The following is a 111,516-nucleotide window of genomic DNA, read 5'->3' as shown; positions in this document are numbered from 1 at the left end:
CGGCCCAGTCGAATCCGTTGTGCGCTGCCGACAGCGTGTAGGGCACCGCATCGACGATGGTGCGGCGGGCGTAGGAATGCGGCGCCCATTGGAAATGGCCGCGATGGGCGAGTTGAGGATCGTCGATGCAGGCGCCCGAATTCTGGACGTAGTGAGCAGGGACGCCGTGCGCCTGCAGGCGATGCATGAGGCCGGGGCCGTTCTGCCGTGCGGTGAAGACGGTGACGATCTCGTCGAGCTCGTCCTGGCGAAACCGCCGGGCGAATACGTCAAGATCGGCGAGATCCTCCCGTCGCATCTCGATCGCCAACGACCGCCACTGCTCGTCGTTCTCGACTGCGACGGCAATCCATTCGTCGTCGCCGGCAGCCGGGTACACGCCGTGGGGAACCATGTGGTCGTCCTCATTGCCCCGGCGGGTGCGCCGCACACCGGTGACCTGCATCTCGGCGATGGCGGGTGCCAGCAGGTGCACCGCTGCCTCCATCTGGGAGAAGTCCAGATGCTGGCCTTCACCGGTGCGCCGGCGGTGGTCCAGCGCGGCAAGCAGCGCGCACACGGTGAACCTGGGCGAGCAGTAGTCCGTGTAGGCCAGGTACGGCCCGGCGGGCCCGCGGTCTGCCCAGCCGGTGATGTCGAAGAAGCCAGCTACCGAAGCGGCCATGTTGCCGAAGCCGGCGAAGTCCCGGTGCGGGCCGCTCTGGCCCATCACGCAGCTCGACACCATGACCAGCTCGGGGTTGACTTCGAGCAGGTCGTCGTAGCCGAGTCCCCATGCGGCCATCGTGCCGGGCGTGAACGACTCGATGGCCACGTCGGCCCATGCGACGAGATCGCGCACGACGTCGCGAGCTTCGGGCTTGGACAGATCGAGCGAGATCGTCATTTTGTTGGCGTTCGTGGAGTGCCAGGCGATGGCGTTCTCCTGATCAGGCACATCGTCACGATGGCCGAGGGCGCCACGCAGCAGGCACGGCCGGTTCTGCGTCTCGACCCGCACGACGGTCGCACCCCAATGCGCAAGGATCTTCGTTGCGAGCGGAGCTGCCGCCACCCAGGCCAAGTCCGCGACCTTCAGACCGGCGAGTGGCTTGTCCGAGCGGGCACCGGTGGGCAGGGGCTCCGTCACTGACGGCAGACCCGCACTGGGGCCGGCCAGCACTTCGGTGGTGTGTGCGCCCGCCTCGGGCGCCGGACCGAGGGGCGACAGGGGGGTGCCCTCTGCCAGCACGAAACGCCCCGGAAGCTTGGTGCCGTCGACATCGTCCCAGAAGTCGCGAGCGCCGAGCTGGGGGCTGTCGAGCACATCCTGCAGGGTGTTGACCGGGCAGATGAGCAGCGAGTCGCGCAGACCCCGTTCGATCATCTCGGCCTTGGTCTTGGTCATGCAGAAGCGGGCGATGTCGTCCATCAATCCCTCGATGACGTCCACGGTTTCCTCACCGGACTGCAGGTGCAGCGCGAAATCCACCCAGTCCTTGTTGAGGGTCTCATCGTCGCAGTAGCCCTCTTCGTTCATCCACGTCAGGAATCGCCTCACCATCGGCCCGATCATCGGACCGAAGGCGACGGTGACGATGACGTAGCCGTCCTTGCACGCATAGATCGTGCGGAGCATGAGCGAGCCGAAGCGGACCCCGCCCGCCTCCCGCTGCACCTCTGCCAGGCCTGCGGGGGCGTAGAAGATCGCGGACAGTGCCGTCTCGCAGACTGCTTGCTGCGTGGACAGGTCGACATGCTGACCGTGTCCGCTGCGGGCCCGATGCTCGAGCGCCACCAGCGCAGCGACCGCTGCCTGGGCGCTGGCGTGGAGCCACGCCTGCGGGATGCTGATGCGCACCGGGGGACGGTCGCTGTCGCCGGTCACCGCGAGTTGGCCGCTGGATGCGAACAGGGTCAGATCCGTTGCCTTCCAGTCGGCCTTTGGCCCGGTCTCGCCCCACGGGGTGATGTGGACCGTGACGAGATGGTCGTTGGCGTCTCGCAGGGCAGCGAGGTCGAGCTCGAAGGGCGTGGCGTCGTTGTGCAGCACGACATCGGCGCTGGCCGTCAGCGCTGCCACCTCGTCGGCGGTGGCTGCGACAACAGAGCGCTTGCCGCGGTTGTACGCATCGTGGGCGTAGCCGCGTGGCCATCCGCCCGGGGGTTCCACCAGCACCACATCGGCGCCGAGCTGGGCCAGCAGGTTGCCGGCGAACCAGCAGCGCTCGTCGGTGAGATCCAGTACCCGATACGGACCCAGCATCTCGCCCCCTGAAGCCTCGATCCCGCGGCAGCTGTCGGCTGCCGCCGCTCCTGCGCCCGGACATTAGTGCTGCTCGCAGGATCGTCAGAAGGGGATGAATGGCATCTCAGTCCCAAGCGGGACAGGCGCGACGCGGGAACACAGCAACTTCACAGGAGGAGGCAGCAGCCCCAACGTAGGAAGGCCGCAACTTCAAAGCAGTAAGGCCGCAACCTCACAGCGGGAAGGCAGCCCCCTCAAAGCATGCGGCGGCACCCACAACGCGCAGGGCCAGCTTGATGGCAAGTCAGACAACACCGACCCGCTCCCGCGCACATTTTCACTGTTTGGTGGAGGCGTGATGTTGGATTCATGCCGCCGTCTGTGTTGCTGTCGAGCTTCGAACTCGATGCGTGTCAGCATGCCAAGACGCCGCGCCCCGTAGCTCTTTGCTGGGCGACCTGTGAATGTGCCAGCGTTACCCTGTTCTCATGGCTCGCCGTGACGAGATCCTTGGGTGCCACCGGGAAGCCATTCGAAGTGCGGCGACCCGGAACAAGGCAACGTCCATCGCGCTGGTGGGTTCAGTTGCGCGTGGCTCCGACGGCCCTGACAGCGATGTCGATTTCGTTTGCGAGTGGGCACCCGATGCAAGCTTGTTCGATGCCTCCGGGCTGCTGGCCGAACTCGAAGAACTGCTTGGGTGTTCGGTGGAGATCTCGTCAGCGCGGATGCTTGTTCCCCCTTACACCTCCATGCTGGACGACGCGATTCGCCTATGAGTCGCAGCAATGAAGAACGCATTCAGGACATTCTCGAAGCGGCGGCGAAGGTCCAGGAAATTGCAGAAGCAGGGGAGCAGGCCTACCGGGCCGGCTGGATGCGGCGTACTGCCGCAGAGCGCCTGATGCAAGTCATCGGCGAAGCCGCGAGCAAGCTCTCACCTGAGGCACAAGACCGCTACCCGGACGTTCCGTGGCAGGCGTTGCGTGGGTTCCGAAACTTCGTCGTGCACGAGTACCACAAGGTGGATCACCAACTCGTCTGGAATGCGATGGTTGCCGATGTTCCAAGCCTCATCCGGGCGCTTGCGGCAGGCCAAGCGGATCTGAGCCGGGACGACTGAGTTTCTTCGGGCCGTGAATCACTCGGGGGTGACGTAGGCGGCGGTCAGGCCACCGTCGACCTGCAGGTTCGCGCCGGTCATGTAGGAGGAGTCGTCGGACGCCAGGAACAGCGCCGCGGACGCCATCTCGTCGGCTTCGCCGAACCTGCCCATCGGCACATGAACCAGCCGCCGGTGCCGCTTCTCGGGTGTGTCGAGGAACGACATGAGCATCTCGGTGCGCAGCGGTCCCGGTGACAGCGCATTGACGCGGATGTTCTCCCGGGCATACACCACGGCGAGCTCCCGGGTCAACGACAGCACGGCGCCTTTGGAGGCCGTGTAGGCGATCTGTGGGGTCGCTGCGCCGACCGACGCAACAAACGAAGCGGTGTTGATGATGGAGCCGCCACCGCGTCGCCGCATCGCCTCGACGGCGTACCTGCAGCCGTACAGCACGCCCTTCACGTTGACGTCGAAGGTTCGGTCGATGGTCTCGTCGGCGGTCGCGATGGCGTCGGTGTCGGCATCCAGCATGATCCCGGCGTTGTTGAATGCCACGTCGATCCCGCCGTATTCGGCTTCGGCTAGTCCGAACGCAGCTGCCACGTCCGATTCGACAGCGACATCAGCACGTACCGCGATTGCCTCACCGCCCGCCGCGCGGACCGCGTCCACCGTCTCTTCGTTCGAAGGGGCAATGTCGACGCCAACGATGCGCGCTCCTTCAGCGGCGAAGCGCAGGGCCGTGGCACGCCCGATCCCGCTGCCGGTTCCGGTGATCAGCGCCACCCTGCCTTGCAATCTCATGTGCCAGCCCCCGATCGTCCCCAAATGCCCCGCAGCAGTGTCCGGTGATGTCGAGCGGGTGTCCCGTGCTGCCATCATCTGACAGCGCCGATTCGTCCCCGCTCACCACAGGACCGTAACGAATGCCAACTGCCCACGATGCGCCCTTGCGGCACGCCTACGACGTCGTGATCGTCGGCGGTGCCGTCATTGGCTCGTCCATTGCCTGGGCGCTGTCGGCCAACGATGACTTTGACGGCAGCGTGCTGGTGGTCGAGCGTGATCCGACCTACTCGCAGGCCTCGACATCGCTCACCAACAGCTGCATGCGCCAGCAGTTCTCCAACCCGCTGAACGTGCAGATCTCGCGCTTCGGCGCCGATTTCGTGCGGAACTTCCGGGAGCATCTCGGCGACCCCGAAGTCCCCGACCTGTTCGTGCATCACTTCGGCTACATGTACCTCGCGAGTGACGAAGAGTTCGCGGCCACCCTGCGGCGCAACCAGGCCATCCAGTCCGGACTCGGCGCCGGCACCCGGATCATGAGTCCCGCCGAGATCAAGGCCGACTACCCCTTCTACAACGTCGACGACATCGTCTGCGGCAGCCACAACCTGGTCGACGAGGGCTATTTCGACTCGGGCACGATGTTCGACTGGTGGCGCCGCAAGGCCCGCCAGAACGGCGTCGAATACGTGACTGGCGAGGTCGCTGACGTGGTCATCGGGCAGGGCGGGGTCAACGCCGCGGTGCTGAGTTCAGGTGAGACCGTCAAGTGCGGGACGCTGGTCAACGCAGCGGGCCCGCGTTCGGTTGAAGTCGCCGCGATGGCAGGCGCAACCCTGCCGGTCGAGCCGCGCAAGCGATACACGTTCATCTTCGAGGCTGGCGAGCCGCTCGATAGCGCACTCCCGCTCACCATCGACCCAACCGGCATTCACATGCGCAGCGACGGCGACGCGTACATGTGCGGTTGCACACCCGATGTCGATCCGGCAGTCGCCTACGACGACTTTTCCATGGACCACGACATCTTCGAATACAAGGTGTGGCCGGTGCTGGTGTACCGTGTGCCCGCATTCGAGCGTCTCAAGGTCACCAGCCAGTGGGCCGGGCACTATGCCTACAACACGCTCGATCACAACGTCGTGGTCGGGCCCCACCACGAGATCGAGAACTTCATCTTCGCCAACGGGTTTTCGGGACACGGCATGCAGCAATCCCCGGCGATCGGCCGTGCCGTCTCTGAATGGATCGCCTATGGCGAGTACCGGACGCTGGACCTCACGCCGCTCGGGTATCAGCGCATCGTCGAGAACCGTCCGTTCGTCGAGAGCGCCATCATCTGACCTAGCTCCGGGCCACCCCGGCCGACGGTGCGGCGTGCGGCCATGAGCTCTGTGACCTCGCTGAATCTCGCGTCCGCTGCGGCCGACGGGCCGGCGCACAAGTACTCTCGCCGCTCATGCGGTTCGGCATCTTCGACCAGCTGGAGCAACCTGGCGACGTGCCGTGGCACGAGCTCTACCGGCACCGGCTCGACCTGCTGGCACGGGCCGAGGAGGCCGGGGTGTGGGGGTGGCACAAGTCCGAGCACCACCTGATCCCGCTCGACGCCGCGCCCAGCATCAATGTCTTCTTGGCCGCCGCGATTGAGCGCACCAGCCGCATCCGCATCTGCTCGCTGGTGCACCTGTTGCCCTTCTACCACCCGATCCGGCTCGCCGAAGAGCTGTGCATGCTCGACCAGCTCTCCGAAGGCCGCCTTGAGATCGGCTTCGGCAAAGGCATCAGCGTTCCTGAGCACCTGCTGTGGGGCCTCGACCCTGACGATGCCATCGCCAAGACCGACGAGTCGCTGGATCTGATCCTGGCTGCCATGCAGACGACAGGGAACTTCAGCTTCGATGGGCAGTTCTTCAGCTTCTCCGACGTGCCCATCACCTTCGAGCCATACCAGAAGCCCTACCCGCCTCTGTGGCGCCCGGGCCAGCTTGAGACAGCCGCCGAAATGGGCGTGCGCACGATGGCCGCTGGGCCGCTGGCTGCCGTGGCCGCAAGCACGGCCCGTTACCACGAGCTCCTGGGCGATGACGGCGTCGGCAGGCACCACCCGCCGATGATCGGGGGGCTCCGCCGACTGGTTGTGGCTCCTACCGATGCCGAAGCCGACGAGATCGGGCGTCGGACATGGGTCGCGTTCACTGAGCACCTGACCCGGCTGTTCCGTCGATACGAGATGACGCCGCCGAATGACCCCACGCTCGGCGGCGACTACGACAATGCCAAGCACTTCGAGGCCGTCGTCGTCGGTTCACCCCAGACCATCCGTGAGCATTGCGAACGATTCGCCGAGGAGGCTGGCACCGACTATTTCGTGGGCGTGTTCGCCTGGGGCGATCTTTGCGCTTACGAAGTGGACCGCTCCTTCGACCTGTTCGCCGAGCACGTGATTGCCCCACTGGCGCCGTCCTGAGCACGTCTTCACCTACCCCCTGGCCTCCTCGGGCCGAGAACCTAGGAGCGTCAACCCTGAGCCGATGGAACCGAGCCGAGATCGAGGCGGCCTTTGCCCGATATCAGGAAGCGGGCCGCCGGGCGGGGGCATCCGGCGACTGGCGCGAGTGGGCCGACCAGATCACCCCCGACGCCACCTACGTCGAGCACCACTTCGGCACGATGGTCGGACGCGAGACCATCTACAACTGGATCCAGTCCACGATGAGCGAGTGGCCGGGATCCGAAATGATCGAGTTCCCCAGCGAGTGGTACATCATCGACGAGGAGCGGGGCTGGGTGGTGTGCCAGATATGGAACCGCATGGTCGACCCAGACGATGGCTCGATTCACCGAGAGCACAACTTCTCGCTGCTCAAGTACGCAGGAAACGGTCTGTGGAGCTACGAGGAAGACATCTACAACCCGGCTCACTTCTTGAACATGCTGGAGAGCTACGAGCGACACAAGGCGACGCTCGCGGCGGAGGACGAGGCCTCCGGGACGCCCGCCGCCTGACGAGCGGCGGGAACGGCCAGCGGGTGGACGCTCGCAGTTGAGTTACGTCCGCCGTCGGTTCGGCTGACCGCTTCCAGAGCGCGCACAGCGCGGTTCCCAGGTGCAAGCGGGGCCTAGAGTCAATTGTGCGGGCGCGGGCTGCGCCGCGTGCCGACGTGTTGTGCCTGCCGCGGTGCCCCGCGTCGGCGGTACCGCTGGACTGACAGCAGGAGGGGCGGCTCGAATGACTGCATTGCATCCCAACGGTGTGAACCACCTGGCCCTGTCCACCCGCGACATGAAGGGCCAGCTCGAGTTCTGGTGCGACGTGCTCGGGCTGCCGCTCAAGGCCCTGTACTGGATGCACGGCGTGGACGGCACCTATCACGGCTTCGTGGAACTGGCGCCCGACAGCTATGTGGCGTTCGTCCAGCATCCGGACAACGCCAAGGACATCGAGCTGGGCGTCACCCATCCGGGAGGCCCCGGCGAGCCCGTCACTGCCGGCACCATGCAGCACGTGGCTTTCAACGTCGACACGTTCGAGGACCTCATGGCGCTGCGGGATCGCATCCGTGACCGCGGTGTCCAAGTCTTTGGCCCGATCGACCACGGCTTCATCCAGTCGATCTACTTCGCCGGCCCCGAAGGGCTGGCGCTCGAAGTGGCCTGCGGGTCCGCCATTCCGGTCGAGCAGTGGGTGGACCCTGAGGTTCTGGGGCTGTGCGAGATCTCGAACGCTGAGCTCGAGGCGCTGAAGTACCCCGCCGAATACACCCAACCGGCCGGACCCGTCCCTCAACCCTCTTCCGCTACGGGCATGCCCCGGTTGATGCCCACCGATCACTACGACATGGTGATGAGCCTTCCGGACCAGGTGGTGTGGGACAGGATGAGCGAGACGACGCCACCGGTTGCTGCCGACTGAGCCAGGGGCGAACACGCGGAGCCTCAGCATCGGCCGCAAGCCGCGGGACGAGTCGGGATTCGCGCTGTTTCCTCCCGAGATGGCACCTCCCGGGCCCGACGGCATGGCGCCGTTCCCCATTGACCGCGAGGCCGGCATCGCGGCGTCGCAGGAGGCGGAAACGCCTGCGGCCGCACGGGAGCGTGTGGGGCGCTGAGCAGACCAGCCTGGTGCTGCACATGCATGCTGGCACAAATTGCTAGCGTAATGTGATGGCAACAACACGCGCGACGTTCACTCTCGGGCAGGATCTCGCCGAACAGGCTCAGCGCTTGCAGGTCAACGTTTCCGCCGCTGCACGCCAAGGAGTTGCTGCCGCGGTCAAACGAGCGCTGGCTGAATCCGACCGCGCTGCCTATCAACGGATGCCCGAAGAACCCGACGCCTTCTGGGATGAGGCCGAGACCTGGGGCAACGAGTGAACCGAGGCGAGCTGTGGTGGGCCGAAGTCGGCAACAAGCGGCGCCCAGTGTTGGTCCTCACCCGTTCCGAGGTCATAGATGTGCGTGAACTGGTCACCGTCGCCGAGATCACTTCGACAATTCGTGGGCTTGCCGTTGAGGTGCCTGTCGGCGAGACAGCGTCCAATCTCACGGACGACTCCGTGGTCAACTGCGACGGTCTGCACACCATTCGACGCTCATCGCTCACCACGCTTGCGGGCGAGTTCAGCGAGGAAACAATGCGTTCAGTGTGCAATGCGGTTGCGTTCGCGCTTGGTTGCTGAGCATCCCTGCGCTGGCCAACTCGGCCAACGGCGATCCTGTGAAGTGGACGTCGAGAAAGTGCCAAGAGCGCAGGAGGCGTCATGACAGAAAGCAGCCCCGCATGTCGATGCTCGTCGAGATGATCAACCACGTAGCCGCCGAGGGCTCGACGGAGCCGACGGTGTTCGGTCCGTTCCACGTCGAGGGGGCGCCGCACCGCGAGATGGGCGACTCGATCATCGTGGATTCCATGGAGAACGACTACGAGATCACGTTTGTCGGCCACGTGCTCGGGCTCGACGGCAATCCGATCGAAGGCGCAACGCTCGACGAGTGGGAGACGGCGTCGAACGGCTTCTACGACGTACATGACGGTGATCAGACGGCCATGAATATGCGCGGCATCTTCACCACGGGCAGCGATGGCCGCTACGAGATCAGAGGCATCCGCCCGGTGCCGTATCAGATCCCCGGCGACGGCCCGGCGGGGGGTCTGCTGTTCGAGAACGGCCGGCACAACTGGCGTCCAGGCCACATGCATTTCGTGGTGGCCGCTCCCGGCCACAAGACCGTGATGACTCACCTGTTCGACGCAGCCAGCGACTACCTCGACAGCGAAGACGCTTGGGAGGACGCTGAGGCATTCGGCGAACCGTGACTCGGGACCGGGGTTACCATCGCCCCGATTGAGGGGCACCCTGTCTGAGGGCGCTGAGGAGGTTCTGCTGTGCGGTTCTGCAGGGTCAGCAGCGTCGCAGAGGCGGTTGACGAGCTGAGCCGTTGGGGCAACGAGGGCTGTGTCCTGGCGGGCGGGACCGACGTGATGCCGCAATACCTGCGCGGCGAACGGGCACCGGCGGCCTTGATCGACATCGGTGGCATCGATGGGTTGCGCGGCATGTCCGAGGTCGGCGGTGTGACGAGCATCGGGTCACTGGTCACATTGCGCAGACTCGCCACCTCTTCGCTCATTGCGCTGGAGCATCCGGCGTTGTCGCAGGCCGCCGCTGCCGTGGGCGCTTGGCAGACCCAGACGATGGCCACGCTGGGCGGCAATGTGTGCGGCGCCGCATCGACCGCCGACATGCTGCCTGCGCTGTTGATCTCCGATGCCCAGCTGGCGTTGGTGTCCAAGTCGGGGCGCCGACGCCTTGGGCTTGAAGAGTTTCTCGATGGAACTGGCGGAACGGTTCTGCGGCCCACTGAGTTGTTGCGCTCAGTCGAGGTGGAGCCACTCGGCGATCGCTGCGCTGAGGGCTACCTGAAGGTGGGTCGTCGCAGCGCTATGGATCTGGCGGTTGTGGGCTTGGCGCTGAGGCTGTCGGTTGCGCCAAACGGCACGGTGAGCGATGCCAGGGTCGCGGTGTGCGGAGGCAGTCAGTCTCCGCATCGGGTGCGGGCGGCGGAGACGGCCATGCTGGGCACACAGATCGACGGTGGCCCGGTCGCTTTCGACGAGGCCGGCGAGGAGCTGGCACAGGCAGCTGCACCGGAGCGAACCGAAAGGGCGCAGTACCGGCGTCGCGTCATCCCAGGTCTGCTGAACCGGCTCGCACAGCGCTGTGTCGGCGAGATCGTCGGAGCGGGGGAATGATGCCCGCAGGCTCATCCGAACAGCCCGTCGCCGTCCGGCTCACGGTGAACGGCCGAGCGCACCTGCTTGAAGTCAGTGCGGGCGAGACATTGCTCGGCATGCTTCGAGATCGTTTGGGGCTCACCGGTTCGAAGGAAGCCTGTGTCGAGGGCGAGTGCGGCGCCTGCACGGTGCTCGTGGACGGCGGTCCGGCAGCGTCGTGCATATTGGCCGCCGGTTCAATGAATGGTCGCACCGTTCACACAGTTGAAGGACTTGCCGGGGCGGGCGAACTGACGTCGCTGCAGCAGGCATTCGTGAACCACGCGGCAGTGCAGTGCGGCTACTGCACGCCCGGCGTGCTGATCGTCCTCACGGCCCTGCTCGCCGAGGTGCCCCAGCCCACCGAGGATGAGGTTCGCCGGGCCCTGGCGGGCAATATCTGCCGCTGCACGGGCTACCAGCAGATCGTGGAGGCAGCGCTCGATGCTGCGACGGCGGTGTCATCGTGAGCGCGCTCGGCGTCAACCCGCCCCGCAGCGACGCCGACGCAAAGCTGCGTGGCGAAGCTGTCTTCGGCGCCGACCTCGTGCGGCCGGGGATGCTGTGGGCTGCGCTCGCCCGATCGCCCGTGGCCGCCGGCCAGATCCGTGCCATCGACGCAGGCCCGGCGCTGGAGATCGACGGTGTGCTGGAAGTGCTGACCGCGGTGGACGTGCCGGATTGGCGCACTGGCGTGATCGTGTCCGATTGTCCCTTCCTGGCTGTCGACTACGTGGCGTACGAAGGCGAGCCGATTGCCATAGTGGTCGCGGACAACCGAACCGCAGCCGAGGCCGGCGCAAGCGCCGTGGTCCCTGACATCAAGCCGATCGAGCCGATTTCCACGCCCGAACAGGCCCTCGCGCCAGGTGCTCGCTTTGTCCACTCCGCGTGGAATCGCTACGCCGTGGCCGGCGGCGTCGACATCGGACGCGACGGCAACGTGGTGGCCGAAGTGATCCACGACCCTGGCGATCTCGATGCGGCGTTCGCGGTGGCAGACTTGGTGGTGGAGGGCACCTATCGCACGCCCCGGCAATACCAGGCGCATCTGGAGCCCAAGATGGCGCTGGCCACGTTCGAATCGGGTCGCTACACCATCGAGGTCTCCCACCAGTATCCGTTCCGGCTGCGAGACCGAGTCGCTCAGATACTCGGCGTGACGCCCTCAGCGGTCCGGGTAATCGGCCATCACATCGGGGGCGGTTTCGGCGCCAAGCTCGATGTCAGCCTGGAAGCGTTCGCAGCACTGCTGGCCCGGCGCTACCGCCGCCCCATCCGCATGCAGCACAGCGCACTCGAAGAGCGGCTGGTGGCTCCCTGCCGCGCCAATGCGCTGGTGTCGGTTCGCTCCGCGGTGCGGCGAGACGGCACGATCCTGGCCACAGAGGTCGAGATCGTGTCCGACAGCGGCGCGTACGCCAACAACGGCCCGTCGCTGTCGGCCATCCCGATGTTCGTCTTCGGCTCGATTTACCGAGTGGGTACTGCCCGAATCCGGACCCGAAACGTGTACACGAACACGGCACCCACCGGCGCCTACCGGGGAGTAAACGGACCTTGGCTGGTGTTCGCAAACGAACGCCACATGGACGCCATTGCGGATGCACTCGGCCTTGACCGCCGAGAGTTCCGGCTCTCGTCGCTGGCGCAGGACGGCCACTTGATGCGCAATGGGCAGCCGCTCGAACAGGTGTCGATACTGCACGAGGCCTTCGAACGAGTCGACGAACTGGCGCCCTGGCGCGACATCGTGTCGCGCAATGCAGAACAGCGCGACATCGTGTCGCGCAATGCAGAACAGCGCGACATCGTGTCGCGCCAGTCAGAACAGCGCGGTGGGGGTGACGGCTTGCTGCGCGGCGTCGGCATGGCGGCAGCGATCTGGCTGACCAATCCGATGCCAGGCCACGCCACGGTGAAACTGAATGAGGACGGCACCGCCACGGTCATCACCTCGGCGACCGAGAACGGCTCGGGGGCCGTCGCGACTGCGCTGCGGCAAATTGCGGCCGAGTCATTGGGACTAGCAGCCGATCAGGTGCTGGTCACGATGCCCGACACCGACGCCACGGGCTACGACTCCGGATCGCAGGGCAGCCGCACCACCCACGTGGTCGGCCGCGCTATCGCCGACGCCTCTGCGGAAGTCCGGCGCCAGGTGCTCGACCGGGCGTCGCAGATGCTCGAGGCGGCTCCCGAGGACCTGGTGATCACAGATGGTGTCGTGACGGTTGCCGGTGTTCCTGTCGCGAGCCTCACACTCGGCCAGGTCGCCCAAGCAGCCACATGGACGCAGGGACCGATAGCGGCAGGCGCTTCGTATGTCACGCCGACGCCGCCGCACGATCCCATGTGCGCCACCGGCATGCTGATCAAGGGGTGGCCGACGCCCACCTATCACCTGCACCAAGCTGAGATCAGCGTCGACCCAGTCACCGGGCGAGTCACGGTGGAGCGCTACGTGGTGTGCCAGGAGGTCGGGCGAGCGATTCACCCTGACGCCATTGCGGGTCAGATCCAAGGCGGCGTCGCACAGGGCTTGGGCTTTGCGCTGAGCGAGCGCGTCGATCTCGATCACGGCCGTTACGTCCAACGTACGTTCAAGGAACATGGCCTGCCGTTGGCCGCAGATGTCCCGAAGGTGGAGATGATCGTGATGGAACACGCAGACCCTGCAGGTCCCTACGGCGCGAAGGGCGCAGCCGAGCCGCCTGTGGTTCCGGTGGCGGCTGCTGTTGCCAATGCCGTCGCGGACGCCATCGGCGCACCGATCGACACGTTGCCCATCACCCCGGAGGCCGTGCTCGATGCCTTGGAGCGAGCACGGTGAGCGCGCAACAGGCCTCGCCGTCAGGGATGCTGCGGATCGGCGTCGACGTCGGCGGCACCAACACTGATGCCGTCGCCATGTCGGGCAATGACGTGGTGGGCTGGGCCAAGGCAACGACGACTCCCGAGGTCACCGACGGCATCGTGACGGCTGTCGGGACGCTGCTCGGTTCCCATGGCCTGTCTCCGGACGCCATCGGCGCCGTGATGATCGGCACGACGCACTTCACGAACGCACTGGTGGAGGGACGCCGGCTCGTGCCAACGGCGGTGGTGCGCCTTGGGCTGCCCGCCACCAAGGGATTGCCGCCCTTCATCGACTGGCCAGATCGGCTGCGTGCCGTGCTGGGCGACCACGTCTATCTCTGCCATGGCGGCCACGAGTTTGACGGCCGTGTGATCAGCCCGATCGACCACGAAGAGCTGCGCACCGCGGCGCGAGATATCGCCTCGAAGGGCGTGGGATCGGTGGCCGTGGCGTCGGTGTTCTCGCCGGTTGACGCCAGTTTCGAAGCCGAAGCGCAAGAGGTCCTGCTCGACGAAGTGCCGGGGCTCGACATCAGCCTGTCGAGCGAGATCGGACGGCTCGGACTGCTCGAACGCGAGAACGCGGCGATTGTGAATGCGTGCCTGCGCCCGCTGGCCGAACGCACCGTGGCGGGGCTGACCGCCGCGCTGGTCGAGCTTGGCCTCGATTGCCCGCTGCACGTCAGCCAGAACGACGGCACGCTGATGAGCGCCGACTTTGCCCGGCGATACCCCGTGGCCACGTTTGCCTCGGGTCCCACGAACTCAATGCGCGGTGCGGCCTTCCTGAGCGGCATCCGCGACGGTGTCGTCGTGGACGTAGGCGGCACCACGTCCGACATCGGCGTGCTGGTGCACGGCTTCCCGCGTGAAGCTTCGACGGCAGTCTCGGTGGCGGGAGTACGCACGAACTTCCGGATGCCCGATGTGCTGTCGATGGGACTGGGCGGGGGGAGCCTCGTGCGGCCAGGCAACGGCCGAGACGACAGTGTGACAGTGGGTCCCGACAGCGTCGGCTATGAGCTCACTGAGCGGGCGTTGGTGTTCGGCGGCGACGAGTTGACTGCCACTGACATCGCAACTGCTGCCGGCATGGCTGATATCGGCGATCCTTCCTCGGTGGGGGCTCTCGATGCTGAGGTCGTGATCGGTGCGGTCGAACGCATACAGGACATGCTGGCCACTGCGGTCGAGCAGATGAAGACCTCGGCCGACCCGGTGCCCGTTGTGGTGGTCGGTGGTGGGGGAGTGTTGGTGCGCGACGGTTTGGCCGGTGCATCGGACACGATCCGGCCGGACCACTTCTCGGTCGCCAGCGCGATCGGCGCAGCCATCGCCCAAGTCGGCGCAGAGACCGACCGGGTCTATTCGATGGCGGCCATGACCCGCGACGAGGCGATGGCCGAAGCCCGGTCGGTCACCGCACAGCGTGCGGTCGACACAGGTGCCGACGCGGCCACGGTCGAGATCACCGACGTGGACGAGATCCCGCTCACGTACCTGCCGTCGCACGCGATTCGGATCCGGGTGAAGGCTGTGGGGGACTTGGCGGTGGTCCCCTGCTCATCGGACGGAGGAGTGGGCACGTGAGCAACCAGGGATCGATCGGGCTCATCCTGGGCAGCGCGATAGCACCCGAGGCCATCGCAGCTGCAGCAGCGCAGGCCGAGTCGAGCGGCTTCGACGAGATCTGGCTCGCTGAGGACTACTTCTTCACCGGCGGCATCTCAGGTGCTTCGGTAGTGCTCGGTGCCACGAATGAGATCACAGTGGGCCTCGGTGTCGTGTCGGTGGTGGCGCGCCACCCATCGGTGCTGGCAATGGAGCTGGCAACGCTGAGCCGCTCATCCCCGCAGCGGCTGGTGGCAGGCGTGGGACTGGGTGTTCCGGTGTGGGTTCGCCAGATGGGCCTGCATCCCCGGTCGCCGTTGACAGCAGTGCGGGAATGCGTGACGGCGGTCAAGGCCCTGCTTGCTGGCGAGACGCTCGATCATCGGGGCGAAGTCTTCGAGTTCAACAACATCAAGCTCACCTATCCCGAAACGGGCCCGCCGATGCCCGTGCGACTCGGCGTATCCGGCCCGAACATGCTTCGCTTGAGCGGCGAGATCGCCGATGGCACTGTGCTGTCGGTCTGCTCGAGCCTGCGGTACGTGGAGTGGGCGACCGAACGCATCGACGAGGGTCGCGAGTTCGCAGGCCGTACCGACTCCCACCCGATCACGGTGTTCGCGCTGTATGCCGTGGACGAAGACGGCCAAGCAGCACGAGATTCCGCCCGGGCTTCGCTCGCCTTCTACCGCCAGCACGGACCCAATGCCCTCACCGACGTGTACGGGATCTCCGACGAGCTTCAGATCCTGATCGAGAAGGGCGGCTACAGAGCAGTGCGAGATGGCATGCCCGATCAGTGGGTTGCCGACTTGACCGTGGCCGGCACACCGGCCGAGTGCGCCGCCAAGATCCAGGCGCTGTGGGCGGGAGGTGCCGACTCGGTAGCGCTGTTCCCGCTTGCCACCGACCGGCTTTCAGAGATCATCGACCTCACCGCCAACGAGGTGCTGCCCCGCACCTGAATTTGCTGCCGGGAATTCGCTTCCAGCAGAACTGCCACGTTGTTGGTGTTTCAACCGCCACTTTGTTGGCATATCAACTGCCACTTTGGTGGCCCCTCAGACGGCGGGTACGTAGTCGGCGTCTATGCCGAAGGCGTGCGGCCCGACGACGGCCAGCGCCTCGGGTGTGCGCAGCAAGTCGGGCGCTGGCAGCACCAGCACGTCGGCCCGCACGCCGAAGCGAAGCAGCTCGGTCGTGATCGGCTCGCCGGTGTCGGTCGTGACCAGCGTGATGAGGTCGGGCACCATCACCTTGGGCTCGTCGTCTTCGTAGATGGCGAGATTCTCGTTCTGGAAGTCGATGCGGATGGTGCGGCCGGCGTCGCCGCCGGTTCCCGCCACGGTCATCTGACCGCGCGCGAAGCCGGCTGCGTTGCGCCGGTGCACGTCGGTGACCTTGCCGCGCAGGTACCGCATGCCACCAGCGACGCCCAGGATCGCCTCTGCCGGATCGTCCTTGACTTCACGGGCGTGATGCACTGCGTGCCCGATTTCGCTGGCCAGCCGCAGTGTGTTGGGGATGATCGAGCGACGGCAGTAGGCGCCGTCCATGACGGCTGATGCCAGCCCCGTGTGCGCACCCATCTCGACAGTGGCGGCCCGTGCAATGCGCTCAAGCCATTTGGCATCGGGCACCTCGGCGATGACCACCTGGCTGCCGCGCTCATCGGCGATGGCGGCGGGGTAGGGGCTGCCGCCGTAGATCAGGTAGGTGATCATCTGCAGTTCGGGGAAGGCCCGACCCATGCCGTCGCCGTTCACGATGGGAATGTCCATGGCGGCAGCCACCACCATCGGCACCATCGAGTTGCTGCCGCCCATCTCGAACGGGGCGATCGCGTCGAACTTCCGCCCCAAGTGGCGCTCGAGTGCCCGGGCCGCCACGGTCTCCTCTTCGCCGCCAGCGAGCTTTTCGTGGCTGACCATCGGCGAACCCATGCCCCCGACGGCCACCAGCAAGTCGTCGTCAGCGATCTCTTCGGGCTCGATGACCCGCACCCGCCCGCCGGTTCGCAGCACCTGGAGGACCCGCAATCGCCCGAGGTAGGGATTCCCGCCGCCACCGGTGCCCAGCACCGCTGCCCCCAACGCAATCGGTGCGAGATCAGCCTCAGTGATCTCCCACACAGCGTCCCTCCTGCCAACCGCGACGCAGCGACAACCGACGCTACCCCGCGCCGCCATTCCGATCCGGTCCCGCCTTGGGTTCTGAGGCAGCCCGCCGACGTCCCGCAGTCATCGTCAGCAACGATGCCCTACGGCTCCACCTCGACCTCTAGGACGCCTGACCGGTGTCGATCAGTTGTTCTTGTGGCGTCGCAGGGGGTTCAATCTGATCTGTGTAGCTATGGCTACTGGCTATGGCTATGGCTACAATGGACACGGCGATTGATGTGGGGAGGTAGTCGGATGTCCCTGGGCGGGGCCGATGAACGGACTATTCCTGCTGGTGAATTCAAGAACCGCTGCCTCGCCTTGATGGACGAAGTCAACGAGACCGGGATCGAGATCGTCATCACCAAGCGCGGCCGGGCGGTCTCGCGACTCGTGCCCGCGAGCCGGTCAGTTCCTCAGATGTGGGGGCGCTACAAGGAGCACATCGGGGCTCTTGACGACCTTGTCGCACCCGCGGTTCCGGCTGGCGACTGGGAGGTCGTCAGCAATCCGGATCGGGTCCTGGACCCCGATCGATCATCGCAGTAGTGATCCTCCTCGATACCCATGTGCTGGTGTGGCTCGTCGCGGCTGTGTCGCGCCTCGGCGAATTGGCCCGGAACCAGATTCAGGAGGCGTGGGAGCACGGCGAGGTCGCCGTGTCGGCGTTCACGTTCTGGGAACTGGCTCAGCTGTGTTCTGCTGGCCGACTTGAACTCAGCCAGCCGCTGCGGGTGTTGCGGCAGCGGTTGGTGGCTGACGGTCTGGTATCTGTGCCCGTTGACGATGAAATCGCTCTTCGATCCGCCGAACTGGGTGACGAGGGCTTTCATGGTGACCCGGCCGACCGCATCATCGTGGCCACCGCAATCGTCGGCGGATTCCGTCTCGCCACCGCCGACCGTGAGATCGCGGCCTGGGGTGACCGATCAAGCCTCGTAACGCTGCTCGATCCTCGAGTCTGATCCCACCGGAGGAACGAGGGTCAGCCGCGATGGCCGGTGTCGATGATGGCGGTGCGGAGATCGGTCATGTCCAAGATCGTGTACTTCCCGCCGATGCGACCCCAGCCGGTTCCGGTGCGTGAGGCGCCGCCGAAGGGCGGGTGCTGTTCCCAGAATGCGGTTCCCTCGTTGACCAGCACGGTGCCGGTACGCAGCTCGTCGACGGCCCGGTAGGCACGAGCCAGCGACGAGGTGAACACCGACGCCTGCAAGCCGAGCTCGGAGTCGTTGGCGAGGGCGAACGCCTCGTCATCGGAATCGAACTCGGTAATGGGCACGACCGGGCCGAACGTCTCGTCACGAAAGACATCCATGGTCGGTATGACATCGTCGATCACCGTGAGCTCGTAGAACAAGCCGGTCGGCCGGTCGGCCTCACGGGCGCCGCCCAGCAGCACTTGGGCACCCTGAGCTTGGGCATCGGCCACGTGGGCATCCATGTGAGCTGCGACCGCCTCGTTGTTGAGCGGGCCCATCAACGTTGTGTCTTCGAGCGGATCGCCAAGCGTGACGCCTTGGGCGCGTTCCATGACCAGCGCGACCAGTTCGTTGTGGATCGAGTTGTGCACCAGCAGGCGCTCGGTCGCGACACAGCACTGTCCAGACACGAAATGGGCACCAAACACCGCGGCGTCGGCAGCAGCGGCGAGGTCGGCGTCGTCGAACACGATCTGGGGCCCATTGCCCGACGACTCGATGATCGTGCGCTTCATGCCCGCGGCAGCCACGATTGCCTCAGCGGTCGCCTGCGAGCCCACGAATCCGACGCCGTCCACGCCCGGGTGCGAGACCAAGGCCTCTCCCACCTCGCCGCGGCCCATCACCACCGACACAGCCCCGGGCGGGAACCCCGCTTCAGCGACGGCCTCGGCGAGCGCCAGCGCGGAGAGCGGAGCGTTCTGGGATGGTTTGATCACCGCTGGATTCCCTGCGGCGAGCGCGGCCGCGAGCAGTTCTGCCGGGATGTTCATCGGGAAGTTCCACGGCGTGACCAAGGCGTAGACGCCGTTCGGCTTGCGGTGGGTGAACACCCGCTTGCGAGGATCGACGCTCGGCAGCACGTGTGTCTCGAGCCGTTTGATCTCCTCGGCGGCCAACCGGAAAATCTCGGCCGACTCGGCCAACTCGTCGGCGGCCTCTGCGGCGAGGGGCTTGCCGCTCTCGCGAGCCAATTGCTCAGCGTGCGGTCCCGCTGCGGCCTCGATGCACCCCGCCGCAGCATGCAGCATCTCGGCCCGATCAAAAAAGCTCAGGCGCTCCAGCTCGTTCGCAGCTTCATTCGCACCGGCGACTGCGTCGTCGATGTCTGCGAGCGACGCTGTGTCAACTTCAGCAAGCACGGCACCAGTGGCGGGTTCGACGACGGTAAGCGCAGTGATGCTGCGGCCGATGCGCCGCTCGCCCCCAATGAGCTGATGCATCTGCGCACCCTAGGCCGAGGCCGTTGAACCGCTGAGCAACCGCTTGCAACCAGAGACGACGCCCTCGCGGAACATCTCGAGTTGGCCCTCGGGCCACGGCACCTCGGGCCGCTGGGCCCTCCAGCCGAGGATCGCCATGCCGCGAATGAGCTCGAACATCGGCACGAGCGCCAGGTCGTCATCGCTGATGGGGCGGACTGCTCGGTAACTGTGCAGGAACGCCTGCCGGCCAGCCCGAAAATCCGCCGTACCTCTCGAATGGAACATGGCCACAGCGATGTCGTACTGGTGCCACCCGAAGCCGGCGTCGTCGAAATCGATCACGCTGAGCTGCCCGTTGTGGGTGAGCAGGTTTGCCAGGTGCAGATCGGCATGAATCATGCTGAAGGTCCGGCGCGGCTCGCCATAGCGACGAAGCCGTTCCCGGCAATGATCGCGGGCCATGATCAGCAGGTCCCGCTCGCGCCCATCGAGCACCGGGTTCTCCCAGAAGGGGCCCCAGAAGGGTGCTTCGCCGAGCAAGCCGTCCAAGTCCAAGCGGTGGCGCCGGAACGATGACGGCGGTGTCCAGTTGGCCGCCTGGTTGTGCATCGCTGCCATCAGGCCACCGAGCTGCCCGAACGGCTCGGTGATCTCGGCCGGTTCTGTTGCGTCGGTGCTCTTGTCGTGCGCGGTGAGCAACTCGCCGACGATCTCTCCCGGCGCCCAGAGGTTGAGTCCGACCCGTCGTGTCTCCTCTTCGTCGATTTCGACGGGTACGAAGTAACGGCCGTCGGGCGCAGCGACCGGCGTCGGCACGGAAATGCCGCTGCCCCGCAGCGCCTCCAGCCACACGCGTTCGGAATTGAGTTCGTCGACGGTGTGGTAACCGGGCCGGTGCAATCGCAGAACGTAGGCCTGAGGTGAGCGGTCGTCGTCAGCGCGAAACGTGACGTTCTCGCTGATGCCGATCAGTTGCAGGTGTGCCGAACCGAGGCCAAACGCTCGGAGCGCCTCGCGGGCCGGCGATTCGTACGGGGCCGCAGCCCCGTCAACCATCGAGGTCCGCCAGCACAGCGTCGAATGCTGCCAAGAACTCGTCTGCGTGGGACTGCTGCAGCACGAGCGGCGGCCGGAGCTTCAGCACGTTGGCGAACGCGCCGGCGTTCGACGCCAGGATGCCCCGGTCCTTCAGACGGTCGGTGATCTCCACCGCGCGAGCACGGTCGGGCGCCAGGTCATCACCGGGCGTCACCATCTCCACGCCGATGAACAGGCCGTGCCCGCGGACGTCGCCGATCCAGGAGCACCCTTCGGCTCGTGCGGCAATCGCGGCCTTCAGCTTCCCGCCGATCTCGCTGGCGCTCGCGGCCAGATCCCGCTCTTCGATCTCATCGATCACCGCATGACCAACAGCGGCCTGCAGGGGACTGGCGGCGAAGGTGTTGAAGTGTCGGGTGCTGGCACGGAAACCCTCGACGAGCTCGCGGCTTGCGACCGTCGCCGACAGGGGCAGGCCGTTGCCCATCGGCTTGCCCATCACTGCGATGTCCGGCTCGAACCCCGTGACCTCGTAGCCCCACCAGCGGCCCGTGCGGCAATAGCCGGCCTGCACCTCGTCCGCGATGACCAGCCCGCCGGCGTTGCGGACCATCTGTGCAGCCTTCGCCATGAAATCGCCGGGGATGTCTGGCAGGCCCTCGTTGGCCAGGATCGAGCACAGGACGATCGCCGCGGCACCCTGTCCCGATGCCTCCAAATGCTCGATGGCGGCAGCGAGCTCTTCCAGATAGGCGCCGGCAAGCTCGCCTTCGTCGAGCCCGTCGGTGATGGGGCGGAAGCGCTGGGGGAACGGAATCGTCGCAATATCGGGGTGCTCGTCGGGCCGCCTCGCCGCCAGCGTCAGCGCGATGACCGCCTCGGTATTGCCGTGGTAGGTGGCATCAGTAGCGATCACACCCCGCCGACCCGTTGCCAGCCGCGCCATGCGCAGCGCCACCTCGACGGCCTCGGTGCCGCTGCAGCTGATGACGGCGCTCTCGATTCCGTCGGCATGCAGGCCTACGAGTCGTTCGGCGAAGCTGACAATGCCCTCGTGCAGGTACCGACTGTGCACGTTCAGCGTGGCCTGCTGGGCGGCCATCGCCTCGGCGACTCGTGCGTTGCCGTGGCCCACGCACGGCACGTTGTTGTACATGTCGATGTAGCGGCGGCCCTCAGCATCGAACAGCTCGACCCCGTCGCCTCGCACGATGTGCAGCGGCTCGGAATAGAAGAGCGGCGCACCGGCGCCCAGCGCCTGATCTCGCCGAACTCGAAGTGACGGGCCCGATGTCGAATTCATCCGCACCCACCCCAGGCGTCGCAGCCCGCGGGTGCGCGCGAAGCGGGATGCGGCTGCCAGGTCACTCCGCGGGGGTGAGGAGTGCGGAGTTGGAGTGTTTGGAACCTGGCTTGCGGCCCAGCACTATTTCCGGAGTGAGCAGATCTACCGGCCCCGGCATCCCGGACGGGTCGGAGTAGTAGCCGAGCGCATAGTTGCCCATCGAATACCCCATCAGATCTGCCAGCTCCGGATCGAGGTCCTTGGCGACGTCGGGCGGGCAGGACAGGAATTGGTTCTCTTCGGTGCGCAGCCAACCGAGGGTGTAGGTGATGTTGATGCCGGTGCGATCGGCGTCGCTGTGGTTCTCCCCGCCGCCATGAATCACCGAGCCCGAGTACAGCAATACCGACCCGGCGCCCATCGTGGCCTGCGTCTTCTCGTCATCGGCCGCCCGGCGCTCGGGGTCCCAGCCGGGGCTGCCTGGCACGATGCGCGTCCCGCCGTTCTCGTCGGTGAAATCGGTGAGCGCCCACATGGTGTTGAACTGCGGCTCGATCTGGTCCGGGATGTAGCCGCCCCATGCCAGGCGGTCTCGATGCAGCGGCTGGGTGCCCTGGCCGGGCTTGATGTTGATGACCTGGGTCAGGTGCAGCTGGATCTTGTTGGTGTAGGGGCCGAGGAACCGGTTGGCCATGCTGATGATCTTGTGTTGCATCACCAGTTCGCGGCATGCCTGCGAGCGCGCCACGAGCGCTCCAGTTCGAGTCGTGTTGTGGCCGCTGAAGTTGTCCAGCCCGCCCGGTGTGCGGTCAATCCAGGGCCGCAATTCGGCCTCGAGCCGCTCGACGAAATCCAAATCGATGGCGTCCTCGATGATGGCGCCGCCGTCAATTCGCACCACCTCGGCAATCTCGTCCTCGTTGCTGTCCAGCGTGAATCGTGCAAGCTCAGCCATGCCGCAACAGTACGCGTCGGCGGAACGAGCCGCCGGACTCGGCTGACGGGCTGCCGCACCGCCGCTACACAGTTCAGACGGCGACGATCTCGATGAGATGATCCAAGCCCACGAAGTCGTCGGGATTGCGTGTGTACAGCGGCAGTCCATGAGCTATCGCGGTGGCGGCAATGAGCAGATCAATGGCACGAGCGCCGCGGGGCTTGCGGCCGATCGCTGTCACTGCCGCAGAGATTTGACCATGCGCCCGCGCTGCCTCGACACCAAATGGGATGGGATATAGCGTCGACTCGGTTCGCTGGAGTACCTCCTGCCGCGCCGCACGCTCGGTCGGATGGGCGGCCGTGAGCGGACCCGCCGAGAGCTCGGCGAGGGTGATGGCGCTGATGGATGGCGCATGCGGCACGTCTGCCGGGCTGAGATCCGCCAGATGGATGACCACAGACGTATCGAGCAGCCCGTAGTGGTGGCGCTGGCGATCAGTCATCTCGCCAAGGACTTGGGTCGGCCAGCGCGTCGAGATCCGCCCGGAATTGCTGATAGTCGATTTTGGGGGCCCCCTTGAAGGCCTCCAGCAAGACTTCGGCGGGGACGAAATGGCGATCATGCAGCGGCGACAGGCGCGCCACGGGCTCGCCGTTGCTCGTCACGATGAACGACTCGCCCTTCTTGACGGCACGCATAATCTTGCCGCTGTCGTTGCGGAGTTCACGCTGGCTGATCTCGCGTTCCACCGGGCCAGTGTAGCACGGCGTGCTACAGCCGGCCCCGACGGCTGGGCCGCTGTTGCCGGCGCGGCAGACCCGGTCGGCTGGTGAAACCTCACCGGCATAGGTCGCGGCGGGGATGAATGGCCCGGGAAGTCTGGCGAATCGGCCGCCACGTGAGCGCAGCCGTTCGGCGACCGTGGGTGTCCCGGTGCTCGGCGACGCAGGTGCGATGGGCCGTAGAGCCGTTCGAACTGTTCCGTTGCGAGATTGCCACCAGGCCGTGATGCAGGAACCGGCTGCCGGCCTCGCTCCACACAACATGCGCGTCCACCTCCGCTTGCATCCGCGCGAGATCTGCATCTACTTCGCGCTTGAAGTCGTCCAAGTGCTCGCGAAGAGACTGCAACTCGGCCTTGCTATGCGTGACATGGAGGCGGTAGCGGCGGAGCAGTTCGAGCTGGATTCCGATGCTGAGCATCGTGATCAGCACGGACCAGACGACGAGTGCCGACTTCGATATCCCGACGGCGAGCAACGGGTCCATCGCCGCCGTCATTGGTCATCACCTGTGGTGCCCAGCGTGTGTCGGTGTCTGCTTGTTGATGCCATGACCGCATGACAGCAGCCGCGCCCGCGAAGATCAACAGAATTTATTGAAAGTTGCTGTCAAGAGCCATCGGGCGGTCCTGCGAGACCGTAGGAGCGGAGTTCGACCTCGTTGCCGTCGGGGTCACGGACATAGACGGCCGAACCCCAGCCGCGCGCCCCGTAGACACGCGGCGAGCGACGAACAACCGCCACGTCGGAATGTGCAGCGATCTCTTCGACATCGCCAGTGACCCACAGAGCGAAGTGCCCGAGGTTCTCTCCGCTGCGGTCTGCCTCGACGAGATCGATGATCGTGCCCTCATCGATGCGCACCGACACGAAAGGTGCATCTCCGGCCTTCCATTCGTCGTAACGAACCGGCGCCAGTCCCAGCCGATCCCGATACCAGGCCAGCGAGCGTTCGGCGTCGGCCACGTTCAGCACGATGTGATCCAGCCCCTGTACTTCAGCCATCGCACCAGTATCGGCGACTGAGCACTGTGCCGATCGCAGGGACACTCACGCCTGCAACCGGACTCGACCAAGCGGGTCGTTCTACGCTGCGCCAGGTGAGTCAGCCTTCCGACAGCGTCCCCGTCTTCACACCAGACGACGACGGCTTCCACGCGCACCTGCGGGGCGACGACTGGTGGTTCACCGAGACGGCGTGGTTCTCGTTCCATCACCGCGAACGAGCCCTCGGGGGATGGCTCTACACCTTGGCGCGCCACAACATCGGCACGATCTCGGGCGGGGCGTGGGTGTGGGACGACACGGCGCACCTGCCGTGGGAAGTCCCCTACAGCTCCAATCTCACGGCTCTGCGGCTGCCGCCCGAGTTCGACCTGCGAGATGCGACGCTGCCCAACGGCGTGAGCGTTCGCGTCGAGACTCCCACGATGGCGTACCGGCTCGGCTACGACGACCCGGGCCGATTCACGGCCGACCTGCGCTTCGACGCAGTGCTGCCGCCGCGGCCGCTGTCGGCCTCGGGCTCGACGTTCAGCCATTCGGCGCACTTCGATCAGATCGGCCGTGTCGCCGGCACGATTGAGCTGGCCGGTGAGCTGATTGACATTGACTGCTGGTCGATGCGCGACCGCACATGGGGCCGCAGGCCGGAGAACCGCCCCCGTCAGGCTGCCTACGTCACCGGCGCCGGTGATGACGGCTCGGGCTTCCTGGCAGTCACAAGTACCCGCGAAGCGCTCGACCGGGTTGCGTACGGGTTCATTCAGCACGGCGATGCACAGGCCGGCCTCGTTGACGGCGAACGCACCGTCCGTCGCAGCTCCGATGGCTGGATTTCCGAGATTCGCATCGACGCCGTCGACGCCGCCGGCGAACGGTTCGGGGCGACCGGCAGCCCGGTCAGCCGGATCATCATCAACCGCCACAGCTTCGTCGACATCAACAGCCTCGTCCGTTGGGAGGTCGACGGCGTGGGCACCTGGTGGGGCGAGGATCAGGACATGTGGCCGGTTCACCGGTTCTCTGCGGCCAAGCGCAGCGGAGACTGGTCGAACCCTCAGTCCAGACCATGAGCTTCGACGACCACCAACTGCTGTCACGGCTCGCAGACACGTTGCGCTCCCAGATCGCGCCAGCCGTCGACGACGAATTCGCCCGAACTCAGGCGTTCATGGCGTCGGTGATCCTGCAACGACTGGCGAAGCAGGCCCGATTCGAGGACGAACATCACACTGCCGAGATCGCCGATGTCGCAGCGCTGGCAGATCAACTCGATGCCGTGTTCGCGACAGGCGGCAGCGCGACCGATGTCCCCGCTGCTGTTACGGACGCTGTCGCTCGCATGCGGGTGCAAGCGTCGATATCCGCCGCGTCGGAGGTCATCGACGCCCTGTACCGGTGGGATCCCTCCCATCCCCTCGCTGCAGCGGCGCTGGCCGCCACCCGGCACGCGCTGCGGCGCGACATCGATCGTCGCATGGACATCGCGCAATGAGCGCCGTGGGGGAGCACATCATCCAGCCCGACGCCCGCAACCTGACCGGTGTTCTCGGTGACTACCTGCGTGATCGCCTCGGCGCCAGCGGCCTCGTCGACATCGGCAGCCCCGAACGCATCGCTGTCGGCTGGTCGCACGAAACATGGCTGTTCGACGCTGTCTGGTCCGACGGCGCCGACGAGCGACGCCAAGGCATGTGCCTGCGTCGCGACCCTGGCAATGCGCTGCTGCGAGAGGAATCCGATCTTGGAGAGCAGTTCCGGGTGCTGCGATGCCTTGAGGACACGGACGTTCCTGCACCGCGGGCCTTCTGGTACGAACCCGATCCCGCAGTCCTCGGCGCTCCCGCCATCTTCATGGAACGAGTCGTCGGCGAGTGCCCGAGCCCGTGGCGCCGGGCGGGCCGCGAGTACTACGCCGCGGCGGCCGGGCGCGGCGTGCTGCCGGCGAGCTTCACCGATGCCCTGGCGGCGGTGCACAACGTCGACTGGCAGGCGGCAGGTCTCGAATTCCTCGGGGTCCCGGGGGAGGGCAACGATTTCGCTCTGCGCGAGATCGCCAAGTGGCAGGCGCTCATCGACGATTCCGGACATCCGGGCCATCCGATCCTCGCCGACTTGATCGGCTGGCTGAAGCACAACGCGCCGACGACCGAGCAGCTCACGCTCGTGCACGGTGCGTACCGGACCGGCAATGTCCTGATCCACGACGACCAGGTGTCGGCGATTCTCGACTGGGAGCTGCAGGTCATCGGCGACCCCATGTACGACGTGGCCTACATGCTGACCGAGCTCAATCGGGAGGGCACCGACCTGCTCTCGAATGTCGTGCCCCGGGAACTGTTCTTCGAGCGCTACCAGCAGGCCACCGGTATCGAGATCGACCCCGAGCGCTGCGCCTACTACCAGCTCCTCTACGCCATGCGCTCAGCGGCGTTCTGGATGAGCGCTGCGGGTCTGTACGCCGACGGCTCGAACAACGATCTGCGCCTGGCGCGCACCCACTGGTCAGTCACCGTGGCGCTCGAACGTGCGGCGACCGAGCTGGGCTACTAGGAGACTCGTGGGACCCGCTGGCCCAGCCGCGCCGGTTTGACACGAACGATCCGGCTGAATGTGTCTCAGACAGCGAACGCGTCGATCATGGCCTCGACGTCGCCCAGGGGGTACAGGATCGGGCAGGTGGCACCGTTGGCCAAGTAGCCGTCGACGGCCTCGCGAGCCTCCGCAGGCGTGCCCGAGGCAGTGAGCATCTGGACGATGTCGTCGGGAACGAGTTGTGACGCTGCTTCGACTTGTTCGGCCGTGGCTGGCCACGTCAGTACCTTGCCGACTTCTTCGAGCAGCGATTCGGGTACGCCCGAGGCCTTCATGATGTGGGGCTGCTGGCCCAGGTACTGGGTGACCATGTTGCGTGCCATGTCGAGCGCCGTCGCGCGGTCTTCGTGCACCGAGCACACCACCAGCTGGGGGCGGTCGAGATCGTCGACGCTGCGGCCGGCTGATTCGGCGCCGCGTTCGAGCGCCTCCATGGCACGGCTGTTGTAGTCAGGCGAGACCAGGTAGTTCAGCACGACGCCGTCGGCGATCTCGCCGCACAGCTCCATCATCTTCATGCCTGTGGCACCGATGTAGATCGGCACGTCTTTGGGCCGCCGCTCCTGGTACACGTAGTCGAGTTCGACGTCGTCGAGCTGGACGTGATCGCCGTGAAAGCTGACGTTCTCGTTGGCGAGCAATGCCCGCACCACGGTGGTGACCTCTCGCATCGCGCCAAGCGGGCGGGCCCTGCTGATGCCGACCTTCGCGGCGAGCGGGTCCCACCATGCGCCGAGACCGCAGATGATGCGACCCGGCGCGAGGTCGTCGAGCGTGGAGAACATCGACGCCAGCCGTGCGGCGTTGCGCGACCAGATGTCGATGACGCCTGCTCCCACCTTGATACGGGAGGTCGTCGCAGCGAACGCAGCCATCGGCACGCTGGCCTCGCGCACCAGCCGAGAGTCGGCCTGCCACACGGCCTCGAAACCGCGTTCCTCGGCGTACTGCGCAAAGCCCATTGCCTCACCGATCGGGTGGGCGTCTTGCAGGTACAGCGCAACGCGTGTTGAAGTCATCGGTTCACCGCCATCGATCCGGGCCGTCCAATGCGCCCCGCTGCGGAAGTCCCCGCGGACGTCAGGCGCTGTCCGCGGAACATAGCCTCAGATCCCGATGGTCTTCTGCACCTCCACGGGCACCCCTTCCGGCGCCGCCGGTCCATTTCCCGCCAGCTATGCCGCCCAGCTGTCCACCGAGGTCACCGACGCCGGTGGCCGAGCCCACATTGTCGAGCGGTTCCGGGAACAAGGCATCCGGCTGCCCACGTTCGCCGAACTCGCCGATCCTTCCCTCATTGACCCTGACATCGACACAGCGCTCGCCGACGTCGACCCAGACCTTGCGGATCCGCTGAACCTGTTCCGGGTCCACTGGTTCAACGACGGCGCCGGGGGGCGCACCGACGTGCCTGAGCATGTCGTGCTGCCGAGCGAGCTGACCGGCACGCCTGCTCAGGTTGTCGTGCTGTTCGGCAACCGGTTCCCGATGATCGGTGCCCACAAGGTGCTGGCTGCGTATTCCTGCCTCGCGCCGAGGGTCACCTCGGGGCAGTTCGATCCGATCACGCACCGGGCGGTGTGGCCATCGACGGGCAACTACGCCCGCGGCGGCGTGGCCATCAGCCGGATCATGGCGTGCCGCGGCGTTGCGGTGTTGCCAGAGAACATGAGCCGTGAACGGTTCGACTGGCTGGCCGACTGGGTCGCCGACCCTGCCGACGTGATTCGCACGCCCGGCTCGGAGAGCAACGTTAAAGAGATCTACGACGCGTGCGCCATGCTCGCAGCGGATCCGGCGAACTTCATCTTGAACCAGTTCAGTGAGTTCTCGAATCACATCGGCCATTACGAGGTGACGGGAGCGGCGCTGCTTGTTGTGTTTGAACACCTGCGCCAGAAGGCGCCCGCAGGCTCCGAGCCGAGTTTGGCCGCGTTCGTGGCCGCCAGCGGCTCGGCAGGCACGCTCGGCGCTGGCGACCGGCTCAAGGACGAACACGGCGCCCAGATCGTGGCGGTCGAGGCGCTTGAGTGCCCAACGATGCTCTACAACGGCTACGGCGAGCACAACATCCAGGGCATCGGCGACAAGCACATACCGCTCATCCACAACGTCACCAACACCGACGTCATCGTCGGCGTCAGCGACCGGGCAACCGACGGGCTCGGGCTGGTGTTCAACACCGAGGCCGGCCGTGACGCCCTGCGCGAGCACCTAGGGGCAGCATCGTGGGTGCTCGACGAACTGGGACACTTCGGCTACTCGTCGATCTGCAACGTGCTCGCCGCGGCCCGCGCCGCCAACGAGCTGGGCCTCGGATCAGACGACGTGGTCATGACCGTGGCCACTGACGGCTTCGAGATGTATTACTCCGAACGGGACCGCCATGTTGCGGAACGCCATGCGGGCAGCTTCGATGCGGGCGCTGCCCGCAGCATCCTCGAGCAGCATCTGGCGCCCGACGCTCGCAGCGAGCACGCGCCTCACATCGAGGTGCTGACGGACCGGGGCCGCGACCGCATCTTCAACCTCGGCTACTACACCTGGGTCGAGCAGCAGGGCGTCCCGCTGGAGGACTTCGAGGCCCGCCGTGACCAGGCGTTCTGGGATTCGCTGCGAGGCCTGCCCGGGCTGTGGGACGAGATGATCGACGAGCTCAACGACGAGGTTGCCGCTACCTTTGTGTAGGCACCGCAGCGCAATGTCCGCCAATGTGCCGGGACTCGCACTTTCCTCGCCTCGTTGATATCTCTGGCGTTCGCCGGGACTGGCGGCAGCAGCGCTTGTAGCATTCGCCGTGTGAGCACGATGGAAGTTCATCGGCTCGGGGACCGCACCGACGGAGGCTGGCGATGCCGGTGAGAGTGCGTGTGCAGCGGGCGCCGGCTGATCCGCTGCCCGTCTATCGACGAGTGCGCGCCGCCGATCTGCCCGCGGCGATGGCGGGCGGGGGTCCACGCGAACACGTGCCGCTCACGTTCTTTGCGCGCGAATGGGCGGCGTGGCACGACGAGCGAGTCGACATGATCCGCGAAGCGCCGCAGGGCTGCGATGAGGACGACCTGTGCCGCATCGCCGCTGTCGTCCACACCCTGTGCGATCGCGATGGCATTGCGGCGCCTCGAACCGTCACGTGACGTGAGCGAGCTGCCCGTCCACAGCGAGCTCTTCCACCCTCAAACGCGAAGAGCCAGACTTCGAGGTCCGTAGCGATCAGTCCTTCTGGGATTCACTGCGAGGCTTGCCCCGGCTGTGGGCCCCGGCTGTGGGACGAGATGATCGACGAACTCAACGACGAGGTCGCCGCCACGTTCGTGTGAGCGACGCAGCGTTCATGTATGGCCTCGTTGCGCCGGCTTGAGGTCGCGGCGGGTGCATGCAATTTATATGAAAGTATGATTTGCGCATGAAATCACTGCAGATTCGCAACGTTCCTGAGGAACTGCATAGACGTCTCAAATCCCGTGCTGCGCTCGAAGGTCAGTCGTTGTCGGAATTTGCGATTCGGGAACTGCAGCGCGTTCTCGAACGTCCAACTCGCCAAGAACTAGCGGAACAAGTCGCGAGACTTGACCGTGCGACAGTTTCCGAGACCGCTGCACAGGCGGTACGCGCGGTTCGCGATTCGCAGTGATCGTCGTCGACTCGTCCGCCGCGGTCGAGTGGCTCCTGGGCCTGCCGCTCGCAGAAGCGGTCGCCGAGCGCATTGTCTCAGCGGATTCAGTGCACGCTCCGGCTCTGATCGATGTCGAGGTAGCGCATGTCCTGCGCCGTTACGCGGCGCTCGGGGAGATCGATCCCGACCGCGGCGAAAGGGCGCTGCGAGCGCTCGCCGATCTCGACGCCGTGCGCTACACCCACGAGGCACTGCTGCCGCTGATCTGGAAACTGCGACACAACCTCACGGCCTATGACGCGACATTCGTCGCGCTCGCCGCAGCTCTCGACGCGCCGCTGATCACTCTTGATGCCGCTGTCGCACACGCACCCTGGCCTCATCAAACGATTGAACCGGTCCGTATCGAGGTCCTCAGATGAACCCGAAGATGCCTCACCTGTCGGCCCGTCACCGAGACGGCCTCCGCTCCAGATCACGGCGCTGAAACGTGTATGTGAGGCCGTTCGGCACCTTACCGATGAGAGAATGAACCCATGAGCGCTGACGCACCGCGCATTGATGCCGAGGGCTGATGGGCCGCCTTGATGAACTGGCTCAGAAGCAACGAGGCATGGACATCACCGAGACTGCCGTCGAGCTCGCTGCCGGTTATGAAGGCCTCGAAATGCCCCTTGCGTGAGCGGCGCCTGGTTGCGCAGGAGACGAGCGTTCGAACTCGAACACCGAATTCAATACGCTGAATCAGGCGACTTGAAAAACCTACATCAATCGACCTGATTTTGATGCATTGAGGGTGTGGAAAGTGATACACCACTTGAGCATCTCCTTCTGCGGACGATTCGCGGGCGCTACCTGCCGCGTATTGCAGACCGGCTGGTCCACCAGGCGCTGCAGGTGGCTATGCCTACGAACGCCCCGACGGCGTGGCGGTAGTTCCGCTCACTGCGATGAGAGAATGACGCCATGAGCGGATCGAGTAGGGCGGCACCGCGGATCGACGGCGAGCGCCTCATGGGCCGTTTGGGCGAGCTGGCTCAGATCGGTGCCATCGAGGGAACGCAGGGCAACTGCCGGCTGGCGCTTACCGACGAGGACCGCGCGGGTCGCGACCTGGTCGGCACCTGGATGGCCGACCTGGGGCTGGACATCACCGTTGACGGCCTCGGCAACGTCGTGGCATGCACGGAGCCGGGCCGGGTTGCCGACTCGGTGATGATGGGCAGTCACGTCGACACGGTTGCCACCGGCGGGCGCTACGACGGGAATCTCGGCGTGCTCGCAGGCCTCGAAGTGATCGAGTCGGTGCTGGCGAGCGGTCGGAAGCCGTCCCGCCCCCTGTCGGTGGCGTACTTCACCGACGAGGAAGGCAGCCGGTTCGCCCCTGACATGCTGGGCAGCCTGGCCTACGTGGGCGGTATAGCTCTCGAAGAAGCGCTGGAGATCACTGATCGGGAGGGCATGTCGGTCGGCGACGAGCTGGACCGCATCGGCTATCGCGGATCGGCGCCGGTGCCTGGGACCGTGCCGTATGCCTATATGGAACTGCACATCGAGCAGGGGCCAGTACTCGAGTTTCACGGGGTCCAGATCGGCGTCGTGGAAGGCGTGCAGGGCATTTCCTGGACTGAGATCACGCTGCGCGGGCAGTCCAACCACGCCGGCACCACGCCGATGCCGCTGCGCCGTGATGCGGGGCTGGCCGCGTGTCGCATTGCCGGCGAGGTGCGCGAGATGGCGCACAACATCGGCGACTCGCAGGTCGGCACCGTGGGGTCGATCTCGCTCGTGCCGAACCTGGTGAACGTCATTGCGGGCTTGGCCACGATGACGGTGGATCTCCGCAACACTTCCGAAGGCATGCTGCAGCACGCCGAGGCACGTCTTGACGAGATCGTGGCCCGCATCGCCGACGGCGAGCATCTCGAAGCCGCCATGCGGCGCACGGCACGGTTCGAGCCGGTCGACTTCCATCCGGCCGTCATCGACCTCGTCGAGCGATGCGCCTCCGAAGTGAGCCTGACGCGCCGTCGCATGCCGTCGGGTGCAGGCCACGACGCCCAGATGCTGGCGCGTGTCTGCCCGACGGGGATGATCTTCGTGCCGAGCTTCGACGGCGTCAGTCACAACCCGGCTGAGCACACGGCGCCCGAGGACATCGAGGCCGGCGCGAACCTGCTGGCCGATGTGGTGTGGCGCCTGGCCAACGGCGACATCGACGAGATGCTCTCGGGTGGAGCAGACGCCGCGAGCGATGGGATGGCTCGATGAGGCCGCTCACGGTCGGCGCCGCGCAGCTCGGGCCGATCGCCCGCTACGAGACCCGTGCCAGCGTGGTGAAGCGCCTGATCGCGCTGCTGCGCCAAGGCGCCGAGCGGGGCTGCGATGTCGTGGTGTTTCCCGAACTGGCGCTCACCACCTTCTTCCCCCGCTGGTTCTTTCCTGACGACTCGCCCGAGCTGCTGTCGTACTTCGAGACCGAGATGCCATCGGCGGACACCCAGCCGCTGTTCGACGAGGCCAAGCGCTTGGGCATCGGCTTCCACCTGGGCTACGCCGAGCTGACACCTGACGGGCAGCGCTACAACACCGCGATCCTCGTCGAGCGAGACGGCACCCTCGTCGCCAAGTACCGCAAGGTGCACATTCCAGGACACGAAGAGCACGAGCCCCAACGCCCGTTCCAGCATCTCGAACGCCGCTACTTCGAAGAGTCCGCCGAGGGATTCAATGTGTGGCGGGCATTCGGCGGCGTCATGGGCATCGCCCTGTGCAACGACCGGCGCTGGCCGGAGACCTACCGCGTGATGGGCCTCCAGGGCGTCGAGATGATCTTCATCGGCTACAACACGCCGCTGCACTACGCGCCCGATCCCATCCAAGACCCGCTGCAGGCCTTCCACAATCACCTCGTGATGCAGGCAGGCGCTTACCAGAACGGGACCTGGGTGGTCGGGGTCGCCAAGGGCGGCACCGAGGAGGGCGTGGAGTCGCTGGCGCACTCGGCAGTTATTGCGCCGTCGGGCCAGATCGTGGCCCAGGCCGTCACCGATGGTGACGAGTTGATCACCGCACGCTGCGACTTGGACTGGTGCTCGCAGTACAAGGACACGGTGTTCGACTTCGATCGCTACCGGCGGCCTGAGACGTACAAGTTGATCGGCGAACGCAAGGGAGCCATCCCGCCGCCTTGAGCGGTGGTGTGAATGACCGCGCGGCGGTGCGACAATAGCTAGCGGGGAAGGGACAGATAATCCCTAGGTCCCGGAGAAAGGTTGCCGATGACGACCGAGTTCGTGTTGAACGGCTCGCCGGTCACGGTCGCAAGCGACCATGAGCATCTGCTTGCGGCACTGCGAGATGAGCTGGGAATCATCTCGCCCAAGGACGGGTGCGCCCCGTCGGGCCAATGCGGCTGCTGCACGGTGCTGGTCGACGGAAGGGCACGGGTGGCCTGCCAGACCAGCCTGGAGCGCTCAGCCGGCACCGAGATCACCACCGTCGAGGGTTTCGACGATGCCGAGGTGGACGCCATGGCGGACACCTTCGCGGCACATGGCGCTTTGCAGTGCGGATTCTGCACCCCCGGCATCGTGGTGCGGCTGAAGGCCCTGCTCGACCGCAAGGGCTCCGCGCTGACTCGCGAAGAAGCCAGCCGCCACCTAGGCGGTCACCTGTGCCGTTGCACCGGCTACACCAAGATCCTCGACGCAGTGGAATCGCTGGCGGCAGGGGAGGTGCCGGTGGCGCTGCCGCCCAAGGGCGTCGGCAGCTCCGGCGTTCGCTACGAGGCTCGCGAGCTGACGCTGGGCAGCCGTCCGTATATCGACGACATGGTGATCGACTCGTCGATCACCGGTGTGACAGGCCCGTACGGCATGCTGCACGGCGCGCTGCGGTTTGCTGACCATGCCCGTGCCGATGTGCTGTCGATCGACTCCAGCGCAGCGGAAGCAGTGCCCGGGGTGCGGGCCGTGTTCACCGCCGCCGACATTCCCGGCGTGCTGCGGGTGGGCCTCATCCACAAGGACTGGCCGGTGATGATCCCGGTGGGCGGGCGCACGTCCTACCTCGGCGACGTACTCGCCACTGTCGTGGCCGACAATCGGCCCGCTGCCCGGCGCGCCGCAGAGCTGATCGATGTGGCCTACGACGTCCTCGAACCCATGACCGATCCGGTACGGGTGAAGGACAGCGACATCGACGCCGTGTGGGAGCTCGACGGCAACGTGCTGTCGCGCTCGACCTACGCCCGCGGCGACGTCGACGCCGCGCTGGCTGCGTCGGCGCACACCGTGACCGAGACCTTCCAGACCCAGCGCATCGAGCACGCCTACCTCGAACCCGAGTCGACCCTTGCCGTTCCCACCCCTGCCAACGGGGTCCCCGCCGGACTGCACGTGTACACCGGCGGGCAGGGCATCTGGGACGACCGCAACGACATCGCCGCGGTGCTGGCACTGGACCCGTCGGTGGTCACCACAGAGCTGGTCTCCAACGGCGGGGCGTTCGGTGGCAAGGAGGACATGTCGAACCAGGCACACGCGGCGCTCGCGGCGTGGCTGACCGGTCGCCCGGTACGGATCACACTGTCGCGTGAGGAATCGCTGCTCATGCACCCGAAGCGGCACCCGATCCGCATGACCTATGAGGTCGGCTGCGACGCCGACGGCAAGCTCACTGCGGTGCGGGCGCGAATGTTCGGCGACTCGGGCCCGTATGCCTCGGTCGGCATGAAGGTGCTGGAACGGTCGGCAGGACACGCCACCGGGCCGTACCTGGTGCCGGCGGTAGATGTCGAGTCCGTCGCAGTGCGCACCAACAACCCTGTGTGCGGCGCATTCCGGGGCTTCGGCGCAAACCAGGCACAGTTCGCCATGGAAGGCGTGATGGACCGGCTGGCCGAAGCCCTGGGCATCAGCGGCTTCGAGATGCGTCAGCGCAACGTGGTCGTGCCCGGGGGAGTGTGGGGACCGGGCCAGATCATGGACGACGGCTGTCTGGGCGCCCAGGCCTGCCTGGACGCTGTGCGCAAGCCCTACGAGGCGGCCCGTGCTGCCGGAAAGCCCGTCGGGATCGGGCTGGGGCTCAAGAACTCCGGACTCGGGAACGGCTTCAAGGAGATCGCCAAGGCTGTAGTGCGTTTCTGCGCTGACGGCACCCTCGAAGTCCGACACTGTTGGACTGAAATGGGCCAGGGCGTGCACACCGTTGCGCTACAGGTCGCCGTGGAGGAACTCGGCGTCGATCCGGAGGCCGTGCGAGTAATCGTGGACTCCACCCGCGAGCTTGGTGCCGGTCAGACCACCGGCAGCCGGGGCACGCTCATGGGCGCTGGGTCCGTGGCCGACGCCTGCCGCGCCGCGCTGGCCGACGGCTGCCGGCCCGAAGTGGACTACGAGGGCGAGTACCGGGTGGACTGGACTAACTCGCTGTCGGAAGGCTTGGAGAACCCGGTCATCCACTCCACGTTCGGGTACGCCGCCCAAGTCGTCATCCTCGATCCCGAGTCCGGCAAGGTGGAGCGGGTCATCGCCGCGCACGATGTCGGCCGAGCCGTGAATCCCGTGATGTGCGAGGGCCAGATCGAGGGCAGCGTGCACATGGGGCTCGGCTATGCGCTGAGCGAGGGCTTCCCTGCTGACGCCGACGGGCGACCGCTCAATTCAACGCTTCGCAGCCTCGCGATCATCCGGCCCAAGGACATGCCCGATGTCGACGTCATCCTGGTCGAGTCGCCCCAGCCCGGCGCTCCCTACGGCATCAAAGGCGTCGGCGAGATCGGGCTCGTGCCGACGGCGGGTGCCGTCGCAGCGGCTGTCCGGGAGTACGAAGGCGTGTGGCACAACGAGCTGCCGATGCGCAACCCGTCAAACCGCGAACGCGCAGACGCCTGGGTCTGAACCGTTTTCCCTACGAGCTTCACGCAGTCGTAGGAGTGTGGCTGTGGCCAGCGAGATGCTGGCCACAGCCACACTCATGGGTTCACAAATGCAGTTGCTGCCGCCTACTGCTCTTCGAGTTCGCCGGGCATGTTGTAGCTGTGTATCCGGCCCTTGTGGTGATCGAGCACCCACATGGTCGTGCCGTCGGACCAGATTCCCTTCGGGCTGTTGTTGCCAGCATCGCTCAGACCATCGAAGTCGAGGTGGGCTTGTCGCTCACGCGTATCGAGGTCGTAGGCGTACAGCTTCTTGTCCATCGTGTCGACCACCCACATGGTCGTACCGTCGGACCACAGTCCGGCAGGGTGGCAGTTGTCAGATGCCCGGGGATCGAGACTCCAGATGGAGCAGAGCGTCGTGAGCTCTTTGCTCGTGTCCATTTCGCCGGTGGCCAAGTCGTAGGCAAAGATCTTGATGTTGTTCTTTGGATCGGACACCCACATTGTGGTGCCGTCGGACCACAGGCCATTGGCATTGTGATTGCCCGTATCCGCCAGCGTGGTGATGTCCTTGGATGAGTCGTGGGCGCCGGTGGCCAGGTCGTAGGCGAATAGCGCTCCGCTGAGATCGGTCACCCACATGGTGGTGCCGTCGGACCACATGGCTCGAGGCATGCGGTTGCCCTCAGCGAGTCCGTCTATGTCCGACAGCACGGCCCATCCGAACGCTTCGGTGGAAGCCCGAGCGACAACGACGGTGTAGGTCTTGTTGACCGTGGTGTCGAAGGACTCCACGACGACAGTGATGGTGTTGAGGCCTTCGTTCAAGGCGACTTGGTGTCCCTCGGCGCCGGCGTCGGCATCATCGGGGGAGATGGTCACCGTCGCACCCGTGTCGCTGCGCTGCGCAGTAACGGTGGTGGTTGCCACAGAGCAGGCCACGCCTGCGGTGTAGTGGGCGGTGGCGGAATCGAACGTGCCGATGTCCACGTCACTGAGGGCGAGAGCGCTCAACGTGGCGTCATTGCGGATGACGGCCAGGTTGGATCTGGTGACGACCACGGTGTAGGTCTGGGTGTGCGAACCGCGGGTCACCGTGACGGTGATGGTGTTCTCGCCGGCCACCAGACTGATTTGAGCACCGTCAGTGCTCGTGTCTTCGTCGGCAGGCTAGATGGAGACCTCAGCGTCTGAGTACAGCGCGCTTGCGGTCACGGTGGTCATGGCAGTGGTGCTGGGCGCGCGCACCGCGTAGTCAGTGTCCGACGGGTCAAAGGCCTCCGACGCCGGGTCGAAGGTCCGGGGGTCGACGCCGTCGAGCTCCAGCGACTTCAGGTGGGTGCGGCCGGGCATCGTGTAGGCGTAAAGCTTGTCGTCCACTCGATCAATCACCCACATCGTGGTGCCATCCGACCAAAGACCGTCGGGCGCGTTGTTGCCGGCACCGCTGAACGTGTTGAAATCCAGATGGGCGAGCCGGGTGCCGGTGCTCAGCTCGTAGGCGTAGACCTTGTTGTCATCTTCGTCGGACACCCACATGGTGGCGCCGTCAGACCAGATTCCCCTCGGGTATGTCCCGCTGACATCGATGTCTTGCACGGAGTTCCGGCCGAAGGAATCGCTGAGCGAGGCACCCGCCTGGTCATCGGCGCATAGAGCGCGGCGGCAAGGGTCAGAACGATGGCAGCGCGAATAGAACGGCTTCTCGTGCGGGGGATGAGGCGGTTGTAGCGTTCAGAGGTCATGGGCTTTACTCCAAGAGGAATTCAGCCTGCTGCAGGAGGGCCTGCTGCAGGCCACCACAGCTCGCTGCCGCACGGCATCACACCGGCGACCCGAACTGATAGCTGATCGGCTGAGATACGAATGATATCTCATGAAATCATGTGTTAGAGGCAATTACTCAGCACAAACACACTCTCTCTGAACGCCGATATCGACGAGGCGCTGCGAACTGCGGGGGTGCTGGCGATGCGCAACCCGTCGAACCGCGAGCGTGCCGACGCCGGGGTCTGAGCCTGGACGCTGAAGCAGTCAGGCAGACAAAGGGTCCGCTAGTCCCGGTTCAAACCCTCGGCTGGATGGTCCTGTGTCGCCGTTTGCTGCCCAGCGACACTCAGAAGTGTGAAATATAGCCAGATACCATGAAACAAGTTTTGCCAATCCGTGAGCAATGCCTATGGTCCGAGACCGATTGCGTTGACTCACCAGAGGATTTGGCACATGTCCGAAGAAGATCGATCTCGCCTCTACGCTTGGCTTTGTGAGCAGATTGACGAGCCACTTGCCGAGTACCTCATGACGTGCTTGGCCCCTGCTCCGCTATCGGACCTCGCCACCAAATCCGACTTGCAGCATTTCGTCACTAAGGACGAGCTGGCTGGCCAACTCGACAAGCTCAGGGATTGGATCGACGCCAAGTTCGACCGCCTGATGGACCAGCGCGAAGCCGATCGCGCCGCAGCGGCGGGCTGGCGCGAAGCCGATCGCGCCGCAGTGATGAGCTGGCGCGAGGCCGATCGCGCTGAGATTGCGGCGCAGCGGCAAGCTGATCGCACCGAGGCGAAGCACCAATTCCGATGGATAGTCGGGATTGGCGCATCGATCTTCGTGGCGATCGTGACACCGATGGTGATTTCGCTCTTCTCGGGCTGACCCGAACCCCATCTCGCAGCGGCCACCGAAGGCCTGGAACTCGCAGGAGGCCCAGCACCGTCGACGTGCTTCGATCAGTCGTTGCGCGAGCCTGACCCCGAGCGGTGCCACTCTGCGGCCCGCGTGATCGAAGTGGCAGAGTTCACGCCATGACGTCACCCGGTTCAGTCACCTTCGGCCTGCTGCTGCCCTCGCGGGAGTTTGGGATGTACCCGCCTCACGACGGGGACCCTCGCCGGCTCGTCGACCTTGCCGTCCGGGCCGAACAGGCCGGTTTCGACGCTGCATGGATCGGAGATTCGCTGCTGGCCAAACCGCGTGCGGAACCACTCTCGGTCCTCGCGGCTGCAGCGCTGGTCACCGAGCGCATCGACCTCGGTACGGCGGTACTGCTGGCGGCGATGCGACCTGCTGCGCAGCTTGCTCAGCAAGCCGCCACGATCGACGCGCTGTCGGGGGGTCGGCTGATCCTCGGTGTGGGCGCAGGGCCCGGACTGCCCCAGGTCCGGGACGACTTCGATCTCGTCGGTGCTGAATTCGACCGCAGGGGTGGCCGGATGATGCAGGTGGTGCACGACGCCCGCAAACTGTGGCAAGCAACAGACACGCCGGCAGACCTGCGACTGCAGCCAGTGTGTGCAACCGAGGGCGGTCCCCGGATGTGGCTGGGGGGCTCAGGCCCGCGAGGCCTCGAACGTGCTGGCCGGCACTTCGACGGTTGGTTTCCCACCGCTCCTGTGGTCGACAACTTCGCAGGTCAGCTCGCGACGGTGCGAGCCGCTGCCGCCGACGCGGGCCGTGACCCCGCGGCGATCACCGCTGCGGCGTACCTGACGGTCAACATTGGCGAGCCCGCCACCGCAGCAGCCGAAGTGGCCGAGCATTCGATGCTCTACTACGGCGTCGAGATAGCGGTGCTGGAGAAGATCATGGGCACCAAATCCGGTACCGCTGCAGAAGTCGGCATCTGGCTTCAGAGCTACATCGATGCCGGCTGCGAGCACCTGTGCATCCGTCTGGCATCGCCTGACGTCGACACCCAGCTCGACCGCCTCCTAGAGCTGCTGCCCCAACTGCGCACCTGATCAACCTGATCGGATCAACCCGACCTGAACAAATCCGGACGTCAGGGCGGCTCAGCCGGCTCCGGGGCTGAGGTTACGCTCGCAGCCGTGAATGAGGGCGGCGCGACGACGCCGGGACTGGTGTGCTCTCACCACCACTTGTACTCAGCGCTGGCGAGAGGCATGCCTGCCCCGCCGCGCACCCCAGGCGGCTTCGCAGAGATCCTGGAGTTGGTGTGGTGGCGTCTCGACCGCGCGATCGACCTCGAGATGCTGGAGTGGTCGGCGAAGCTCGGAGCACTCGAAGCACTTGAATCGGGCTGCACGGCCATCGTCGATCATCACGAGTCGCCCAACGCCATCGAAGGCTCGCTCGACGTGATCGCGGCGGCGTGCGCCGAAATCGGCGTGCGGGCCAGCTGCTGCTACGGCGTCACTGACCGTCACGGTGCGGACGGGGCTCGGCGCGGCCTGGCAGAGAACGAGCGCTACCTCGCAGCAGGCGGTCGGGGGTATGTGGGCGTCCACGCGGCGTTCACCTGCACCGATGACACCTTGGAAGCAGCCGCAGATCTGGCCCGCCGGCACGATGTCGGCGTGCACATCCATGTCGCAGAAGGGCCGCCCGACGCCGACGCTGCGCAGCGGCTGGCGGGCCTGAGCGACGAGCGTTGGCTGCTCATCCACGGAGTTCATCTGCCGACCGATCACGGCCTCGAAGGCACCATCGTGCACAACCCTCGCTCGAACATGAACAACGCCGTCGGCTACGCCAATCCGGCCCGGTTCGCTGCCACGAACCCCATAGCGCTGGGCACTGACGGCATCGGCGCCGACATGCTCGACGAGTTCCGAGTCGCCTATGTGCGTTTGCGGGAACACGACGTGACCGCTGGGCCAGACACACCGTGGGAATGGCTCGCGAACGGCTGGAACCTGATGCCCGAGGCGCTTGAGGACTCAGTGCGCTGGTCGTACCCGAGCGCCGACCCATGGCATCTCGCCTACACGCCTGGTGTCGGGGCCCTCAACGTCACGATCGACGGCGAGCAGGTGCTCTCAGCCGGGGTCGCCACCCGTGTCGACCCGACGGAGGTACGCACCAAAGCCGCCGAGCAAGCCCAGCGGCTCTTCACCGCACTCGACGAACTCGACTGAGGAGGCCGACGATGGCTGCACTGGTGATCCGCAACCCCCTGTTCGACGGGCGGGACTGGCCCGCCGCACCGCCCGAAGTGCGGACATTTCACCGTCGGCTGCCGGCGTATGCCCCGACGCTTGTGATCGACGCACCCCGGCTGGCCGAAAGCCTCGGCGTCGGACGGGTGCTCGTGAAGGCGGAGACCCAGCGCATGGGTTTGCCGTCGTTCAAGATCCTTGGCGCGTCGTGGGCGTCGTACCGTGCCATCTGCGAGCACCTCGGCAGCGAGCCACCGCAGTGGGCGAACATCAATGCGCTGGCAGCCAGCTTGGCTCACCTTCGGCCGATGACCCTGGTGGCCGCCACCGACGGCAACCACGGACGGGCGGTTGCCTTCATGGCCCGGCTGCTGGGCTTCGACGCGCACATCCTGGTTCCCGACGGCACGTCAGAGGCTCGCATCGCCGCCATCGGGGACGAGAGCGCGACGGTGACCGTGGTGGACGGCACCTACGACGATGCGATCACCCAGAGCGCCGAGATGGCCGGCGAACGCTGCCTAGTCGTGTCGGACACCTCGTGGCCGGGCTATGAGACCATCCCCGCCAACGTCGCCGAGGGCTATACGACGATCTTCGCCGAGGTGGACGATGCGCTCGCCGCCAACGGGATCGCCCAACCCGATCTCGTCGCAGTCCCCGTGGGAGTCGGCGCCTTCATGGCCGCTGCAGTCACCCATTACCGCAGCGGCGAGCACCGCCCGGTGCTGGTATCGGTGGAGCCCGACGATGCGAATTGCGTGCAGGCCTCGACGATGGCAGGCGAGATCACCGAGACGCCGGGTCCGCACCGCTCGATCATGGTCGGGTTGAACTGCGGGGTGCCCTCACCGCTGGCATGGCCGATGCTGGCCAGCGGCGTCGACTGGTGCGTCTCGGTGGACAGCGACGCCGCTGGCCAGGCCATGGTCGACCTGGCCGGTTCGCAGGTGGTAGCGGGCGAGACCGGCAGCGCATCGCTGGCGGGCCTGCGAGCCCTGCTGGCCGATGAGCAGGGTCGGAGCGCGCTTGACGACCCGCAGAACGCCACGGTGCTCGTCATGGTCACCGAAGGCGCCACCGACCCGGCCAACTACGAACGCATCGTCGGCCGGCCCCACACCGAGGTCGGCCGGGTCCTCACCGCCGTACGGTGAGGACGATCAGGCACAGTCTCACCGCCGTACGGTGAGGACGATCAGGCACAGTTTGACCGCAGTACGTTGAGCGCCGACCAAGCGCTGGCCAACAGGGGGAGACTCGCCATGCCGCTCGACCAACAGAATTACCAAGCAATGCTCATCGACAAGCGGGACAACGGTGTCGCTGTCGTCACGCTGAATCGTCCTGAGCGACTCAATGCGGTCAACGGGCAGATGCACCACGAAATGGCGACATTCACTCGAGAAGCGCAGACCGACGACGACGTGAAGGTTGTCGTGCTCGCCGGCTCAGGCCGTGCCTTCTGCGCCGGCGGGGACTTCAGTGATGCCGGCGGACCGGCGGTCAGCTTTGAGGAGGGGCGCCAGATCGTCGACCATCTCCTTGAGCTGCGCAAGCCGATCATCTCGGCCGTGCAGGGCTATGCCATGGGCCTCGGTGCCAACATCGCGCTCCTGTGCGACGTGGTGGTGGCGGGGCACAGCTCGGTGTTCGCGGACACCCACGTCAACATGGGCATCGGCGCCGGCGATGGGGGACAGGTCATTTGGCCGCTGCTGATGGGTGTGAACCGGGCCAAATGGCATCTTATGACCGGCGAACGAGTCACCGGTCAGATGCTCTACGACATGGGGCTCGTTAATTTCTTGGTGGACGACGACGCAATTGGGGACACGGCGCTCGAGAAGGCGGCGCAGCTCGCCGCTGGGCCCCAGAAAGCCATCAGCGCCTCCAAGGTGCCGATCAACAACTGGATCCGGCAGATGTCGGCCCAGATCCTGCCGCTGTCGCTCAGCCTGGAAGGCGAGACCTTCCACAGCAGTGACGCTCGAGAGGCCCAGCGGGCGTTCGTGGAAAAGCGCCCTCCGAAGTTCGAGTAGTCACTAGCAGGGATGCAGAAGGCGAGAGGGGCATGGCGCTGACATCTCCAACGACCGGCGACGACGGCGCGCCCCCTGAATTTGCTGCTGGCCGGTTAGCTCGCTTGCTACGGCCGTTTGTGGGCATCGCAGTGCCTGCCGTCGCGACGATCGCGGCGCTCATCGTGGGCGCCGTCATGCTGCTTGTATTCGGTGCCAACCCGCTTTTCGCCTACGGCAAGCTGATCACCGGCGCGTTCGGCAGCGCCGACAACCTCGCAGACACCGCGGTGCGGGCCATGCCGCTTGCCCTGGTCGGCGTGGGGATCTGCATCGCATTCCGCACTGACGTCATCAACATCGGAGGCGAGGGACAGATCATCCTGGGTGCCATCGCGGCTACGGCCACGTCGATGGCATTTGACGATCTGCCCCGGGTGCTGCTGGTGCCGCTGGTGATCATCGCGGGAGCGCTCGGCGGCGGGTTCTGGGGAGCGATTCCCGGCGCACTCAAAGCGTACGCAGGCGTCAACGAGATTCTCTCGACGATCATGATGAACATCGTCGCTGCGCACCTGCTGAGCTTCTTGCTGCAGGACCTGCTCATCGAACCCGGTGCGATCAAGATCCAGCAGACGCGCCGCCTCAGCGCCAATGCCGACCTGCCGCTGCTGCCTGGAGGCACCCGGCTGCACATCGGCGTGTTGGTTGCGGTGCTGGTAGCGGTGTTGGGCTACCTGCTGCTGTTCCGCAGCGCACTCGGCATGCGGTTGCGATCCGTGGGCCACAACCCTGATGCCTCCCAGTACGCGGGCATGGCCGTCAAGCGCAGCGTCACGCAAGCACTCGCCTTCAGCGGAGCCTGCTGCGGCATCGCCGGAGCAGTGCTCGTGTTCGGCAGCGAATCGCACCGTTTGATCGGCGAGGGCGGCGCCGCAGCGTTCACGCAGAACGCCGGCTTCAACGGCATCGTGGCGGCACTGTTCGGCGGGCTGCACCCGCTCTTCACCGTGCCCGCGTCATTCCTCTTCGGCGGGATGCTCACCGGCGGGAACGACCTGCAACGCGCGGTGCAGGTACCCGCCGCACTGGTGGTGGCGTTGAATGGCGTGGTGGTGGTGTTCGTAGTAGGCAGCCTGCGATTGCGCGACCGGCTCAGGACCTGGGCAGGCGAGGTCAAGAGCTACGGGGGCAGGGCGTGAGCGACTTCTTCACCGTGGGCGTGCTCGTGGCCACGCTGGCCTCAGGAATCCGGCTGGCGACACCGTTCCTGCTCGCAGCGCTGGGCGAGACGATCGGCCAGCGCGCCGGGGTGCTGAACCTGGGCGTGGAAGGCGTGATGCTGATCGGCGCGTACGCCGCCTACATCACCGCGCTGCGCACCGGGAGCGCGCTGGCCGGCGTTGTCGCAGCGCTGGCGGCCGGTGCGGCAATGGGACTGGTGTACGCCTTCATCACCGTGGTGATGCATGCCACCCAGGGCATCAGCGGTATCGGCATCTTCCTGTTCGGACTGGGCTTCACCGACTTGCTGTTCCGCAAGCAGGTGGGCACACCGGTGCCCATCGACGGGCTGGGCTCTGTGCAGATTCCCGGCCTCTCGGGTCTGCCGGTGGTCGGGGAGATGCTGTTCCAGCACAGCGTGCTGACCTATGTGGCGTTCGCGCTCGTTCCCGTCGTCTGGTTCGCGATGAATCAGACGACGTTCGGCCTGAACGTCCGCGCCGTGGGCGAGACACCTGAGGCGGCCGACACGCTCGGTGTGCGGGTCAACGTCGTACGCACCCAGGCAATCATCATCGGCAACGTGATGGCAGGTCTGGCCGGTGGCACGTTGGCCCTCGATGTCGGCATCTTCCAGCAGAACCTCACGTCCGGCCAGGGGTTCATCGCGGTGGCGCTGGTGTACTTCGGGGCCTGGCGATCCAGCGGCGTGATGGCAGGAGCACTGCTGTTCGGCGTCGTGTCATCCACCGTGCTCCAGCTCAAGACCCTCGGCATCATCGTGGGCGCGTCCTCGACGATCGCTGCGATGGCACCGGCGGTCCTGACCATCGTGGTCCTGGTGCTCGTCAGCCGTCGCATAGGCGCACCGGCCGCCTTGACGGTGCCATTCGAACGTGATGGGTAGCAGCGGATCGTCGCTGATCAGGGGCCGAGTGCGGTGATCGGGGCGACCTGCACGCCGTCGGGGCGGCGGTAGGCGGGACCGGTGGGTGTGATCACCAGCAGGCAGGCCAGGCTGCTGCTGCGGTGGCGGGTTGTCTTCGCTGTGAGGCGAAGCAGCGATTTTGCGGCCTTGTCGACGGCTTTGGGGCTGGGGTTGAGTTTGACTTCGGCGGCGATCCATGCGCCGTCGTCGCGCTCGATGACGGCATCGACTTCGAGGCCGGTGTTGTCTCGGTAGTGGAACACCTTGGCGCGCTCGGCTTGGCCGTAGATGCGCAGGTCGCGCACGGCCAGCGACTCGAACAGGCATCCCAGCGCCGCGGGGTCACACAGCAGCCGCTCGGGGGTGGCTCCCAGCATGGCGGCGGCCAGCGAAGGGTCGGCGAAGTGCCGCTTGGCCTCTTTTCTCAGTGTGGACTTGGACTGCAGGCTGACCGCCCAGGCGGGCTGGTCTTCGATGACGTAGATGCGACGCAGGGCGTCGAGGTAGGCGGCGACGGTGTTACGGGCCGGAGGGTGGCCGGTGTCCATGTCGGACGCCAATTTGGTCGCTTTTGCCTCGGTGGCCACGTTGTGGGCGATGGACGCCATGAGCCGCTGCACCATGACTGGGCTGTGGCGCACCCCGCTGGCAGAGGGGATGTCCACTCGGATGATCTCGTTGGCGAAGTCGCCGACGGACAAGACGGCGTCTTCCTCGCTGTGGCGGAGGTTCTGGGGCCACCCGCCGACGCAGATGGCCGAGGCGATGGCTCGCAGGCCGAGTGCCTCATTGGGCAGGGACGAGACCGTGCCGCCGTCGAACAGCTTCTTCAGCGATGCGGCGCCGGTGGACTGCCCCGTCTCCCACAGTGACATCGGCCGCAGCAGTACCCGGCTGATGCGGCCGGTGCCGGTATGGCGGGTGAGGTCGTCGTGCGGGGTGGCCGAGCCAGTGAGGAGGAACTGGCCGGGCTCTGGGCGGTCGTCGCATTCCCGGCGCACCCGGTTCCACAGGTGCGGAGCGTTCTGCCACTCATCTAGCAATCGAGGGACAGGGCCACGCAGCACCTCTGCGGGATCCGACGACGCCAGCAGCAGCGCCGCCTCATCATCGAGCCGGACCTCGCTGCGGGAGAAGTTCCGCGCCATCCACGTCTTCCCGCATCCCCGGACCCCCTCGATGAGCACGGCCCCACGCCGTCGCAGGGCGCTTTGGATCTCGCGGCCCGCGATGCGGGGCAGATAGCCGGGCATGGTGAGCGTTGCAGATGCCTCACTCATGGCGAACTCCTCCTGCTGCCGCACAACGCGTTCTGGAGAGAAAATATAGCGCGTTCTGTAGACCTGATGTAACGCGTTATAAAGGTAGAGCGCAGGGCGTTCTGGAGATTCGACATAGCGCGTTCTGAAGATGCGGCGCGGCGCGGCGGGGAGGGACGATCGCAAGACTCTGCTGAGGCGCGTGGTTCCAGGGACCGGAAGCCCAATACGGCACGAAGTCTCTGGCCACCGCTTCACAACAGGCAGCGCCAACAGGTGCACCCTCAGTTGACACACGGCTGGAACCCGATGTTGACCGCGTGCGGCATCAAGGGGGCCGAGCTTGACCTAGCATCGCGGGGCAGTCGGAGGCCGCGGTCTGTCGCGGATCGCGCCCGCGGGACGCGACTTCCGGCCGGGACTATCTGGGAGGACCAAATGCTTACACGTACCGCGTCGAAGGACGCACGGAATGGGCGAGAGTGTCGCCGCTTGACGACATTATTGGCGGCACTCGCCGTGCTTGTCCTGCTGGCTGCAGGCTGCACCGGCGCCGATGAGGTCGACGAAGGACCTCTTCGAATCGCGATCGTGGCGCCGAGCGCCAGCAACGACTTGGCGTTCACGCAAAGCATGGTCGACGCGGTCAACGCAATCGGAGCAACCCGCGAGATCGAGATCGCCGTCACCGATGGCACCTTCATCGTGGAGGAGGCGGCTGCGGCGATCCGTGGCTACGCCGAGGACGGCTACCACTTGGTGATCGCGCACGGCAGCCAGTACGGCGGACCGCTTGGGGAGATCGCTCCGGACTTCCCGGACACTTCCTTCGCGTGGGGTACTGCTGCGGACTACATGGGCCACGACAACGTCTTCGCCTACACGGTCCGCTCCGACGAAGGCGGCTACGTGTCCGGAACTGTTGCAGCGCAGATCACCGCATCCGGCGTGATCGGCGTCATCGGCCCGATCCCGGTCGGCGACGCCAAGCTCTACGTCGACGGCTTCGCCGCTGGCGTCGCAGCAACGGACTCCTCGGTGACGACCAACATCGTGTACACCGACTCCTTCAGCGACGTTGCCTTGGCGGCCGAAGCGGCCGAAGCCCACATCTCCAACGATGCCGATGTCCTGACCGGCTCGGCACAGATGGTGGTCGGTGCCACCGGCGTCGCGAAGGAGAAGGGCGTTGCGTGGTTCGGCACGCAGGCCAACCAGACGGCGCTCGGCGAGAGCATCGTGGTCGCCTCGCAGGTGTACCACTGGGAGGTGTTGCTGGCGGACATGATCGACAAGATCTCAGCCGGCACGCTCGGCGGCGAGGTCATGATCGCCACGCTCGCCAATGGCGGCATCGTGATCGAGTTCAACGACGGCTACGGCCTCGATGCCTCGATTCTCGAAGCGGCCCAGGCCGTTGCCGACGGCATCGCCGACGGCTCGATCTCCACGGGCATCGAATAAGCCGCTGCTTCGGGCTGCGGAAGCTTGACGAGGTGCACAAACACGTGACATCCGCCTGTCAATGAACCCGTGGCACAGCAGATGAATCAAACCGACGGCACGACGGCCGCCGGGCTTTCGCCATCAAGCGGGGCCCCGGCGGCGCCGATGCTGGAGATGCGCGGCATCACGAAGCGGTTTCCTGGCGTCATCGCCAACTCCGACGTCGATCTCGTCGTCCAGCCCGGGCACGTGCACACGCTGCTCGGCGAGAACGGTGCCGGAAAGAGCACGCTCGTCAAGATTCTGTACGGGCTGTATCGGCCCGATGAGGGCACGGTGCGGATCCAGGGCGAACAGATTGACGTCACTTCGCCTGCGGACGCCATACGCCACGGCATCGGCATGATTCACCAGCACTTCATGCTGGTGCCGACGCTGACAGTGGCCGAGAACATCGCGCTCGGATTGCATGGGCGTCGCGGACTCACCGAAATGGGTCCGGTGCGCCGCCGGCTCGTTGAAGTCTCCGAGCAGCACGGCCTCGAGATCGATCCCGATGCGTACATCTGGCAGCTTGCGGTCGGCGAGCGCCAGCGGGCCGAGATCCTCAAGGCGTTGTATCGCGAGGCTCGGTTGCTGGTGCTCGACGAGCCCACGGCGGTCCTGACGCCACCCGAGGTCACCGACTTGTTCGCCACGCTGCGTTCGCTCACCAACGAGGGGCGCGGCCTCATCTTCATTTCCCACAAGTTGGCCGAGGTGATGGAGATCTCCGACGAGATCACGGTGCTGCGAGACGGCCGCGTCGTCGGCCGCACGACACCAGCAGAGACGACCCGCGAAGGCCTGGCCTCGATGATGGTGGGCCGGGAGGTGCGGCTGGGCCGCGAGGTGCCGCCCCAGCCGACCGGCGACGACCGCCTGGTCGTGGACAGGCTGCGCGTCCGCGGCGACCGAGGCAACGTCGCCCTCGATGACTTCTCGGTTCGGGTCGGCGGCGGCGAGATCGTCGGCATTGCCGGAGTGTCGGGCAACGGGCAGCGGGAACTGGCTGAGGCGATCTTCGGGCTGCGGCCCGCAGAATCTGGAGCCATCGAGGTCGGCGGTGTGCCGATCGACACGCCGTCGCCGAAGCGGGTGCGGCGTCGGGGTGTGGCGTTCGTGCCCGAGGAGCGCATGCGGCACGGCGCCGTGGGGGAGCTGACCGTCTCGGAGAATCTGATGCTCGTCGAATATGAGCAGCGGCCCTACGTGCGGGCCGGACTCCTGCAGTTCCGCGCCATCGCAGAGCGCTGCCGAGACCTTGTGCAGCGCTTCGCTGTCAAGACGCCGTCGATCGACACGCAGACCTCGCACCTCTCGGGCGGCAACATCCAAAAGGTCGTGATTGCTCGGGAATTTTCCTCCGATGCCGGGGTGCTGATCGTCGCGCAGCCCACCCGAGGCATCGACATCGGCGCGGCCGAGTATGTCCACGAGCGCTTGCTCGCCAAGCGTGCCGCCGGCGCTGCCATCCTGCTCATCAGCGAGGATCTCGATGAGGCCATGCAGCTCTCGGATCGCATCGTCGTGCTGTTCCAAGGGCGAGCCATGTGTGACCTGCCTCGCGCCGAGGCCACCACGGACCGTGTTGGGCTGCTGATGACCGGCGTCAGCGAGGAGGCCCCTGCGCCGGTGTGAGCCCGGCTGCAGAATGCGGCCTGCTCCTGCCAAGAGGAACGTCGGCTCTCACGCGCTCAGATCAGGATTGACAGATTTGGCAGCGGTGAGGTGGAGTTCACAAGCTCGACCTTCTTGGCTGCCATGCGCAAGCCGTCCGGTGTGCGTCGCAGACGGTGCGTTGCCCGCCCCGCCCAGATGCGGATGTGCCCGGTGGCCTGCAGCGCGTGCTCGTACAGCACGAAGTTGCTGCCCACCTCGAATTCGTCGCCATCGGCGCTCATGATTTCGATGTTCGAAACGACTCGGCGCATCGACGACGGAGGATCCTGCGCATGGTGGACGCCGGTGGCCAGCTGGCGGATGCGGGTGCCGAGACGGGCCCGGTTGTCATTGATGTAGCTGACACGGGTGCCGGGTACGTAGTCACCGGGACCGAACGGCACCCAGTAGTGCATGTCGTCGGTGACCAACTCCTCCCACTCGTCATATCGGGACTCGTCAGCGAGCCGGGCTTCGAGAAACAGGAATGCCTCGATGTCGCGACGCGTCGTCTCGTCGACGTTTGCCATGACGGCTGCTCAGTCTCCGCCGGTGGGGCGATCCATGACGTCGCGGTAGTGGTGCCAGAAACCCCGATTGGTGGTCTCGTCGGTGATGTCGCTCCAACGCTGGCCTTCATCGCTGCGTTCGCGCATGAGACCCCGGCTGAGATCGATCCAGCCGTCGTCACCGACGACGGCCCCTTCGAACGCGCGGTGCATTCGCTCAGCGATGACTGCATCGTCAGTGAGGAAGAACGATGCGGGGCCCATTGCCGCCTCGGATTGCAGAATGAGCCGGAGGTTGATGCTCTCGTTGGCCCCTTCCACCAGCAGCGGCGTGTGGTGGTGCACGGTGACACCGGGCGAGAGCGGTTCGATCCGGGCGATGTTCATCTCTGCCAGGAACAGGTTCGGGAAGACCAATGCGTGCGGTGGTCCGTCCCACATGATGCCCCGCGCCCTTTCCGGGCCGTAGGACCGCTCCAGTGCCTCGCAGTAGTCGGACACCTTGTCGCGAGTGGTGCCGAGCCAGGCCAGCTCGGTGGGGTAGCTGCGGCGAAAATCGAGTTCGAGATGTCCGCCGTCGTAGGCGCGTGTGACCGATGCCGAGGCATCCTCGCCGGTCATGACGATCTCGTTGTAATAGGTGTCGGGGACGGCCCGCGCCATCGACGCGTGCGTGAAGTTGAGGTGGTAGCCGTCGTTGTCGCTCTCGGGCCACATCTTCCAGTTCGAGTCGATGCGTTGGCCGATCCAGCCAGCGCTGAGGCCGACGCGTCCCGTGGGCGACATGTCGGAGGTGCGGTCGATGAGATCGGTGCCGCCTGCGCCGAGGTGATCTGCGAGCGACCCGGCGGTGCCACTGCGGTTGGCGAAGACGAAGCCCCGGTAGTCGTCCACCTGTCCGGGGCGGTCGAGGCCCAGATCGGCCATGTCCTTGTGAAAGCCCTGCGGCTCTGGAACACCCAGCAGCGTGCCGTCGAGGTCGTAGGTCCACCCGTGGTACGGGCAGCGGAAGTTCCGGTTGTTGCCGTCGTTCTGCGGACACAGGGTGGTGCCCCGGTGAGCGCAGCGGTTGGCGACCACGCTGATGGCGTCTTCACGGTTGCGCACCATGAGCACCGGCTCGGTGCCGAGTCGCCGTGAGACCCAGTCGCCCACATTCGGCACTTCGGATTCGTGCCCCACAAAGATCCAGCCGTCGGTGAAGATGCGCTCCATCTCATCCGCGAACACTCCCCGGTCGGTGTAGAGGCTGCCGTGGATGCGGTCGTGTTGCACGAGGTGCCGGTAGTCGGCGGTCGCAGGCAAGCTCTGCACTGTCAGCGCCATCGAAGCTCCTCCCGTCCCTGTCACGAGACGCTAGGCGGTCGGGTCCAGGCACCGCAGGACTCCGTCGCATCCGTCTCAACGCTGGATCCGCAACCAGTTGTCCCGTGTCAAGAATCTGAGACGGATTCGCTGTCTGGTGGTTGGGTGGTCGGGGTTTGTCGGTAGCGGTCGATGGGTCGGGCCATGGCTATGGCTTGGTGGGGCCGGATCGTGTTGTAGGTCTTGTGGTAGGCGCGGACCTGGGCGGCGAGCTCGAGACTGTCTGTGATGTCGCGCCTGTAGAGGTGCTCGTATTTGACGGCGCCGAAGAAGCGCTCGATGACTCCGTTGGTCCACGGAGCGCGGTTGCGCGTGCGGATGTGAGCGATGTGTCCCTTGGAGGCGACCCAGGCAGCGAAGCGCCCAGACTTGAAGCACGGGCCGTTGTCGGTGACGATCCGCAGGGTGCGGGTCTCGCCGGTGTCGGGGTCGACGAGATCGGCTGTCCAGCTGATGCCCAGCAGCCGCTCGGCCTCGGCGAGCGGCTGCTTCGAGGAACTCGATCGCGTCAGCGGTGGTCTTGGGGACGCTGACCTCGCACGCCGGGGCAGTCTTGGCCCAGCAGTCCACGACTCCGCCGAGGTTCCATTTGCCCGCCGAGTCGGTCTCGAACTCCGAGAAGTCGGCCTGCCACAGCCGGTTCGGTCTCGACTGCGGCGAGACGAACGCTTCTTTGCGCGCCCCGGCGCCCCGGCGGATCTCGCCGGTGCACTTCGCCGGCAGGGACAAGCCGTTGCGGGCCAGCACCCGGTGCATCGTCGAGTCGCTGACCGGGCCTGGGGAAACGCCGCCGGCCCCGACGCGCTTGAGCTCGGCCAGCTTGCGATGCCCCCACCCCTCCCAAGCATCGGCGAGGGCCTTGGCGTCGGCCTCGACGGCGTCCTGGGCCGGCGCCGGCCACGGCCCCTTCGATGCCGAGCCGGCCTGCTGCCAGCGATACCACGTCGCCCTCGGCACGCCCGCCACAGCACAGAACCGGGTCACGCTCACCCCCGCCGCCCGGCGCTGCGCGTCGAGCTCGGCGAAGCCCCATGCAGCGAGCCCCCCTTTTTCCACAGCCGCAACTCCATGTGAGCCTCGCCCAAGGCTGTATTGAGCTGCTCGATCTCTGCGGCGAGCTGCTGCTCGCGGGCACAGGGCCCATGGCGGGCGCCGGCCTCGAGCGCCTGACGACCACCGGCGAGGAACTGGTCGCGCCACTTCGAGACCGACATCGCCGAGGTGCCCTCTCGACGTGCCCCAGCAGCGATGGACACCTCGCCGCGCAACACAGCCAGCACGATCCTCGTCTTGTCCTCCACCGACATGGCGGGCTGACGGCCCATCAGGGTTCTCCTTCAGGTCAGCACCAAACAATGACCTGTCTCAAGAACCTTGACACGGGAAACTTCCCCAAGCGCACGAACCTGGCCGTGCACTCTCGAGCCGACCTGGACCGCGCCGCCGACGAACTCAACCACCGGCCCCGCATCGTGCTCGACGACCGCACCCCACACGAATTCCTGACAGACTTCCACGACACCGAACACACCACGATTCGCAACCACCACTAGAAACCGCCTGCGGTACCCGCACCAATAAGGCCACGATCATGCGGCCGGAGGCGTTGGCGCGGGCTCTGCGTGGGACTGTCCGGAATTTTGTGTATCGGGCGTGGTCTGAGGGTCCGCTGTGAGCGCCGCAGCGCTGACCTCGATGCGGCGCGCCTCGGAATCGGACTCGGTTGAGCGGATCACCGGAGCGACACGCTCGGACACCGCCGCCAGCGTCGCGCGACGGATCCTGGACACCTCCGAGGCGGGCGGGGCGACCGTGATCATCGCGAACGGCTGGAGCCCCGCCGACATCGGCGTGGCCGCAGCACTCTCTGCACGCACACCTCGCTCAGCCGTCGCCTACACCACATGCGGCGCTTTACCCGATGCGACACAGCGACTGCTGCGCGACTACCGACCGGCCCGCGTGCTCATCGTGGGCGGCGAGGCCGCCGTGGAGCCTGGCGCAGTGTCGCAAATGAGCAACGCCGTGCCCGGTGCGATCATTGAGCGCGTCAGCGGCGCCACCAGAACCGCAACAGCCGCAGGGGTGGCCCGGAGGTTCTTGGGCCCGCACCTCGCGGCACCAGCCGATGAGCTGACGATCATCGTGGCCAATGGCTGAAGTCCTCCCGACGTCGGCGCCGCAGCCGCGCTCTCGGCGCGCACCGCGGGTTCCGCGGTGCTCTACACCGAAGGTGGGCGACTCTCTGCCGAAGCCGCCGAGATACTACGCGACTACCGGCCGACCAGAGTGGTGTTCATCGGCGGGCCCGCCGCGATCACCGCCGCAGTCAAGGATCAGACCCGCGCAATCCTGCCCGACGCAACCGTGCTGCGACACAGCGGAGCTACCCGAACCCAGACCGCCGCAGCCATCGCTCGCCGAACGCTCGGACCGTCATAGGGACCCCAATCACACACGACACCACACCGAGGGTCGGCGCTACGACGCAATGACCTGTGGTCACGGAGCTAGATGCCGGGGGTTCGGTATCCGTCGTTGCGCCACAGGATCGGGAAATGGTTCTCGTCCATCTCGTCGTCGGCCAGGCGGGCGTAGCGGGAGTAGATGGGTCCGTTGCCCTCGCCGAAGCCGTCCCGGTTGAACCGGGCGTCGCTGCTGGCGCAGTGCAGCACCAGGGTTCGCCGGTGACGGTCGGAGCTGTTGGGCCCCGAGCCGTGCCAGGCCCAGCCGTGATGGAATGACCCGCCTCCCGCGGTCACTTCGACCGGCGCGATGTCTAACTCGACGCCCGCGGCTTCGGCGGCTGCAGCGACCGGAGCCCGGTAGTCGTCCGGGGCATGAAACTCGCCGAACAGGTCGCCTGCGGTGGGCCAGCGATGCGATCCCCGGGCGATCTCCAGGGTGCCGCCGCCCGCCACAGTGTCGTCCAGCGCGATCCAGCACGAGAACATCTCCGTCGGCGTGTACCAGGACAGGTAGGCGTTGTCGCGGTGGAAGCCCAGCGACCGGGCACCAGGCGGTTTCCAGAGCACATTGTCCTGGACGATGCGAGCGCCAGGCCAGCCGGCCAGCTTGGCAACGACCTCACCCAGGCGAGCGTCGAGCACAGTCGACGCAATGAGCCTGTCGGCCTTCCAGCCATTGCAGATCTGGCGCGTCAGGGTTGGGTCGCTGCGGTCCTCGAGCCAGTTGACTTCGTCTGGGACGGTGCCCGTCTCGAAGTCGCCCCGGAACAGCCGCTCGAATCGTTCCTTCAGGGGATCGACCAGAGCCCGGTCGATCAGCGCGTCGACCGTGACAAAGCCGTTGGCGTAGAACGACTCCACATCGCCAACTGCGAGCATCGCGCCAACTTAGTTCCGTGACCACAAACGTTTGCGTGGTTGAGGCGGGCTGAATGCCTCGCGCCAGCCTCGACAGGATCAGTTCTCTGTGCAGAAATGTTCGCTGAGCGAGTGATTTTGCACAGAGAAGCGCCACACCGGCAAGCGTTTGCTGGCACGGCACCAGCTCATCTGCTGTGTCTGATGTTCCGGATGTGCTAACGCATCCTGAAGTCGGGATCGTGGCGGCGGAGTTCGCGGCGGGCGATGGTCATCTTGTGGACTTCGTCGGGGCCGTCAGCGATCCGCAAGGTGCGCATGTGGGCGTACATCTCGGCCAGCGGGAAGAACTGGGTAACGCCGCCGGCACCGTGCACCTGGATGGCGCGGTCGATCACCTTGAGCGCCATGTTCGGCACGGCCACCTTGATGCCGGAGATTTCCTGAGCCGCAGCCTTGTTGCCGATCGTGTCCATGAGGTGTGCCACGTGCAGCACGTACTCGCGGGCCTGGTCGATCTCGATGCGAGCATCGGCGATCCAGTCCTGGATCAGGCCCTGCTGGGCGACCGACTTGCCGAAGGTCTCGCGTTCGAGCGCGCGAAGGCACATGCATTCCAGCGCACGCTCGGCCACGCCGATGGACCGCATGCAGTGGTGGATGCGACCCGGGCCAAGGCGGGCCTGGCTGATGGCGAAGCCCTCGCCCTCGCCGCCCAGAATGTGATCTTCCGGCACGCGCACGTTCTCGTAGACCAGCTCGGGGTGACCACCACGATCGTGGAATCCGAAGACCAGCGGATCGCGATCCACCCTGATGCCCTCGGCATGCCGGGGGACCACGATCATGGACTGCTGGCGGTGACGCGGCCCGTCAGGGTCGTTCTTGCCCATCACGATGAGCACTTGGCACTCGGGCCGCAGCGCGTTCGAGGAGAACCACTTGCGTCCGTTCAGCACGTAGGAGTCGCCGTCGCGATCGATCCGCAGGCGGATGTTGGAGGCGTCCGAACTGGCCACCTCAGGCTCGGTCATCGAGAACGTGGACCGGATCTCGCCCTGGAGCAGCGGAGCCAGGTACTGCTGCTTGACCCGCTCGGAGCCGTACAGGTTCAGGATCTCCATGTTGCCGGTGTCGGGCGCGGAGCAATTCAGCGCTTCGGAGCTGAACGTGACCTTGCCGAGCTGCTCCGAAATCGGCGAGTAGTCCAGATTGGAGAGCTTGGTGCCGGGAGCTTGCGGGTCGAGGTGGGGGATGAACAGGTTCCACAGCCCACGTTCGCGGGCAGCGGCCTTGAGCTTCTCCATGATCGCTGGCGTGGCATGGACATCTCCCGCAGCAGCCAGCTCGGCGTACTGCTCGTGGTACTCCTGCTCGTTTGGATAAATGTGGTCGTCCATGAACGACTGCACAGCCTCCTGCGTCTCGAGGCCCTTCTTGGTGTAGGCGTGCGCCATTGTCTCGCTCCAGTCCTGTGCGTACGGTTCGCGCCCAGAAAGTAGCGGGCGCCCGTGCGCCCTGAAACTAGCCCGCGGCTGTACGGAGTTTCAGAGCCGCGTTTCTCGGGGTTGGCCAATTCAGATCGCAGCCGGCTCAGACGTGGGTGCCGGCCCCGCCGTCGATCGTCAGGCAGGTGCCATTGATGTAGTTGGCAGCGCTGCTGGCCAAGAAGACCACGCCCGAAGCAACTTCTTCGGCGGTGCCGTAGCGGCCGAGGGGGACGCCGGTGGAGTTCCGGGCAAAGATCGCCTCGGCGTCGGTGCTCGAGGCTTCGGCGATCTCGGCGGCCGCCCGTTCCCACATGTCGGTGCGGATGAGCCCGGGGACGACGGTGTTGGTGAGCACGTTGTCGGCGCCGTACTTGCCGGCCAGCGCCTTGGCTGTGGCAACCATGGCTGCCTTGGTGGCGGCGTAGTCGATGAGAGCGGCATTGGGGGAGAACGCGGCGCCACTGGCGATCATGATGATCCGACCCCATTTCTGCTCGCGCATGTGCGGCAGGCAGAAGCGTGTGCAGCGCACCGCTGACATGAGGTTGAGTTGGTGCAGTTCGGTCCAGTCCTCGTCTGTCATGTACAGGAAGTTGCGCGAGGGCGAGGCGCCGACGTTGTTGATCAAGATGTCAATGGGACCCATCTCGGATGTGGCCACCTCCAGGATTTCTTGCACGGCATCGGTTTCAGACATGTCGCCGAAGAAGCCGTGGACTGAGCCAGGCCCCGATGGCGGTCGATAGGTAGCGAGTTCGAAGACCGCTTGCGGCCCGCGGGCACAGAAGCCAACCGTCGCCCCGTGATCGGCGAGCAGTTGCACAGAGGCTTTGCCTATGCCCTTGGAGGCACCGGTCACCAGCGCTACCCGTCCCGATAAGTCCAAGTCCAGCATGGGGTCCTCTCCAAAATCCGATTGTCGGCCAGCTCTGTTGTTGGCAGTTCAGTTGTTGACAGTTACTTACTCGGCAGTTACTCAGTCGGCAGCGGCCAAGGCGGTCTCGCCGCGTTCTGGGTGGTCCTCGCTCTGGCTCGTCTGAGCATCGAGTTCGGCAACGCCGGCCTTGATGCGTGGGATCAGCTCGCGGCCGAAATCGACAGCGTCGTTGAGGGGATCGAAGCCTCGAATCAGCACGTACGCCACGTCGCTCGGCCCCCCGCCTGCCGGTATTCCGAGCCGGTAATAGCGCAGGATCGAGTCGGCCACCTGTTCGGGCGTGCCGACCAGGCACGAGGTGTTCCCCGGAGCGCCTGTTGCTTCAGCGATCTTGAGCCACAGCCGCTCGTCATGAGTGTCGGCCGCCGCAGCGTGTGCCAGCATCCGCTCGCCGCCGCGGTCGTACGGCTTGCCCCGGTGACTGCCCGCAACCGTCAGCTTGTCCGTGCCGGCGGCTTCGATGCCGTCGAGGATGCGGTGCGCACGGTCCCACGCTTCGCCTTCGGTGGCACCGAGGATGGGCCGCACGCTGATCGAGAACTGAGGTTTCTGGCCGTACACGGCAGCCCTGGCGCGGAAATCGTCGAACCGCTCTGCCGTGGCAGCCCTCGGCTCGGCGTACACGGCGTACACGTCACAGCGGCGGGCACCCATCTCGAGCGCCTCGACCGACGATCCTCCGAAGAACACGGGAGGCGACGGCTGCTGCAGCGGCCTGACATCGGGGCGCACGTCGCTGAAGCGGTAGTAGGCGCCCTCGTAGTCGAACGGCTCAGGTGACGTCCACGTCAGGCGCATCACCTCGAGGTACTCGTCGGCTCGGGCATAGCGATCAGCCTTCGGCAGGTAATCGCCGTCGCGCTGATTGTCGCGGTCGCTGGCTCCGGCGATGACGTGCAGCGCGAAGCGCCCGCCGCTCAGCTGGTCGAAGGTGGCGGCTTTGCGGGCTGCCAGCGTGGGGGCGACGAAGCCGGGCCGGTGCGCGATGAGATAGCCGAGACGCTCGGTGACCGAAGCAGCATGGGTCGCCACGGACCAGCCGTCGGCCGAAGTCGAGGTGTAGCCCACCAGCACCAGGTCGAAGCCGGCAGCGTCGTGCGCCCGGCTGAACTCCTCGAGGTACTGGCGCGACAGCCCGCCCTCGATGATGTGCACCGTCGAGTCGTCCTTCGGGGGCGACACCCCGATCATCCCGATCACCGACAATGGCATGGCACCAAGGTACGCGTCCCGCCCGACTCATGCCTCCAGGGCACGGCTGGGGCTTTCCGGCGAGCCGGCGGGGTCGGCGAATACCATCGCGGGAGCACCTGCGGGCGAGCCGGCCTGCGGGGCGGGACATCATCGCTGCCGCAGCGGAGTGGAGATCGACATGGCTGAGCGACCCACGGTCGCAGATTGGGCGACCGATTTCGACCATCTGAGCGACGAATGGGCAACGAACGCACCCGAGATCCTGGCCGACCTGCGCGAGCAGTGCCCGGTTGCCCAGACGGAACGGTTCCACGGTCCCCTCTGCCAATCGCGATCCCGAAGAGGTCGCGTGGTCAGTCGGGCCGATTCGTGGCCCCCGCAGCGTGCCGCTGCGAGTCCTGAAGTGAGCAGATGAAGTGCTGAGCTCATGAAGTTTGGCGCGGTCCTGCCGACCTGCGAGATCGGAACCGACCCGATCGCCCTGCGCGACTGGGCCCAAGCCGCCGAATCGCTCGGCTACTCGCACATCGTGAGCTACGACCATGTGCTCGGCGCCGAGCATTCCGGGCGCGAGCCAGCGTTCTGGGGTCCCTACATCGAGCATGACGACTTTCACGAGCCGTTCGTGCTCTTCGGCTACCTAGCGGGCGTCACGAGCACCATCGAGTTCGAGACCGGAATCATCATCCTTCCGCAGCGCCAAGCGGCACTGGTGGCCAAGCAGGCGGCCCAGGTGGATCTGCTGTCGGGCGGGCGCTTCCGGCTAGGTGTGGGCTCGGGCTGGAACTATGTCGAATACGAGTCGCTTGGCGCCGACTGGGAGCGGCGCGGCGCCCTGCTCGACGATCAGATCACGGTCATCCGTGCGCTCTGGGAGCACGACGTCATCGACTACACGAGCGAGTTTCACCGGATCGACCGGGCCGGCATCCGGCCGCGGCCCGCCCGCCGCATCCCGATCTGGTTCGGCGGCTACACGCCTGCCGCTTTGCGACGGGCCGCCCGATGGGGGGACGGGTTCACGTTCGGCGACTCGGGGCCGGACACGGTGGCGCTGGCGGAGACCTTGCGGGAAATGCTCGCAGCCCAAGGCCGCGACCCGGCTGACTGCGCCCTTGAGGCCGAGGCCGACTACGGCATCGGCCCGGATCGATGGACCGACCTGGTGGACGAGGCCCGCGACGCTGGTTTCACTCACTTCTCCGTCAACTGCCAGAGCACCACATGCGAGTGGGGCGGCAATCCGGCTGCCAATCTTCAGAGCACCGCCGAGCACATCGAGGCACTGGAGACCTTCATCACCTCGGTGACCTGAGCGGGCTCGATCTCGGCAACAACCCAGCCGGAACTTGCGGCGTGGTCCCTCGTCGTTGGACCTCGGATGGCGGCAGCATTTGGCTTTCGCACTGCATCACGGTCCTGCGAGCTGTGGACGAGCGTGAGTGCTGTTATGATGTAACATCATGCGTACACAGATCGCCTTGGAACCAGAGCAACATGTGCAGGTGAAACAGAAGGCGGCCTCTTTGGGGATCACGATGGCCGAGTACATCCGGCGCTTGGTCGATCGCGACCTCGGCAGGGTCGATACCAATGCTGATGTTTCAGCCATCGTCGGCATCGGGAGTTCGGGGGGTAGCGACATTGCCGCTGAAGGCACGGCGATGGCTGTGGCAGAGGCGGTAGCGACGCTCCGCAGTCGCGAGTGAGCGTCTTCGTCGATACCTCAGCGTGGTACGCAGCCGCAGACGTCGACGACGCCGGTCATGTGAGGGCAGCACGTCGACTCGAGGAGTTCGCTGGCGCGTTGGTGACCAGCGACCATGTCATCGTCGAGACTTGGTTCCTTGCCACGAGGCGCCTCGGGATCGCCGTCGCGGAGAGACTCGTGAACGGGATCCGCATGGGCATTGCCCGCATCGAGCCGGCGATCGTCGCAGATCTTGAGGCAGCGGCAAGCATCGGCGAGGCGTTTGCTGACCAACGGTTCTCTCTGGTTGATCGCACGAGCTGGGCGATCATGCAGCGGCTGGGCATCCGGGAGGCCGTGGCCCTCGACGCCGACTTCTCGATCTACCGCTTCGGCCTCGGCCGACGGCAGGCATTCGTCGTTCACAGTTAGGAGACTGTCGGTGCGGGCCTTGCGAAATGCTCAACCGACTACCCGCGCTTTGAGCCTGAGGCACCATCGCGGTCCGAGCAGACCATTCCCACTATGACCTGATTGGGGGTTGCATGGAACGCATCACCGTCTACCCGGCTGCTCGGATTCGCACGATGGATCCCGGCAGACCCCACGCCAGCGCCGTCGCCGTTGCAGACGGCCGCATCGTGTCGGTCGGCTCGATCGAATCGATGCAGCCGTGGCTGCGGCGTTACCCCTTCGATGTCGACGATCGCTACGCCGACAAGGTGATTCTCCCTGGCTTCATCGACCCGCACACCCACCTGCGCCTCAGCGGCACCTACATGGGCCTGCACTACGTCGGCCCGATCGATTCCGCATCACCGACCGGTCTGCGTAAGGGGCTGCCGAGCCGTGACGCGGTGCTGCACCAACTCCGGGCACTGGTGGCCGAGCACGCCGATCCCAGTGACCCTCTCACGGCATGGGGCTACGACCCCGCCAGCCAGGAGGGCCATCTCGACCGCGACATGCTCGATGCCATCAGTGACACCGTGCCAATGTGGGTTTGCGCATACGCGCCGCACATTGTCTACGTGAACTCCCCGATGCTCGAGCTGATCGGTGTCGACGATGGCAGCGTCGGTCACGGACTCGGCCGCTACCCCGACGGGCGCCTCAACGGCTGGTTCGTCGAAACCGAGGCCACCGCACGGGCCACCCGGCCGGTATCAGCATCCATCTTCGGGCCTGGCACCGGCCGCGCCGCCATCGACCGCATGGGCGCCGTCGCTCGTGCGGCCGGCGTCACTACGACGGCGGACCTGGTGTGGGGGATGGCCGACGGATTCGCGCCCGAGTGGGACGACCATGCAGCGGCCATCGCCGAAGGCACGTTCCCGCTGCGCATCTACATGATTCCCTTCGAGCCGAAGCTGGTGCGCAGCTACGGCAGCGACATGCTCGATTTCCTCGCCTCGAAGCGGGCCGAGGGCGACGATCGGCTGAACACCCACGGCGTGAAGTACGTGAACGACGGCTCGTACCCGTCGATGACGCTGGTGATGAATGCACCGGGCTACCTCGACGAAGACACTGCCCACACGGGCGAGGTGCCATGGGAGGACATGGTGGAGCGGATGCGGCCGTTCTGGCAGGCGGGCGTGCAGATCCACTCCCACGCCAACGGCGATCGCACCGTCGACATGACGCTGGACACGCTCGCTGCGCTTCAGGCCGAGCACCCGCGCTTCGATCATCGCTTCACGATCGAGCACTACTGCATCTCGACACCGGCGCAGGCGAAGCGCCTTGCGGCGCTCGGCGGCCTCGCCAGCGTGAACGTCTACTTCGTGCACTTCCGGGCACAGCTGCACTCCGATCACGGGTTCGGCCCCGACCGCAGTGAGGCCACGGCCCGGCTGGGTTCGCTCGTACGGGCCGGCGCCACGTTCGCGCTCCACAGCGACTTCAATCTGGTCGTCACGCCGCTGTCGCCGCTGCTGGCTGCGTGGTGTGCCGTCAATCGAGTGGGCGCAGACGGCGAAACCGTGATGGCGCCGGGGGAGCGGATCTCAGTGGATCGGGCGCTGCGTGCAATCACCATCGACGCAGCCCATGTTCTGGCCCGCGACGATCGCTTGGGCTCGATCGAGGCTGGCAAGCTGGCTGACCTCACCGTGCTTGACGATGATCCCTACGAGGTCGATCCGATGGCGCTGCGCGACATCGCCGTGCACGACACTGTGCTCGGAGGCGAGCCCACCTCGTGAATTGATTCGGGCGGCGAATCCTGATTGCTGGAGGTCGGGTGTCCATCGGTTGGAGATCACCTCGGCGGGTCCGTTCCCTGCCGAATGCCTACGGGGGCTGGGCCGTGGTCGCCGGTGCCTCGGAGGGGCTCGGCTCGGCGTTCGCCGCCCAGCTCGCCGTACGAGGCATGGATCTGGTGCTGGTGGCGCGCCGCCCTCAACTGCTGGCTGAACTCAAAGAGCAGCTCATCGCCGAGTACGGGGTCGAAGTTCGATGCGTGGTTCTGGATCTGGCCGACCCCGCGTTCGCCGAGGCGCTCGCAGACGCAGTCGCTGGGCTGGACCTCGGGATCGTCGTCTACAACGCGGCGTTCACACCGGTGGGCCCGTTCCTGGAAGCCCCCGACGAGGAGATCTCCCAGGCGGTGGACGTCAACGTGCGCGGACCGCTGCTGGCCCTGCGAGCGCTGGTGCCGGGCCTTGTCAACCGGATCACGGCTGTGCTCATGGGGCGCCTCCTTCCTCGGAAGGCGGCGATCCGGCTTATCGGCAGGAACACGAGACACCTGACGTGACCAACCTCGTGGCGGGTTTCTTTGCGCCTTGGGCTGTTCTTGCTCTCATCGGGGTGCTGCACCTAGCGCTACCGGCGCGGCGTTTGGCGAGCTCTATCTCGGACGTCGGATCAACCCGCAGCTGTTCGGCGACCGCGCCGACGCGAAGATGTTCCTGCGATCGACGATGCGCACAAAAATACGGCAGCCTCTGGGAGCAGTACCGCGCAAAGGTGCCGTGGCGCATCGTGCCTCGGGTCTACTGAGGGAGGTGGGGGTGAGCGGTCCAGAGCCTGCGGTCGCAGGGCACCCTGGCGCCGGCGAACTGGACAACGCCTGGCAGGCTGCGATCGGGTCGATCGCAGCAGCTCGCCGGCAGAGCGACGATGCCCGTGGAGATGCCGTCGGCGTCACGGTGCTCACGGGATTCCTCGGCAGCGGCAAGACCACGGTGCTGCGTCAGCTGCTGGCCGAGCCCGCTGGCTTGCGAATCGCTGCGGTCGTGAACGACATTGGGCCCGTCAACATCGATGCGATGGCAATTGATGGCCTGCAAGTCGCGTCACGAACGCCCGATCGGGTTGAGCTCACCAATGGCTGTGCGTGCTGTGCCTTGGTGGACGACCTCGCAGAGACCTTGGAAATCCTCGCCAGCGCGGGAACCAGCGACGCCATCGTGATGGAGGCCAGCGGGGTCGCCGACCCCGCCACGCTTGCAGCGGTCATCGAATCGGCAGCCGGCTGTGCGCTCGACGGGGTCGTGGCGGTTGTGGATGCGCATCTGTTGGCGTCCCAGCTGGGCGATTCCCGGTTCGCGCCCGCCGTGCGTCGCCAGATCGACGTGTCGCACCTGGTGGTGCTCTCGAAGGTCGATCAGGTGGACGACGAAACGGTTCAGTCCCTGGCGCGCCGGATCGGCGAGCTCGCGCCAGGCCGGATGGTCGTTCCCTCGGTTCATGGGCGTATCGATCCACGGATCCTGCTCGGCGCTGCACTGCAGGGAGCGACGTTTCGTGCCGATGCGGGTGAGCACCCGTTCGAGGTCGCGACTGCCGTCGTCAGCCCGGCGGGACCATGGGAGGTGACGACCGTCGCTCGCTGGTTTGAGTCCCCGCCCGAGACGCTGGTGCGAGCGAAAGGGTGGTTCAGCACTCCCGACGGCAGCTGCCACGAGGTCCAAGCGGTGGGACGAAGCTGGCGTATCGAGCCTGCGAATGGCCCGCTCGACCCGGTGATCGTGCTGATCGGCGATTCTGCCGAAGCTGTCGACCGGGCAGCCGCATCCCTGCGAAACCTCGGCTAGTCGGCTGGGCTATTCGGGCGTTCCAGCCATGTGTTGCCGCATCTCGGCGCCAACGTGCCCAGTTCAGAACAACACGCAGAGCGTTCAGTCGGGCCTGACGTAGCGGGTGCCGCGGCGTTCGCCGCGTCGCGCCAGCCAGCCGAGGTCGACCAACGTGCTCAAGTCGGCGAGGGCTTTACGACGGTCCGTGCCGAACAGCTCCCTGTAGTCGGCATTGGACATCGCACCCTTGGCGTCCAAGACCTCACCGAGCGCCAACATGCGAGCCCGCAGGCGGACGATCCGGGATTCGTGCACTTCTGCGCCGTGCTGCATACCCAGGCTGAGGCCCCCGGACCCGTCGGCTTCGTCCGTGCCGTCGGGGGTCTCGTTGCCAGATCGTGCCGGTGCGCTGCGCAGCCGCACCATGTGACTGCTGCCGCCGCCAGAACGCGAACGAGGACCGGGTTGCGGCTCGCATGCGCGGGCGAACCAGTGCGCAGTGCTTCGAGCGTGACGGGGGGCACGAGCCCGCCGGGGCTGAGCACTTCCATGCGGTCGTCGTAGAACCACACCTCAATACTCCGCCCGAAATCGTCGTAGTCGCGATGGGCAGGTCAAGCTGGGCGATCTGCTGCACATTCCGATGCCTGCCGTGCTCCCGCTTGGTGCCGTCTACACGGAAGAGCCGAGCGTCAGCGCGGGGATGCCAACGCCAAATCGAGTCGCGGGCAAACAGCAGCAGCGCTGCGTTCGTGATGCGGATGCGATTCGGCCCGCCGAGGTGGATCAAGCCGTACCGCTGCATGATTTCGGCCACGGGCCGTCCGACCTCGACGACGCGCCGAAGGAATTGCTCAGCGAGACCCAGATCCAGGTCGTCGAGGGTTGCGTCCAGGCACAGTCGCTGTTCGTAGCCGCGGCGCCGGTAAGCGATCTTGCGATCGTTGATGGCTTCCTGGGTTTCGCGCACGACGCTGTCACCGACTCGATACGGAAAGCCGTTGCCTTCGACCATGACAGCCTCGGCGCTGGGGTCGACCTCCATGATGATCAGATCGGCACCGTCGAGACGTGCCCGTTGCACGCGAGATCCCAGAGCGATTTGAGTTCGACGAACTGTCCTTCGCCTCGCGCGAGGAGGCGTCGAAGCTCTGCTTCTGCGTAGAACCCGTCCTCGTGCATTCGCCAGGTATATGACGGTCATAAGTGCCATATATGACGGTCAAATGCTGCGCATATTCGACCGGGCGGCCGCATCCCTGCGAAACCTCAGTTAGTCGGCTCGGCTATTCGGGCGTTCCAGCCATGTGTTGCCGCATTTCGGCCGATGGCGGGCCTGCTGTGCCCCAGCGATCGGACAGCTCCGGGGTGCGTGGCCAGGTTCGCGGCACCCAGGTGGCCTCGTCGACCTGCTGCACTTCGGCAGTGACCTCGGGCACGGTGCCCGCAGGATCCACGAAGTAGCCGAACGCGTTGTTGCCCGGCCCGTGACGACCTGGGCCCCATCCGACGGCATGGCCTGCCCGGGCGAGCCGCCCGAGCGAGGTCATGTATGCGTCGAGCGAGGGAACCTCGTACGCGACGTGATTGAGGGATGCCCATTCGGCTCGGTTGAACGCAATGGCGTGGTGGTCGGCATTGCAGCGCAGGAACACCATCTGGCGTTCGCTCCAGTCGCTCACCCGGAAGCCCAGCACCTCGCACCACCAGTCGCAGAGCGCCTCGATGTCGGCGGTGTTGAGCACGACATGGGCGATCTTGGTCGGCGTGGCATCGGCCCGCAGCGCCGCCGCGGCCTCAGTGCACGCGGCCAGCTCGACGATCCGGCTTTCAGGGTCGGCAATGCGGAATCCGTAGCCCGCACCCGGCCGGTCCAGTGCGGCCGGCTCGCTGAGCAGGGTCACGCCGCGGCCCGCCAGCGTGGCCGCTGCCGCGTCGACGGCCCCGTTGTCGGCGAGACCAAAGCTGATGTGATCGATGCCGTTGCGATCAGCTCGATGCAGCTCCAGCACATGGTGTTCGGCGCCCGTGGCGCGTAGTACCGCCGTCTTGTCATCGGAGTCGCCAAGTTGCCGTAATCCCCAGGGGCCGGCGTAGTAATCGACGCACTCGTCGAATGCGCTGCAGCGCACGGCGATGCGCCGCAGGTGAGTGATCGCCCACGCGGGCTCGGTGGCGCTGGCGTTCATGGGCTGTCCCGGACGGCATCGAGCGCTGCAAGCACCGTCTCACCGGTCAGGGGCATTGAGGTCACGCGCACCCCGGTTGCATCGGCAACGGCATTCGCGATGGCCGATGCCACGGGCAGCATCGCTCCTTCACCCAGGCCCTTCGACCCGAAGGGGCCTGGTCCGTGTCCCTGCTCCTGGGTGATCGAGATGAACTCCGCCGGCACGTCACTGGACCGGGGCACGCGGTAGTCGACGAGTCGGCCGTTGGCGAGCACCGGGCCGTCGAAGCGCATGGTCTCGAACAGAGCGCCGCCGAGCCCCATGATCGCGGCACCCTCATCCTGACCGCGGCAGGCTCCTTCGTGCAGCACGGCCCCGGCATCGCCGGAGACGACCAGGCGGTGCACGGTCACCATTCCGGTGTCGGCGTCCACCGAAACCTCCGCAGCCCCCCAGCCGTACTCCCACGACACGCACGGTGATTCCAACGGGGCCCGGCTGTCGCTGGGGGCCTTGAAGAATCCTTCGCCGGTGAACTCGTAACCGGTCCCGCCGTAGATGCCCATGACCAGCGGGGCAAGCGGGCGTCGGTCCGTTTTGTTGGAACCGTCCTGGGACGCAACCAGCACAATGCCGTCTCGGAAATCGACACGGGCCACCGGCACCCCCAGCGCTGTGGCTGAGAACTGCAGGATGCGCAGACGAGCAGCTTCGGCGGCCTTCTGCACAGCCTGACCCATCACCGAGATGGACGAGGAGGCATTGGTGCCCTGGTCGAACGGGGTGTGATCGGTGTCGAGGTCAGACCAATGGACACGCGATCGGGGCACGTCAAGCACTCGTGCCGCGACCTCACGTAACGCTGTTTGGGCGCCCTGACCCATCTCGACGGTGCCGCATTGCACCCACGCATCGCCGCTTGTGGCGACCTTGACCCGGGCTTGCGCTGGCTTGTTGACCCCGCCCGAATCCTTGAAGCCCAGTGCCACGCCCCGGCCTCGGCCGGCAGGGCGTGCCTGGTCCATGCCGATGCGGTCGGCCACCAGTTCAAGACCTTCGGTGAGATCGGAGTCCATGGCGGACTCGCCGGGCACGTAGGCCTCGCCCAATCCGATCAGGTTGCGGCGGCGTAGCTCGACGGGGTCAATCCCCAGCCGTTTGGCGATCATGTCGATCTGGCTTTCGCAGGCGAAGTTGGCCTGGGTGCCGCCGAAACCCCGGAACGGGCCCGCGGGAGTGGTGTTGGTGAGCACCGCATCGGTGACCGTACGGATGTGCTGCCACCGGTACGGCCCCGCGACCCGATAGCCCGCCTTCTCTGCGACCAGGGGGCTTGCATCGGCATAGGCGCCTGCATCGAGCAGCACCTCGGCGTCGCGGGCCACCAGGGTGCCGTCGGACATCACGCCGGTCCGCAACCTCAGGCGTGCGTTGTGCTGGCGCATCGTCAAAAAGCCCTCGTCCAGCGTGAGGCAGTACCTGACGGGTGCACCGGCCTTGCGGGCCAGCAATGCGGCGATCGGCTCGGTCTTGCAGCCGTTCTTGGCGCCGAAGCCGCCGCCTAGGTACCTGACCTGCATGCGCACCCGGTGCTCGCCGATGCCCAACAGCCGAGCCATCTCCTTGCGGACCGGGAACGGGTTCTGGCAGCTCGACCAGAGCTCGAGACGGCTGCTGTCAGCTGTGCTGTCGTCGCTTTCGTCTGTGCTGTCGCCGCTGTCCGCGGTTGGGGCCGACCAGCGGGGTCCGGACCATCGGGCGACCGTCACGAACGGCTCAAGATGCAGGTGCTGCTGTCGGCCGTCGAAGCCGAACACGTCGACGAAGATGTGGTCGCAGCGATCGAAGACCGCTGGGTCGCCGGTCTCGTAGGCAAAGCGGTAGCAGACGTTCGGTTTGGGCCGGGTGCCGCCGCTGGCGCCTTGGCCGTAGATGGGAGCCATGGCCAGCGGAGCTTCGGGGAACAACTCTGGCGCGCCGTCGGCCAGAGCGGCATCGAAGTCGGCCACGGTCGGCAGCGGCTCGTAGTCGACTTGTACGAGCGACAGGGCCCGCGCCGCGTCGAGCTCGGTGTCCGCTGCGATCGCGACGACGGCGTCGCCCACGTAGCGCACCCGGTCGAGCGCCAGGATCGGCTGGTCCTTCACGAAGTAGCCGTAGCTGTGCGAGGCCACCAGTGGCCCGGCCACAGGGCGGTGCTGCAGGTCGTCGCCAGCCCAACGTTCTCGAAGCTCGACGTCGAGCAGGTCCCGCCGTGTCAAGACGGCCCGAACACCGGGGGCCTGCTCGGCCGCGACGGTGTCGATGCGGGTCACGAGAGCATGTGGGTGGGGCGAGCGCAGCACCTTGGCGTGCAGCATGCCGCCGAGCGCGACATCGACTGCGTACGAAGCGGTGCCGGACGTCTTCGCCGCGGCGTCTGAGCGCGTCATGGTGCACCGTCTTGCATCGGGCTGCTGGGGGAGCGCAGTGCAGCTGAGGCTGCCTCCACTGCCTCGATGACCATGAGGTAGCCGGTACAACGACACACGTTCGAATCGAGCCAGTCGCAGATCGTCGTTCGGTCGGGGTCGGGATGGCGGGCCAGCAGCGCGCTTGCGGTGAGGATCAGCCCAGGTGTGCAGTAGCCGCACTGGAAAGCGCTCAGCTCGGCGAATGCTCGCTGGACCGCAGACAATGCCGCCGCTGGGCCGGTCAGCCGGTCGCCGGCCGCTGCCGAGCGGCCCGATTCGATCGTGAGCACGTCGCGACCGTCGGTTTGCCAGGCGAACGTGGAACACGACGCGGTGGGATGGCCATCGACGAGCACGGTGCAGGCACCGCAGACGGCCTGATCACAGCCGACGCGAGTGCCGCCGAGTCCAGCGCGTGACCGGATGGTGTCAACCAGCATCTCCGACGCTGGGGTCGACGCGCTGAACGGTTCCCCATTGAGCCGCAGCTCGATATCCACTAAGTCGTCCGACAGGGATTCTGCAGGGTGCCCGGTAAATGCGACGGCTTCCCTGCGCGAGGCATTAGGCGGGTACGCACCATCACTGCCAAGGTCGCCATCATTCATCGCACCTGCTGCATGGAGCTCCAGGCAACGGCCGACGAGCACGTCGATGACGCGGCGCCGGTAGGCAGCCGAAGCGAAGACGTCATCGGTCGGATCGGCTAGTTCTCCGAGAGCTGCGTTGACGGCGTCGACATCAGCGGCGCCGCTGGGCAGCACCTCGACCTCGGGATAGGCGCAACCGATCGCTATGTGGTTGTCGCCGACAGCCACAGACGCGACTGGCTTCAGCGATCGCTCATAGACGACATGGCCGGCAAACGGCACCTCGCAGCCGACGAGCAAGCGATCGCGCGGCCGGTCCGCCAAAGCGAAGCGTCGCTCGGAGCCATCGGGTTCCATGAAGATCAGCTCGGCTCCGGCGGCAGCCAGGATCGGCGCTGCGTCGTAGCCGGAGTCGAACGCCATGAGGTTGCCCCCCAGCGTGCCGGTGGACCGGATGCGCGCGTTGCCGATAGTCCGCCATGCATCAGCGAGGTCCGGCCGCACCGTCCGTACGAGTCGGTCGGTTTCGATCCGGGCGTGGGTGACAGCCGCGCCGATGAACAGCACACCGTCTCCCAGCGAGATCGCGTCGAGCACTTCCAGTCCGCCGTAGGACTCCCGCCCAGGCCTGCACAGCGGGACGAGGGCGGGAGCCACTTCGCCGTTGCGAAGCCGTTGCGCAACGTCGATCCCTCCGGCATGCGCCCAGGCGCCGGCAGCGACCATCGAAGCGGCGTCCACCAGCGAGGCAGGTCGGTTCAACGAGAACGGCTCGATGCCCAGGTGGCTCCGGGAGATCAGTCCAGCCGGAACCGCGTGCTGAGCGGGATCGGTCTCGACACTCATGTCTGGACGCCGCGCATATCGGGACTCATGGCCCGGCTGTCGGCGGCATCTCGACGGGCGGGACGAACGGGACCGGCATCGGCCCCAGCGCATCACAGTCCACACGGATCATCTGCGGGTGTCCCGCAGCGGTCGCCGTCTCGAAGGCGTCGGCGAACTCCCGCGGCGTGGACACCTCGAAGTAGCCGAAGTCGAACGCTGCCGCCGTCGCGGCCAGGTCCGGTGTGTACAGATCCACGCCCGAGCGCCGATGCAGGTGCCGGTCTTGGGTGTTGCGCAGCACCCCGTACCCGCCGTCGTCGAAGACCACAACGGTGACGGGCAGCTGCTCTTGGGCCAGCGTGGCCAGTTCGCCGAGCTGAGGGACGAGACCGCCGTCGCCGACCATCACCATGGTCGGTTCATCGGCACGGGCCACCGCAGCGCCGATCGACATGCCGACGGCCTGTCCGATGCCGCCTCCCCGGGGGACCACGTTGGTGGATGGGTCGATCACTGGCAGCAGGCGATTGCCCCACGAGCTGTTGGGGATGGTGATGTCGCGCACACGGGGCGACCGGTCGCCGAGCACGGTTGCCATGATGTCGCAGATCGCCGCGTACGGCCCGATGTCTCGCCGCAGCTGAGCCCGGCACTGCTCACGGGCGGCAGTGATGCTCTCGTGCCATTCCGGCTGCAGGGCACAGCGGCGATCGGAGAGACGGGCGACGAGCGAGGCGACCAACGTGCGGGCATCGCCCACGATCCCGACATCTGCCGGGTAAGAGCGGCCGATGGCCGCAGGGTCGATGTCAATCTGGATGTGCGTGGCGGGCAGGGCCAGCCGGTAGCTGCGGGTCTCGTTCGAGCGGAAATGCGTGCCGATCGAGATGAACACGTCGGCTTGGGCGAGCAACTCGGCGCCGGTCGCAGACGCCGCGAAATTGCCGATGACCCGGTCGTCGGTCTCGGGCACGACACCGCGCCCTGCGTTCGAGGTGAACAAGCCAGCACCGGTGCAGCGCAACAGATCGTCGATCGCAACGCTGCAACCGATGGCACCGCCTCCTGCCCACACCAAGGGTCGTTCCGCTGCGGCGATGAGCTCAGCAGCCCGGTCCAACACAGCATCGTCCGGTTTGGTCGCAACACCAAGGCTCGTCGAGTCATGACGCGCAGCTGCGCCACTGGAGCCGCTGACAAGTGCGGATGCTTCGATGGGCTCGGGCCCACCGCCGGTGTTGTCCAAGCCAAGACTCGTGGGAGCGTCTTCGGGGAGATGGTCCCAGAGGGCTGGCTCCCCGTATTGCAGATCGATCGGCCACTCCAGGCTGACCGGTCCACGCGGATGGGTGCCCAGCCGTCGGGCTGCGTGGGCGAAGTCGGTCGACGGTGTCACCCCGACCGTCGTCGCCCATACCGAGCAGGACCGCAACATTCCCAGCTGATCGCGTGTCTCGTGAATGACTCCGCGGCCTGCGCCGAGATGCTCGCTGGGAATCTGTCCGGTGACGTGCAGCACCGGCGAGCCGGCCGTGAGCGCCTCCACCAATGCCCCAGCCGCATTCGCGGCGCCCGTTCCCGTCGAGGTCACCGCGCAGCCGGGCGTGCCGCGGACCCGGGCGTAGCCGTCGGCTGCGTTCACAGCGGCTGCCTCGCTGCGGGTGGGCACCCATCGCAGGCGGTGGGTAAGCGCATCGACGAGGGGGAGATTGTGGACGCTGACCACCCCGAAGGCAGTGTCGACATCGAGCGACGCCAATACCTCGACGAGCAGGTCGCCGCCGTTTCTCCGCTGGGCTGCGCTCATGGCATCACAAAGCCGCCGTCGATGACGATCGTCTGCCCGGTGATATAGGCGGCTTCCTCGCCCAGCAGGAACACGATTGCGCCGGTGACGTCGTCGGGCTCCTGGGGCCGGCTGATCGCCCGGTTCTCGGCGTACAGCGCGTGGCGTTCGGCCGGGATCTCTTCAGCGGAGGGCCCCTCCACAAGTCCCGGCGCCACGGCGTTGACGGTGATGCCATGGTCGCCCAGCTCTCGAGCCATCGCCCGCGTCAAGGCAATTAGCGCTCCCTTCGAAGCGATGTAGTGCGACAGGCGCGGCGAGCCGTACAGCGCCGCATCCGAGGCAATGTTGACGATCCGGCCTTCGCCGGCAGCCAGCATCTGCGGGGCCAGCGCCCGACTCACCAGCCACGACCCACGGGAATTGGTGGCTTGGATGCGATCCCATTCGTCGGGCGTGATTTCCCAGAACGTCTTGCCGCCCACGGCGTCGGCCAGTCCGGCGTTGTTCACGACGCCCCAGAGGGGCCCGCCGGAGCCAAGATGCTCGGCCAACGCAGCAACCGAGGCTTCATCGCTCACATCGGTGGGGATGAACTCGGCGGCGCCGCCTGCAGCCCGGATCTCGCCGACGACGCGCTCGCCGCGTTCGGGAATCAGCTCGGCCACGACTACCGATGCGCCATTCGAGGCGATCGCATGTGCCATCGCCTCGCCAAGCCCGCGCCCGGCGCCGGTGACGACGACACGGCGACCGTTCAGGCTCATGGTCGAGCCGGTCGTGTGGGTTGCTCAGTCCCGCGTGATCCCCGCCATGGGGGAGTGCGGGGGGTAGGTGGGCAGCTGTGGCTTCGACGCCCCGAGCATCACCACGAACAGCGCATCGGTGTCACCCACGTTGCGCAGCGAGCGGGCGGTGCCCGCGGGGATCTTGATGAGGTCGCGGTAGCAGAGCAGCCGGCTGGCGGATTCGTCTCCGTCGTAGATCGTGACCTCGAGTTCGCCTTCGAGCACGAAGAACGCCTCTTCTACGTCATGGTGCGTGTGTTCGGGGCCTTCGGCTCCTGGCGGCAGCAGCATGTTGGAGAACGTGAAGTGCTCGGCGGCCAGGGCTCGCTCGTCCCCCTCATGATCGCCGGTACCGCCCGAGCCGATATAGCGAATCTGGGCGCGCCGGTACTGCGGTCCCGCCTTGGTTTGGAACGCCAGCGTGTCCCAATCCTCCTGCCGGGTGTCGCGCATAGCGCACATGCCCTCGATGCGCGCCACGAGGTCTCGTGATCCCTGGTGTGACGTATCCGTTGCTTCGATCGGGTCGGCGGCGATCTGGCTCATCGTTCGTGTCCTGTGGTCGTCAACGGTTGGCGGCTAGGTGCGGGTCGGCGTCAGTCTGCGAGCGCTACGGGTGCCTGGGCCGACTCGGGTGCCAGCCCGAATCGTTCCCGTTGCGCCTCCAAGTCTGGTTCGAGCGCCCGACGCAAGTGCACCACGGGGCGGTCGGCTTGAGCGAGATGCTCGTCACGTCGGGCCTCCTCGACGGTGCGCAGGCTCTCGAGCATCTCCTTGTCCTGGTTGAGCACGTGGAGGTGGGTGCCGCGCAGTCGCAGTTGGTACAGCGCCCGCCAGATGCGGCGCTCGCGCCCCGCCACCTCCCGGAAACGGGGGAAGTGCACGAGCGTTGCTGCGTTGTCGCGTGGCGTCAGGAATCCCAGGATCCGCAGCGGGGGACCTGGCCCGGCACTGGGCGGCAGCGGGATATCGAGACGAACGTAGCTGAGCGCACCGGTGTGGATATCGATCCAGTCGAAGTTGGTACCCGCTTGGTCGCGTCGGCGAATTTCGAAGCCGTCGTCGTGATCGTCGACAACCACGCGGTCGTCAGTGATGCCTTCGTTCAGCGTGATCGAGTGTGCGTGCAGGAACGGCGCATGCATGAGATCCACGAGATTCTCGAGCGCCAGCAGCCAGTTCGCACCCCATTCCACGGTCTCGGGAAATGTCGAGTAGCGGCTGTCGCTGAACTCCGTCGGAAGGTCAAGCGGAGCAGGCTCGGCTTCGCCGATCCAGGCCCACAGGTAGCCGGCCTGCTCAACGACTGGGTAGCTCACGCTTACCCGCGTCCGTTCGGCCAGCGAGCACGTACCTCCCTGGGACGGCACCGAGATGCACTGCCCGTCGCCGTCGAACCGCCAGTGGTGGTAGCTGCATCGCAGCTCCCCATCCACGACATCGCCGATCGACAGCCGGGCTCCTCGATGGGGGCACAGATCGCCCATGAGGCGTGGCGCGTCGCTGCCGTCACGCCAGAGCACCAAGTCTTCGCCGAGCAGGCGAGTCGCCACAGGTTCCTCGCTCACGAGGCTCGAGGTGCCGAGCAGGTACCAGCGGTCTCGTAGCCCGAGCCTCGGATCGCCTTTGGCCAGCTCGGGAGATGGAAGCCAGGTTGGCGGGCGCCGTGCGATTTGCCGAGTCCCGATGCCCGTGTACTGCGAGACGCGGCCACGTGCGCGCCCGGCCAGCGCCCGAGCGGAGTGTTCTAACGTCGGACGGGTCGGCACGTGTGTCTCAGTCTCCGGTGAGGTGCGACACCCGGGGCATGACGTCACTAGCCAGCAGGTCCATGGACCGCCGCCATGCGTCCGCCGACTCGGGCGTCTCGGCATAGTCGAAGCAGAACAGCAGCAGGTGGCCGAAACCACCGACGTCGGCGTACACCTTCTCGATTGAGGCTGCGACCGTCTCGGGCGAGCCCACGAACCAGTTGTTGCGGGCGCAATACTCGACGGTGACCACGCCGCCGACGGGTGGGTTGCGCTCGTCGATGAGGAACTTGTGGAAGTCGAAGGCGCCGAGCAGGGGAATGAAGTACTCGGTCATCATCCTGCCCATCATCCCGCCGTAGGACAGCTCCCAGGCTTCCTCGTCGGTGGGAGCCACAAACACCTCGCGCACCATGCGCCAATCGCTGCGGCTGACGTCGCGTCCCGCCCGGCGGGCCCCTGCCTCATAGGAATCCCAGTGGCCGCTCACATACTGCGGGTTGAGATTCAGGCTCATCGGGATCCAGCCCTTTTCCCCTGCCATCTCCAGCGTCGGCGACGGCGAGTTCAGCCCTGCCACGCCGATCGGCGGGTGCGGCTGCTGCAGCGGTCGCAGGTGATGCACGAGGTCCATGTCGGGCATGCCGTGCGGCACTGAGCCCTTCCAGTGCTTGCCCTCGTGGGTCCATCCGGGCTCCTGGCTCCAGAGGTTCAGGATGAATTCGACCGACTCCTGGGTCATCTCCCGGTTCTCGCCGGCCATGCCGTCAACCCCGAACATCTCCCAGTCACTGGGCAGGCCGCTGGCGGCAACGCCGAAGTTGAGGCGGCCCTCGGAGATGTGATCCAGCAGCGAGATCCGGTTGGCCAATTCGGCGGGGTGGTAATAGGGCAGCAGGAACCCGCCGGGACCGATGCGGATGTTCTTGGTCCGGCGCAGTGCCTCGAGCGTGAGCAGGTCTGGGGCCGGGTGCGGTTCCCAGCGAGCGGCGTGATGCTCGCCGATCCACGCCTCGCCGAAGCCGAACTCGTCAGCCCACTCGATCACCTGCAGGTCCCACTCCCAGCCCTCGCGCAGGTCGCGCTCGGGCGGATGGCTCGGCATGGTGAACAGTCCCAGTTCCATGGTGATCCCCTGTCACTCTCGGCGGCGCCGCGAACCCCGCGCCTAGATGCCGAAACTTACTGCGGTCGCCATCGGCCGTCACCAGCGTGCATCTAATCTCCACGTCGTGTCCGCATCAGTGTCGAGGAGATGGCTTGGCGCAGCTGTCATTGCGCTGTGTCGGACTCGGCAACCACCGACGCCTCCGCACCCGCGCCGAGCACGGCACCCCCCGATTCAGCCGCGAGCGATACCGAAGACGACCCGGCCCACGCCTCAGACCTGGCCACGCTGGTTGATTTCAGGCACGACTACGACGACTCAGACGCCGAGGGACCCGTTGAGTACGTCGTCGGACGAGACATCGCCCCAGGGGTGTGGCAATGGTCTCAACTCTCGGCGGGCAGTTGCGTATTCGTCGTCGTGGCGCCGGAGCCATGGTCTTCGGGGCCAGGTGAACCGCAGCGACCCATATACCAGGATGATGTGGAACGCCTGTGGTGGCTCGATGCGCGCGATCCGGTCGCCCTCGCGAACGGCGAGGCCGTTATCGGCTACAGCTCGTCAGCGAACATTGACGGGATGATCTCCGCGACGTCTCGTCCCGAGTGCTTCCTTGAGCGAACCGGCGACCACAGTGTTCCTGACGAGGAGACCTATGCGCGTCGCCACGATTCGGGCAGCGGCGGCGTGGAGGGTGGCGACGACATCGGGGCAGAGGAGCCGGAGTCTGCGGGCAAATTCGAGGGAGACACGAGCTGGGAGTGCCGGGCGCACAGCGGACCCGAGCCCGCAGATCTGCTCGACTGGAGGGATGAACCCGGTACTCAGCACCCAGAGGTTTCATGCGTCGTCGGAGAGGGGATCCTGGCAGGCTGGTGGCAGTGGCACGAGCTCTCTGCCACCGACTGCATCTTCGCCGTCGTCGACTCCGGGGATGAGGTCGACCAGCACCTGCACCGGAGCCAGTCACGCCGCGACGCGAGAGAGCCGATCCTGCTGCGAGAGGGCGAAATAGTGGAGGGCTACTCCGAGAGCGGCAATACGGGCTCGAGCTTCATAGCCGGCATCAGTCATCCGAGTTGCTTCTTGGAGCACATTGCCCCCGAGGACGAGTTCTCGGCATAGACGATCAGCGCCCCATACATTCGTAGCGACGCTGAGGCGCACTACACGCGGTTCGCGTAGCCGCAGGGTGCGAGGCGATGTCTCTGTGAGGAGATCGGAGCGGAAAGATGCCTATTGATCCGGATCGGGAAACCTGGAAGCCGGGGATGAGCTGGGAGGAGGCGATCGCGGAAATCGCCTACCTCAAGGAGCTCGCCTCAGAGATGGGCGGACCCGAGCGCATCGAGCGCCAGCACCAGGGCGGCCGTTACACGGTGCGCGAGCGCATCGCCAAGATGGCCGATCCCGGCTCATTCGTCGAGATGGGCGGGCTCATGGGCGGCCCGGAATACGACGACGACGGCAACATCATCGGGTTCACGCCCGGCGGCTACGTGATGGGTCTTGCCGAGCTCGACGGCCGGCCGGTCGCGATCGGCGGTGACGATTTCACGATCTCAGGCGGCAGCCCCCACAACGTTCACAAGATCCCGCACCAGTTCGCCCAGCCGTTGGCCATCACGTACGGCATCCCGTACGTGCAACTGCGAGAGGGCGTGGGCCATAGCTCCAAGTCCGACGAGGAATCGGGCCAGATGGCCTTGCCATCGGGAGACATGTGGTGGCAATCGGTCGAGATGATGACGAAGGTCCCGGTGGCCTCGGGGATCATGGGATCGGTGGCGGGTTGGCCAGCGGCCGCTGCTCTCATGTCGCACTTCACGGTGATGGTCAAAGGGCAGTCGCAGATCTTCCCGTCTGGTCCTCCAGTGGTGCAGCGCGCGACCGGCGAGATGCTGTCGAAGGAGGAACTCGGCGGCTACCGCATGCATGTGTACGAGAGCGGCCAGGTCGACAACGTGGCAGAGAGCGAGGAAGACGCGTTCGACCAGATCAAGCAGTTCCTGTCGTACCTGCCGAACACGGTCTCGCAGGTGGCGCCACGGGTGGACACCGGCGACTCGCCGGATCGCCGGCCCGAAGAGCTGCTCAACATCATTCCCACGAACCGTCGAGCCGGCTACGACGCCCGGGCGCTCATCCGACACGTCGTCGACAACGGCGAGTTCTTCGAGATGCGCCGCCACTACGCCGGAGCGATCATCACCGGGTTCGCCCGGCTCGACGGCTACAGCGTCGGCGTGGTCGGCAGCGACCCCATGCGGCTGGCGGGGGCCATGGATGGAGACGGCGCCGATAAGTACGCCCACTTCGTCGACCTGTGCGATGCGTTCAACCTGCCGATGGTGATCTTCCTGGACATGCCCGGCTTCATGCTGGGCTCCGCTGCGGAGCGCAAGGCCACCATGCGCCGCGGCGTGCGTGCGTTGATCGCATCGGCCGAGGCAAGCGTGCCAAAGGTTGAATTCAACGTCCGCAAGTCCTACGGGGTGGCTGCCGATGCACCGAACAGCATCGGCCTGCCGCACGCGCTCAACCTCCGATTCGGATGGCCGGCGGGAGAGTGGGGCGGCATTCCCATCGAAGGAGGCGTCGCTGCTGCGTACCGGCGCGAGATCGAAGCCGCGCCCGACCCAGAAGCGCACCGGGAACTGATCGAGGAACGGCTGCTGCGGCTCCGATCGCCGTTCAAGGCCGCCATGGCTGGCGACGTCGTCGATCTCATCGACCCCCGCGAAACCAGGCGCCTGGCCTGCACGTTCGTCAAGCTGGCCCAGCCGGCGCTTGAGGAATTGGCGCGACGTCCCCACAAGCGTGCCGTCCGCCCCTGAATGCGCCTGGTCGGGTCCGCTGAAACCCTAGGAATCCCCGCTGCTCACTTGGGTTGTGCCGTGCGGCACCGCACCGCTGGTTGTGTCGTGGCAGCGACCGACCGTTAGAGCACCGCCAGTCCGAGGTGTTTCGACATGGGTTCGAAGTCACGATCTGCGTGGAGCAGCTGATGCCCGTTTTCCATGCAGAAGGTGGCGATCAACATGTCGATGGTTTTGCGGGGGGTGATGCCCTTTTTGCGTAGTTTCCGGTAGTTGAGAGCGCTGGCCATGGCGATATGCCGTCCCACCATCGGCTCGTAGAGCAGCGTGTCCATCGTCGATTGGGCGCTGCGCAGGTGAGCATCGCTTCGGAATCCTTGCAGAACCTCAGCGAGAATCAGGTCACCGGTGAGAATCGGTTGCACTCCCAATAGCTCGTCCAGCAGGTCGGTCTGGCGGGTGTCGATGCCGTTGAAGAAGTCGATCCACACCGATGAATCGACCACGATCATCGGTCAGTGCGCATCTCATCGAGCGATCCTTCCCACGGGAGCTTGCCTCGCAGACTGCGGATGCGGCCCTGCGTCCTCGTTTGAACCAGGAGGCGAAGTCCTTCCTCCACAACTGCACGCTTGGTGCGAAAGCTGCCCCATTTCATGGCTGCAGCCATCAGTTCGTCGTCGATCTCAATGTTGGTGCGCATCGCCGCCCTCCCGAGGCCCGGTTGTCGGTACCCGCATGCTTGTCGATGTACGCAACCTTCTCGATGTGTATATGTTACACAATTCTACACATTGTGGAGCGTTTCGAGAAACCTCAGAAATTGAGATGAATTCTGTTCCTGCCCGAGGGCACAATCGAGGGGTGGACCCCTCTGAACACGACTGGATTCGATTCGGCGACGCCGTCATCGACTATGAGATCAGGCGCAGCGCGCGTCGGCACAAGACCCTGGAGATCACCGCCGGTCCGAACGGCGTGCGTGTGGCGGTCCCGGCAGCAACGCGCCCCGAAGACATCGCGGCGTTCGTGCGGAGCAAGGCGCGATGGATCCTGGACCGCCTTGCGAATGTGCCAGCCGAGCAAGCTCCGCCCCAGCTGCCTGGCACGCTTCCATACCACGGACGCAGCCTGAGCTTGACCGTTGGCAGCGACGACATCGTCGACGTTGACGTGCGCTTCAGACCGTGGGAATTGCAAGTGCTATTGCCGGTAGATGTGGATCCTGCCGATGCGGCACCGCAGATCCGCAGTGCTGTCGCCGAGTGGTACTGGCTTCGTGCTTGCGAGCATGTCTCGATCGGCGTCGATCGTTGGTGGCCGGAAATGGGCGGCGGTTCCAAGCCTGAAGTGCTCATCGGGGATCAGCGCAGACGATGGGGGAGCTGTGCTGCCGATGGCCAGTTGAGGTTCAACTGGAGGCTCGTGATGCTCGAACCGAGGTTGCTCGATTACGTCGTTGTTCACGAACTGGCCCACCTCACCGAGCTCAACCATGGACCCGATTTCTGGGCACTCGTGAGTTCAGTGCTCCCGGATGTCAACGAACGCAAGGCTGCGCTGCGAGCAATCGCCGGAACGCTGCCGCTGTGAAGCCGATCCGTTTGGGCGAGCAGTCACAGGGAGCTCGATTTCGACGAGCACAAACTCAGACATCGGGAACCAGAGCACTAGCGTGACACGGTGAACGACACTGCGGACGCATCAGGCGCGTTGAGATTCGGATGGCTGTCGCCGTGCATCGGCAACCGGTGGAGCGATCACCGGCCGATCGTGGCCGACCAGGTGGAATGGCTCCTGCCTGAAGTGATCGAGCACTTCGACTCGCTGTGGATCGCAGATCACTTCTACGGATTCGACGCAAAGACCGATCCCTTCCTCGAGGCTTGGACCACCATCACGTGGTGCGCTGCGCGCCTCGACGGCGTGCAGTTGTGCCACCACGTGCTCGGGCACGGCTACCGGCCGCCGGCGCTGACAGCGAAGATGGCGGCGACGCTGCAATACCTGTCGGGCAACCGGTTCATCCTGGGCATCGGGGCCGGGTGGCGAGGTGACGAGTACGGGGCGTACGGATACGAATTCCCGTCACCGAAGGTGCGCTTTGCCCAGCTCGAAGAGGTCATCACGATCTGCCGGTTGATGTGGACCACCGACGACCCGAGCTTTGAGAGCGAGCACTATCGCATCGACGGGGCGGCAGCGCCACCGCTGCCGGAGATCCCGCCGCAGGTCTGCGTCGGGGCTTCGGGCGAGCAGATCGGGCTCAAGGTCGCAGCCCGGCATGCCGATATCTGGAACACACCCTGGCGACGCGATCTGGAGTCGCTGCGTCGCAAGTGCGGGATCGTGCTGGACGAGCTCGAGCGCCTCGAACGCGATCCGGCCGATTTGGAAATGTCAACCACCGTCGAGCGAGCGCTGCCCACCACCGACAGCGAGTCAGCCTCCTACGCCGAATTCCTCGCCTCGCTCGTCGAGGTCGGCATCCGGCACTTTGTGCTCGACTTCGGCAACCCTGACAGCGCGGAGCCCGCCCACCGATTCGCAGAACAGGTCATCGCCCCTCTGCGTGCTGGCATGAGCTGAGCGCCTGCCTGCGAGCGCACAAACCGCCCGGTCCCGAGCGGGTGCTCAGTCGGCGAACAGTTCGAGTTCGGCGGGGGTGGGTGAGCCCTCGGTCCCCGCCGGCGATCGCAACTCGGCTCGTTCCAAGGTTTCCTCGTAGAGGCTGTGAGCGGACTGGCCATGGGGTACGAACGCCACGACGTCGGTGCCGATGAACTCGACTGCCACGGCATCGCCGCGGCTGACATGTGGATCGGGCCCACAGCGCACTCGCAATTGCGTGCCATCGAGATTCGCCACGACCATCGAGTCGTGCCCGTAGAACTCCACGAGTTCGACTTCGGCTGACGCTCCCGGCGCGAGGCGGAGCTGCTCCGGGCGCAGCATGACGTCCACCGTGCCCGTCACGGGATCCCCTGAATGGGTGCCGTTGCTGCGGGGAGCATCGGCGCCGCCGAGCGGGAGGCGGCCGAGCGTCGTGTGTGCGACGCCGGCGGATGCCACACAGCGCAGCCACGACGCTGTGCCCACGAAGTCCGCCACGAACGGATCGGCAGGTCGGCGGTAGAGGCCGTCCGGGGTGTCCACCTGGGCAAGCTGGCCCTCGCGCAACACGCCGACACGGTCGCCGACGACGAAGGCTTCGTCCTGGTCGTGGGTGACGAACACGGCGGTGATGCCGAGTTCGATCAACAGCCGGCGGACCTCGCTGCGGACCTCCTCACGCAGCGAGGCGTCGAGATTCGAAAAGGGCTCGTCCAGGAGCAGCACTCCGGGCCGTGGCGCCAGAGCCCGCGCCAACGCGACGCGCTGCTGCTGACCGCCCGAAAGGGTCGATGGCAGGCGCTCCTCGAAACCGGCAAGACCCACCAAGTCGAGCGCTTCGGCGATTCGGCGGGGCGTTCGCTTGGTCCGTTCGAGCCCGTAACCGACGTTGCGAGCCACGGTGAGGTGCGGGAACAGCGCCCAGTCCTGGAACACCATCCCGACGCGGCGTGACTCGGGCGCCACCCAGGTGCCGCCTCGCCCAGGCGGGCCCGAAACGAACCGGTCGCCGAGACAGATGGTGCCTGCGAGCGGGCGTTCGAGTCCCGCAATCAGGCGGAGCAGGGTGGTCTTGCCGCACCCGCTCGGTCCCAGCAAGGCCACCGACTCGCCGGGGTGGACATGCAGTGACAAGTCGCGGACTGAGTAGCCGTCATGGTTGGGCGAATCACCGTCGAGCGGACGTCGCGCCTGAGCTTGGCCGTAGGAGTGAGTAACGCTCTCGAGCGTGATCGAGCGTGCCGTTGGCCAATGCCGTTCGTGGACCTGAGGGGCAGGTCCATCCAACGCAGCAGAACCAGCGAGTCGCCGATCTCGCTTCGACCGAAATGCCCGGACGGTGCGCACCGAACGCAGTATAAGCAAGGGCGTCGGCAGGTGTCCAGATAGGTGAATACTGGGTGATGGCTATGCCTGCTGGATCACGGTAGGCATGACTAACGGAACCGGCGGGCGAAGCCAGCCCGACCGGTGTCGAAGTAGGTTGACGCCAACACGCCGGCAAAGCACTGGGGGAGAGCTGTGGCGCTGACAAATGACGACCGGGTCGAGATCCGGGATCTGATCTCTCGCTACAACAAGGCGATCGACACCGGCGATGCCGACGGCTACGCGAATACCTTCACGCCGGACGGCGAGTTCATCGGGATCGTTGGCACGTTCAACGGCCGTGACGAGCTGCGGGCCTTTGCCGCCGCCTACGCAATCGAGGAGCAGTACGCAGAATTCGCCTCTGCGCAGCACTGGGTGACCAACGTCGTTGCCGATGGCGACGGCGCCGAAGCCACCGTGTTCAGCCACCTCCAGATGGTCAAGCCGCTGACCGACGGCGGCAGAATCCTGCTCGTGGGGCACTACGACGACGTCGTGCGCAAGGTCGACGGCCAGTGGCTGTTCGCGCAGCGGATCGTCGTCTCAGACGCTTGATCGCTGGACACCCGGGCACGATGTCGCACGCGGAACCAACACACGCGTCCTTCGACGTGCGATCAAAGATGGCGTCGGGCCTGCCCCCTCCCGCGCCCACCTGGACGCCGATTCCGCGTTACAGCTTCGTCGGCGGAAACAACGATTCGCCAAGTGTGCCGGTGGGCGGATTGGCCGAAGCGGCCGTCAACGCCATCAACAGGCACGGCCCAGCACTCGCCACGTACAACCTCGGCGGCAACCCGCAGGGCTACGAGGCGCTGCGAGAGTTCATCGCTGCGAATCTGGCAGCCGAGGCTGCATTGCCCATCAGCGCCGACGATGTGCTCGTGGTCTCCGGTTCGCTGCAGGCACTGGACCTGGTGATTGCGGCCTTCGTCGAACCGGGCGATGTCGTGGTTGCCGAAGAAGCCACCTACGGCGGGATCATCTCGAAGCTCACCCGGGCGGGCGCGCTCTGCGAACCGGCCCGACTCGACGATGACGGCATCGTGCCCGAAGCGCTCGATCAGCTACTCGGTGAGCTCGCTTCGCAAGACCGCCTTCCCAAGCTCATCTACACGATCCCGACCGTGCAGAACCCGACCGGCTCGGTCATGCCGACCGAACGACGGCACCAGTTGCTGGAAATTGCCCGGCGGTGGGACGTCGTGATCTTCGAAGACGACTGCTACGCCGATCTGCAGTGGGATGGCGAGCGCCCGCCGGCCATCGCTGCGCTGGCACGCGACGGCGGCGATGTCGGCCGCGTCGTGTATTGCGGGTCGTTCTCGAAGTCCATCGCGCCGGCGCTGCGTGTGGGCTTCATCGCTGCGGAAGTCCCGGTGTTGCGACAGCTCGTGGCGCTCAAGGACGATGCCGGCACGGGAGCTGTCGAGCAACTGATTCTGGCGGAGTATTCGGAGGCGCACTTCGTCGACCACGTGCGCGCACTGCGGGCCACGCTTCGCGAGAAGTGCCGCGTCATGCGCCACGCCGTGGCCACGCACTTCGGCGCGTTGTCGCCAGTGGCAATCAAGCTCGGCGGGCCTGTGCAGGTGACCGATCCCAAGGGCGGCATCTTCGTGTGGCTGACGTTCCCATCGGGCACCGACACCGCCCGCTACCTGGCGCCCGCCGCCGAGCGGGGAATCCAGTTCAACGAGGGCGCGGCCTGGTCAGTCGACCCGCAGTGGGGAGCGCGACGCATGCGCCTGTGCTTCGGCAGCCTGTCCCACGACGACATCCGCGACGGCGTTGCTGCCCTCGCCGAGGTGATCGCCGCCAGCTAAGCCGCGCTGTCTTGTTGCGGCTGCTAGCCGCGGCCGTGGCGCAGGAGCTTGCCGGGGGTGGCTCCGGTGCACTCGCCGTCTTGGAAGGTCTCGACGCCATTCACCAGGATGTGCCGGTAACCGTGCGCACGCTGGACGCGCCGCCACTCTCCGCCGGGCAGGTCGTAGACCGCCTCGCCGATCCACTCGGGATCGATGGCCAGCTCGTCCATGTCATACACAATCACGTCGGCCGGGGCGCCTTCGGTGAGCACGCCACGGTCCTTGAAGCCGGCTGCATGGGCTGCGAGCGCCGACATCCGGTAGTGCGCTTCCTCGACGGTCACGCGCTTCTCGTCCCGGACGATCCAGGCCAGGAAATCGGTCGTCCACGCACCGCCGGAGAAGAACTTGGTGTGCGCCCCGCCGTCGGACACGCCAGGGATCGTGTACGGCGAGTCGGTGTACACGGCGGACATGTGGTCCACGTTGAACTCCGGACCCTGGCCCAGGAACTCGGTCCGGAGATCGGTCTCGAGCGAGAGGTCCAGCATCACGTCGATGTAGTGCTTGCCTTCCGCTTCGGCAATCTCGCCGAGCGACCTGCCCACGTAGGACTGCAGGTCTTCGCGCCGGGCCACGCCCTGCACGACCAGCTTGCGGGGAGGCCCGCCGACGGCGCCCTGGGTGTTGGCGAACAGCGTCGCTGCCTCGTCGGTCTCGGCACGCAGCCGCTCGCGGATGGCCGGATCAGACATCTTGCGAATCTTGTCCTCCAGCGAGCCCGTGGTGGCCTCGCGCCACGCAGGGCTCGAGTCGTACAGGTTCCACTCGTCGAGCGAGAAGGCGAAGCCCGTCCGGATCGAGGCACCTTGACCGAAGATGCGCAGCCCGTCGTTGTGCGCCTGTTCGAGCCATTCGAGCCGTTCCTCGTGCACTCGCGGGTTGCGTTGGCTGACCGGTACCACGTTGTCGATGATCGGCCGGCCGCAGACCTCCGCCAGCCGCCGCTTGAAGGAGAGGTCCTCTGGGTTGTTGACATCGGCGCTCGTGGCCTGCGTCAGCTGGATGAATCCCTCGTCGCGCTCGCGCAATACCTCGGCCAGCATGAAGATGTCGTCGTCGATCATGGTGTCGGTGACCATCGGCGTGCCGTCGAAGTCGGACTGGGTGGAATTGGGGCCGAGGCGCTGGATGGAGAAGCCGCAGAGCCCGGCATCCATGCCCTCGTGCAGCAGACGCTGCATCTCCCTGCGCTCCGCGTTGTTGGCCGGCCGTGACTTCGCAGCTTCCAGGCCCATCACGTAGATCATCAGCGACGCGGTCGGCATGTACTGCAGGACGTTCACGCCCTTGGGCGCCGCGTCGAGCGAGTCCAGGTACTCCGGGATGGTTTCCCAGTCCCACTTCGGCAGCATTCCTTCCTGCATCGCCGCGAGCGGGATCGCCTCGGTGCGGACCATCGTCAGCATCGACCGCTCACGGAATTCGGGCTTGCACGGTGCGAAGCCGAAACCGCAGTTGCCCAGCACCACCGACGTCACCCCGTGCCAGCTCGAGATCGAGCAGTAGGGATCCCAGCGGATCTGTGCGTCGTAGTGGGTGTGCAAATCGATGGAGCCAGGGGCCACGATGCAGCCGTCGGCATCGATGACTTCCTTGGATGGCCTGTCCGCACGGCCACCGATCTGGGCAATGCGGCCGTCGGAGATCCACAGGTCTCCCCGGAAGCTCGGCACCCGAGTCCCGTCGACGATGGTGCCGTCCTTGATGTGAACGTCGTATTCCTCCACGGGTCCCCCTCAACTGGAGTCCGGCACGCGCGAAGCCGGTGCGTGTCGGTAGCGATCCGGCGGTCACCGCTGGCGACGCCCCCGAGCGACCAGCACCGCCGATGTTCCGATGTTAGGCGTCGGGGGTCAGAAGATGCTGAAACCGCCGTCGATCTTGATGACGTCGCCCGTGTGCCAACGCGCAGCATCGCTCATCAGGTACACAGCGATGGCGCCGAAGTCGTCCGGCACGCCCCACCGGCGCATGGGAATACGTTGCATGACGTTGTCGACGAACTTGTCCCAGGTGAACAGCCGCTGGGTCATGGCAGTGTCGATCCAGCCGGGGATGATGGCATTGGCGTTGATCTTGTAGCGAGCCATCTCGACCGACAGGCTCATCATCATCGCCAGCATCGCACCCTTCGTGGCCGCGTAGGCCTGGCCGCGTGCCGAGCCCTGGATGGCGGTGCCGCTCGAGGTCAGCACCAACGATCCGCCCTCACCCTGGGCGATCATCTGGCGAGTTGCGGCGCGCAACGTGAAGAACACGCCGTGCAGGTTCACGTCGATGACGCTGTACCAGTCCTCGTTGGAGTGCTCGTGGAAGCCCTGCCGGTTCTGCGTGCCGATGCCTGCATTCGGAAAGCAGGCATCGATACGCCCGTAGCGCTCGATCACCGCAGCCATGCAGTTCTCGACCTGCTCCTCGTCGGAGACGTCACAGCGAAGCGCGCTGGCGGACGGGTTGATCTGTTCCAACTCGGCCTCGGCCGCCGCGTTCTTGTCGGGATTCGTGCCCCAGACGCTGACGTCGGCTCCCGCGGCTGCGATGCCGCGGGCGTAGCCGAGTCCGATGCCGCCGTTGCCGCCCGTGATGACCGCGACTTTGCCGGTCAGGTCGAAGCCGTCGTACTGATAGGCCACGGCCGGCTCAACCGCTCTTGATCTGGCGCATGAACGTGCCGTTGTCGAAGTAGTCGCGCCAGAAGGTGATCAGGCCGTCGTTGACTTCGAAAATGCCCATGACAGGCAGCTCGATCTGTCGACCCGAGGCAGTGTGAAAGCGGTCGACGCGCTCATTCATGACCGTGTTGCCGGTGGCGGTCTGGCGGATGACCTCGAACTCGACCGGGCCGGCACCTCCCAGCATCGGGGAGAGGAACTCGCGCATCTTGTCACGGCCGTTCATGTCGCCGATCGGGACGTTGTCGTAGTACACATCCTCTGCGACGTGCGACATCGCTCCGTCGAGATTCTTCGCTTCGATGTCGGCGATGAAGTTGGCGACAACTTCGGTGGGCGAGTCGCCGGAATGGTCGTGTTCTGACATGACTGCGCTGCTCCTTGGGTGGGGCGGCTGACGTACTCAGCCGCCAACGGCCTGTTCCTAGCACGCAGCGTGATCCGGTGCCGCAGCGGCGGTCTGCGAGATTGCGGGAGTGGGGCGGCGGCCGGGCCTAGCTGAGGACTCATGGCAGGGAAGCCCTGCCGCAGCGAACGAGTGGCTGTCGGGAGGGGGCTGCCCATACGCGCTGCGTCTAAGGTCACCGAACTATGGGACCACAGCAGCAGTCCGAAGCTGCAACGGCGGACAACCGACCACTTGCGGGGGTCCGGGTATTCGAAATCAGCATCGCCGTGGCGGCACCGTGCTGCGGGATGGCGATGGCGCACCACGGCGCCGAAGTATTCAAGGTGGAGGCGCACAGTTACCCCGACGTGGCGCGAGCGTTCGGCTCAGCATGGGCCCGCGACCCCGACCTGGCCGACGTCTTTTGCGACACCGGCCCGTACGTGCCCGAAATGTCTGCCGGCAAGCGCTCGGTGGGCCTCGAGCTGAAGCACCCCGAGGCACTCGAAGCAGCGAAGCGCTTGCTGGCCACCTGTGACGTCTTCCTGACGAATTTTGCGGCACCCGGCATTGCCGAGCTCGGACTCGACTACGCCTCGGTCGTCGAGGTGTCCCCGAACATCATCTATGCGGGCATGACCGGCTTCGGCGTGGACCCGGACAAGCCGTACTACCCGTTCCGTGCCTTCGGGCCGAACCAGGCCCCGCTGGTGGGATGGGATGCGCTCACGGGCTTCCCCCACGAGGAGCCTGCCGGCATTCCCTCGATCGCACCGCCCGACTACATGGGCGGCCTGCACACCATGCTGGCCATCGTCAGCGCCCTGCATGAACGGGACCGCACCGGGGAAGGCCGATTCATCGACATCAGCCAGCTGGAGACCACGGTGTCGTTCTTGGGGCCGTACCTGGTCGGCCAGGACTTGGGCGTGCCTGAACCGTTCCGCAACGGCAACCGGGTGTCGTGGGCAGCGCCCGCTGGCATCTACCCGTGTGCCGGCGACGATCGCTGGGTGGCCGTGGAGGTGCAAAGCGATGACGCATGGCGTTCGCTTGCCGCGCTCGCCGAATGGTCCGCAATCGACGCGTACGACTGCACCGCGCAGCCGGCTCTGTCGAGGTACCCGCACGACACGCTCGCCGACCGCATCGCCAACCACGATGCCATCGACGCTGAGCTCTCGTTGTGGACCGCCCGCCGCAGCGCGCAGCAGGCCGCCGCCGAGCTGCAGGCGATTGGCGTTGCGGCCTATGAAGTGCTCGATCATCGCGGCGTGATGGCCGATCCCCAAGTGCACGACCGCCGCCCGTACTCGGTGGTGCCAAGCCCGAGATTGGGACGGGACCTGTTCGTTCGCAATCCGCTGCGCATGAGCCGAACGCCGCCCTATGTCACGCGAGCGGGTCCGAACATGGGCGGCGACACGGTCGATGTGCTCGCCGAGCTCGGCTATTCGGACAGCGAAGCGGCGCAAATGGTTGCCGACGGGGTGGCATTCGCCGACGCCCGGCCCGAAGTCATCCTGGAGCGCCCCTTCGACCGGTGGTACGAATCGGTCGGGATAGCGGACTTCTACGACGCCGATGGCAACGTCACCGGTGGTGCGGCGTGAGCGCCGCACCCCAACGGCAGGGCCCGTGGGCCGGCGTGCGGGTACTCGACATGACCGGGCTGTCGGGTGCGTACGGAACCCGGGTGTGGGCGGCGCTCGGCGCCGATGTGATCTGCGTGGAGCCGTCCGACGGAAGTCCGATTCGCAGGATGCCGCCGTTGGCGCCGGGCCATGAGGGTCCCGAAGCGAGCCTGTGGTGGGCCTACTACGGCGCGACCAAGCGCAGCGTCGTGCTCGACCCAACCGATGCCGACGATGCCGCGGCGCTGGTGGCCCTGATCGGGTCGGCCGACGTGGTGCTCGACGACGCGCTGCCCGCCATCCAGGACTCCTATCCGTGGCTGGCAGACAGCGATCAGGGAGGCCTCGGAGTGGCCGGCATCGTCGCGAAGTTCCCGCACGTGACGTGGGTGTCGATCACGCCGTTCGGAATGACGGGGCCGCGTCGCGGCTGGCGCTCGTCGAACCTCATCGGCTGGGCGTCGTGCGGGTTGGCGTCTACCGTGGGATTCCCGCACGGTCCGCCGCTGACACCGGCGGGCGAGATCGGCGTGCTGATGCACGGTGCGTCGCTGCATGCGGTGATCGGCTCGATGATGTCGGTGCGTGCGCGCAACCAAGCCACGGCAGCCGGCGAGCCGGCGCTGGGCCAGACCATCGATCTGTCGCTGCAGGAGGTCGGGCTGTGGCTCTCGCCCGAGACGGGCGTGCCGCTGTACCTCGACGACCAGGTGCCGAGGCCTCGGGCCGGCAACCGCCGGCCGGTCACGAGCCCGATGGGCATGTACCCAGCGTCCGACGGTTATGTCGCCATCATCGCCATCCAGCCGACGCACTGGAACGCAGTGGCGCAGTGGGTGAACGAGCTCACCGGCAACGAGGGCATTCTCGACGAGATCTTCGTGGACATCGTGGTGCGCCGCGAGGCCCTCGAGGCAGTGGACGCGTGGGTAGAGGAACTGACAACTCAGTTCACCAAGCAGGAGTTGTTCGTCGAAGGCCAGCGGCGACGCATTCCCATCACGCCGGTCAACACCGTGGGCGATTTGCGCCACGACCCGCACCTCGAAGCCGTCGGCTGGTGGCGCTCCGAGGAGCACCCGGTGCTCGGCACCTTCACGGTGCCAGGTTCGCCGTTCACCACCGATGTCGACTGGTGGGCCTGGCGGCGCGCCCCGATCCTGGGCGAGCACACCGATGAGGTGCTCAGCGAGTTGAGCTGATCTGACCGGCCTCGTGGACGGCGCTGGGCCGCCCGAGGTCTCAGGGCGCGTCGCTTGCTTCTTCAGTGCTTGGGAGCTTGGCTTGCTGAGCTACGCGGGCGCCGACGGCTAGCGGAGCAGTCTCAGCAGGCATGCCGATACCGAAGAAATCCTCAATACGTGCGAGACGCTGGCCGTTTTCGACGACAATCGAACGCACTGTGCCGAGCTCGCCGCGTACCCCGCTGATGTCGCCGCGTACCCCGCCGATCTCGCCGCGTAGCTCGTCGCGTACCCCGGTGATCTGAGCGCTCATGTCGTCACGGAGTTTGTCGCTGGATCTTTGCTGGTGCCACACGATCGCCAATGCCGCCAGCACCATCGTGCCAACTTGCGCGAGCGCACTCAGGTCCATGTGCCGAACGGTAGCAGTCTCTGCAGCGGCGCCTTGTCAGAATTATTGAAATTGACTGAAACTCTGCACCGCATGGTTCACGTCACGAAGTCATCCAGTGAGGCCACGTTGGCGACCAGCCCGGTGCGGCATCGGCGAATCTTGTGCGGCACCCTTGGAACAGTCGCACCGGGCAGCGACGTGGTGTTCAAGGAAGCGTCGTGAAGGTGACGATGCCTACCAGATGCCTCGGCCCGTAGATTCCCCCAGAGTTGAATCCGCCCGTGGTCGCCCAATTCGCTTGAACCGGAGGTCTTCGGCCCTACAAGAAACCAGGCTCAGGCAGGCAGATACAACGCTGGCTGCCCTGCAGCTCGCCGCCGACGAAGCCGGCCGGCATCCAGCTAGGCCCGGATCGATCAGCGGGGAGAATTGTGAATGGACGTCCCTTGAGCGACTGGACCACGCCGAAGTGTCTTTCGTCCAACGTGGCGATGGATTCGGTCTCGTATCGGTGAGCGAGGACGACGAGGGAGGCGTCGGTGAGGACGAGAAGCAGGTCTCGATACCGCTCCGCGACTGCCCGAGCCCGGATGAGGTCGACACGGTCGAACGACGCCAACTGCTACGCTCCAGACGCCTGCTCCGACAACATCGCCAGTTCGGCATCATCACCAGCGACGCGCGCTGTGAAGCAATCGAGTTCGGCGAGCACGAAGGGCGAGACCACCAGCGACCGGGCTGTTCTCTTGGAGATTGCGCGCCGGTGCCTCAGCGTGGCGGGTCGAGCAGTGGGGGCCCAGTAGCTGCGACGTTGACCGGATCGCCCACCGACAGCACAGCGCCTTGGGGATCGACGGTGCAGGCGATGCCGAACATGGCGTTGCCCTCCAGCATTCCCCGCATGCCGGGCGAGAATCCTTCGGCGGAGTAGCACCAGCGGTGCTTGCGCAGCACCAAAGCGGGCTCGCGGTGTCGCTTGCCCGTGTCCTGGTCGATCTGTGGGACGGAACAGCGGGGCCACGCGATCCGAGCGACAAGGTCGGCATCGCCGATTGAGAACTCGGTCCAGGTGTCTTCTGACCAGGGATGATCGTTGGTGACGATGAGGTTTGCCCGGAATCGTTCGATCCCGAAGGGCTCGGTCGCCCGGGTTACGAGGTCATCGAGGGAGGCAGTGTTCGCAACGAGCACCGGAGCTGCGTCGGCGAAGCCGGTGAGCCGTCCCCGGAAGAGTCGCACTGGGCGGGACGACTCGGGAGTCAGGGCAGCGAGCCGAGCCGGGAATCCCAAGACCTCGCTGAAGAACTCTGCAGCTTCGTCACCCGCATCTGCGCAGGCGACCTCATCGCCGATGAGCGCGTGAACGGTGACGTCGTTGGCATCAGGCCGCTTCACGTCGATTGTGCCGACATCGGGTGCGCTGATCGTCAAGCCGCCGTCGATGGGAACTGGCGAGACGGTGGCAAGCGCTGCGTTCTGGCGCTGCGTGACCGCCTTACCGAGGGCGCCGTCATGGTCAGGAACCGTCACCACCTGCCATGCGCGATCGCCATCGAGACCTGTTGCTGAGACCACGACCGAGTCGAGTTCGGTGCGCCGGCAGCCCTTGATGGGGTGGATGGTGATCCCGGTGAGCGTTCCGCCCTCGTACCCCGATCCTGCGTGCTCCGGTGAAGTCATTGCCAGACCCTAGGCTCGCCGCAGGCCGAAGGCTGGAGACCACCGACCGAACCGAAGGCTGTCATTCATGGAGCTCTCGGGGCACCGACGACACCAGCCGAAGATCGGGGTGGCCCGGGACGAGCCGCCCGCATGGTTGCTGGACCACACCGATCTCAACATGCATGCGCTCGGCCCCGGCCCCGAGCTGGAAGCCGAATGGATCGCCGCTGGTCTGGAGCTTCCCGACCGTTCGGCTATGCGCAGGTATCGCCTCGGGAGGGTCCGCGAGCAGCTGCGCGCCGCCGACTGCGACGCAGCGCTGCTGTACGACCCGCTCAACATCCGCTACGCAACCGACACGACCAACATGTCGTTGTGGACCATGCACAACGCAGTCCGTTTCGCTGTGGTCAACACGGACGGACCCGTCGTCGTCTTCGAGTTCTCCGAGGGCGAGTTCCTCGACGCGCATTCCGAGGTTGTCGACGAGATCCGCCCGGCCCCGTCGTACACGCACTTCCTCGCTGGTCCGAGGGCACCCGAGATCGCCCAGCGCTGGGCTGCTGAGGTCGCTGCACTGGTTGGCGAGCACGCCCGAGCCGTTCCCAGGCGAAACGGGTGCCGTGTGGCCGTGGATCGGCTGGACCTGGGCGCCGCGCGAGCGCCCGAGTCTCTCGGTGTCGAACTTGTCCCGGCGGAGCCGCTCATGGAGACGGCTCGCACGATCAAGAGCGTCGATGAGATCCGGGCGATGCGCTGCGCCGTTCACGCCTGCGAGGCCGCGATCGGCGAGATGGAGGCCATCTTCGAGCCCGGTGTGAGCGAGCTGGACCTGTGGGCAGCGCTGTGGGCGGGCAGCCTGCGGCGTTACGGCGAATGGATCGAGACGAGGTTGCTGTCGTCGGGGCCGCGGACGAACCCCTGGTACCAAGAGGCCAGCAGCCGCCGGGTGCAGGCGGGGGAGCTAATGGGCTTCGATACCGACCTGGTCGGTGCATACGGCATCTGCGTGGACATGTCGCGCACGTGGCTGTGCGGAGACGGCCAGCCCACCCCTGCGCAGCACGACACGTGGGCGCTGGCGGCCGAACAGATCGAGCACAACATCGAGATCCACCAGGCAGGCACAACGCTGAGGGAGATCACCGACCGGGCGTGGTATCCCGACCTGGATCGGTACCGGCACTACACATCGATCTCGCACGGGGTCGGGCTGTGCGATGAGTACCCATCGGTGTGCCACCGTCACAAATGGGACAGGGTCGGCTACGACGGCGTCTTGGAGCCGGGCATGGTCATGTGCATCGAGGCATTCGTCGGACCACGATCAGGCGGCGAAGGCGTCAAGCTGGAGGAGCAAGTGCTGATCACCGAGGCGGGCAACGAGGTCCTGACGAACCTGCCGCTGGGGCTGTGCGGTCTGTCAGGAGGCGTTGGCTAGCGCTGATAGTTCGTCCAGTATTTCCTGCGGAAGAGATGGCGGCAGCTCGGGGAATGCTTGCTCGTTGTCAAACGGGGGCGGGATGTGGCTTCTGTCCATGTCCGGCGGGATTAAGTCTTCGTACAAGGCTGGATCGGGCCGGTAAATGCCGAAGACTCCGTCGCGCTCGTACGCAACGCCCTCTCCCGCGAGGTACGCCTCGAGATGCGCATGCTTCGCGGCCCGAATCAGCGACCGCTCCACGCTCGCGATGAACTCAGGACCCGAGAACCGCAGACGGCCGTTGGTGCTCACGCCATTCTGCTGGGCGCATCCATCGGTCGCGTTGACAGGATCAGGCAAGGCTGGTGCTCCGTTCGATCATCAGCGGCCGTTCCCCCCGGTTGTCCCAGAACACCCATTCGTCGACTGCGGGCGCGTACAGGTGCCAGAAGTTCTCCAAGCCCGCATGGTAGCGCCTGCGCACCGTCTCGTCTGGCACGTCATGCCCGCCGAGAGAGACCCTCCGACGCACGCGGGCGATAGCACGTTCCTCTGACGGCAGCGACAGGAACAGCAGTGTGACGTGGTAGCCGTCGGCACGCCAGCGCCGGATGCGCCGCAAGTATCCCCGTCCCGCCAGGGTGGTCTCGAACGCGAAGCTGTGGCCGTCGTTTCCGAGCCGGTCAAGCTCGGCCAGCATCTGCCGGCCAGCTTGCAGATCTGCGAGAGCGGGTTCGGAAAGGGAGAGCCCCGCAGCGATGAGATCGGCATTCAAGTAGATCAGTCCGCTCGCTTCGAGATTGAGATGGTCGCGCGCGAATGTTGTCTTGCCCGCACCGTTGGGCCCGGCGACGATCAGTATCTCCTTGCGGCTCACGGCTGCTTACCGTAGCCATGGCAATCTGCGTCTCCGAGGCGAATTGCCGGCCCTTGGCGCAGTGGGAGCCCGCAGCGAATTCGCTGTTCGGCTATGGGTCGGTGGTGAAGGTGACGGTGCCGACGAGGTGCGCGGGTGACCAGATGCCGCCGGGGTAGAAGCCGCCGTCCCAGGTGGGGATGAAGTCTTCGGGCTGGGGGAGCCCGGAGCGGCCGCTGCCGATGAACTTCTCCTCGGAGATGAGCCGGAACAGGGCTTCGGCGGTGTAATCGGTGCCGGGAGCCAGGCCGCTGACGGTGACGTACGCGTCGTGGTGTGCATGCATCCCTCACTGCCGAACAGCCGGGCGCAAAAGGTGCCGTAGACGTTGTACAGGGGATTGCCCGGCTTGACCGAACCGTCGCTGCTGCAGTCGGCGAGCCGTCGTGTGAAGTCGGCGTCGAGCCAGTCGTCGATCGTGTCGCGTGCGTCCGCGATTTCCTGGGTTGTCGCGGTGTCGGCGTTGGTGACGAGCCCCAAGGCCTCCAATGCCTCCGGTGAGAGGTCTCGGCTGCCGGGGTTACCGATGCAGGTGTACTCGTAATAGGCCCGGTCTCTGTCACTTCCCAGGTGTTGTAGCCGCTGGCGTGGGTGACCTTTTGCAAGGTGCGGGTGCCGGGCACCCGCTCGATGTCGTAGCTGGCGCAGGCATCTGTCCGCGACGGCCATCGCCAGCTGATGACGATGCCGTCATCGGTCAGCTTCGCGGTGACATCGCGGGGCTGGAAGTGCTCGTAAGTGAAACCTGCGATCACATCAGCCGTCTGCGGATCTGGGACAGCGAAACCGATCGTGTTGGGGTAACCCGCAGGCAGGCCCTGCAGTGTGGCGCGGTCCTGGAATCCCCCGGTGCCGGTGTCGGGATCGCAGCCGGTCTGTGGGTCAGCCGACACGTAGCCGGCGGCGAGGTCGATGCGTGAGTAGTTGCCCCAGCGGCTGAGCTGGTCGCCGCGGCGCGCTTTGACCCGATAGGTGTAGGCGGTGCCGGGCTGGTCCGCGCAGCGATCCACGAACGAGACGTCGGCGGTGGCGGTGTCTGCGGCGATCACATGGAACGTGCCGACTGCGTCCACCCCGGGGCGGCGTCGCAGGATCTGATAGCCGGTGACCGACCCGGCGTCGTCAACCGGTGCGTTCCAGCTCAGGGTGACCGTCCCGTCCGCCAGCGAAGCGGCTTATGACCGCACAGCGCCGGGGACCCGAACTGATTGCTGACAGCGGAACCCTACACGACCTATCCAGGAATACTCAACTACACATGAGTAGTATGCATACACCCAGAGCACACAAACAAGGTCCATCTCGCTGACGGCTGGGCGGTGCCTCAGCCGCCGACGAAACCGACCAGCACCTGATTCGCCTCCACGGCATCGCCCGGGGCGCACCTCACCTCTGCGACTGTGCCTGCTCCATGGGCCGTGAGCGAGTGGAGCATCTTCATGGCTTCCACCACCACCACCGTGTCGCCGGTCGTCACCACATCACCGGCCACAACGACGACCTCGACGACGACGGCTGGGAACGGTGCCGCGACGGCATCGACCGCGCCAGTGACGTCAGTGGCAGTGGGCGCCCAGGCGTCGGATCTCTCTGTTACATCGAACGTGACCGTGTGCCCGTCGAGGTTGATCGCTACGGAATTGGTGTCGGTGCTGCTGGCGCTCACCGGTTCGGCACCGTTGATGGCCGCTGCCGGTACTTCGTGGAGATCACCGTCGGCATCTCGCAGCAACACTGCCGCTTCGGGCCGATGTTCGGTCAGCCGGAACCCCCCGAGCGCTGCCCACGGTCCGTTGTCACCTGCTGCACGCCGATTCCGCAGGTGCCCGAGCCAGACGGCAGCGGCCAGAGGTGCGGCTTGATGGCCTGACGCCGGTGCTGGCATGTCCTCGGAATTCAACGAGTCGATGATGTCGGTGGTCATGTCGCCATCGCGCAGTTGCGGTGTGTCCGTCAGCCAGCGAAGGAATCCGGCGTTGGTCGGCACGGGCCCGACCACGAGTCCGTCAAGGGCGTCGCGCAGAGCATCAAGTGCCGCTTCGCGGTCACTGCGAGCAACCACGAGCTTGGCGATGAGCGGGTCGTAGTACGGCGTGATCGCACTGCCGGGCACCACCGCCGAGTCCCAGCGCACACTGTCAGGCACGCTCACATGGTTCACTGGGCCCGCTCGGGGGCTGAAACTGTCTGTGGGATCCTCAGCGTTGATGCGGGCCTCGATGCTGTGACCAGAAAACGTCACATCGGACTGGCGGAGACCGAGGGGTTCACCGGTCGCCGCTCGCAGTTGCAGCTCTACGAGGTCCAGCCCTGTGATCGCTTCGGTGACGGGATGCTCGACCTGCAGCCGGGTGTTCATCTCGAGGAAGAAGAACTCGCCAGTGCCGGCATCGACGATGAACTCCACCGTGCCGGCGTTGTCGTAGCCGATGTGGTGGGCGAGTGCCATCGCCGCTGAGTGGAGACCGTCGCGGGTGGCGTCGGGCAGGTTCGGCGCAGGCGCCTCCTCCAGCAGCTTCTGGAAGCGGCGCTGCGAAGAGCAGTCGCGGGTACCCAGATGGATGACGTCGCCGTGCTGATCGCCGATCACCTGCACCTCGACATGGCGCGGGCGCTCGATGTAGCGCTCGACAATGATCCGATCGTCTCCGAAAGAACGCAGCGCCTCGGTGCGGGCCTCAATCAGCGCAGCATCGAATTCGTCTGCGGAGCGAACGACGCGAATGCCCTTGCCTCCGCCTCCCGCGGACGCCTTCACCAGCACCGGAAAGCCGATCTCCGCAGCGGAGGCACCGAGATGTTCTTCGGTTGCGCCTGGGATGATCGGCACGTCCGCGGCCTGTGCGAGTGCCCGGGCTTCCACCTTGGCGCCCATCTGCGCGATGGCTTCGGGATGGGGCCCGACCCAGATCAGCCCGGCACCCAGCACCGCGCGGGCGAATCCTGCATTCTCTGACAGGAAGCCGTAGCCGGGATGCACGGCTGTGGCGCCGGTGTCCTGGGCCGCCTGGAGGATCGCTTCGATGTCCAGGTACGACCGGTCGAGCGCAGCGGGCCCGATGCAACAGGCCTCGTCTGCGTCGCTCACGAACGGCGCATGGCGATCAGGTTCGGCGTACACCGCGACGGTGCGCCAACCCATCCGCCGAGCGGTAGCGAAGACACGGCTCGCGATCTCGCCCCGGTTCGCGACCAGCAGCTTCATGGCGTCAGGCTCATGGCAAGAACGGCTGCCGATTACATCCGGTAGACGAGGCCGCCGCCGGGGGCCGGGGCGTCCTGACGGGCTGCCAGCGCAAGACAGAGTCCGAGAGCCTCACGTGTGTCGGCCGGGTCGATGAGACCGTCGTCCCAGAGGCGGGCCGTGGCGTAGTACGGGTCGCTCTGGCGTTCGTATTGGTCGGCCACCTCTGCCCGCATCGCAGCGATCTGGTCGGGGGTGGTCTCGGTGCCTCGCATACCGGCCAGCCGGATGTCCACCAGCACGGTCTGGGCAGTCTCAGCGGACATAGTGGCGATGCGGCTGTTCGGCCAGGCGAACAGGAACCTGGGGTTGAATCCCCGCCCGCACATGCCATAGTTCCCGGCTCCGTAGGAGCCGCCGATGAGCACCGTGTAGCGGGGCACCGTGGCATTGGCGACGGCCGACACCATCTTTGCCCCGTGCTTGGCGATGCCGGCTGCCTCCGAATCGCTGCCCACCATGTAGCCGGTGGTGTTCTGCAGGAACAGCAGCGGCACCCGGCGCTGCTCGCACAGCTCGATGAAGTGGGTGGCCTTGAGGGCGTCGTTAGAAAAGATGATCCCGTTGTTGGCGATGACGCCGACCAGGTACCCCCAGGTGCGGGCGAAGCCGCACGTGATGTGGTCGCCCCATTCGGGCTTGAACTCCGAGTACCGGGAACCGTCGACGAGCCGGGCGATGACCTCGCGGGCATCGAAACCGATGCGGTCGTCGGCGGAGATCACGCCGTAGATCTCGGCGGGGTCGTAGTGAGGCGGCTCCGGCTCGGTCCACGACAGCCAGCCGACGCGATGATCCACCGGTCGCTGGTTCGACGCATCGCAAAGTTCGCGCAGCTTGCCGTATGCAGATCGCTCGTCGGGCGTCATGTAGTCGGACACGCCCGAGATGCGGGTGTGCAGCGCAGCGCCGCCGAGGTCGTCGGGCTCGATGATCTCCCCGAGCGCGGCCTTCACGATGGGCGGGCCGCCCAGATAGATGCGGCCAATGCCCGACACCATGATCACCTCGTCGCTGAGGGCCGGAACGTAGGCCCCGCCGGCCGTGCAGCCGCCAAGCACCACTGACATCTGGGGCAGGCCCATGGCTGAAAGGCGGGCCTGGCGGTAGAAGCTGCCGCCGAAGTGGTCTTTGTCGGGGAAGATCTCGTCCTGCAGAGGGAGGAAGGCGCCGCCGGAATCCACGAGGTAGATCACGCCCAGGCCGTTCTCGGCAGCGATGTCCTGAGCGCGTACGTGCTTCTTGATGCTGACCGGCAGCAGCGAGCCGCCCTTCACCGTGGCGTCATTGGCTATGAACATCCACGGGACGCCGCACACCACGCCGATGCCGGTGACGATGCCGGCGCCGGGAGCGCTGTTGTCGTACATCTCCCAGCCAGCCAGGGTGGACAACTCCAGGAACGGCGTGTCGGCATCGCACACCAGGTCGATCCGGTCCCGCGGCAGGATCTTGCCCCGGCTGTGGTGTCGCTCGATCGAGCGTTCGCGGCCCGCACCCCCGGAGATGGCGAAGCGCTGGCGATCTCGCAGAGTGGCGAGCAGATCGCCGTAGGCGGCGGCGTTCTTGCCGAAGTCGTCGCTTCGGGGATCGATCCGGCTTGTGAACTGTCTCATCTGAACGCCAAGTCTGGCGGAGCGGATGCCCAGCGACTCTGGGCCTAGCGAATCTGGGTGACGCTATCGCTGTCGCCCCACGAGCGGTCGGCGGTCAGGATCTGGGCGTCAAGCCGTTCGCCGAGCGCGAGGCACAGTCGATCGGCGAGCGACAGGTTCTCTCGGGGGCGCCAGCGATGCGCTGCCCACTCGGCATCGCCGACCGTGACCGGCTCGATGCGAAAGCCGTAGGCGTCGAGCAGCCCTCGCGCCTGCGCGGGCGACAACCCGTAGGTTCGGATCTTCTGAGACACCTCGCTCCAGTTCGCAGCGCCGCAGCATGCGCCGCTGATCAGGGCGCGCTCAACGTTGTCAGCACCCGGTTCACGTCTGAGCCGGGCCAGTATCGCCGAGGCGTCGAGTACGGACGTCACGCTGCGTCATCTGCTGCCGACGCTGGAGGCTGGGATGCGTTCTCAGCCATCCACCGCTCCATTTCGGCGTTTTCACGGGCTGCCTCCTGGCGGCGTTCGACCAGCAGCTCGTTGACAAGGTCCGCACCCGCGAGATTGCTGCAGATCTTCTCCGAGAGCTGCTCCCGGGTGTAGAGCTCGTATCCGTGCTCGGCTTCGAACAGGATCAGCGGCGTGCCCGTTTCCATGCCGGCGCGGGCACGTATCTCTGCCGGGAACACCACCCGGCCACGGTCTCCCATCACAAGGTGGTATGCGTCACTCATGGTGTAAGGCTACCAACTATCTACCATTTGTGGGAAACGGGGACAATCAGTGGGCAGCAACTAATCATGTGGGCGGCATGGCGCACCCGACCCCAACCTGAAGTCCCGCGTGAGCTGTCCCCAGCGACCCACGATCGACCAGTTCGTCGTCTGTCAGAAGTTGCGGTCGCCGGAATCCTGGCCCAGCAGGACACGGCCTGCAGTGTCCATCTGGTAGCTGCCCACCATGAAGTGCCCGGCGACGGCGCGCACGTCGTTGAGCAAGGCGCCGAGCGGCGATGCGGTGAAGTTGGCAGTGCTGCCCGCGGCTGTGACCAATGTCTCGACTGCGGCTATGCAGTTCTGGACGCTCCATGAGCACGCCAGCCGTGCACGGGCGTGCTGGGCGGCCGTGACCTTGCCGTGGCTGGCGGCGGCCTCCCAGATCTCGTCGAGCTGGTCGGCCACAAAGGCGCGCCCGGCGCCGGCCAAGGCTTCGGCATGGGAGATCGCCGAATGAGCGTCGGGCCGGCCGGCCAGTTCCGAGCGGGCGAACAGCGGGGTCTTGTCGGTGGCCAGGGCCGTGAACTCGTCAATTGCCCGATCTGCGATGCCCGAGGCCACGCCGGTCTTGGGGAACGGGAACCGCAGGCCCGAGGGCAGGCGGTAGAAGGGATGCTCGTTGGGCTTGGGCAGCGAGTAGTTCGGCACCACCGCTGCCCGGTGCGCGGGCACGAAACACTCGGTGAGCACCACGTCGTGACTGCCAGTGCCACGCAGGCCCACTGTGTGCCAAGTGTCCTCGATGAGGCTTGGGTCGGCGGGCACCAGAATGTGGCACAGCTCCTTGGGATCGGTGCCTTCCACGACGTTGGCCACCACCCACCAGTCGGCCGCAGTGCATCCGCTGACGAAGGTCCAGCGCCCGTTGACGATCCAGCCGCCGTCGACGGGGCGGACAATGCCCCTTGGCACGCCCGAGCCTGCGATCACTGCGTCGGGGTATTCGGCATAGAACCCTGCGACAGTGGACGGCTCGAGGTAGGCGGCGAAAATCTCGGCTTCCTCGTTGCAGGTCATGGCAACCCAGCCAGTGGATGGGTGCTCGTAAGTGACCCGGCGGGTGAATTCGATGAACTCGGCCGGATGTCGCCCCAAGCCGCCGAGCTGGGCAGGCACCAGCACACGCATGAGCCCCAGACTCCCGAGGTCGGCCATGATCTCGCGATCGGGGTTGCGTTCGGCGTCGCTGCGCTCCCCGCAGGCGCGGATGCGCGCCAGCATCTCGCCGTCGAGTTCGCTCGGAGGATTGAATCGCCGCGGCGACTGGCTTTCGGCCATCCGCGCAAGCTAACCGCACCCAATGGGCATTCGCCTGCGTATCGTCGCGAGTCGAGTCGAAGGGGTGACGTGCCCGCTGATGGCTCCGCAGTGACCCATGGACGCTCCCAACAGCACCACCCAGCAATCGGCAGCGGCGCCCTTGGCCGGCATGACCGTTCTGGATCTGACTGATCAGCGCGGGGAGCTGGGACCGTGGATGCTGGCAGAACTCGGCGCGGAGGTCATCAAGATTGAGCCGCCTGGCGGCTCTGGGGCACGTGGCGAGCTCCCGATGCGCACCGATGAGGACGCCACGAGCGCAGATCTGCGCAGCTGGCAGTTCTGCGCATACAACTCCAACAAGCGCTCCGTCGTCATTGACTTCGCCGACGAAGCGGACCGCCGTTTCTTCGAGCGTCTCGTCGCTGAGACCGACTTTGTCTATGAATCGGGTGTCCCGAGCACCCTTGCCGAAGCCGGCTACAGCCACGACGATCTCGCCGCGCTGAACCCACGGGTCATCCATGTGCAGGTCACGCCCTTCGGTCTCGACGGTCCCCGCAGTGCTGACCCATCTTCGGAGCTGTCGTTGGCAGCCCTTGGGGGCTCTGTCAACCTGCAGGGCACCCGCGACCGTGCACCGGTCAAGGCATCGGTCGCGCAGGTATGGCGTCACGCCGGGGCCGAAGCAGCCGTGGCCGGGCTCGTCGCACATGCCCGGATGCGGCTTCGTTCCGAGCCACAGCACGTGGCGGTGTCTGCGCAGGCGGCCGTCACCTGGACGCTGTTGAATGCGATGGAGTCGCACGCCATCTGCGGTCGGGACTTCGAGCGCTCCGGCACGATGGTCATGCTCGCCGCACCGCTTCAGCTGCGCTTTCAGACCCAGGATGGCTGGGCCATCACCGTGGCACGCGGAGTTGCGATCGGCCGACTGCTGGACTGGCTCGTCGAAGAGGGCCTCGCGGATGAGAGTTGGCGGGTCGAGGACTGGGACACGTTTGATCTTCGGGCGAGCAGCGGTGAGCCGGTAACACGCACTTTCGACGAGCTGTACAAGGCGATGGTCGCCCTGTGCGAGCGCTATCCGAACGATGTGCTGATGCGGAAGGCGCTGGAGCACAGTGAGACGATTGCGCCGGTCCACACCGTGGCGGATCTGCTCGATTTCGACCATTTGCGCGCCCGGAACTTCTGGCGATCGTTCGATGCCTCGGCGGGCGAGCCGATTGAGGTGCCTGGCGGGCCAACGTCGATCGACGGCACTCGCATTGGGGGAGCGCGCCGACCCCCGAGGGTCGATGAGCACGGCCCGGAGATCCGGGCCAGCGACGCCCAGGCTTCTCGGAGCGCAAAGGGGGATGCCGCTGCGCCAGACCAACAGCTCGCATGGCAGGTGGGCGATGCCGACCTGCCCCTGACGGGCCTGAAGGTCGTTGATTTCAGCTGGATCGGCGTGGGCCCGATCACGGCGAAGGCGCTGGCGGACCACGGCGCCACCGTGGTTCGCGTGGAGTCAGGCGGACGGCTCGACGGGCTGCGGGTCAACCCGCCGTTCAAGGACGATGTCATCGACGTCGACATGGCCCACTTCTACGGCACGTTCAATACGTCCAAGAAGAGCATCGATGTCGACCTCAGAACGCCTGAGGGAGTCGACATCGCCCGGCGGATGATTGCCTGGGCCGACGTCGTCGTGGAGGCGTGGACGCCGGGCACATTCGCACGCAACATCGCCGATGACGACCTCATCGCCGAGCTGAACCCCACAGCGATCGTGGTGCACACGTCGCTGATGGCGAGCGGCGGACCGCTGTCGCCGTTGGGCGGCTTCGGCTATCACGCGGCGGCCATAGCGGGCTTCTATCCGATTGTGGGTTGGCCCGACTTGCCCCCGGACGGGCCGTACCTCGCCTATACCGACACCATCTCGCCGCGGTTCATCACGGCGACCTTGCTGGCCGCGCTGGATCGCCGCCGCCGTACCGGCAAAGGGTGCGTCATTGAGGCGGCACAGCTCGAATGCGGCCTGCAGTTCCTTGCTCCCGAGCTGGCCGACTACGGAGCCAGCGGCGTCGTGGCGATTCGCAACGGCAACCGCGACCCCAATGTGGCCCCTCAGGGTGTGTACCCATGCGCGGGGGAGGACCGGTGGTGCGCCATCACCATCGCCGACGACACGCAATGGGCAACGCTGGTGAAACTCATGGGCGCACCGCAGTGGGCCCTTGCGCCGGAGTTGTCGACGCTCGAGGGGCGCCTCGCGGCGCACGACGCCATCGACACCCAAATCACCGAGTGGACCGCTGATCAGGACGCAGCCACGCTGGAACGGCAACTGGCAGATGCCGGGATCGCCGCAGGCATGGTGCAGCGCAGCAGCGACCTGCTCGCGGACCCTCAATATGTGCACCGCGGCTTCCACCGGTGGCTGGAGCACCCCCGGATGGGGACCGTGCCCTATTCCGGTCACCAGTACCAGATCGCCGGTTACGACCATGGACCGAGGTTTGCAGCGCCCATGCTCGGACAGCACACGTTCGAGGTGCTCAGCGAGTTCTTGGGCATGAGCGATGACGAGATTGCCGACATCGCTGCTTCTGGAGCGCTCGGATGACCGCGGAGCAGGCCCTCCCGCTGTCGGTGCTGGACCTGGCGACGGTGTCCGAAGGCGCCACCAGCGCGCAGGCTCTGGCGGAAACCACCGAATTCGCTCGCGCTGCTGACCGGCTGGGCTACGAGCGGTTCTGGGTGGCAGAGCATCACAACATCGACACCGTGGCCAGCACATCTCCGGCGGTGCTCATCGCCCACCTGGCCGCTCACACCGAGCAAATCAAGCTGGGCTCGGGCGGGGTGATGCTGCCCAATCACAGCCCAGCGGTGATCGCAGAGCAGTTCGCAATGCTCGAAGCCCTACATCCGGGACGCATCGATCTCGGCGTCGGACGGGCGCCGGGCAGCGATCCCGGCACCGCGGCAGCGGTGCGCAACAAGCCCAGTAGCGCAGCGGCCGTGCGGGGTCCGGCCGAAGACGGTGCAGTGCCGGACCCTTGGCAGGTCGACGACTTCCCGAGTCACCTGCTGGACCTGATGGCCTACCTCGGCGATGTGCGGACGAGCGAAGGGCCCCCGATGGACTTTCGGGCGACGCCGCAGGCCACGTCGATGCCTCCCGTGCTGCTGCTGGGCTCGAGCGGCTACTCGGCACAGCTCGCCGGATACCTGGGTCTGCCGTTTGCCTTCGCTCACCATTTCGACGGCGGGGGAGTGCTGGGCGCCGTGGACTTGTATCGCGAGCGCTTCCAGCCGTCGGTAGTGCTCGACGAGCCATATGTGATGGTGAGCGTGGGTCTGGTCACCGCCGCCGACAGCGATGCCGCCAGGTACCACGCCGCACCGTCGCTGTTGCGACGCTGGGGCATCCGCACGGGCCGCTTCTGGCCGCTGCTGCACCCGGACGAAGCGATGGCACATCCCGAGTGGCAGCGCGCAGCGACAATGCCGACCAACGCCTTCGTGGGCGATCCCGACGAAGCAGTAGCGAGTCTCGACGCGCTGGCCGCTGCCACCGGCGCCCACGAGTTGATGGTGCACACCTCCACGTACGGCCTGCCGGAGCGCATCACCAGTCTCGAATTGCTGGCGCATGCCTGGAGTCAGCGGATCTTAGACGGATCCGGGACCGACACGGCAGCCGCTCAGGCAGGCGCCGCATGACGACGGCGAGCGACGCTCCCAGAACCGCCGTGCGCACCACAGCCATGGCGACGCACTTCGGCTCCTTCTTGGTGGATTCCTGCGATGGCGAGGTGTTGAACGTCCGTCGGCATCCCACCGATCCCTCCCAGTCTCACCTCGGGGAATCGCTGCGCCATTTCGCCGAGAACCGGGTGATGCGCCCGGCAGTGCGGCAGTCGTGGCTGCGAGACGGACCGGGCTCTGCAACCCACCTGCGCGGTCATGAGCCCTTTGTCGAGGTCAGCTGGGATCACGCATTGGACCTAGTCGCCGCCGATCTCGCCCGGGTGCGCGAAGAGCATGGCCGATCGTCGATCTTCGGAGGCTCGTACGGCTGGGGTTCCGCGGGACGCTTCGGGCTTCCATCCAGCCAGCAGCATCGGTTCATGCGGCTCGCCGGCGGCTGCACTGACCAGAAGGGCACCTACTCATCGGCGGCAGCCGAGGCGCTCTTTCCCTACATGGTGGGCATGGGCTATCACGCTGCGCTCGCCCGCCAGACATCGTGGTCGGTCATCTGCGAGAGCACTGAGCTGTTCGTGTGTTTCGGCGGGATGCGTGCAACCAACAGTCACGTCACCTACGGCGGCCAAGGGCCGCATCACCACAACGATTGGGTGAACAGGGCACGCTCGGCGGGTGTCGAATTCGTCAACGTGGGACCTCTGCGAGACGATTTCGATCCCGCCGTCGGGGCGCGCTGGCTGCCGATCCGCCCGGGCACCGACGTGGCGTTGATGCTGGGGATCATCTACACGCTGCTGATCGACGGACTCGCTGACCTGGAGTTTCTGGCCACGTATTGCCATGGCTGGCCACAACTGCGGGCACATGTTCTCGGCGAGGGCTTCGCAGCAGCCTGCGGTGACCCCGACGGCGTCACGCCTTGGCGCGATGCAGTGGACTACGACACCCCGAAGACAGCGGAGTGGGCTGCGTCGGTCACGGGCATCGATGCGGGAAAGATCGTGTCGCTGGCTCACGAGATGGCTGCCAAGCGAACGCTGGTGAACCTGAGCCTGTCCACCCAACGAGCCCACCACGGCGAGCAGCCGTACTGGATGGCGCTCGCGCTGGCGTGCGTGCTGGGTCAGGTAGGGCTGCCCGGCGGCGGCTATGCCTTCAGCTTCGGCACCCAGGGCAATACCGGAGCCGGTCAGGTTAGGGCTCGGGTGCCGGGCCTGCCGGTACCGATGCGCCAACCGGGTCCGCCCACGATTGCCGTCTCACGCATCACCGAGATGCTCGAACGGCCCGGCGAGCAGTTCGATTTCGACGGGCACCGCGGCCGCTTTCCCGACATCAAGCTCGTCTACTGGTCGGGTGGCAACCCCTTCCATCATCACCAGGACCTGAACCGTCTGATGCAAGCGTGGCGGCGACCCGAGACCATCGTGGTGCAGGAGCCGTTCTGGTCGCCGGTCGCCCGCCGGGCCGACATCGTGCTGCCAGCGACGACACCGCTCGAGCGTAATGACATCGGCGGCGCCGAGACGATGCTCATCGCAATGGCGGCGGTGGCTGAACCGGTGGGGGAGTCCCGCGACGACTACTGGATCTTCGCTGGCTTGGCCGAACGTCTGGGCTTCGGGGAGCAGTTCACCGAGGGCCGTACGGCCGACGAGTGGATCGAAGTCATCTACGAGATTCACCGTGCTGCTGATCCGCAGGCCCCGACGTATGAGGAGTTCCGCGCAAAGGGCTACGTGATGGCTCCTGACAAGGCGCTGATGGGGGAGCCCACGCAGATCTATCTCGAGGCGTTCCGCGCCGACCCGATGGGCAAGCCGCTGCGCACCCCAAGCGGGCGGATCGAGCTGTGGAGCCAGACCATCGCCGGCTATGGCTACGACGACTGCCCGCCTCACCCTGCGTGGATGGAGCCCTTCGAACGTTTGGGCGGAACGGGCAGCGATCGGTTCCCGCTGCACTTGGTCTCGAACCAGCCAGCGGTACGACTGCACAGCCAGTACGACCACGCCGCTCCGAGCCAGGCCACCAAGGTGGCGGGCCGCGAGCCGGTCCGCATGCATCCCGACACTGCGGCCGCACGGGGCATCTGCGATGGCGACGTGGTGCGCCTGTTCAACGATCGGGGAGCTTGTCTGGCCGGGGCGTTGCTGGACGAAGCGGTCATTGCCGAGGTAGTGCAGATCTCTACAGGCGCCTGGTACGACCCCGCGCCCGACGGCACCTGCCGTGCGGGCAACCCGAACACCTTGACAGCCGACGTCGGGACGAGCCGACTGGCGCAAGGACCATCGGCGCACACCTGCCTCGTGGAGATTGAGCGCTACGAAGGCGAAGCGCCGCCGGTGGAGTCGTACACACCGCCGGTAGTCGTTCCGCTTGGAGACAGCTCAGAACTGGCGAGTGATCAGACCCCAACCTGATGACGCTGACGTCTTCGCCCCTACGGCCGAAGGGGCGCTCTTCCAGTGGTTTTGACACATCTGTGGCGACCTTCGCCTCTGCTCGCGCATCTTGCAGGAGATTGTCCGCCGATTCGTTGATCTGGTCTGGATCGGCGTCCATCCAGTCATGCTTGGCCGATTCTGTTGCTTCGCGCGCAGCGGCGATGGCGGCGCTTGTGCGCGCGACGGCAGCTCGATTCTGCTTGCTGTCGTACGCAGCGGGCAAGTGCCCTGGGTGCCGTTCCCGACATCCAGGCCCGTTCTGGCATCTTCCCCCGTCCAGATCCGAAGAGCCGATATGCCTCGTGACGGCCTGATCGATGAGCGACGAGACCCTCGGCGATCAACGCCCACAGTGCCGCAGTGTTCTGACGGCGGGCCCGGGACTGGTTCAACAAGCTCAACGTCGGCGTCGACGCCGTGATGACCGACAACGCCAAGAGTTTCACCTCGATCGCCTTGAGCGCTGCGTTGGATGAGAACCGGACCGCGCACCGGCCCAGCAACCCCAACCCCACAAAACCGCGCAGGGCCCAATTTTGATGAGCAGCGCGGCGGATGTCGTGCGCCCGGTCGAGGTGCGAGCGTGTGACGGTTGCCGCATCTGGCTCCGATTCTCTGACGGCGTCAAGGGGGAGGTCGACCTCTCTGATCTTGCGGGCCGCGGTGTATTCGCGGCCTGGTCCGATCGGTCGGTGTTCGAGTCGGTTCGGATTGGCGTCGCACGCGCAATCTGTTGGGGCGATGACATCGATGTGTGCCCCGATGCGCTCTATCTGCGGCTCACCGGCATTCCCCCGCACGAGTATCTTTCCGGGGACCACGCTGTCGATGTGAATGCCTAAGCTTTGCCGGTTCTACGGAATCGTCATACGGATGCACCTTGGTGGGTCAGAAGTCGAGCCCCACTGCCCCGCAGAGGAAGACCATGAGCGGCCGCGTCTCGGAGCACCACGCGGTGATCACCGACGAGAATTCGGGTTTGAGTGCCAGGTCGGGATCGAAGTCGCGCACGGTGATGAAGCTCTTGCGTTTGAGATCGGAGATCATCGGATGGTCGATGGACCAGTCGCGCGGTGCGCGCTTGAGTCGGTCGTCCTCCATCCGCCAGCCATCGGACTGGCAGGTGTCCCGGGCGGCGATCCACTTCTCAGGGCGCTCGTCGATAGCGACCCGGTAGGCAGCCAACGCATCCCGGTCGGGCATCCAGCTGCCGGCGCCGAAGAAGCAGCTCTCGGTGGACAGGTGCACGTAGAAGCCGGGAGCGTGAACATCGTTGGCGCGCCGATGCCGGAACTGGATGCCCACGTTGGTCTTGTAGGGCGTCTTGTCGGCCGAGAAGCGCGTGTCACGGAACACGCGCATGAGCGAGCCGCCCACCTTGGTGTCGCGAGCGGTCATGTGCTGGGAGATCTCGGCGAGAAGCGGCCGAACTGCACGGATGAGGTCGAAGGCGGGTTCACGCACCTCCTCCTCGTATCGCTCGCGGTTCTCGTTGAACCACTCCCGGTTGTTGTTGGCCTCGAGTTCTTCCAAGAACTCGTACAGCTCCGGTCCAAAGATGCCCTCGTCATCGCTCATCGCTGTCCCTTCTGCGGTCGGTGCCGCCCGGTCGAGGTGCACCGTAGCGAACCCATGCCACAGACCCGATGCGGCCGGCTTGGTGCGGCTGGCATGGTGTGATCGCCCGGTGTGGTCGGCCTGGTGTGCTTGGCGTGGTCGCTGGAGCGTCTCGACTTGCCATGCGTACGCTGGGGTCATGAGCGACGAGACGGGTTCTGAAGAGCCGGGTATGACAGCACAGCAGTGGCTGGCGGGCTTTGCCGAGGCGATCGGAGCACCTGCGCCCGGCCTCGAAGTCATGGAAGCACTCCTGAACCTCGCGGGTGTCGCAGCGCACGATTCGGAGCGGATCGCTGCACCGATTGCCTGCTGGATGGCGGGCGTGGCCGGTGTCGGGCCGACCGAGGCGCTCGAACGTGCCCGGCTGTATGCCGCTGGCCGACCTCGCTGAGCTGGCCTCGCTCAGCCAAACCGTGGATCGGGCGAACTCACGGGGCGGGGAGCCCGTCGTAGGCTGCGTCCGATGAGCGATCACCAGTTCGGGTTCCGCACACGCGCCCTGCACGCGGGCGGCCGTCCCGATCCAGCCACAGGAGCTCGCGCAGTTCCCATCTACCAGTCCACGAGCTTCGTGTTCGAGGACACCGAGGACGCTGCGGATCTGTTTGCCCTGCAGAAGTACGGGACGATCTACACCCGCATCTCGAACCCCACCGTCAATGCGTTCGAGGAACGGATCGCGAGCCTCGAAGGCGCCATCGGCGCCGTCGCCACCGCATCGGGAATGTCCGCGGAGTTCCTCACCGCAGCTGCGCTGTGCGAGGCCGGGGACAACCTGGTCACCTCGTCGGCACTCTACGGCGGCACCCACACGATGTTCGACGTGACGCTGGGACGCTTCGGCGTCGAGGCTCGGTTCGTCGACGGCGACAGCGTCGACGCGTACGCGGCGGCCATCGACGACCGTACGAAGTTCTGCTACACCGAGATCGTCGGCAATCCCTCGGGCTCCATTCCCGATCTGGCAGGCATTGCCGAGGTCGCTCATGCCCACGGGCTCCCGCTCGTGGTCGACTCGACGTTCGCCACGCCGTACCTCTGCCGACCGATGGAGCACGGCGCTGACATCGTGATTCATTCGGCGACGAAGTTCATCGGCGGGCACGGCAACTCGATCGGCGGGGTGGTCAGCGAGTCGGGGCGCTTCGACTGGGGCAGCGGGCGCTTCCCCAACATGACCGAACCGGTGGCGAGCTACAACGATCTGCGCTTCTGGGAGAACTTCGGCGAGTACGCCTTCTGCACGAAGCTGCGGGTCGAGCAGCTTCGTGACATCGGCGCTGCCATGTCACCGCTGAATGCATTCCTGTTGCTGCAGGGTCTCGAGACGCTGCCCCAGCGCATGGACGAGCATGTCGCCAACGCGCAGGCCGTTGCCGAGCACCTCGAAGCTCACCCCGCAGTGAGCTGGATCAGCTACTCGGGCCTGGCGTCCTCCCCCTACCGGGAACTTGCACGCAAGTACATGCCCCAGGGACCCGGCGCCATCTTCACCTTCGGCGTGAAGGGCGGGCGCCAAGCGGGCGCCGACTTCATCGAGGCACTGCAGATGATCAGCCACCTGGCGAACGTCGGCGACGCGCGCACGCTCGTGATCCATCCGGCCTCCACGACGCACCAGCAGCTGTCCGAAGAAGCACTGGCAGCGGGCGGCGTCAGTGCCGACATGATCCGGCTGTCAATCGGCCTCGAGGATCTCGAGGACATCCTCTGGGATCTGGATCAAGCCCTCGCGAAGGCGGTGCCCGCATGACGATTGTCCATGAGCCGGTCGACGGCTGGACCGAGCCAAGCGCTGCCGAGCGGCTTGCGCTCATCCAGCGCACGGGCACCGTGGCGATGGT

At 66.1% G+C, this 111,516-nt stretch carries 113 protein-coding genes and 1 pseudogene (2 of these 114 running past the window's edge); 63 read left to right on the top strand and 51 right to left on the bottom strand.

The annotated features are described in order from the left end of the window. Positions 1-2,245, bottom strand: partial view of a CoA transferase gene (locus ACPXYO_RS16545; RefSeq protein WP_423922902.1) — the 5' portion only. 101 nt of this gene lie to the left of the window's left edge; 2,245 of the gene's 2,346 nt are visible here — the first part of the coding sequence; it begins with the start codon at positions 2,243-2,245; the stop codon falls past the left edge of the window. 470 nt (positions 2,246-2,715) lie between these two features. Here ACPXYO_RS16545 and ACPXYO_RS16540 point away from each other — a divergent pair, with 470 nt between their 5' ends. Both ACPXYO_RS16540 and ACPXYO_RS16535 read left to right on the top strand, forming a co-directional pair. After that, positions 2,716-3,006: a nucleotidyltransferase family protein gene (locus ACPXYO_RS16540; RefSeq protein WP_423922900.1), complete on the top strand. Its 291-nt coding sequence runs from the start codon at positions 2,716-2,718 to the stop codon at positions 3,004-3,006. Next, positions 3,003-3,350: a DUF86 domain-containing protein gene (locus ACPXYO_RS16535; RefSeq protein WP_423922897.1), complete on the top strand. Its 348-nt coding sequence runs from the start codon at positions 3,003-3,005 to the stop codon at positions 3,348-3,350. Before ACPXYO_RS16540 ends, ACPXYO_RS16535 begins: the two co-directional genes overlap by 4 nt. Before the next feature lie 18 nt (positions 3,351-3,368). Here ACPXYO_RS16535 and ACPXYO_RS16530 read toward each other — a convergent pair whose 3' ends face one another. Further along, on the bottom strand, positions 3,369-4,139 hold the full coding sequence (locus ACPXYO_RS16530; RefSeq protein ID WP_423922895.1) for a glucose 1-dehydrogenase: 771 nt from the start codon (positions 4,137-4,139) through the stop codon (positions 3,369-3,371). Between the two features lie 122 nt (positions 4,140-4,261). Between ACPXYO_RS16530 and ACPXYO_RS16525 the strand changes: the two genes are divergently transcribed. The 12 genes from ACPXYO_RS16525 to ACPXYO_RS16470 all read left to right on the top strand — a co-directional run bounded on the left by ACPXYO_RS16525 (position 4,262) and on the right by ACPXYO_RS16470 (position 15,836). Then, on the top strand, positions 4,262-5,467 hold the full coding sequence (locus ACPXYO_RS16525; RefSeq protein WP_423922892.1) for an NAD(P)/FAD-dependent oxidoreductase: 1,206 nt from the start codon (positions 4,262-4,264) through the stop codon (positions 5,465-5,467). Between the two features lie 116 nt (positions 5,468-5,583). Continuing rightward, positions 5,584-6,594 carry an LLM class flavin-dependent oxidoreductase gene (locus tag ACPXYO_RS16520; RefSeq protein WP_423922890.1) on the top strand — a complete coding sequence of 337 codons (1,011 nt, stop codon included), beginning with the start codon at positions 5,584-5,586 and terminating at the stop codon, positions 6,592-6,594. Positions 6,595-6,797: 203 nt separating this feature from the next. Further along, the gene (locus ACPXYO_RS16515; RefSeq protein WP_423922887.1) at positions 6,798-7,133 is read left to right on the top strand and encodes a hypothetical protein; all 336 of its coding nucleotides are present in this window, start codon (positions 6,798-6,800) and stop codon (positions 7,131-7,133) included. 223 nt (positions 7,134-7,356) lie between these two features. After that, positions 7,357-8,040 (top strand): VOC family protein, encoded by a 684-nt coding sequence (locus tag ACPXYO_RS16510; RefSeq protein WP_423922884.1) that lies wholly within the window; start codon positions 7,357-7,359, stop codon positions 8,038-8,040. 251 nt (positions 8,041-8,291) lie between these two features. Continuing rightward, entirely contained in the window at positions 8,292-8,501 is a 210-nt protein-coding gene (locus ACPXYO_RS16505) for a type II toxin-antitoxin system CcdA family antitoxin (protein ID WP_420623642.1), read from the top strand. Continuing rightward, positions 8,498-8,806 carry a type II toxin-antitoxin system PemK/MazF family toxin gene (locus ACPXYO_RS16500; RefSeq protein WP_423922880.1) on the top strand — a complete coding sequence of 103 codons (309 nt, stop codon included), beginning with the start codon at positions 8,498-8,500 and terminating at the stop codon, positions 8,804-8,806. Before ACPXYO_RS16505 ends, ACPXYO_RS16500 begins: the two co-directional genes overlap by 4 nt. Positions 8,807-8,907: 101 nt before the next feature. Then, positions 8,908-9,444, top strand: coding sequence for a hypothetical protein (locus ACPXYO_RS16495; protein WP_423922878.1), 537 nt, complete (start codon positions 8,908-8,910; stop codon positions 9,442-9,444). A 69-nt stretch (positions 9,445-9,513) separates the two neighbouring features. Then, the gene (locus ACPXYO_RS16490) at positions 9,514-10,380 is read left to right on the top strand and encodes an FAD binding domain-containing protein (protein WP_423922875.1); all 867 of its coding nucleotides are present in this window, start codon (positions 9,514-9,516) and stop codon (positions 10,378-10,380) included. Continuing rightward, positions 10,377-10,871: a (2Fe-2S)-binding protein gene (locus ACPXYO_RS16485; RefSeq protein ID WP_423922873.1), complete on the top strand. Its 495-nt coding sequence runs from the start codon at positions 10,377-10,379 to the stop codon at positions 10,869-10,871. Before ACPXYO_RS16490 ends, ACPXYO_RS16485 begins: the two co-directional genes overlap by 4 nt. Beyond that, positions 10,868-13,234: a xanthine dehydrogenase family protein molybdopterin-binding subunit gene (locus tag ACPXYO_RS16480; RefSeq protein ID WP_423922870.1), complete on the top strand. Its 2,367-nt coding sequence runs from the start codon at positions 10,868-10,870 to the stop codon at positions 13,232-13,234. The genes ACPXYO_RS16485 and ACPXYO_RS16480 overlap by 4 nt, the downstream gene beginning before the upstream one ends. Before the next feature lie 29 nt (positions 13,235-13,263). Continuing rightward, positions 13,264-14,850, top strand: a complete 1,587-nt coding sequence (locus ACPXYO_RS16475) for a hydantoinase/oxoprolinase N-terminal domain-containing protein (RefSeq protein WP_423923893.1) — start codon at positions 13,264-13,266, stop codon at positions 14,848-14,850. Further along, the gene (locus ACPXYO_RS16470; protein ID WP_423922867.1) at positions 14,847-15,836 is read left to right on the top strand and encodes an LLM class flavin-dependent oxidoreductase; all 990 of its coding nucleotides are present in this window, start codon (positions 14,847-14,849) and stop codon (positions 15,834-15,836) included. Before ACPXYO_RS16475 ends, ACPXYO_RS16470 begins: the two co-directional genes overlap by 4 nt. A gap of 96 nt (positions 15,837-15,932) precedes the next feature. Here the strand turns inward: ACPXYO_RS16470 and ACPXYO_RS16465 are convergent, their stop codons facing one another. Next, the gene (locus tag ACPXYO_RS16465) at positions 15,933-17,003 is read right to left on the bottom strand and encodes a DUF917 domain-containing protein (RefSeq protein ID WP_423922864.1); all 1,071 of its coding nucleotides are present in this window, start codon (positions 17,001-17,003) and stop codon (positions 15,933-15,935) included. 282 nt (positions 17,004-17,285) lie between these two features. On the opposite strand from ACPXYO_RS16465, the gene ACPXYO_RS16460 reads away from it, so the two are divergent. Together ACPXYO_RS16460 and ACPXYO_RS16455 are read left to right on the top strand one after the other, a co-directional pair. Further along, positions 17,286-17,579, top strand: coding sequence for a type II toxin-antitoxin system Phd/YefM family antitoxin (locus tag ACPXYO_RS16460; RefSeq protein WP_423922861.1), 294 nt, complete (start codon positions 17,286-17,288; stop codon positions 17,577-17,579). Continuing rightward, complete coding sequence (locus tag ACPXYO_RS16455; RefSeq protein WP_423922858.1) at positions 17,579-17,995, top strand: type II toxin-antitoxin system VapC family toxin; 417 nt, start codon at positions 17,579-17,581, stop codon at positions 17,993-17,995. Before ACPXYO_RS16460 ends, ACPXYO_RS16455 begins: the two co-directional genes overlap by 1 nt. Before the next feature lie 20 nt (positions 17,996-18,015). Here the strand turns inward: ACPXYO_RS16455 and ACPXYO_RS16450 are convergent, their stop codons facing one another. The 8 genes from ACPXYO_RS16450 to ACPXYO_RS16415 all read right to left on the bottom strand — a co-directional run bounded on the left by ACPXYO_RS16450 (position 18,016) and on the right by ACPXYO_RS16415 (position 24,487). Next, a complete protein-coding gene (locus ACPXYO_RS16450) occupies positions 18,016-19,455 on the bottom strand; it encodes an aldehyde dehydrogenase family protein (protein WP_423922855.1) in 1,440 nt (479 codons plus the stop codon). Positions 19,456-19,464: 9 nt separating this feature from the next. Beyond that, positions 19,465-20,493, bottom strand: a complete 1,029-nt coding sequence (locus tag ACPXYO_RS16445; protein WP_423922853.1) for a phosphotransferase enzyme family protein — start codon at positions 20,491-20,493, stop codon at positions 19,465-19,467. Continuing rightward, entirely contained in the window at positions 20,486-21,778 is a 1,293-nt protein-coding gene (locus tag ACPXYO_RS16440) for an aspartate aminotransferase family protein (RefSeq protein ID WP_423922850.1), read from the bottom strand. The genes ACPXYO_RS16445 and ACPXYO_RS16440 overlap by 8 nt, the downstream gene beginning before the upstream one ends. A gap of 61 nt (positions 21,779-21,839) precedes the next feature. Then, positions 21,840-22,715 (bottom strand): phytanoyl-CoA dioxygenase family protein, encoded by an 876-nt coding sequence (locus ACPXYO_RS16435; protein ID WP_423922847.1) that lies wholly within the window; start codon positions 22,713-22,715, stop codon positions 21,840-21,842. 73 nt (positions 22,716-22,788) lie between these two features. Continuing rightward, positions 22,789-23,202, bottom strand: coding sequence for a type II toxin-antitoxin system VapC family toxin (locus ACPXYO_RS16430; protein ID WP_423922844.1), 414 nt, complete (start codon positions 23,200-23,202; stop codon positions 22,789-22,791). After that, the gene (locus ACPXYO_RS16425; RefSeq protein ID WP_423922841.1) at positions 23,195-23,449 is read right to left on the bottom strand and encodes a type II toxin-antitoxin system Phd/YefM family antitoxin; all 255 of its coding nucleotides are present in this window, start codon (positions 23,447-23,449) and stop codon (positions 23,195-23,197) included. The genes ACPXYO_RS16430 and ACPXYO_RS16425 overlap by 8 nt, the downstream gene beginning before the upstream one ends. 88 nt (positions 23,450-23,537) lie before the next feature. Further along, on the bottom strand, positions 23,538-23,981 hold the full coding sequence (locus ACPXYO_RS16420) for a hypothetical protein (protein ID WP_423922838.1): 444 nt from the start codon (positions 23,979-23,981) through the stop codon (positions 23,538-23,540). A gap of 110 nt (positions 23,982-24,091) precedes the next feature. Then, positions 24,092-24,487, bottom strand: coding sequence for a VOC family protein (locus tag ACPXYO_RS16415; protein ID WP_423922836.1), 396 nt, complete (start codon positions 24,485-24,487; stop codon positions 24,092-24,094). 95 nt (positions 24,488-24,582) lie between these two features. Here ACPXYO_RS16415 and ACPXYO_RS16410 point away from each other — a divergent pair, with 95 nt between their 5' ends. Genes ACPXYO_RS16410 through ACPXYO_RS16400 form a run of 3 tightly spaced genes read left to right on the top strand, consistent with a single transcriptional unit; the run spans position 24,583 to position 27,037 of the window. Then, positions 24,583-25,557: a DUF7065 domain-containing protein gene (locus ACPXYO_RS16410; RefSeq protein WP_423922834.1), complete on the top strand. Its 975-nt coding sequence runs from the start codon at positions 24,583-24,585 to the stop codon at positions 25,555-25,557. Beyond that, positions 25,554-25,979, top strand: a complete 426-nt coding sequence (locus ACPXYO_RS16405; RefSeq protein WP_423922831.1) for a hypothetical protein — start codon at positions 25,554-25,556, stop codon at positions 25,977-25,979. The genes ACPXYO_RS16410 and ACPXYO_RS16405 overlap by 4 nt, the downstream gene beginning before the upstream one ends. Then, positions 25,976-27,037, top strand: coding sequence for a phosphotransferase family protein (locus tag ACPXYO_RS16400; RefSeq protein WP_423922829.1), 1,062 nt, complete (start codon positions 25,976-25,978; stop codon positions 27,035-27,037). The genes ACPXYO_RS16405 and ACPXYO_RS16400 overlap by 4 nt, the downstream gene beginning before the upstream one ends. 65 nt (positions 27,038-27,102) lie before the next feature. Here the strand turns inward: ACPXYO_RS16400 and ACPXYO_RS16395 are convergent, their stop codons facing one another. After that, positions 27,103-28,098, bottom strand: coding sequence for an LLM class flavin-dependent oxidoreductase (locus tag ACPXYO_RS16395; protein ID WP_423922826.1), 996 nt, complete (start codon positions 28,096-28,098; stop codon positions 27,103-27,105). Positions 28,099-28,195: 97 nt separating this feature from the next. On the opposite strand from ACPXYO_RS16395, the gene ACPXYO_RS16390 reads away from it, so the two are divergent. The 7 genes from ACPXYO_RS16390 to ACPXYO_RS16360 all read left to right on the top strand — a co-directional run bounded on the left by ACPXYO_RS16390 (position 28,196) and on the right by ACPXYO_RS16360 (position 36,598). Next, a complete protein-coding gene (locus ACPXYO_RS16390; RefSeq protein ID WP_423922823.1) occupies positions 28,196-29,767 on the top strand; it encodes a pyridoxal-phosphate dependent enzyme in 1,572 nt (523 codons plus the stop codon). Between the two features lie 164 nt (positions 29,768-29,931). Continuing rightward, entirely contained in the window at positions 29,932-30,216 is a 285-nt protein-coding gene (locus ACPXYO_RS16385) for a hypothetical protein (protein WP_423922820.1), read from the top strand. A 269-nt stretch (positions 30,217-30,485) separates the two neighbouring features. Beyond that, positions 30,486-30,713 (top strand): FitA-like ribbon-helix-helix domain-containing protein, encoded by a 228-nt coding sequence (locus ACPXYO_RS16380; RefSeq protein WP_420626685.1) that lies wholly within the window; start codon positions 30,486-30,488, stop codon positions 30,711-30,713. After that, positions 30,710-31,117 carry a type II toxin-antitoxin system VapC family toxin gene (locus tag ACPXYO_RS16375; RefSeq protein ID WP_423922817.1) on the top strand — a complete coding sequence of 136 codons (408 nt, stop codon included), beginning with the start codon at positions 30,710-30,712 and terminating at the stop codon, positions 31,115-31,117. The genes ACPXYO_RS16380 and ACPXYO_RS16375 overlap by 4 nt, the downstream gene beginning before the upstream one ends. Before the next feature lie 544 nt (positions 31,118-31,661). Next, positions 31,662-32,966, top strand: a complete 1,305-nt coding sequence (locus tag ACPXYO_RS16370; RefSeq protein WP_423922815.1) for a Zn-dependent hydrolase — start codon at positions 31,662-31,664, stop codon at positions 32,964-32,966. Further along, positions 32,963-33,889, top strand: a complete 927-nt coding sequence (locus tag ACPXYO_RS16365; protein WP_423922812.1) for an N-carbamoyl-D-amino-acid hydrolase — start codon at positions 32,963-32,965, stop codon at positions 33,887-33,889. The genes ACPXYO_RS16370 and ACPXYO_RS16365 overlap by 4 nt, the downstream gene beginning before the upstream one ends. An 87-nt stretch (positions 33,890-33,976) precedes the next feature. Beyond that, positions 33,977-36,598 carry a molybdopterin cofactor-binding domain-containing protein gene (locus ACPXYO_RS16360; RefSeq protein WP_423922810.1) on the top strand — a complete coding sequence of 874 codons (2,622 nt, stop codon included), beginning with the start codon at positions 33,977-33,979 and terminating at the stop codon, positions 36,596-36,598. Between the two features lie 104 nt (positions 36,599-36,702). On the opposite strand, the gene ACPXYO_RS16355 is transcribed toward ACPXYO_RS16360, so the two are convergent. Together ACPXYO_RS16355 and ACPXYO_RS16350 are read right to left on the bottom strand one after the other, a co-directional pair. Next, positions 36,703-37,704: a cadherin-like beta sandwich domain-containing protein gene (locus tag ACPXYO_RS16355; protein ID WP_423922807.1), complete on the bottom strand. Its 1,002-nt coding sequence runs from the start codon at positions 37,702-37,704 to the stop codon at positions 36,703-36,705. Positions 37,705-37,749: 45 nt separating this feature from the next. Next, on the bottom strand, positions 37,750-38,178 hold the full coding sequence (locus ACPXYO_RS16350; protein ID WP_423922804.1) for a hypothetical protein: 429 nt from the start codon (positions 38,176-38,178) through the stop codon (positions 37,750-37,752). A 624-nt stretch (positions 38,179-38,802) separates the two neighbouring features. Between ACPXYO_RS16350 and ACPXYO_RS16345 the strand changes: the two genes are divergently transcribed. The 7 genes from ACPXYO_RS16345 to ACPXYO_RS16315 all read left to right on the top strand — a co-directional run bounded on the left by ACPXYO_RS16345 (position 38,803) and on the right by ACPXYO_RS16315 (position 45,629). Then, a complete protein-coding gene (locus tag ACPXYO_RS16345) occupies positions 38,803-39,234 on the top strand; it encodes a hypothetical protein (RefSeq protein WP_423922801.1) in 432 nt (143 codons plus the stop codon). A 149-nt stretch (positions 39,235-39,383) separates the two neighbouring features. Next, the gene (locus tag ACPXYO_RS16340; protein ID WP_423922798.1) at positions 39,384-40,319 is read left to right on the top strand and encodes an LLM class flavin-dependent oxidoreductase; all 936 of its coding nucleotides are present in this window, start codon (positions 39,384-39,386) and stop codon (positions 40,317-40,319) included. A gap of 87 nt (positions 40,320-40,406) precedes the next feature. Beyond that, positions 40,407-41,456 (top strand): amidohydrolase family protein, encoded by a 1,050-nt coding sequence (locus ACPXYO_RS16335; RefSeq protein WP_423922795.1) that lies wholly within the window; start codon positions 40,407-40,409, stop codon positions 41,454-41,456. An 11-nt stretch (positions 41,457-41,467) separates the two neighbouring features. Continuing rightward, positions 41,468-42,634 (top strand): diaminopropionate ammonia-lyase, encoded by a 1,167-nt coding sequence (locus ACPXYO_RS16330; RefSeq protein WP_423922793.1) that lies wholly within the window; start codon positions 41,468-41,470, stop codon positions 42,632-42,634. A 108-nt stretch (positions 42,635-42,742) separates the two neighbouring features. Continuing rightward, positions 42,743-43,519 carry an enoyl-CoA hydratase/isomerase family protein gene (locus ACPXYO_RS16325; protein WP_423922790.1) on the top strand — a complete coding sequence of 259 codons (777 nt, stop codon included), beginning with the start codon at positions 42,743-42,745 and terminating at the stop codon, positions 43,517-43,519. Between the two features lie 32 nt (positions 43,520-43,551). Then, positions 43,552-44,700, top strand: coding sequence for an ABC transporter permease (locus ACPXYO_RS16320; RefSeq protein ID WP_423922787.1), 1,149 nt, complete (start codon positions 43,552-43,554; stop codon positions 44,698-44,700). Continuing rightward, positions 44,697-45,629, top strand: a complete 933-nt coding sequence (locus tag ACPXYO_RS16315) for an ABC transporter permease (protein WP_423922784.1) — start codon at positions 44,697-44,699, stop codon at positions 45,627-45,629. Before ACPXYO_RS16320 ends, ACPXYO_RS16315 begins: the two co-directional genes overlap by 4 nt. Positions 45,630-45,646: 17 nt before the next feature. Here the strand turns inward: ACPXYO_RS16315 and ACPXYO_RS16310 are convergent, their stop codons facing one another. Further along, positions 45,647-46,930, bottom strand: coding sequence for an ATP-binding protein (locus ACPXYO_RS16310; protein ID WP_423922781.1), 1,284 nt, complete (start codon positions 46,928-46,930; stop codon positions 45,647-45,649). 471 nt (positions 46,931-47,401) lie between these two features. On the opposite strand from ACPXYO_RS16310, the gene ACPXYO_RS16305 reads away from it, so the two are divergent. Then, on the top strand, positions 47,402-48,373 hold the full coding sequence (locus tag ACPXYO_RS16305) for a BMP family protein (RefSeq protein ID WP_423922779.1): 972 nt from the start codon (positions 47,402-47,404) through the stop codon (positions 48,371-48,373). Between the two features lie 81 nt (positions 48,374-48,454). Then, complete coding sequence (locus tag ACPXYO_RS16300; protein ID WP_423922776.1) at positions 48,455-50,035, top strand: ABC transporter ATP-binding protein; 1,581 nt, start codon at positions 48,455-48,457, stop codon at positions 50,033-50,035. A gap of 56 nt (positions 50,036-50,091) precedes the next feature. Here ACPXYO_RS16300 and ACPXYO_RS16295 read toward each other — a convergent pair whose 3' ends face one another. From ACPXYO_RS16295 to ACPXYO_RS16280, 4 genes are all read right to left on the bottom strand, one after another. Further along, positions 50,092-50,586, bottom strand: coding sequence for an aromatic-ring-hydroxylating dioxygenase subunit beta (locus ACPXYO_RS16295; protein WP_423922774.1), 495 nt, complete (start codon positions 50,584-50,586; stop codon positions 50,092-50,094). A 9-nt stretch (positions 50,587-50,595) separates the two neighbouring features. Beyond that, a complete protein-coding gene (locus tag ACPXYO_RS16290) occupies positions 50,596-51,891 on the bottom strand; it encodes an aromatic ring-hydroxylating oxygenase subunit alpha (protein ID WP_423922771.1) in 1,296 nt (431 codons plus the stop codon). A gap of 107 nt (positions 51,892-51,998) precedes the next feature. After that, complete coding sequence (locus tag ACPXYO_RS16285) at positions 51,999-52,778, bottom strand: integrase core domain-containing protein (RefSeq protein ID WP_423922769.1); 780 nt, start codon at positions 52,776-52,778, stop codon at positions 51,999-52,001. A 138-nt stretch (positions 52,779-52,916) separates the two neighbouring features. Beyond that, positions 52,917-53,255 (bottom strand): transposase, encoded by a 339-nt coding sequence (locus ACPXYO_RS16280; protein ID WP_423922766.1) that lies wholly within the window; start codon positions 53,253-53,255, stop codon positions 52,917-52,919. A gap of 30 nt (positions 53,256-53,285) precedes the next feature. Between ACPXYO_RS16280 and ACPXYO_RS16275 the strand changes: the two genes are divergently transcribed. The 3 genes from ACPXYO_RS16275 to ACPXYO_RS16265 all read left to right on the top strand — a co-directional run bounded on the left by ACPXYO_RS16275 (position 53,286) and on the right by ACPXYO_RS16265 (position 54,372). Further along, entirely contained in the window at positions 53,286-53,483 is a 198-nt protein-coding gene (locus ACPXYO_RS16275; protein WP_423922763.1) for a hypothetical protein, read from the top strand. Positions 53,484-53,601: 118 nt separating this feature from the next. After that, positions 53,602-54,090 (top strand): cell wall-binding repeat-containing protein, encoded by a 489-nt coding sequence (locus ACPXYO_RS16270; protein ID WP_423922760.1) that lies wholly within the window; start codon positions 53,602-53,604, stop codon positions 54,088-54,090. A gap of 57 nt (positions 54,091-54,147) precedes the next feature. After that, entirely contained in the window at positions 54,148-54,372 is a 225-nt protein-coding gene (locus tag ACPXYO_RS16265; RefSeq protein ID WP_423922757.1) for a hypothetical protein, read from the top strand. Positions 54,373-54,440: 68 nt separating this feature from the next. Here the strand turns inward: ACPXYO_RS16265 and ACPXYO_RS16260 are convergent, their stop codons facing one another. From ACPXYO_RS16260 to ACPXYO_RS16245, 4 genes are all read right to left on the bottom strand, one after another. Continuing rightward, positions 54,441-55,277, bottom strand: a complete 837-nt coding sequence (locus tag ACPXYO_RS16260) for a phytanoyl-CoA dioxygenase family protein (RefSeq protein WP_423922754.1) — start codon at positions 55,275-55,277, stop codon at positions 54,441-54,443. Between the two features lie 197 nt (positions 55,278-55,474). Continuing rightward, positions 55,475-56,713, bottom strand: a complete 1,239-nt coding sequence (locus tag ACPXYO_RS16255; RefSeq protein WP_423922752.1) for an acyl-CoA dehydrogenase family protein — start codon at positions 56,711-56,713, stop codon at positions 55,475-55,477. Between the two features lie 136 nt (positions 56,714-56,849). Next, a complete protein-coding gene (locus tag ACPXYO_RS16250) occupies positions 56,850-57,641 on the bottom strand; it encodes an SDR family NAD(P)-dependent oxidoreductase (protein ID WP_423922749.1) in 792 nt (263 codons plus the stop codon). Positions 57,642-57,722: 81 nt separating this feature from the next. Beyond that, positions 57,723-58,895, bottom strand: coding sequence for an LLM class flavin-dependent oxidoreductase (locus ACPXYO_RS16245; protein ID WP_423922747.1), 1,173 nt, complete (start codon positions 58,893-58,895; stop codon positions 57,723-57,725). Positions 58,896-59,055: 160 nt separating this feature from the next. Here ACPXYO_RS16245 and ACPXYO_RS16240 point away from each other — a divergent pair, with 160 nt between their 5' ends. From ACPXYO_RS16240 to ACPXYO_RS16210, 7 genes are all read left to right on the top strand, one after another. Beyond that, positions 59,056-59,292 carry a hypothetical protein gene (locus tag ACPXYO_RS16240; RefSeq protein WP_423922744.1) on the top strand — a complete coding sequence of 79 codons (237 nt, stop codon included), beginning with the start codon at positions 59,056-59,058 and terminating at the stop codon, positions 59,290-59,292. A gap of 12 nt (positions 59,293-59,304) precedes the next feature. Then, the gene (locus ACPXYO_RS16235) at positions 59,305-60,192 is read left to right on the top strand and encodes an LLM class F420-dependent oxidoreductase (RefSeq protein WP_423922741.1); all 888 of its coding nucleotides are present in this window, start codon (positions 59,305-59,307) and stop codon (positions 60,190-60,192) included. A 148-nt stretch (positions 60,193-60,340) separates the two neighbouring features. Beyond that, on the top strand, positions 60,341-60,586 hold the full coding sequence (locus tag ACPXYO_RS16230; protein WP_423922738.1) for a hypothetical protein: 246 nt from the start codon (positions 60,341-60,343) through the stop codon (positions 60,584-60,586). Further along, positions 60,583-60,999: a type II toxin-antitoxin system VapC family toxin gene (locus tag ACPXYO_RS16225; protein ID WP_420626668.1), complete on the top strand. Its 417-nt coding sequence runs from the start codon at positions 60,583-60,585 to the stop codon at positions 60,997-60,999. The genes ACPXYO_RS16230 and ACPXYO_RS16225 overlap by 4 nt, the downstream gene beginning before the upstream one ends. 113 nt (positions 61,000-61,112) lie before the next feature. Next, positions 61,113-62,774, top strand: coding sequence for an amidohydrolase (locus tag ACPXYO_RS16220; RefSeq protein WP_423922735.1), 1,662 nt, complete (start codon positions 61,113-61,115; stop codon positions 62,772-62,774). A gap of 38 nt (positions 62,775-62,812) precedes the next feature. Next, complete coding sequence (locus tag ACPXYO_RS16215) at positions 62,813-63,328, top strand: SDR family NAD(P)-dependent oxidoreductase (protein WP_423922733.1); 516 nt, start codon at positions 62,813-62,815, stop codon at positions 63,326-63,328. A 256-nt stretch (positions 63,329-63,584) separates the two neighbouring features. Next, the gene (locus tag ACPXYO_RS16210; protein WP_423922730.1) at positions 63,585-64,610 is read left to right on the top strand and encodes a CobW family GTP-binding protein; all 1,026 of its coding nucleotides are present in this window, start codon (positions 63,585-63,587) and stop codon (positions 64,608-64,610) included. Positions 64,611-64,694: 84 nt separating this feature from the next. Here ACPXYO_RS16210 and ACPXYO_RS16205 read toward each other — a convergent pair whose 3' ends face one another. Further along, a complete protein-coding gene (locus ACPXYO_RS16205; protein ID WP_423922727.1) occupies positions 64,695-65,018 on the bottom strand; it encodes a hypothetical protein in 324 nt (107 codons plus the stop codon). A 23-nt stretch (positions 65,019-65,041) separates the two neighbouring features. Next, a pseudogene (locus tag ACPXYO_RS16200) lies at positions 65,042-65,170 on the bottom strand (ATP-binding protein); the annotation flags it as partial. Positions 65,171-65,295: 125 nt separating this feature from the next. Between ACPXYO_RS16200 and ACPXYO_RS16195 the strand changes: the two are divergent. Beyond that, complete coding sequence (locus tag ACPXYO_RS16195) at positions 65,296-65,757, top strand: hypothetical protein (RefSeq protein ID WP_423922724.1); 462 nt, start codon at positions 65,296-65,298, stop codon at positions 65,755-65,757. A gap of 121 nt (positions 65,758-65,878) precedes the next feature. Here ACPXYO_RS16195 and ACPXYO_RS16190 read toward each other — a convergent pair whose 3' ends face one another. The 8 genes from ACPXYO_RS16190 to ACPXYO_RS16155 are packed head-to-tail and all read right to left on the bottom strand — an operon-like array spanning position 65,879 to position 76,085. Further along, positions 65,879-66,781 (bottom strand): VOC family protein, encoded by a 903-nt coding sequence (locus ACPXYO_RS16190; protein WP_423922721.1) that lies wholly within the window; start codon positions 66,779-66,781, stop codon positions 65,879-65,881. After that, positions 66,778-69,195 carry a xanthine dehydrogenase family protein molybdopterin-binding subunit gene (locus ACPXYO_RS16185; RefSeq protein ID WP_423922718.1) on the bottom strand — a complete coding sequence of 806 codons (2,418 nt, stop codon included), beginning with the start codon at positions 69,193-69,195 and terminating at the stop codon, positions 66,778-66,780. The genes ACPXYO_RS16190 and ACPXYO_RS16185 overlap by 4 nt, the downstream gene beginning before the upstream one ends. Beyond that, complete coding sequence (locus tag ACPXYO_RS16180) at positions 69,192-70,652, bottom strand: 2Fe-2S iron-sulfur cluster-binding protein (protein WP_423922716.1); 1,461 nt, start codon at positions 70,650-70,652, stop codon at positions 69,192-69,194. The genes ACPXYO_RS16185 and ACPXYO_RS16180 overlap by 4 nt, the downstream gene beginning before the upstream one ends. A 25-nt stretch (positions 70,653-70,677) precedes the next feature. Beyond that, positions 70,678-72,441, bottom strand: a complete 1,764-nt coding sequence (locus tag ACPXYO_RS16175; protein ID WP_423922713.1) for a thiamine pyrophosphate-binding protein — start codon at positions 72,439-72,441, stop codon at positions 70,678-70,680. Beyond that, the gene (locus tag ACPXYO_RS16170; protein WP_423922710.1) at positions 72,438-73,187 is read right to left on the bottom strand and encodes a 3-oxoacyl-ACP reductase family protein; all 750 of its coding nucleotides are present in this window, start codon (positions 73,185-73,187) and stop codon (positions 72,438-72,440) included. The genes ACPXYO_RS16175 and ACPXYO_RS16170 overlap by 4 nt, the downstream gene beginning before the upstream one ends. A 24-nt stretch (positions 73,188-73,211) precedes the next feature. Continuing rightward, positions 73,212-73,754, bottom strand: a complete 543-nt coding sequence (locus ACPXYO_RS16165) for a cupin domain-containing protein (protein ID WP_423922707.1) — start codon at positions 73,752-73,754, stop codon at positions 73,212-73,214. Between the two features lie 50 nt (positions 73,755-73,804). Further along, the gene (locus ACPXYO_RS16160; protein ID WP_423922704.1) at positions 73,805-75,082 is read right to left on the bottom strand and encodes a Rieske 2Fe-2S domain-containing protein; all 1,278 of its coding nucleotides are present in this window, start codon (positions 75,080-75,082) and stop codon (positions 73,805-73,807) included. Beyond that, entirely contained in the window at positions 74,985-76,085 is a 1,101-nt protein-coding gene (locus tag ACPXYO_RS16155; protein ID WP_423922702.1) for an LLM class flavin-dependent oxidoreductase, read from the bottom strand. Before ACPXYO_RS16155 ends, ACPXYO_RS16160 begins: the two co-directional genes overlap by 98 nt. A 156-nt stretch (positions 76,086-76,241) precedes the next feature. Between ACPXYO_RS16155 and ACPXYO_RS16150 the strand changes: the two genes are divergently transcribed. Together ACPXYO_RS16150 and ACPXYO_RS16145 are read left to right on the top strand one after the other, a co-directional pair. After that, positions 76,242-77,192, top strand: coding sequence for a hypothetical protein (locus ACPXYO_RS16150; protein ID WP_423922699.1), 951 nt, complete (start codon positions 76,242-76,244; stop codon positions 77,190-77,192). A gap of 107 nt (positions 77,193-77,299) precedes the next feature. Further along, the gene (locus tag ACPXYO_RS16145) at positions 77,300-78,904 is read left to right on the top strand and encodes an acyl-CoA carboxylase subunit beta (RefSeq protein WP_423922696.1); all 1,605 of its coding nucleotides are present in this window, start codon (positions 77,300-77,302) and stop codon (positions 78,902-78,904) included. Between the two features lie 104 nt (positions 78,905-79,008). On the opposite strand, the gene vapC is transcribed toward ACPXYO_RS16145, so the two are convergent. Together vapC and ACPXYO_RS16135 are read right to left on the bottom strand one after the other, a co-directional pair. Beyond that, positions 79,009-79,398, bottom strand: coding sequence for a type II toxin-antitoxin system VapC family toxin (gene vapC / locus ACPXYO_RS16140; protein ID WP_423922694.1), 390 nt, complete (start codon positions 79,396-79,398; stop codon positions 79,009-79,011). Then, complete coding sequence (locus ACPXYO_RS16135; protein WP_423922691.1) at positions 79,395-79,589, bottom strand: type II toxin-antitoxin system VapB family antitoxin; 195 nt, start codon at positions 79,587-79,589, stop codon at positions 79,395-79,397. The genes vapC and ACPXYO_RS16135 overlap by 4 nt, the downstream gene beginning before the upstream one ends. 161 nt (positions 79,590-79,750) lie before the next feature. Here ACPXYO_RS16135 and ACPXYO_RS16130 point away from each other — a divergent pair, with 161 nt between their 5' ends. After that, positions 79,751-80,479, top strand: a complete 729-nt coding sequence (locus tag ACPXYO_RS16130) for a M48 family metallopeptidase (protein ID WP_423922688.1) — start codon at positions 79,751-79,753, stop codon at positions 80,477-80,479. Between the two features lie 90 nt (positions 80,480-80,569). Continuing rightward, positions 80,570-81,475 (top strand): LLM class flavin-dependent oxidoreductase, encoded by a 906-nt coding sequence (locus ACPXYO_RS16125; RefSeq protein WP_423922685.1) that lies wholly within the window; start codon positions 80,570-80,572, stop codon positions 81,473-81,475. A 45-nt stretch (positions 81,476-81,520) separates the two neighbouring features. Here the strand turns inward: ACPXYO_RS16125 and ACPXYO_RS16120 are convergent, their stop codons facing one another. Then, complete coding sequence (locus ACPXYO_RS16120; protein ID WP_423922682.1) at positions 81,521-82,846, bottom strand: ABC transporter ATP-binding protein; 1,326 nt, start codon at positions 82,844-82,846, stop codon at positions 81,521-81,523. A 174-nt stretch (positions 82,847-83,020) separates the two neighbouring features. Between ACPXYO_RS16120 and ACPXYO_RS16115 the strand changes: the two genes are divergently transcribed. Both ACPXYO_RS16115 and ACPXYO_RS16110 read left to right on the top strand, forming a co-directional pair. Then, positions 83,021-83,425, top strand: coding sequence for a nuclear transport factor 2 family protein (locus tag ACPXYO_RS16115; protein ID WP_423922679.1), 405 nt, complete (start codon positions 83,021-83,023; stop codon positions 83,423-83,425). A 68-nt stretch (positions 83,426-83,493) separates the two neighbouring features. Continuing rightward, positions 83,494-84,696, top strand: coding sequence for a PLP-dependent aminotransferase family protein (locus tag ACPXYO_RS16110; RefSeq protein WP_423922677.1), 1,203 nt, complete (start codon positions 83,494-83,496; stop codon positions 84,694-84,696). Positions 84,697-84,719: 23 nt separating this feature from the next. On the opposite strand, the gene ACPXYO_RS16105 is transcribed toward ACPXYO_RS16110, so the two are convergent. From ACPXYO_RS16105 to ACPXYO_RS16095, 3 genes are all read right to left on the bottom strand, one after another. Beyond that, positions 84,720-86,468: an N-acyl-D-amino-acid deacylase family protein gene (locus tag ACPXYO_RS16105; RefSeq protein ID WP_423922674.1), complete on the bottom strand. Its 1,749-nt coding sequence runs from the start codon at positions 86,466-86,468 to the stop codon at positions 84,720-84,722. A gap of 126 nt (positions 86,469-86,594) precedes the next feature. After that, positions 86,595-87,374: an SDR family NAD(P)-dependent oxidoreductase gene (locus tag ACPXYO_RS16100; RefSeq protein ID WP_423922671.1), complete on the bottom strand. Its 780-nt coding sequence runs from the start codon at positions 87,372-87,374 to the stop codon at positions 86,595-86,597. 7 nt (positions 87,375-87,381) lie between these two features. Beyond that, a complete protein-coding gene (locus tag ACPXYO_RS16095; protein ID WP_423922668.1) occupies positions 87,382-87,780 on the bottom strand; it encodes a limonene-1,2-epoxide hydrolase family protein in 399 nt (132 codons plus the stop codon). A gap of 224 nt (positions 87,781-88,004) precedes the next feature. Here ACPXYO_RS16095 and ACPXYO_RS16090 point away from each other — a divergent pair, with 224 nt between their 5' ends. Further along, positions 88,005-89,414 (top strand): CaiB/BaiF CoA transferase family protein, encoded by a 1,410-nt coding sequence (locus ACPXYO_RS16090; protein ID WP_423922666.1) that lies wholly within the window; start codon positions 88,005-88,007, stop codon positions 89,412-89,414. After that, a complete protein-coding gene (locus ACPXYO_RS16085) occupies positions 89,411-90,637 on the top strand; it encodes a CaiB/BaiF CoA transferase family protein (RefSeq protein ID WP_423922663.1) in 1,227 nt (408 codons plus the stop codon). The genes ACPXYO_RS16090 and ACPXYO_RS16085 overlap by 4 nt, the downstream gene beginning before the upstream one ends. Positions 90,638-90,677: 40 nt before the next feature. Here ACPXYO_RS16085 and ACPXYO_RS16080 read toward each other — a convergent pair whose 3' ends face one another. The 3 genes from ACPXYO_RS16080 to ACPXYO_RS16070 all read right to left on the bottom strand — a co-directional run bounded on the left by ACPXYO_RS16080 (position 90,678) and on the right by ACPXYO_RS16070 (position 92,693). After that, positions 90,678-91,031, bottom strand: coding sequence for a hypothetical protein (locus ACPXYO_RS16080; protein ID WP_423922661.1), 354 nt, complete (start codon positions 91,029-91,031; stop codon positions 90,678-90,680). 301 nt (positions 91,032-91,332) lie between these two features. Continuing rightward, on the bottom strand, positions 91,333-91,632 hold the full coding sequence (locus ACPXYO_RS16075) for a hypothetical protein (RefSeq protein ID WP_423922658.1): 300 nt from the start codon (positions 91,630-91,632) through the stop codon (positions 91,333-91,335). Between the two features lie 149 nt (positions 91,633-91,781). Next, positions 91,782-92,693 (bottom strand): MOSC domain-containing protein, encoded by a 912-nt coding sequence (locus ACPXYO_RS16070; protein WP_423922655.1) that lies wholly within the window; start codon positions 92,691-92,693, stop codon positions 91,782-91,784. Positions 92,694-92,760: 67 nt separating this feature from the next. On the opposite strand from ACPXYO_RS16070, the gene ACPXYO_RS16065 reads away from it, so the two are divergent. Then, a complete protein-coding gene (locus ACPXYO_RS16065; RefSeq protein WP_423922652.1) occupies positions 92,761-94,116 on the top strand; it encodes a M24 family metallopeptidase in 1,356 nt (451 codons plus the stop codon). Here the strand turns inward: ACPXYO_RS16065 and ACPXYO_RS16060 are convergent. From ACPXYO_RS16060 to ACPXYO_RS16050, 3 genes are all read right to left on the bottom strand, one after another. Further along, positions 94,099-94,410: a hypothetical protein gene (locus ACPXYO_RS16060; protein WP_423922649.1), complete on the bottom strand. Its 312-nt coding sequence runs from the start codon at positions 94,408-94,410 to the stop codon at positions 94,099-94,101. The genes ACPXYO_RS16065 and ACPXYO_RS16060 overlap by 18 nt on opposite strands. A gap of 40 nt (positions 94,411-94,450) precedes the next feature. Further along, positions 94,451-94,975, bottom strand: coding sequence for an AAA family ATPase (locus ACPXYO_RS16055; RefSeq protein ID WP_423922646.1), 525 nt, complete (start codon positions 94,973-94,975; stop codon positions 94,451-94,453). Positions 94,976-95,066: 91 nt separating this feature from the next. Continuing rightward, complete coding sequence (locus ACPXYO_RS16050; RefSeq protein ID WP_423922644.1) at positions 95,067-95,300, bottom strand: hypothetical protein; 234 nt, start codon at positions 95,298-95,300, stop codon at positions 95,067-95,069. 301 nt (positions 95,301-95,601) lie between these two features. Between ACPXYO_RS16050 and ACPXYO_RS16045 the strand changes: the two genes are divergently transcribed. Further along, positions 95,602-95,934: a hypothetical protein gene (locus ACPXYO_RS16045; protein ID WP_423922641.1), complete on the top strand. Its 333-nt coding sequence runs from the start codon at positions 95,602-95,604 to the stop codon at positions 95,932-95,934. Between the two features lie 404 nt (positions 95,935-96,338). Here the strand turns inward: ACPXYO_RS16045 and ACPXYO_RS16040 are convergent, their stop codons facing one another. The 5 genes from ACPXYO_RS16040 to ACPXYO_RS16020 all read right to left on the bottom strand — a co-directional run bounded on the left by ACPXYO_RS16040 (position 96,339) and on the right by ACPXYO_RS16020 (position 101,912). Further along, entirely contained in the window at positions 96,339-98,219 is a 1,881-nt protein-coding gene (locus tag ACPXYO_RS16040; protein WP_423922638.1) for an acetyl/propionyl/methylcrotonyl-CoA carboxylase subunit alpha, read from the bottom strand. A gap of 32 nt (positions 98,220-98,251) precedes the next feature. Further along, the gene (locus tag ACPXYO_RS16035; RefSeq protein ID WP_423922636.1) at positions 98,252-99,874 is read right to left on the bottom strand and encodes an acyl-CoA carboxylase subunit beta; all 1,623 of its coding nucleotides are present in this window, start codon (positions 99,872-99,874) and stop codon (positions 98,252-98,254) included. Positions 99,875-99,918: 44 nt separating this feature from the next. Next, the gene (locus ACPXYO_RS16030) at positions 99,919-100,287 is read right to left on the bottom strand and encodes a type II toxin-antitoxin system VapC family toxin (protein ID WP_423922633.1); all 369 of its coding nucleotides are present in this window, start codon (positions 100,285-100,287) and stop codon (positions 99,919-99,921) included. Then, positions 100,284-100,592: an AbrB/MazE/SpoVT family DNA-binding domain-containing protein gene (locus ACPXYO_RS16025; RefSeq protein WP_423922630.1), complete on the bottom strand. Its 309-nt coding sequence runs from the start codon at positions 100,590-100,592 to the stop codon at positions 100,284-100,286. The genes ACPXYO_RS16030 and ACPXYO_RS16025 overlap by 4 nt, the downstream gene beginning before the upstream one ends. 153 nt (positions 100,593-100,745) lie before the next feature. Then, positions 100,746-101,912: a hypothetical protein gene (locus ACPXYO_RS16020; protein WP_423922627.1), complete on the bottom strand. Its 1,167-nt coding sequence runs from the start codon at positions 101,910-101,912 to the stop codon at positions 100,746-100,748. A 97-nt stretch (positions 101,913-102,009) separates the two neighbouring features. Between ACPXYO_RS16020 and ACPXYO_RS16015 the strand changes: the two genes are divergently transcribed. The 4 genes from ACPXYO_RS16015 to ACPXYO_RS16000 all read left to right on the top strand — a co-directional run bounded on the left by ACPXYO_RS16015 (position 102,010) and on the right by ACPXYO_RS16000 (position 108,894). Further along, entirely contained in the window at positions 102,010-104,511 is a 2,502-nt protein-coding gene (locus ACPXYO_RS16015) for a CoA transferase (RefSeq protein WP_423922624.1), read from the top strand. Further along, positions 104,508-105,614, top strand: coding sequence for an LLM class flavin-dependent oxidoreductase (locus ACPXYO_RS16010; RefSeq protein ID WP_423922621.1), 1,107 nt, complete (start codon positions 104,508-104,510; stop codon positions 105,612-105,614). The genes ACPXYO_RS16015 and ACPXYO_RS16010 overlap by 4 nt, the downstream gene beginning before the upstream one ends. Then, positions 105,611-108,028 (top strand): molybdopterin-dependent oxidoreductase, encoded by a 2,418-nt coding sequence (locus tag ACPXYO_RS16005; RefSeq protein ID WP_423922619.1) that lies wholly within the window; start codon positions 105,611-105,613, stop codon positions 108,026-108,028. The genes ACPXYO_RS16010 and ACPXYO_RS16005 overlap by 4 nt, the downstream gene beginning before the upstream one ends. Before the next feature lie 563 nt (positions 108,029-108,591). Then, positions 108,592-108,894: a DUF2442 domain-containing protein gene (locus tag ACPXYO_RS16000; protein WP_423922616.1), complete on the top strand. Its 303-nt coding sequence runs from the start codon at positions 108,592-108,594 to the stop codon at positions 108,892-108,894. A 46-nt stretch (positions 108,895-108,940) separates the two neighbouring features. Here the strand turns inward: ACPXYO_RS16000 and ACPXYO_RS15995 are convergent, their stop codons facing one another. Continuing rightward, the gene (locus tag ACPXYO_RS15995; protein WP_423922614.1) at positions 108,941-109,810 is read right to left on the bottom strand and encodes a TIGR02453 family protein; all 870 of its coding nucleotides are present in this window, start codon (positions 109,808-109,810) and stop codon (positions 108,941-108,943) included. On the opposite strand from ACPXYO_RS15995, the gene ACPXYO_RS15990 reads away from it, so the two are divergent. From ACPXYO_RS15990 to ACPXYO_RS15980, 3 genes are all read left to right on the top strand, one after another. Next, positions 109,809-110,063 carry a DUF6457 domain-containing protein gene (locus ACPXYO_RS15990; protein WP_423922611.1) on the top strand — a complete coding sequence of 85 codons (255 nt, stop codon included), beginning with the start codon at positions 109,809-109,811 and terminating at the stop codon, positions 110,061-110,063. The two genes, ACPXYO_RS15995 and ACPXYO_RS15990, sit on opposite strands and share 2 nt — an antisense overlap. A 72-nt stretch (positions 110,064-110,135) precedes the next feature. Then, entirely contained in the window at positions 110,136-111,425 is a 1,290-nt protein-coding gene (locus ACPXYO_RS15985; RefSeq protein ID WP_423922608.1) for an O-acetylhomoserine aminocarboxypropyltransferase/cysteine synthase family protein, read from the top strand. Then, a protein-coding gene (locus ACPXYO_RS15980) for a CoA-binding protein (protein WP_423922605.1) crosses the window boundary here: on the top strand, positions 111,422-111,516 show its 5' portion. The gene runs 415 nt beyond the window's last position; the window shows 95 of its 510 coding nt (coding positions 1-95); it begins with the start codon at positions 111,422-111,424; the stop codon falls past the right edge of the window. Before ACPXYO_RS15985 ends, ACPXYO_RS15980 begins: the two co-directional genes overlap by 4 nt.

Origin of the sequence: Candidatus Poriferisodalis sp. (genome assembly GCF_965237655.1) — a bacterium.
Lineage (GTDB): Bacteria > Actinomycetota > Acidimicrobiia > Acidimicrobiales > Poriferisodalaceae > Poriferisodalis.
The sequence above is the reverse complement of the archived record's forward strand: the minus strand, read 5'-3'. Positions and strand labels throughout refer to the sequence as shown.

What these genes read in the sequence shown, in the direction of transcription:
- ACPXYO_RS16540 (WP_423922900.1), top strand. Translation starts at nt 2,716, where the DNA reads ATGGCTCGCCGTGACGAGATCCTTGGGTGCCACCGGGAAGCCATTCGA.
- ACPXYO_RS16535 (WP_423922897.1), top strand. Translation starts at nt 3,003, where the DNA reads ATGAGTCGCAGCAATGAAGAACGCATTCAGGACATTCTCGAAGCGGCG.
- ACPXYO_RS16530 (WP_423922895.1), bottom strand. Translation starts at nt 4,139, where the DNA reads ATGAGATTGCAAGGCAGGGTGGCGCTGATCACCGGAACCGGCAGCGGG.
- ACPXYO_RS16525 (WP_423922892.1), top strand. Translation starts at nt 4,262, where the DNA reads ATGCCAACTGCCCACGATGCGCCCTTGCGGCACGCCTACGACGTCGTG.
- ACPXYO_RS16520 (WP_423922890.1), top strand. Translation starts at nt 5,584, where the DNA reads ATGCGGTTCGGCATCTTCGACCAGCTGGAGCAACCTGGCGACGTGCCG.
- ACPXYO_RS16515 (WP_423922887.1), top strand. Translation starts at nt 6,798, where the DNA reads ATGGTCGGACGCGAGACCATCTACAACTGGATCCAGTCCACGATGAGC.
- ACPXYO_RS16510 (WP_423922884.1), top strand. Translation starts at nt 7,357, where the DNA reads ATGACTGCATTGCATCCCAACGGTGTGAACCACCTGGCCCTGTCCACC.
- ACPXYO_RS16505 (WP_420623642.1), top strand. Translation starts at nt 8,292, where the DNA reads ATGGCAACAACACGCGCGACGTTCACTCTCGGGCAGGATCTCGCCGAA.
- ACPXYO_RS16495 (WP_423922878.1), top strand. Translation starts at nt 8,908, where the DNA reads ATGTCGATGCTCGTCGAGATGATCAACCACGTAGCCGCCGAGGGCTCG.
- ACPXYO_RS16485 (WP_423922873.1), top strand. Translation starts at nt 10,377, where the DNA reads ATGATGCCCGCAGGCTCATCCGAACAGCCCGTCGCCGTCCGGCTCACG.
- ACPXYO_RS16460 (WP_423922861.1), top strand. Translation starts at nt 17,286, where the DNA reads ATGTCCCTGGGCGGGGCCGATGAACGGACTATTCCTGCTGGTGAATTC.
- ACPXYO_RS16450 (WP_423922855.1), bottom strand. Translation starts at nt 19,455, where the DNA reads ATGCATCAGCTCATTGGGGGCGAGCGGCGCATCGGCCGCAGCATCACT.
- ACPXYO_RS16445 (WP_423922853.1), bottom strand. Translation starts at nt 20,493, where the DNA reads ATGGTTGACGGGGCTGCGGCCCCGTACGAATCGCCGGCCCGCGAGGCG.
- ACPXYO_RS16440 (WP_423922850.1), bottom strand. Translation starts at nt 21,778, where the DNA reads ATGAATTCGACATCGGGCCCGTCACTTCGAGTTCGGCGAGATCAGGCG.
- ACPXYO_RS16435 (WP_423922847.1), bottom strand. Translation starts at nt 22,715, where the DNA reads ATGGCTGAGCTTGCACGATTCACGCTGGACAGCAACGAGGACGAGATT.
- ACPXYO_RS16430 (WP_423922844.1), bottom strand. Translation starts at nt 23,202, where the DNA reads ATGACTGATCGCCAGCGCCACCACTACGGGCTGCTCGATACGTCTGTG.
- ACPXYO_RS16420 (WP_423922838.1), bottom strand. Translation starts at nt 23,981, where the DNA reads ATGACGGCGGCGATGGACCCGTTGCTCGCCGTCGGGATATCGAAGTCG.
- ACPXYO_RS16415 (WP_423922836.1), bottom strand. Translation starts at nt 24,487, where the DNA reads ATGGCTGAAGTACAGGGGCTGGATCACATCGTGCTGAACGTGGCCGAC.
- ACPXYO_RS16405 (WP_423922831.1), top strand. Translation starts at nt 25,554, where the DNA reads ATGAGCTTCGACGACCACCAACTGCTGTCACGGCTCGCAGACACGTTG.
- ACPXYO_RS16400 (WP_423922829.1), top strand. Translation starts at nt 25,976, where the DNA reads ATGAGCGCCGTGGGGGAGCACATCATCCAGCCCGACGCCCGCAACCTG.
- ACPXYO_RS16395 (WP_423922826.1), bottom strand. Translation starts at nt 28,098, where the DNA reads ATGACTTCAACACGCGTTGCGCTGTACCTGCAAGACGCCCACCCGATC.
- ACPXYO_RS16390 (WP_423922823.1), top strand. Translation starts at nt 28,196, where the DNA reads ATGGTCTTCTGCACCTCCACGGGCACCCCTTCCGGCGCCGCCGGTCCA.
- ACPXYO_RS16385 (WP_423922820.1), top strand. Translation starts at nt 29,932, where the DNA reads ATGCCGGTGAGAGTGCGTGTGCAGCGGGCGCCGGCTGATCCGCTGCCC.
- ACPXYO_RS16380 (WP_420626685.1), top strand. Translation starts at nt 30,486, where the DNA reads ATGAAATCACTGCAGATTCGCAACGTTCCTGAGGAACTGCATAGACGT.
- ACPXYO_RS16370 (WP_423922815.1), top strand. Translation starts at nt 31,662, where the DNA reads ATGAGCGGATCGAGTAGGGCGGCACCGCGGATCGACGGCGAGCGCCTC.
- ACPXYO_RS16365 (WP_423922812.1), top strand. Translation starts at nt 32,963, where the DNA reads ATGAGGCCGCTCACGGTCGGCGCCGCGCAGCTCGGGCCGATCGCCCGC.
- ACPXYO_RS16360 (WP_423922810.1), top strand. Translation starts at nt 33,977, where the DNA reads ATGACGACCGAGTTCGTGTTGAACGGCTCGCCGGTCACGGTCGCAAGC.
- ACPXYO_RS16345 (WP_423922801.1), top strand. Translation starts at nt 38,803, where the DNA reads ATGTCCGAAGAAGATCGATCTCGCCTCTACGCTTGGCTTTGTGAGCAG.
- ACPXYO_RS16340 (WP_423922798.1), top strand. Translation starts at nt 39,384, where the DNA reads ATGACGTCACCCGGTTCAGTCACCTTCGGCCTGCTGCTGCCCTCGCGG.
- ACPXYO_RS16330 (WP_423922793.1), top strand. Translation starts at nt 41,468, where the DNA reads ATGGCTGCACTGGTGATCCGCAACCCCCTGTTCGACGGGCGGGACTGG.
- ACPXYO_RS16325 (WP_423922790.1), top strand. Translation starts at nt 42,743, where the DNA reads ATGCCGCTCGACCAACAGAATTACCAAGCAATGCTCATCGACAAGCGG.
- ACPXYO_RS16320 (WP_423922787.1), top strand. Translation starts at nt 43,552, where the DNA reads ATGGCGCTGACATCTCCAACGACCGGCGACGACGGCGCGCCCCCTGAA.
- ACPXYO_RS16310 (WP_423922781.1), bottom strand. Translation starts at nt 46,930, where the DNA reads ATGAGTGAGGCATCTGCAACGCTCACCATGCCCGGCTATCTGCCCCGC.
- ACPXYO_RS16300 (WP_423922776.1), top strand. Translation starts at nt 48,455, where the DNA reads ATGAATCAAACCGACGGCACGACGGCCGCCGGGCTTTCGCCATCAAGC.
- ACPXYO_RS16295 (WP_423922774.1), bottom strand. Translation starts at nt 50,586, where the DNA reads ATGGCAAACGTCGACGAGACGACGCGTCGCGACATCGAGGCATTCCTG.
- ACPXYO_RS16290 (WP_423922771.1), bottom strand. Translation starts at nt 51,891, where the DNA reads ATGGCGCTGACAGTGCAGAGCTTGCCTGCGACCGCCGACTACCGGCAC.
- ACPXYO_RS16285 (WP_423922769.1), bottom strand. Translation starts at nt 52,778, where the DNA reads ATGCTTGGGAGGGGTGGGGGCATCGCAAGCTGGCCGAGCTCAAGCGCG.
- ACPXYO_RS16280 (WP_423922766.1), bottom strand. Translation starts at nt 53,255, where the DNA reads ATGGGCCGTCAGCCCGCCATGTCGGTGGAGGACAAGACGAGGATCGTG.
- ACPXYO_RS16275 (WP_423922763.1), top strand. Translation starts at nt 53,286, where the DNA reads ATGACCTGTCTCAAGAACCTTGACACGGGAAACTTCCCCAAGCGCACG.
- ACPXYO_RS16260 (WP_423922754.1), bottom strand. Translation starts at nt 55,277, where the DNA reads ATGCTCGCAGTTGGCGATGTGGAGTCGTTCTACGCCAACGGCTTTGTC.
- ACPXYO_RS16255 (WP_423922752.1), bottom strand. Translation starts at nt 56,713, where the DNA reads ATGGCGCACGCCTACACCAAGAAGGGCCTCGAGACGCAGGAGGCTGTG.
- ACPXYO_RS16250 (WP_423922749.1), bottom strand. Translation starts at nt 57,641, where the DNA reads ATGCTGGACTTGGACTTATCGGGACGGGTAGCGCTGGTGACCGGTGCC.
- ACPXYO_RS16245 (WP_423922747.1), bottom strand. Translation starts at nt 58,895, where the DNA reads ATGCCATTGTCGGTGATCGGGATGATCGGGGTGTCGCCCCCGAAGGAC.
- ACPXYO_RS16240 (WP_423922744.1), top strand. Translation starts at nt 59,056, where the DNA reads ATGGCTGAGCGACCCACGGTCGCAGATTGGGCGACCGATTTCGACCAT.
- ACPXYO_RS16235 (WP_423922741.1), top strand. Translation starts at nt 59,305, where the DNA reads ATGAAGTTTGGCGCGGTCCTGCCGACCTGCGAGATCGGAACCGACCCG.
- ACPXYO_RS16230 (WP_423922738.1), top strand. Translation starts at nt 60,341, where the DNA reads ATGCGTACACAGATCGCCTTGGAACCAGAGCAACATGTGCAGGTGAAA.
- ACPXYO_RS16220 (WP_423922735.1), top strand. Translation starts at nt 61,113, where the DNA reads ATGGAACGCATCACCGTCTACCCGGCTGCTCGGATTCGCACGATGGAT.
- ACPXYO_RS16205 (WP_423922727.1), bottom strand. Translation starts at nt 65,018, where the DNA reads ATGGTGCGGCTGCGCAGCGCACCGGCACGATCTGGCAACGAGACCCCC.
- ACPXYO_RS16195 (WP_423922724.1), top strand. Translation starts at nt 65,296, where the DNA reads ATGCCAACGCCAAATCGAGTCGCGGGCAAACAGCAGCAGCGCTGCGTT.
- ACPXYO_RS16190 (WP_423922721.1), bottom strand. Translation starts at nt 66,781, where the DNA reads ATGAACGCCAGCGCCACCGAGCCCGCGTGGGCGATCACTCACCTGCGG.
- ACPXYO_RS16185 (WP_423922718.1), bottom strand. Translation starts at nt 69,195, where the DNA reads ATGACGCGCTCAGACGCCGCGGCGAAGACGTCCGGCACCGCTTCGTAC.
- ACPXYO_RS16180 (WP_423922716.1), bottom strand. Translation starts at nt 70,652, where the DNA reads ATGAGTGTCGAGACCGATCCCGCTCAGCACGCGGTTCCGGCTGGACTG.
- ACPXYO_RS16175 (WP_423922713.1), bottom strand. Translation starts at nt 72,441, where the DNA reads ATGAGCGCAGCCCAGCGGAGAAACGGCGGCGACCTGCTCGTCGAGGTA.
- ACPXYO_RS16170 (WP_423922710.1), bottom strand. Translation starts at nt 73,187, where the DNA reads ATGAGCCTGAACGGTCGCCGTGTCGTCGTCACCGGCGCCGGGCGCGGG.
- ACPXYO_RS16165 (WP_423922707.1), bottom strand. Translation starts at nt 73,754, where the DNA reads ATGAGCCAGATCGCCGCCGACCCGATCGAAGCAACGGATACGTCACAC.
- ACPXYO_RS16160 (WP_423922704.1), bottom strand. Translation starts at nt 75,082, where the DNA reads ATGCCGAGACGCCCGAGTCGGCGGACGCATGGCGGCGGTCCATGGACC.
- ACPXYO_RS16155 (WP_423922702.1), bottom strand. Translation starts at nt 76,085, where the DNA reads ATGGAACTGGGACTGTTCACCATGCCGAGCCATCCGCCCGAGCGCGAC.
- ACPXYO_RS16145 (WP_423922696.1), top strand. Translation starts at nt 77,300, where the DNA reads ATGCCTATTGATCCGGATCGGGAAACCTGGAAGCCGGGGATGAGCTGG.
- vapC (WP_423922694.1), bottom strand. Translation starts at nt 79,398, where the DNA reads ATGATCGTGGTCGATTCATCGGTGTGGATCGACTTCTTCAACGGCATC.
- ACPXYO_RS16135 (WP_423922691.1), bottom strand. Translation starts at nt 79,589, where the DNA reads ATGCGCACCAACATTGAGATCGACGACGAACTGATGGCTGCAGCCATG.
- ACPXYO_RS16110 (WP_423922677.1), top strand. Translation starts at nt 83,494, where the DNA reads ATGGCGTCGGGCCTGCCCCCTCCCGCGCCCACCTGGACGCCGATTCCG.
- ACPXYO_RS16095 (WP_423922668.1), bottom strand. Translation starts at nt 87,780, where the DNA reads ATGTCAGAACACGACCATTCCGGCGACTCGCCCACCGAAGTTGTCGCC.
- ACPXYO_RS16090 (WP_423922666.1), top strand. Translation starts at nt 88,005, where the DNA reads ATGGGACCACAGCAGCAGTCCGAAGCTGCAACGGCGGACAACCGACCA.
- ACPXYO_RS16080 (WP_423922661.1), bottom strand. Translation starts at nt 91,031, where the DNA reads ATGGACCTGAGTGCGCTCGCGCAAGTTGGCACGATGGTGCTGGCGGCA.
- ACPXYO_RS16070 (WP_423922655.1), bottom strand. Translation starts at nt 92,693, where the DNA reads ATGACTTCACCGGAGCACGCAGGATCGGGGTACGAGGGCGGAACGCTC.
- ACPXYO_RS16065 (WP_423922652.1), top strand. Translation starts at nt 92,761, where the DNA reads ATGGAGCTCTCGGGGCACCGACGACACCAGCCGAAGATCGGGGTGGCC.
- ACPXYO_RS16050 (WP_423922644.1), bottom strand. Translation starts at nt 95,300, where the DNA reads ATGCATGCACACCACGACGCGTACGTCACCGTCAGCGGCCTGGCTCCC.
- ACPXYO_RS16040 (WP_423922638.1), bottom strand. Translation starts at nt 98,219, where the DNA reads ATGAAGCTGCTGGTCGCGAACCGGGGCGAGATCGCGAGCCGTGTCTTC.
- ACPXYO_RS16035 (WP_423922636.1), bottom strand. Translation starts at nt 99,874, where the DNA reads ATGAGACAGTTCACAAGCCGGATCGATCCCCGAAGCGACGACTTCGGC.
- ACPXYO_RS16025 (WP_423922630.1), bottom strand. Translation starts at nt 100,592, where the DNA reads ATGAGTGACGCATACCACCTTGTGATGGGAGACCGTGGCCGGGTGGTG.
- ACPXYO_RS16020 (WP_423922627.1), bottom strand. Translation starts at nt 101,912, where the DNA reads ATGGCCGAAAGCCAGTCGCCGCGGCGATTCAATCCTCCGAGCGAACTC.
- ACPXYO_RS16015 (WP_423922624.1), top strand. Translation starts at nt 102,010, where the DNA reads ATGGACGCTCCCAACAGCACCACCCAGCAATCGGCAGCGGCGCCCTTG.
- ACPXYO_RS16010 (WP_423922621.1), top strand. Translation starts at nt 104,508, where the DNA reads ATGACCGCGGAGCAGGCCCTCCCGCTGTCGGTGCTGGACCTGGCGACG.
- ACPXYO_RS16005 (WP_423922619.1), top strand. Translation starts at nt 105,611, where the DNA reads ATGACGACGGCGAGCGACGCTCCCAGAACCGCCGTGCGCACCACAGCC.
- ACPXYO_RS16000 (WP_423922616.1), top strand. Translation starts at nt 108,592, where the DNA reads ATGAGCAGCGCGGCGGATGTCGTGCGCCCGGTCGAGGTGCGAGCGTGT.
- ACPXYO_RS15990 (WP_423922611.1), top strand. Translation starts at nt 109,809, where the DNA reads ATGAGCGACGAGACGGGTTCTGAAGAGCCGGGTATGACAGCACAGCAG.
- ACPXYO_RS15995 (WP_423922614.1), bottom strand. Translation starts at nt 109,810, where the DNA reads ATGACCCCAGCGTACGCATGGCAAGTCGAGACGCTCCAGCGACCACGC.
- ACPXYO_RS15985 (WP_423922608.1), top strand. Translation starts at nt 110,136, where the DNA reads ATGAGCGATCACCAGTTCGGGTTCCGCACACGCGCCCTGCACGCGGGC.